The following is a 115343-nucleotide window of genomic DNA, read 5'->3' as shown; positions in this document are numbered from 1 at the left end:
TGAGTTCTCAACAAAATCCGGAGCTTTTTGAGGAGGAGCGAGATGCAACATCTCAAATGGAATTTCAACAAGATTGTCCTCTGTAAGTTTTGCTCCATATTTATTACCCTCTTCTATACCCGGTATGTTTTTTTCCTCTCCTATATAGTTATAGTATACTTTTTTATTCTCGGGGTCTATTTTAACAGGTGCATGATACGTTTTCAGGTCCATATCATATCGGTCTAAAACCTTATGAAGTGTTTCTGCCACTTCAGTTACACCAAATATCACTGTTCCCGGTGTGGCAAATAGAATATTCGATTCTTTGTCATTGTTCTTATTTCTAATATAATCAGCAGACAAATAAGCGATCTTTTGAGGCGCACCACCACATTTAATTGGGGTTGTAGGCTGAGTAAATATGGCGTTTCCACCTTTAAAGTTTTTGAGTGTTTCCCAAACATGTTCGGGATCGGTGTAGTTACTGCAAACCACCCCTTTTTCCATTGCCTCAGGCAGTCCCTCAATTTTCTCCAATGCCATCACCAAACCGGGCGATACGATCAGGTAATTATACTCTAAGTCACCGTTCTTTTCCGTGGATACCTTATTTTCATCAGGTTTGAATCCGGTGGCTTTGTCTTTGATCCAGGTAACTTTCTTTGGCATCACCTCTTTCATGGGTTTGGCTGTTTTATCCATGTCATAGGTACCTGCCCCAACCAAAGTCCAGGCCGGTTGATAATAGTGTGTGTCACCTGGCTCTATAACCCCTACTTTTAGAGAAGGGTCTTTTTTGAGGATCTGGGAAGAGGTCATGATTCCCCCGGTTCCACCTCCAATTATAAGTACATCAAATACATTGTCCATCACAATACCTCTTTGATTTAATTAGTTACCGAAAGTAAATTCATTTCCGACCCGTTTTCCCACTTGTTACAACAAGACAATTTGTTTCAGTAATTTAATAGCAGATATTAAAGAACTTTCGTGAAGATTTATTGAACTTTCTGTTCCAGCTCCTTCAATCTTGAATCCATTTTCTCGATGCTGTCTTGCATTTTTTGAAGCATGTGAATGATCATGATGTGAGTTTTCCGGGCGTCAATTCCAACGACGCTTTCTTCACTTCCAATCATTTCCAAGATGGCTTTATATTCTTTTTCGGGGATATTGGTGTTCATGGGTTTGGGATCTATTTAAAAGTGTTGGTTTCTTTTTGCAGCCAAATCCTATCTCTCTCCAAAGAGAGATAGGTTTTAGTTGATTTAGAATTTCTTACTGGAATCAAATTCTTTTTAGGTAAGAACCTGTATCCCTCCTGAGGGTAGCCTGAACCAGAATCTGATTGTTACTCCGTCTCAAATCCGGCTCTGGCCAAATCCTCAAATCCACCAACATTGTATACGTTTTCGAACCCGGCGTTTTTCATGATTCGGGCTGCTTGTCCGCTTCGGTTTCCACTCCGGCAGTAGAGATAATAGGTCTCCTCTTTACTGAGGCTTTCCAACTGAGACTGAAATTCTCCATTCATGAGATCAAATTGGTGATCTGTTTCAGCAAGGTGACCTTCATCGTACTCATCCTTAGTTCGTACATCGATGACTATCCCTTCCGTCTCAGCTCTTTTTTCTTTGAATTCTTCAGTGCTAATATCGATGCTCATAGTTGTTTCTTTTTCGGTATTTGTTTTGTTGAAAATATTAAACATGATGATTCCTAAAATTAAAAGTGTCGCTGTTATTACAATCGTTTTCCACATGGTGTTAATTTGTTTGGTGAACCGGTTCTTTAAGTTTATTCATACTGATGAACAAGGTAATCGCTGAAACCGTTACAATCATTCCTGTAATGGTGATGGCAAAGCCAAGATCGAACAAGTCGGCCAATAATCCGGCTAACAGGGCTCCTATTGCATATCCGCCATCCCGCCACAATCTAAAAACCCCGATACTTTCGGCCCGGTCTTCAGGGTGAACCAGATCGGCCACAGAGGCCAAAAAAGTCGGGTAGACCATCGCCGTTCCTATTCCCAGAAAAGAAGCCGCAATTACAAATTCATAGAACGCACTCAGTAAAGGGAAAACCAGCAGACTTCCGGCCTGAACGAGCAATCCCCAAAACAGCATTCGTTTTCGTCCGGTGAAATCCGAGACTTTTCCGGTTACCACCTGCAGAATTCCCCAAAAGGCAGGATAAATTCCGGCTACAATTCCCACCTGATATAGATCAAGTCCGGCTGCTGTGAGGTACAACGGAAAAATCCCCCACGCCATACCGTCTTTCAAATTCGTTGCCATTCCGGATTGAGAAACCGCGAACAGGTTTCTATCCCCAAAAGAGACTTTCCAGAACAGATTTTCTTTACTCCGTTTTTCATTTCCGCCTTCATCGGCTTCGGCCTCAACCCAGGGAGCGGTGTCAATCACAAAAAAGACCGATAGCAGTAAGCCTATGGCTACAATTCCGATTCCGAGATAAAACGGATAGGGACGTAACCCGAACTCAGAGGCAATCCATCCGGTCAAAAATGCTACAACGGCTACGGCCAGGTATCCGGCAAATTCATTCAGCCCCATAGCCAAACCACGATCTTTCTTACCGGCCAGATCAATTTTCATGATCACATTAGAGGACCAGGCAAGTCCCTGATTGATCCCCAGCAACATGTTTGCAAAAATCACCCAGTTCCAGCTATCCGCCATCATCAAAATAAAAGGAACCGGTAGGCCAAACAGCCAGCCAACGATCAGCATCTTCTTACGACCGTATTGCTGGGCAAAACGACCTGCAAAATAGTTAGAGGCTGCTTTGGTGATCCCAAACACAATAATAAATGAGAAGATGGCCGAGCGTGCCGCAATTCCAAATTCACTCTCAGCGACCTCCGGAAGGATGGTTCGTTCTAATCCCACCATCCCGCCTATAAAGGCATTGATGAGAACAAGTAGCGAAAATTGCTTCCAGTTATTTTTAAGACCGAGTGGTTTCATTGAGATTGGTTAATGTTTTTAAACATTCGTTTGAAGCGGTGAGAATTCCCGTTCTGGTTTTTCTTCCGATTTGTAAGCTTCGATGGCACTCGACACATCGAAATAGAAATTGGTGATGCTCAATCCATCGGTGATACCTGCGATCTTTAACTTATCTCTTACCGGACCTATTGCTCCCGCGAAATATAACTCAACGTCTTTTTCTCCAAGATCTTTGATGAGTTCCTCAAGGGCATGCACTCCGGTGGAGTCCACGCTATTGATTGCCGAGGAATCCAGAACTACCAGCTTCAAGTTATCACCTTTCTGACTGATCAAAGTATCCATGGTAGATCTAAAATGCTCTACGTTGGCGAAGTATAATTCGGAATCAAATCGGTATATTAGGATCTCTTCTTCCGTTATTGCTTCTTTGTAACGATTGATGTTTCTGAAGTTTTTCGTCTCTCCTAACCGGCCTAATTCAGTACTATGTGGTTTAGTGCTGTTATAGATCACCATCACCAAGGATAATAATACACCGATCGCAATGCCTTCTTCAATACCTAAAGCAAGCGTAGCTATGAATGTGGCAATCAGCATCGCGAGGTCTTTTTTGTCGGTTTTCCAAAGAACCTTCATTTCATGCGAATCAAATAATCCGGCTACTGCCACGATAATAATGGCTCCCAATACTGCTTTGGGCAGATAGTAAAACAATGGGGTCAAGAAAAGCACGGTCAGCGCAATGATCACTGCACTGATGATAGAAGCCATTCCTGTGCTTGCCCCGGCCTGATCATTCACGGCCGTTCTTGAAAACCCACCGGTGGTTGGATAACTCTGGAATAATGCTCCACCAATATTCGCCATACCCAAACCGATCAATTCCTGATTGGGATCTACTTTATATCCTCTTTTGTTCGCGATGGCTTTGGCTACGGCAATAGATTCCATATACCCCACCAGCGAGATCACCAAGATGGTTGGAAAGATCAATTCGAAATCTGACCAGCTGAATTCAGTAAGTTTGAAGCTTGGCAGCCCTTCCGGCACCTTACCTACAATTGCCACTCCCGATTCGTGCAGACTGAATAAATAGGTCACTAATGCTCCTAATCCTACCACCACAAGCGCAGATGGGAAGGTCTTTTTCCATTTTCTCAGCAAAATAATGGTAGCTATGGACCCAAAGCCTATTAACGCTGTAAATGGATCGATCTCACTGGCTTTCTGTATCGTATTCATTACGATCTCATGTACATAATTGGTGCGGGGGATATCGATCCCCAAAATGCTTTTAACCTGACTTCCACCGATGATCAAAGCTGCTGCTGAAGTAAACCCACTCAGCACAGGGTGTGACAAGAAATTCACTAAAAACCCCATTCGAAATATCCCCATGAAGAATTGGAACAATCCGACACCCATGGCTGTCATGATAGCTAATTGAATAAATCGATCGCTTCCTACTTCTGCTACTTCTCCAACTCCTGCTAAAACCAGCAAGGAGACCATCGCAACCGGCCCTACAGCTAACTGCCTCGATGTTCCAAAGATAGCATACAAAATAAGTGGCACGATGGAAGCATAGAGTCCGTAAATGGGTGGTAAACCCGCCAGCATTGCGTATGCCATTCCCTGTGGAATAAGCATGATCCCCACCGTAATACCGGCGTTCAGATCTCCTTTAGCGTTATCACCGGAATAGGATTTTATCCAACTCAGGATAGGAATGTATTTGGTAATAGATGATTTGGATTTCATGGTTTTAATTTTTGGAATGGGGTTGGGAAAGCAATGTTGGCTTTGGCTACAAGCACCCTCCGCCAGACTTCACATTCGTTCAGTCCGGCACCTCCCTCAAGGGAGGACTATTCGTGATAGTATCAATTACCCTAAATCAATTAAGCTAAGAGTATTTAACTACTACGGATAGTCTCCCCTTGAGGGGAGATCAATTCAAAAAGCTGTTCCTTTTTGAATTGTGAGGGGTGTTTTCTTTCAGGGCAATAAGGCCTGTTCAACCACCAATTCAGATGTCAATGTTTTCGTTTTTAAAACCCGCCGGACATTTCACCTTCCCGCGCGTTGGTTTTTCGGGGTACAAAATATTTTAGATACCTTGGGTCATAGTCCCAAAAAAAGCAGAGGTGATTTTGTATATATCACCCCTGTACCTTAGGTCAACAATTAAGCAGTAGCTGTTGCTTTAGATTTGTAGTTTAACCATTCGTCATCAATGAGAACCACATCGTATCCGTTGCGTTGCAATAAAGCTGCGGCTACGGCAGAGCGACCACCGGCCTGGCAATGGACTACGATCTTGCGCTCGCTTGGTACTTCTTCGATTCTTGGCAGCAATTGGGTGTGGGCGATGTTTTGTGCTCCTTCCACATTGCCTTCTTCCTGGTATTCAGAAGCTTTTCGGACGTCAAAGATCTGGTAATCATCATTGCCTACATACTGATCGATTACATCGAATTTCTGAACGGTGATGGTTTCCAACTCCCCGTCTTGCTCCTTATAATGGTCGAGATCGGTTGGAGTTACAAATCCAACTATGTTATCCAGGCCAATACGATACAGATCGCGAACTGCTTCACTGACTCTATGCTCCTCTACGATCAGGTAGATATCTTCATCTTCAGTTATGTAAGAACCGGCTACCGTATTGAACTGCTTGTTTAGTGGAGATAATAGTGATCCGGGTATGTGTCCTTCAGAAAACTCATCTCGCTCACGGGTATCAAGCAATGCTACATCGGTGTTTCCGGCCAGCTTTTTCAACTCGTTCAGGTTGAGATGTTTTGGCTGTGGAAGTCCTTTAAGAATTTTAGGGCCGATCTTGTTATCGCGCTTCATGCGGGCAAAATACAATGGCGGCTCTGGCTGGCCTTCCAGAATAAACTTCACGAAATCATCTTCTGACGTCGCTGATTTGATTGAGTTGTTGTATCGAAGCTCATAACCAACCGTAGTTTCAGGAACGGCACCTAAAGCTTTCCCGCATGCACTTCCGGCTCCGTGTCCCGGCCAGATTTGCATGAATTCAGGTACGTTCTTAAAGTCTTCAACCGACTTATAAAGTGTTCGGGCGGAAGGCTCCATAACATTGGCTTGTCCTGCTGCAGATTCAAGTAAGTCGGGGCGGCCCACATCGCCCACAAAAATGAAATCTCCGGTTGCTATACCGATGGGTTGATCCGCTGCAGCACCGTCTGTTATGAAATAGCTCAAATGCTCCGGTGTGTGGCCGGGTGTATGCCACGCTCTAATAGTAATATTCCCAATACTGAATTCATCACCGTCGTTAAGTAATTCAAAGTCGTAATCACTGTTGATCAGCCATTCGTACTTCCAGTCTTTATCACCTTCGTCTGAAGCGTATACTTTCACTCCTCGCTCGGCAAATTCTCTAAGACCGGAAATATAGTCGGCATGGATATGGGTATCAGCGGCGCCAACAATATTTAAGTTTTGGCTGGCTGCGTGTTCAATATACTGATCGATGTCGCGCATAGGGTCTATCACAATGGCTGTGCCATTTGCCTGACAACCGATCATGTAAGCGTATTGTGCTAGTCGTTCGTCAAAGAATTGTTTGAAATACATAGTGTTTCTCCTGTGTTGTGTTGTTTTAATATTCTTGGAACTCAGAATTCAGTTTCTTCTGTCTTCTGAATTCTTCTTCATTAATGAGGTAAAGTATCTCTAAGCATACCATAGACGTAAGTTCCTGCAATTGCTGACAAAATTGGAATTATCATTACCGTGAGTCCACTGCCAAGCAGGGCAAACATGGGGCCTGGGCATGCACCTAACAGCGCCCATCCAAGTCCGAATATGCTTCCGCCAATAATGTATCGCTTCCATTGCGTTGCATCTTTCGGTGGGATGGTAATTGGATTTCCTTTCGAGTCTTTTATGTTTTTTCTTTTGATGATCTGTATGGATATGATCCCTACCACTATGGCAAGGCCTATAATCCCGTACATGTGGAATGAGTCGAATCGAAACATTTCCTGAATTCGAAACCAAGATACCACTTCGGATTTCACAAGAATGAAACCAAAAGCTGTTCCGATCAATAAGTATTTGAGATATTCTAAAAATTTCATTGTTCTGCTTTTATGAATTATAGGATGATTGGGTAAATTAGATACGTCATCAGCAAGCCACCGATAAAGAAGCCTACTACTGCCATCAGTGACGCAAGCTGTAGATCAGACATTCCTGAAATGGCGTGACCGGATGTACATCCTCCTGCATATCGAGCTCCAAAGCCTACCAAAAATCCACCTAATACCAATACTATGAGTCCAGTTGGTGTACCTAAAGCTTCCCAGGAAATCAGGTCGGCCGGAACCAATCCATTAAAGTCCTGAATTCCAAGGGCCTGAAGTTCTGTAATAGTTGATTCAGCAAGAGCGATCGGCTCGGGGTTGGCGAAAACATATCCACCTAAAAAGCCACCGAGAATAGATCCAACTAAAAAAGTGATATTCCACCAACCGGCTTCCTTCCAGTCGTAATTGAAAAATTCTACATTCCCGAAATTACAGGCTGCACAGGCATGGCGTAAGTTTGCTGATACACCGAACATTTTGCCTCCCATAATGAGAAGGATCGGAACAGTAAGCCCTATAATTGGGCCTGCTATATACCAAGGCATTGGTTGTGAGAGTATATCCATCAGTTTATGATTTGTTTGTTCATGAGTTGTTTAATTTTTTCTTCGATACAATAATACCGGTGTTTTCGAGATTGTAACAACATGTTATAACAAGTATATTGAATGTCGAATAAATGGTGAGTTTTAGAGCAGATTCATAAGATCGAGACAATCTCTAATCTTAGTAATGTCATTTCGCGGCGAATGCCTGAAATCTAATTGTTTACTAGAAGATCACCTTTTGATTCTATGGTCACAATTAGATTCCCGCTGTCACGGGAATGACCTCAAACCGACATTACATTACAATTATAGACCTGAGATCATGGAACAGCAAGCATCAAAACACCAAAAGGTAAAGCAGCATTTACAAAGAGAGATCACCGAAGGGTACTATGAAGGCGGTGACAAACTCCCTTCTGAACAAAGACTTTGTGACTATTTTAAAGTGAGCCGGGTTACAGTTCGTCATGCTCTTCAAAATTTAGAGAATGATGGCCTGATCTATCGCAAGCAAGGAGTTGGAGCTTTTGTGAGCAACAAGGCGTATAAAAGCAATTTGGTAAAGCTCACGGATTTTTCGGAGGATATGCGTCAGGCAGGACTTGAAAGTAGCTCCCGGTTGATCTCTCTTAAAAAAGTAGATCCTATCAAAGAAGTAAATGAGATCCTGGATATCCGTCCGGATATGAAACTCATCCGCGTTGACCGGGTTCGTCTGGGCAGTGGGAAACCTGTGGCCTTTGATATCACATGGCTGCCCCCGGGGTATGGACAATTGCTGTTCGATGAAGACCTCACCACGCAGACTATTTATAATGTGATTGAGGAAAAATATGAGATCCCAATTATAGCAGGAAGTTATAGATTCACCGCTGTAAAAGCCGATAAATATATTGCTGATCAATTAAATCTGGAACCCGGAGATGCAGTTTTTGAGATCGATCGCTGTTCCCGCACCACCGGAAATAAGAAGGTGTACTTCCAAAGAAGATATTACAACCCTGCTCTTGTAAACTATGTAATGGAACTTTCCCGAAATGAAGATTCGGAAGAAATAAGTTCAAAAGATGGCCTTCCACTTAAAGAATTCTCCCCACAGTTTGTGAAATAAGTAGAAAAATATCATCTTGCTCTAATACAAAAGTTTTTAAAAAATCAGATCCATCATGGGGAAAAAAACAAAAATACCTTATTTATTAATTATTCTGATTGCAGTTAGTGCCACAACGCTAAATTTTCAATCGGATAAACTTATCAAAAACGAAGCCAATAAATGGCTGAGGCCGTTATTGAACCCGGAACTACTGTTGAAACCTTAACTACGGATATTGAACAAACCATTATTTCTCCAATGGGTGATGTCACCATAAGCGGTACAAGTACCATTAATTTTGTAACCGGAGATCAAAATGCGGTTTTGGAAACTCCTCAGGGGACAGTAGAAGTTATTATAGAAGATGGTGAAGGAGTTCAAAAAATTGGAGCGAGAGAAATTCCTATGAATGGAGCTCAACTTCAGCAAGTGAAAACTGAAATGGAAAGGAATTATATTAATGTTGCTCTGAATAAAGATTCGTTGGATGCAGAGTTTCTTGGTATGGAAACCATTGATGGAACTGAGTATGCTAAGGTTAAGGTCAACTTCACCGTGCCGGTAACGTATTATTTGAATTCTGAAACCGCTTTACCGGATATGATCACCTTTAATCAATTCAACCAGCAAACTGGCTCAGAAGTAGAAATTCAAGTAAAGAACAGTAATTGGCAGACTGTCTCAGGAGTTACCTATGCATTTTCCATAGAAACTTTTGCAGCCGGTCAAAAAGCAGGTTCCGGAACTGTTAGTAATTTAACAGTCAACGAATAGCAGTTTATATTAGGCCAGAGAATCTTTCTATTAGCTTTTTTTGTTTATCGAGATCCTTGGACGACAGAAACAGCAACTATAAATTCGGAGATGAATCATGTCAATTTGGGATAAAGAATATCCATCAAATTCAGAGTATGCCCATTATTACTCAGGATATGTCGCGAATGTACCTAAAGGAAACATCATTGATACTCTAAATTCCCAAATGCATGAGTTCTACACGTTCATAAATTCTATCCCTGGAGACAAAGCTTTTCATGCCTATGCCGAGGGAAAGTGGACCGTTAAACAGGTTATAGGTCATATAATTGAAACCGAGCGAGTATTTGCTTACAGGGGGCTCGCTTTTTCGCGGAGGGATAAAAACCCGCTTCCGCCCATGGACGAAAAAAATTATGTCAAGTACTCTAATTATAACAGCCGGACAATAAGTAATTTAGCCAACGAATACCTCGCTGTCCGTATCTCCACTATCCATCTTTTTCAGAATATGACCAAGGGAATGATCTCGCTGAAAGGAACCGCAAGCGGTGTTGAGTTTACGGTACGATCAATTCCATTTATAATTGCAGGTCATGAACGGCATCATATCAATATGATCAAGGAGAAGTATTTGTAAAATAGATTCAACGCTAGGATCTGAAAACAGGGAGATTTCAACCTGCCGCCAACCGTTGAAAATGCCCCTGCTGAACATTTTCTCTCGATCCCGCATGAATGATCTTATGAATCAACGTCTCTTCATCCGATATTTCCGGCAAGTTCAAAACACGCCCTTCCTCTATCCAATCTGAAAGCAAGCCGCTAAATTTCGAATCGATCTGATAAACTACCTTCCCGCCTAATTCTTCTAAAGCGGCTGCATTGCATAATTGTTCGTATTGATTTTTGATGGGAATTGTAAGTAGCTTTTTTCCAAGAAACATTGCTTCTGATGTAGTCTCAAATCCTGTGGCAGAAACAATACCCAAACAATTTTCAATACTTTCCAGAAAAGTTTCCTTACCTACCGGATTCACTGTTACATTTCCTCTGATATAAGCCTCATCACATTTCGGAGAAAATATATGCCACTCCACTTTTCCAATCTGATTGAATACGGCACATAATTTTTGATGATCAAAAGCCGGCAAATACACGGTAATATGACCACCAAGTTTTGGATTCAGTTCGCGAATGTGTTTTCGAATAATGGGTGGCTCAATGAAGTCATCATAACGCAAATAATGAGATCCCACAGCAGCTGTACTGGGGGCAAAATGCTTCATAACCTGTTCAGCAAATAAAGATTCTTTCAAAGGCCTGGGAGATTTTTCTGATAGAAAAGAAGCCTGGTGACTGATGGCAACGCATGGAATTTCCGCCCTTTGGGCTGCCCAGGCAGTAACCGGCTCAAAATCATTCACTACAAAATCATACTCTTGAACCGGAATTGATCGAATGTCTCTGATAAGCTTAATTGGATGAAGTTTCAGAGCTGTTTCCAGCATATTTACACTCCCTTTGTTATCGTAAGCCAGACTAAGTCCGCGAGCTTTATACTGAACTGGACCGTCAATATACATTTTGAAATTGTACCCACTGATAAGCACATCCACTTCCGCATGTTCACGAAGCCTTGGAAGTACTACCCTCGCCCTGCTAATATGCCCGTGTCCCGTTCCCTGAACGCCATATAGTATCCTCATCCTATCATGACCTTGTGGTCAAAGGTGTGGCTTTTCATAAGCAGGTTTACCCGTGGGTTTTCCTGCAAAAAGGCATCCTGGCTGTAACGATAGAGGCTCCATTCACCACTGTCATATTCCAGACACGTTAGATTTTCAACCCAATCCCCTGAATTCAGGTAGATCACTGATCCTTTCTCATTTTCATACCCACGAATTTTGGGCTGATGAATATGACCACAAACTACGTAATCATAGCCTTCCTCAATGGCCAGCTCCATTGCTGTCACCTCAAAATCATCAATGAAATTTACCGCCTGCTTTACACTGTCTTTGATCTTTTTAGACAGAGAGAACTTCCCATATCCCATTTTTTCAGAAATATTATTCATCCAACGGTTTAGCAAGATCAACAATTCGTACCCTTTTCCACCCAGTTTGGCTACCCACTTACTGTGCTTCATCGTTATGTCGAAAATATCTCCGTGAAAGAACCATACTTTTTCACCGTTCAATTCAAGCACTAATTTATCCCGAATGAAGAGCGGGCCAAGCTGCAAACTTGAGATCTTACGTAAAGTTTCATCGTGATTACCCGTCAGGTAATAAATATCCACTCCATTGGTCATCATGGTAATAAGTGTTCTGATGACGTGCATGTGGGCATCCGGCCAGTAATATTTCCGGAAGTTCCACATATCAATGAAATCCCCATTGAGAATGACTCGTTTTGGGTCGATGGAATTCAGATATTGAACCAATTCTATCGCGTGACAACCAACTGTTCCAAGATGGATATCTGAAAGGACAACAGTATCGAGGGATCGTTTCATAGCCGTTTATATATATGATTGTGGTAAATATCGTCAGGCTATGTTAACAGGGATTATCGGCAGCGTTAATTATTGGTTACCAGTATGTTAGGAAATTGTGATGAGAAATTTTGAATGTTGAATTAATTACATTCATTTATAATTCATCATTCAAAATTTAGAATACCCATGAGTGAACAAAAAATAGTCCACGTATACCAGCCAAAAACCGAAGCCTTCAAAACCACACTAACGGCCGGAAGGCACGAACTTATTTCAGATGAACCCGAAAGCGTTAAGGGCGGACAAGATACAGGTCCCGACCCCTACGACTACCTTCTAATGGGACTTGGCTCCTGTACATTGATGACCGTTAAAATGTATGCCGAAAGAAAAGGCTGGGAGTTAGAAGATATCTACTTGGAGCTTCGGCATAACAAACGCCACGCCGATGATTGTGCAGAATGTGAAGATCCCAAAAGCAAGATCGATCATATCGATAAAGAACTTATAATAAAAGGAGACCTCGATCAGGAACAACTAGACAAGCTGCTCGAAATCTCTAAGAAATGCCCTGTTCACAAAACCCTTGAAAGTGATATTACCATATTAAGCTCCCTAAGCAAATCCTAACCCGTTCAACCTTGGATGTTCGATGTTCTATTCCCATCCCCATGCAGGAGGCGGTATTTCGGTCTCATTATCAAAACTAAACCTGATGCTGAAGAAACGGTCTGTTCCAATTCTTCGAAGATTATAGGTATAGTACTCATCAGGTATTATTTCAACCCACCAGATATTACTTGCTGCAGCAGGAATGAGATCGGCCGTTTCCTGATCAGCGGGAAAGGTCTGAAGCGTAGCTAAACCGGTACTTGTTGAAGTTCCACCGTACATAGTTACTTCATCCTCACTTCCGTCCTCGTGGCGGTGATCGTGTTTAAGCTGGATTCTATCTCCTATCCGGGTAAAGACCCAGGTTCGGGAACGGTCATCCCCAACAAAAAATGGTATGTTGATCACTTCTTCATCGCAGGAAAGCACATGCATTACCAATTCATTATTTCGAAAATCATCATCAGCGGGTGCTTCCAGAACTTCTCCAATAAATGCTTTTCCGCACTGAGCAGAGAGATTTTCCCAAAAGTTATCTGCATTACTTTTTTGAGCCATCGTAATGACCGGAATTGATAGAAAGAAAAAAAGAAATGCGCGCTTCATAATAAAGGATCTGTTTTTGGTGAGCTTAAGAATAGGACAAAATTTTTATAAAACCATTTTCTTAAATTTCTTTCTATTTTTGAAACGGATAATGATATTAGGTATGGAGTCAATCTGTATTAAATTTTGAGTAGTTACTATGGAATCATCTTCGCTTCGCATTCTCAATAACGCCATTTTTGAAGCCCAAACATGGAAACCCGGACGATCCCGTAACTCCCTGGAAAATGACTTTTACCAGCTTATGCTAAATGGCCCTGCTCTGGATGAGCACACAGAACTGTGGGATGAATTCAGAATTGCACTTGCCCAAAATGAGCATCTGCAAGACAATAATTTGCAGGAATTTCTGACACGCCTCAACTATGCCCGCGAAGGATATTGGTGGTTTGATCCGGCTGAATGGAAGTGAACATCGAACAAACAATAGAAGGCTATTCAGATAAAGAAGGTTTATTCGAATATTCAAATTACCGCCTTCGCGGGAATGACTCTTAGATTTGGTTAAACCTCTTTGCCGGGTAAAATAGTATTTCCACAAAAAAGCTTACCAGGGCGTCCTTTCCCTTAAGTTTAGGGGAAAGACAAATAGGGGTTGCTAATACAGGCAACCAAAATTTAGAAGCTTGATATCGAATTCAACTTCTTCGCTCCGACGCAGAACGTGCGGAGCGAGGCATGGTGGTATTACGTCCTAAATCAACCATTCGTCAGACGGACTTTAAGCCGTCAGACAAAGATTCTTATTAACCACTTCGATATTCAATATTCCCCTGCTCAATATTCGCTATTCCACAACCTCGATCCCTTCTTCATAAGCTTCCATCGGGATACAAGAACAAACAAGATTTCGATCACCATAAGCGTCATCTACTCTTGAAACAGCCGGCCAGAATTTTTCGAACTTGAGTTCTTCAAGCGGGAAAGCTCCTTTTTCACGAGGATAACTTCGATCCCATTTATCAGAAATCATTACGCGCTGCGTGTGTGGAGCGTGTTTTAAAACATTGTCTTCTTTGTCAGAAATACCATCTTCGATCTCCTGAATTTCTTTTCTAATGAAGATCATAGCTTCACAGAACCGGTCTAGTTCTTCTTGTGATTCACTTTCCGTTGGCTCTATCATCAGCGTGCCGGGTACCGGGAAACTCATTGTTGGAGCATGGAAACCGTAATCCATCAGGCGCTTCGCGATATCCACAGATTCAACTCCGGCCGATTGCTTGAACGGTCGCAGGTCTACAATAAATTCATGAGCAGAACGACCTGTTTTACCGGTGTATAGAATTTCATAATGATCCTTGAGCCTGTCTTTCAGATAGTTTGCATTCAGTATCGCGATCTTCGTAGCATCGGTCAATCCATTTCCGCCCATCATACGGATATAAGCATGAGAGATCGTAAGAATACTCGCACTTCCCCATGGCGCTGCAGAAACTGCCGTAACTCCTTTTTCGCCTCCTGTTTTGATGACAGAATGCGATGGTAAGAACGGCACCAGATGCTTAGCGACACCAATAGGTCCCACTCCGGGTCCTCCGCCGCCGTGCGGAATGCAGAATGTCTTATGAAGATTCAGGTGACAAACATCAGCTCCAATTTCGCCCGGACTAGTTAATCCAACCTGAGCATTCATGTTGGCACCATCCATATAAACCTGTCCGCCGTGTTTGTGAATGATCTCACAGAAATCCTTCACTTTATGCTCAAACACTCCGTGTGTAGATGGATAAGTGATCATCAGAGCTGCAAGGCGATCGCTGTATTTTTCAGCTTTGGCTTCAAGGTCTTCGTATGAAATGTTGCCATAATCATCGGTATCAACTACAACCACATCCATACCGGCCATTACCGCACTCGCAGGGTTGGTACCATGAGCAGATGATGGGATCAGTCCCACATTCCTGTGGTTATCACCGTTTGAATTATGGTAAGCACGAATAGTCATTAGTCCTGCATATTCACCCTGTGCACCGGAATTTGGTTGCAATGACATTCCCGCAAAACCGGTGATCTCACACAGCCAATCATTCAATTCATCGAACAATTGGGTGTAACCTTTAGCCTGTTCTCTGGGAGCGAAAGGATGAATTTGTCCAAACTCCGGCCAGGTAACCGGGATCATCTCTGCTGTAGCATTTAACTTCATAGTACATGAACCGAGAGAGATCATAGAATGAACAAGAGACAGATCTTTGTTCTCCAATCGCTTCATATAACGAAGCATTTCATGTTCGGAATGATACAAATTGAAAACCGGATGATCTAAATAATCGGAAGTTCTGGTTAGTTCTTCCGGAAGTTCTACCGTTGTCGTATTGGCTTCTGAATAAACATCAAACTCGTTGTTCTTGCCCAAAGCTTTTGCAAATATATTCAGGATCAATTCTGCATCTTCGAGGTTTTTGGCCTCATCAAAAGAAATTCCGATACGATTATCGTCACGATAACGGAAATTCACTTCGTGTTCTTCGGCGATTTTTCGGACTTTAGCAATCTCTGCCTCAACAGTAATAGTATCGAAGAAGACATCCGTTTCCACCGTGACCCCCATTTTCTCCAACCCGGCTTTGGTTAGCTTTGTCAATCCATGAACTTTCGAGGCAATTTTCTTTAATCCTTCCGGCCCATGATACACGGCATACATTCCTGCGATAACGCCTAATAAAACCTGTGCTGTACAAATATTGGAAGTCGCTTTCTCACGTCGAATATGCTGCTCCCGAGTCTGAAGTGCCATTCGATATGCCGGCTTTCCTTCTGCATCTTGTGTTACTCCAATAATGCGTCCGGGAATCTTCCTCTGAAATTTTTCCTGAGTGGCGAAGAAAGCAGCATGCGGTCCGCCATAGCCCATTGGAACCCCAAATCGCTGGGAAGAACCGACTACGACATCCGCACCCATTTCACCCGGTGCTTTCAATAGTGTGAGGCTCAAAAGATCTGCAGCAACAACTGCAAATACGTCATTGTCATGAGCAGCTGCAATGATATTGGTATAATCCTCTACACTTCCGTCTGAAGCCGGATATTGCAGCAATATCCCAAACAAGCGAGGATCCGTAACGTCCAATTCCTTGTGATTTCCAACCTGAATTTCAACCCCTATTGGTTCAGCTCTTGTCTGAAGTACTTCAATAGTTTGTGGATGGCACAATTCCGAAACAAAAAATACATCTGCCTCTTTACGCTTTTTACCTTTACGCTGGCCATACAACATACTCATCGCCTCAGAAGCAGCTGTTCCTTCATCCAGTAAAGAAGCATTGGCTAACTCCATTCCAGTTAGATCGCTTACAGTTGTCTGAAAATTGATCAGTGCCTCTAACCGCCCCTGAGCAATCTCTGCCTGATAAGGAGTATAAGCAGTGTACCAGCCCGGATTCTCCAGAATATTCCTTTTGATCACATTGGGCATCAGCGTGTCATAATAACCCATCCCTATAAAGGACTTATATATCTTGTTCTTCTCCGCCAGCTTTTTAAATTCGGAAAGGAATTCAGTTTCACTTAAAGCTTTGGGAAGATCCAGGGGCTTTTGTAGACGAATGCCTTCGGGAATTGTCTCATCGATCAGCTTATCCAGCGAATCGGCTTTAATAACCTCCAGCATGTTTTTAATTGATTCCTGATTAGGTCCATTATGTCGGTGGGCGAATACTTCTCTATCGAAATTAATAGTCATTAAAGTAGAAAGTGAGATGATTTATTTTGATGAACAAAAGCTCGTTTAGAAGCTGATACATTTCAGCTACATAATTTGCAAAACAAGATTCTGTAAAATAAGGAAAAATGAATTCAAAAAAGCAGTTTTTGAATATTACTAAATTAAGTTTTTAACAAATTTTTGATTTATTATAAGGTCTTGTTAAACCAAAAAATCTATTAATTAATTTCACCGGATCATGAAAAAAGCGTTAAAACTTTTGGCTGTGGTAATTCTTTTTGGAACTACTCATACTTTTGCCCAGGATACCAACTCATTAAAAATTGTAATTGAGCCAGACCCCATCGTTGTAGAAGTGGGTGCAGAACAACAGCTAAAAGCTTCTTTGGTAAACGAGGGTGGAGAAACGCTTCCCGATACCATTCTTTTCTATTCCAGAAACGGCGGCGATCTTGAGGTGTCCCGCGAAGGATACGTTAAGGCTAATAAACCGGGAACTTATTCTGTTCTGGCAATGCGCTCCGGGCCCAGAGAACAGCGCGTAACTAAGCAGTTTAATATTGACGTGCCTTATCCCCCAATTGCTGAAGTTCAGTTTAAAAATGTACCTGAAAATATTTATTCCAAAACTACTCTCGACCTATATGTTGATGTAATTGATGAAATGGACCTTATCCGTGAGAACCCTGATCTAACCATCACAAGTGATAATCAGTCGGTAGCTATGGTAAGTCATGGAAAGCTTATGGCACTTAAAGAAGGGAAAGCCAGGATCACGGCAGAATCTGAAGGGAAAAAGGCTACGCTCGACCTTAATATCAAAAAGAACCCTGCAACTTCTATGGTCATTGATAACAATGAAACCAATATCAGAACCGGAGATGTGATCACGCTGAATGCTAAAGCAATGTCTGGAAACGGACGTGAGGTTAATGTTCCTATCACCTATTCCTTTGTTGCACAACCAGAAGATAATCTGGGACAAGGTGCAGAAGGACAGATCTCTCAGGAAGGAAAATTTGTAGCTAACAAACCGGGTATCTTCACACTCACTGCTCGTTCCGGTGACGCCATAGCAGAGCAGATCATTCGGGTTGAAGACCGCAATGTAGCACAAGACATTGAGATGGTAGGTCATGGTGAAGTACTTGATGTTCATACATCAGACCTCTGGATCTGGGAAGGCGTAGATGGACGTGACTACGCTATCACCGGCACATGGGGAGCCAATGGCGATACCTACTTCTGGGATGTGACGGATCCATCAAATATCGTCTCTATTGATACTGTTCGGGTTGATGCTCGCACAGTCAATGATGTCAAGATCTCTGAAGACGGGACCATTGGCATTATCACTCGTGAAGGAGCTTCTGACCGTAAAAATGGAATGGTGGTTCTGGATGTAAGCAACCCGAGTGATGTTAAAATTCTTTCTGAATATAATGAAGGACTAACCGGTGGGGTTCACAATGCCTTTATTTATGAAGACCATGTATATGCCGTAAATAACGGTCGCCGTTATGATATCATCAATATTGAAGATCCTGAAAACCCATACACTGTTGGAAGATTTGAGCTGGACACACCCGGTCATTCCATTCACGATGTATGGATCGAAGACGGGATCGCCTATTCTTCTAACTGGAGAGATGGGGTTGTTGCTGTAGACATCGGAAGCCAGGATAGCGAATTAGCTGATGCCGGCGGGTCTCCTGAAAACCCTGTTATGTTGGGCAGTTACTCTTATCCAAGTGGACGAAATCATGCCGCTTTCCCGTTCAAAAGTGAATCTACCGGTGATTTTTACGTTATTGCAGGTGATGAATCATTCCCGTACGGACTTCCTACCCGAAGTAATCCGGTAGCGGCTGCAGGATGGATCCACTTTATTAAGTTTGATGGCTGGGACCAGCCAAAAGAAGTAGCACGCTATCAAGTACCCGAAGCAGGAACACACAACTTCTGGGTAGTCGGTGACCTTCTTTTTGTTGCTTACTATAATGCAGGACTTCGCATTGTAGATATCTCCGGAGAATTGATGGGTAACTTATATGATCAGGGACGAGAGATAGCCAAGTTTGAACCAACTCACCCAGATGCGATCGTACCAAATGCTCCATTTACCTGGGGACCTCAGCCATATAAAGGACACATCTTTATTTCGGACTGGAACTCAGGTCTGTGGGCTATAAAATTAGTAGATCGCCCTGAGCAAGGAACTAATTAATCACACAAATATTCATCCAATGATAATTAAGAGAGCTTTTTGGACCACAGTTGTCGGAGGAATCCTCTTATTTGGAATCTCTGACAGCTACGCCCAGAATTATTACGCGTATGTAGCAGCAGAATCCGAAGATCAGGTTCACTTGATCCATTTTAATAGCAAAACCGGTGAAGGCACTATAGCAGAAACTATAGATGTGGGTACCTGGCCTCAGGAAAATGAAGGCCCTCATGGAGTCACTGTTTCAGCAGATGGTAAATACTGGTTCGTGACTATTGCCCACGGAATGCCTTATGGCCAACTTTGGAAATATTCTACGGAAACCAATGAGGTTTTGGATTCGGTTGAACTGGGGATGTTTCCTGCTAGTATGGATTATAACCCATCCACCGGAATGATCTATGTTGTAAACTTCAATCTCCACGGTGATATGGAGCCAAGCACGCTTTCTGTTGTTGATTCTGAAACAATGATGCGTCTTGCAGATGTTCCCGTAGGGATCATGCCTCATGGCACACGGGTTGGAGCTTCAGGTAATGTTGCCTATCACGTTTCCATGATGACTGATGAACTGTATGAGATCGATGCCCGGAAGCTCGAAGTTAAGCGTACGCTCAAACTTGGTGAAGGAGAGTCGATGCATGCTACTATGGATCATTCAGAAATGGATCATGAAAATATGGAGATGAATCACTCCCCTGTTGAAAAACCAACCTGGGCTGATCCTCACCCCACAAAACCTCTTGTTTATGTGGCAGGTAACGGGTCGAATGAGATCATAGAGGTTAACACTGAAAAGTGGGAAATCACACGCCGTTTTGATACTCCAAAAGGACCATATAACCTGGAAGTAAGCCATGATGGTAAGTTATTGGTCGTTACTTATAAAGGAGAAGGGGCAGTAGGAATCTGGGACCTTGAAAAAGGTGAGGAACTGGCCTATATCCGGAACAGCCGAAAGGTAACCCACGGCGTTGCCATCACTTCTGACAATAAATATGCATTTATTTCAGTGGAAGGTATTGGAGGAGAACCGGGTGCAGTTGAGATCATTGACCTGCAAACTCTAAAACGGTTAGATGTAATTCAAACCGGGAAGCAGGCCGGTGGAATCGTTTTCTGGAAACAGAATTGAAATAAATCCTTCCTAATAAATTAAAAGCCGGGTTTAATCGCTTGGCTTTTTTTATTTCAGTGAAATAGTATGACTTACACTGTTACCAACTTCATCTTCTTTGATGATCGTTGGTTTATCCAATGGCTCAATAACATATCCCAATTTTTCAGCCATCCCCATCAAAAGAGGCTCAAGCCTCCCTTTTTCGGTATTAAACTTCACCATGGCTTTGCCTGTTCTTACATCAATTTTCCTCGTTGCCCGTCCCAACATATCCGAACACTTTAGGATCTCTGTTCCGGTAAATGTTGCTTTTTCTGAAAGAGGCGGAGGAGTGAATTTTTTTCTGAATTCACTTAAGGATATAATACTTCCGGATTCGTCTACCTGAAGCCACTGGATCTTATGATCAACGTCCAAAATGTAATAGGTAAGATAACGGGGGTAGTTGCTTTCAATATAAAAATTGAAGTCGGTGAGCCAGACTTCTTTAACCTTATCCATCGGAATATCGAACCAAATACCCTCCTGTTCCAAATCCCATACTAGTATCCCATCTTTAGATTTCCGCTTATTCAATACCAATGGATAACTACTTTGAAATACCTGTGTAAGATGATAGACATCAGCTTCAGGAACGATCTTTATATTTGGCTCATCTCCCTTGGGATCAATAAAATCCGGTGCATCATTCTTCACTTCGCATTGTATTCCCTGCACCCGAATTAAGATCCTTACCAAACCGCTTTCGATAGGCTCCTTAAATGCATCCAAATTATTATTCATAATATTTCCGAATATTTCCCTCTGAAGTTAGGGAAATTATACCTCTGTTTGCCATCATTTCCTTCCATAAATATTTAGTCACAACTAAATATTTATTAAGTTATATCAAATTACTATATTGAAAAGAAAAAAATGGACTTTATACCAAATTGGTTTTTTGAACTCAATCCTGTAGTACAAGCTTTGTGCGGTGGCCTTTTTACATGGGGTGTCACTTCCCTTGGTGCTTCATTCGTATTCTTTACTAAATCCGTTAATCATAAACTTTTGGACGGTATGATGGGTTTCGCAGCCGGGGTTATGATTGCTGCCAGCGTTTGGTCACTCATAATTCCTTCGATAGATATGGCGGAAGCCCAGGGAATAATCTCATGGATACCTGCAGCAATCGGCTTTTTACTTGGCGGGTTATTTCTTAGAATTTGTGATCAATATGTTCCCCACCTTCACATTGGCCTTCCTCGTGATGAAGCTGAAGGAGTAGAAACAAAATGGAAACGAGCAACTTTACTGGTGCTTGCTATCACTCTCCATAATATTCCTGAAGGGTTGGCTATTGGCGTTTTATTTGGAGCCGCAAGTATTGGCCTAGATGTAGCAGGCGGTGCAACAGTAACGGCAGCTATCGTGCTTGCTATAGGAATTGGTATTCAAAATTTCCCGGAAGGTATGGCTATTTCCATGCCTCTGAGACGAGATGGGTTGAGTCGATGGAAAAGCTTTAATTATGGTCAGCTTTCCGGTGTTGTAGAACCGGTTTCAGCTGTAATAGGGGCTGCAGCAGTTATATTCATTCAACCCATATTACCCTATGCCCTGGCTTTTGCCGCTGGTGCAATGATCTATGTAGTTATAGAAGAGTTGATCCCTGAAAGTCAACTACACGGAAATACTGATCTTGCTACACTTGGCGCCATGGGAGGTTTCGTTGTAATGATGGTATTGGATGTAGCACTCGGGTAAAATCGACGTTCTAAAATCCCCACTCATTTCGTACCTTTAGCTCCTATTCATAACCAAAAAATTTCAGGGCATTGAGCGACAATAAGATTATTTTTTCGATGGTTGGGGTATCCAAAACCTATAAACCTAACAAAACAGTTCTAAAGGATATCTATCTCTCCTTTTTCTATGGGGCTAAAATTGGTGTCCTTGGTTTAAACGGAGCCGGTAAAAGTACCCTACTCAAGATCATTGCAGGAGAAGACAAAAATTATCAAGGGGATATCAGTTTCCAGAAAGGGATTACTTTCGGATATCTTACACAGGAACCAAAGCTAGATCCTTCCAAAACGGTAAAAGAGATCGTGGAAGAAGGTGTTCAGGACACCATGGATCTGCTGAAAGAATACGAAGCCGTAAATGCAGGATTCAGTGATCCGGATGCTGATTTCGAAAAGCTCATTGAAAAGCAATCTAAACTGCAGGAAAAGATAGACCGAATTGATGCCTGGGATATTGACAGCAAGCTGGAACAAGCTATGGATGCCTTACGCTGCCCGCCCGGCGATACTTCTGTAGAGGTCTTATCGGGGGGAGAAGCTCGCCGAGTAGCTCTTTGCCGACTATTACTCAAGAAACCTGATGTGCTACTCCTGGATGAGCCCACCAACCACTTAGATGCAGAATCAGTAAGCTGGCTGGAACAACATCTTGAAAGATACGAAGGAACCGTTATTGCCGTAACACATGATCGCTACTTCCTGGACAATGTAGCAGGATGGATCTTAGAATTAGACCGTGGGGAAGGGATCCCATTTGAAGGAAACTACAGTTCCTGGCTCGAACAAAAGTCGAAACGACTTGAGCAGGAAGAGAAAGAAGAATCCAAGCGACAAAAAACGCTGAAGCAAGAATTAGATTGGATTCGCCAGAATCCTAAAGGCCGTCGTGCTAAAAGTAAGGCACGTATCAACCAATACGAAGAGTTGCTTTCGGAAGAAAATGAAAAACGCCGAGATGACATGGAAATCTTCATTCCAGCCGGACCACGTCTCGGTGATAAAGTAATAGTAGCCGAAAATGTCAGTAAAGGTTTTGAAGATCGTTTGTTGATCGAAGATCTGAATTTAAAACTTCCTCCGGGTGGTATTGTAGGAGTAATTGGGCCAAACGGAGCCGGGAAAACAACACTTTTTAAAATGATCACCGGACAGGAAGAACCTGATAAGGGTACATTAGTTACCGGCGAAACCGTGGAATTGGGTTATATCGACCAAAAACGCCCTCTTGATCCTGCTAAAACCATTTGGCAGGAAATTTCAGGCGGTCAGGATATCATCAAGCTGGGGAACCGGGAAGTTAACTCCAGAGCTTATGTTGCCAGGTTTAATTTCAGCGGTAGTGATCAGCAGAAAAAAGTAACCGAGCTTTCCGGAGGAGAACGTAACCGGGTTCACCTCGCCAAGATGCTAAAGGAAGGAGCCAATGTATTATTACTTGATGAGCCTACTAACGACCTGGATGTAAATACACTGCGTGCGTTGGAAGAAGCGTTGCTTAATTTTGCCGGCTGTGCCGTCGTTATTTCACACGATAGATGGTTCTTGGATAGAATAGCTACTCACATTCTTGCTTTTGAAGGGAATAGCCAGGTTTACTGGTTTGAAGGGAACTTTCAGGAATATGAAGAGAATAAGAAACAAAGGCTTGGCATTACAGATGAACAACCACACCGTATCAAGTATAAAAAATTGATGCGCTGATCTTTTAATAGCATCTGATTTACATAGTCTCATTGGTAAATGATTATTTATGTAATGATTGCTATCATCCGATAACAGACTTCAGCTTTACGAAGAAATATTTCAATAAATAAAGAAATACGCCATCAATGAAAGGAGAAGGGCGACTAAATATTGACCGGAAAATTCTGGGAGTTGTTTCCTTTGGATTGCTATGTGCTCTTTTACTCATCTTAACAGTTAATTTTTCCATTAATACTTCCTCAGGAGTAAGAGCATTTGTAGCAGGTGAAGCATACTGGGCTAAGGCACAGAAAGAAGCCGGTGTGCATCTAAGCAACTACATTCTTACAGAAAACCCTGATGAGTATGAACACTTTAAAAGCGTACTTAGGGTAATTGATGGAGACCGGGTAGCAAGAGAAGAGCTTCAACGAGAACATTTCGATTATGATGTAGTTCTTGAAGGATTCATTGCTGGAAAAACCATCCCGATGATATTAATAACATGGTGAACTTGTTTCGAAGATTCCAGAGTATATCTCATGTAGAAGAAGCCATTGAGATCTGGGAAGCAGGTGATAATAAAATTGAAGAATTTAAATCTTTTGCTGCATCCTTACATACAGAGATCCAAAGTAACAGCAGTATTTCCAACGCTCAGAAAACCCGATGGATGGAGCAACTGGAAGTATTAGATCATGAACTGACTGACCTTGAGTATAATTTTTCTCTTGCCATGGGCAACATGGCTCGACTGGTAAATGAAGTCTTTAGATGGACTACCATAACATTGGGTTTAATATTGATCTTTATAGGAATTTGGATCACTTCCCGCTTTTACCATTCTACTCAAATCTGGACTCAGGCACTTAAGAAAAGTGAACAACGATTTAAGAATATATTGGATAATTCGAAAGATGTACTCTATAAACTGGATCTCACTACCAGGGAGTATGTTTTTGTGAGCCCTGCGGTAGAAAGCATGCTTGGTTATGATAAAGAACGATTCGCTGAAGGCGAAGTTAACTTTATTCTTTCCATTATGCATCCTGAGGACAGAGATCATATGAGCAGAGTGGTTGAAAAATATGATGATTTGGAGGATGGAGACTTTCTTCCTGCCACTGAATTCCGCCTGCAAGATAGCAACGGAAACTGGACGTGGGTAAGTAACGTCCGCTCTTTGATCCGTAATGAACATGGAGAACCCGAGGCTATAGTCGGAGCTGTACGGGATATTTCTACCCAAAAAGAACAAGAAGAGAAAATCAAAGAGTCTCTAAATGAAAAAGAATTATTACTTAAAGAGATCCATCATCGTATTAAAAATAACCTTTCGATCATATCTAGTTTATTAGAACTACAAAAAGAAGGGGTGGATGAAGCCCTTAAGGACGCACTCAGTTCCAGTCAGGCTCGTATCAAATCGATAGCCAAGGTACATGAAAAGCTATACGAATCTACAACGCTTTCAGACATTCCACTGGATAACTATATCACTGAGATCACGGAAGAGATCGAAAAAGCATATTCTTCCAAAGAAAAAGAAATTGAAATTATTATTGATGTAGACCCAATTACTGTTAATATAAATAATGCCATTCCAATAGGGCTTATTCTTAACGAATTGATCAATAACGCATTCAAACACTCTTATAAAGATTATGAATCAGGAACTTTAAAGATCAAACTTCATAAAAACACCGAAGGCATTGTGCTTTTAGTTGAAAGTGATGGAAATAAAATGGATAGTAATTTTGATATTACTAAAAGTGATTCACTGGGGATGACGCTTATTGAGGTCTTGGTAAAAAGGATAAATGGGCAGCTTGAAATTGAGCAGGATGACTGGACACGCTTTAAGATCATGTTTGAACTGAATGAAAATGAGGAAACAGAGAAATCAGTGAGCTAAGTGATTACCCCCGTGTTGCCCTTCCCCTTCTTGTTGCTGTCTAATAATGTTTTTCCCTGCTACCCAATCATAAATACGAAGGCTGTCTTCATTTCCTAAATCTTCTACCTTAAAATTCATTCCTCCCGCCCCGGATGCAGCAGTAGCAGAAAAATTGATCAAATTTTTCCTATTCTGAAATGGATTTTGTGATAGATCAGCAACCTGGATTCTGTTCTTTTTCATGATTGCCGTTGTTCTTGAAATGGTTCGATACCGCATTCGCAGTATATCATTATCAAAACCTACGGCGGCATCTTTGTACCGCATCCACCCCAAAAGACCCAACATTGGGATAAGCATCAGTGAAAGCCAGCCACGGCTTAAGAAGTACCATATAATTGGTATCAGTGGAATTAAGAGATAGTTCGGTCTTCGTATGTACCGAAAAAGTGCTTTTTTAGGAGGTTTGTACTGATACTCAGGTTCCTCATATTCTTCTAAAAACTCACCCAAAAAAGAGCTGACTACTTTTGCCGAGATATACGGAGCCAAAACAATGGATCGTCCTTTCTGGCTTTGATCAAAGCCCGCACTTTCTACATAGATCATCCCATAGCCAAAAGGCTGCCGTATCACTCCTTCCACAAACCGAATGGCTTGAATCCGATCATAAGGGACCGTTATATGTTTCTTTTCAAATAAACCGCGGGTAATGATCAACTCTTCTTCTGTTTTATGAAGTCTAAAGTCAGAGTAGGTAAAAATGACTCCTAAAAAAGAAAGCAACCAAGAGACAACTATGATGGCAAATATCAGGACAATGTAGATAGTCACATCACTGTACCCAGGCATTATTTCATAAATAAAGCGAATATTCTCCTCATTTATCATTTCACTGAGCTGCCCTGAAACAGCACCCAGAATTGATGCGATCAAACCAAAGTTTCCGGAAGTAAATGCCGCATAAACCAGATCTTTTTTTGACAGTTTCCAGGTAGATAAAATTTGGTCTTTTTTCTCCTGCTCTTCTTCAAGATCTTCAGTGTGTTCTGAGTTCCCGTTATTCCTTTTTCTTAGTTCAGCTCGAAGCTCTTCAGCTTCCTCTCTTGTTATGGCACTTATGGTCGCTGTTTCAGTACCCCCACCGGCTGTCTTGACTTCTACTTTCACTAAGCCGAACAAACGCTGGAGAATTCCTTCCGTAATATCAATAACCTGAATTCTGTCTTTTGACAGATATAGTTTTTTCTTGACAAAAATCCCTTTTTCGATCTGAAGCTCATCCTCAAAGATCCGGAACCTAAAGAACCACCATCCAAATATTCCTCCAAATAATGAGATCACGAGACCTGCACCTAAAAAATAGAGAAAGTATCCCTCTGTATTGGAAGAACCAATGAATATGACAATAAGCAGTGTGATGAAATTCTGCTTGATGCTGTCTATGACTTGACTAACCCCGGCTACCGGATGCTGTTTTCTAAACTCAGACATCACTTTTTACTTTTCGAACCAACATTGAAATAGTATTTCGAAGCTCGTCTGCAGTCTCATTATCCAAAGCAGGTATTTCATGGGTTGTTGCAGCCGTAGAAATTGCTACTGAAGCCAACTCAAACTTTCTGTAAACCGGCCCCTGACGTGTATCTACATGCTGCACCCTGTTTATAGGGATCACCGTTCTCTTTTTGATTATTATACCCCGCAGCATATCAATCCCGCTATCGGAAACCTCATATTTCCAGCGCTTCCATCTCAAATTAGGCAATACCCAAGCTATCACTATATAAAAGATCAAAGCGATTAAAAACAAACCCAGAAATAACAACCAGTCTATTCCATGATACCATGGTGTTTCATTATCGAAATTTTGGGCTATGGCAATTCCTGCATAAAATACAACGGGAATAAACCACAGTAACCCAAAAAGCAGAGCATTTACTGTCCAGGCTTTAATGGCATTCTTATGGATTCTTGAGGCTGGTTCCTGATTCATGTTCGTTTATTTAAGTTTTTTAAAGGTATAAAGTCATGCTTTCTTAAAAAAACTTTGTGTAATAAAAAAAGCCACACAAAGGTGGCTTTTTTTTTAAAAGTTAGATAGAAGCAATTACATTGCATTCTTCTTAGCTTGAATTTCCTGCCGAATTTCGTGAGAAAGATTCTTAAGGGTCATTAAGTGCTTACGAGCCCTGGTTCCGGCTGCTTTATTTCCTTTCTCATAAAATTTCTGCATTTCAACTTGTAATTCTTCTACTACATTGTTGATATCGTCCATTCTACTCATATGTATGTACTCCTTTGAATTTTATTTCGGTTAAAGGTATTTCATGGAACTAAAAATACCCGCTTATTTAATTTACTGTTGTAATTACAGCATTAAAATCTGCGTTAATTTAATAAATAAGTAGGTAAATACATTTTTTTCTTTGGTTTTATGTTATAGGCACTTCTTCATGGGTTGTTCCCTTAATCTCATCCACCCCAAACATTAATATCAATCCAATAGCCAAAAGTAACAAAATAGCACTCATTCCCCACCGCTGACTATCCATAAAAAAGGTGATCCACCCCACCATGATAGGTCCTGCAAATGTTGTTACTTTTCCTGATAAAGCAAACAACCCATACATTTGATTTCGTTTATCTTGCGGGGCAATTCTTCCCATAAAAGTCCGGCTTGATGCCTGCACCGGTCCTACAAAGATTCCCAGCATTAAACCCCATATCCAAAACCATGATTCTGACTCAACAAATAGAACGGCCACCACGGGAATGATCAAGCCAGTCAAAGACCATACTATTGTGTTCTTACTGCCACTGATATCATCGAGCCATGCAAAACCGAATGCGCCGATGCCAGCCGTCACATTGAGCGCGATTCCAAACATAAAAATTTGTCCTGTATCAAAACCAAAAGTACCTGCGGCATATACTCCGCCCATTGCAAAAATGGTAGCCAGCCCGTCGTTATAGAATAAACGTGCTAATAGAAACTTCCAGATATTGGGCTCTTCCTTAAGCATTGACAACCCATTCTTAAGCTCACCAATACCATCCGAAACTGCTTTTCTCATGGATTTGTTTTTTGATGGGGTATCCGGTGTTTTAAGAAACATGGGTAAACTGAACAAGGCGTACCAAATCCCGGTAAATAAAAATGTGATCCTTACATTTTGGAGCGAGCCCTCATCCAGACCAAACCAAACTGCTCCATTTTCTACAAAGCCGAAATATCCAACGATCAAACATAATAGCCCTCCTGCATAGCCCATAGCCCAACCCCACCCCGACCATTTTCCTATTGTTAAGCTGGTGGTAAGATCCGGTAACATGGCGTTGTAAAAGATGAAAGATAGTTCAGCCCCAAGGGTGGCCACAAAAGCCATTGATAAAGCAAACCAAATGAATTCTGTACCAGGTTCCGCAAACCATAACATACTGCAGCCAATCACACACAACGTAGTGAAAAATACGATCCATGGTTTTCTCCTCCCCCCTTCATCTGCTATGGCTCCTAAAAAAGGAGCCGATATTGCTATAACAAAACCGGCAAGCCCTATCATATTCCCCCAAAGTGCTGTTCCACTCGTCTCATTTTCGGCTATCGACTGCGCAAAATAGGCCGCAAATACAAATGTTTGGATCATTACAAAATAAGCCGAGTTGGCCCAGTCGTACATGGCCCACGCAAATAAGCCCTTGGTTGAAGCGGGTTTTGTCATAGTATAGATTTATGAAGGATGTGACCGAATATCGGTTTTGGCAGTGGGAAAGCAAAATTAAATAGTGGAACAAAAAGTAATAAAATGAATGGTGCGTGTAATTGCTTTGGCTTTATTTAAGTATTCATTCTCTTCACTAATTCTTCAGCGCCCTTCACACAATCGGGAACGGATACACCCCAGCGGTAATTTCCTCCTAAATAGAATCCCTGATTTTCTTCCTCAGTTCGCTTGAATTCTGACCTTATGGCTTTATAACCAACATGAAATTGTGGGATCGCTTTGGCCCATAGCTTAGACTTCACAAATCCAGGTTTGGATGAAGTATTTATGAGTTTTGAGAATTCAGAGAGAATCTGTTGTTCCACCTTTTGAATATCATCAGAGAGAATGTCCCGATCATGTGCCCCACCGGTCATTAAGGTGAAGTGAACTTTACCTTTCGAAGTTAACTCAGGAAAAATGCTTGATTTCCAAATGGCACCCAGCAGGCGAATATTTTCTTTTCGGGGAATCAGGAAGCCAAATCCGGATCGTGGTAATTCGATATCTTTTTTGCTGAAGATCACTTGTGTGGAAAGCATCGGAGCATAGTTGATGGACTGCAGGTTCTCGGTACACTCAGGGGCAAATCCTTCAAGTATTGATGCCAAATTATGTGCCGGCAAACATGATATTACTTTATCTGACTTATACTTCCCCTCAAATGTTTCCACCTCAAACCCATTTCCTGCTTTCCTGATATTGGTCACTTCCTCATTCAGAATATGATCTGAAATTTTGTTGGAGATGGCTTCAGTTAGCTGCTGAATTCCTTTTTTGAAGGTCAGCACTTTTGGCTTTATATCTGATCCTTTCTTTTTGGAACGCAGGGCACCCATCACAATGGAGTTAAATTTCTGCTCGTTCTCAACCAATCTTGGCAGGATCTCTTTTTTACTGATCTGATAAATATCCCCGGCATAGATCCCGGAAAAAACTGGATCCACCAAATACTCCACAGCCTCTTTGCCTATCCGCCTTTCCAGAAATGCTCCAACGCTCTCATCTTCTGAAGTTCCTTTGGGAATAAAAGGTTCAGCCAACGCTCGCCATTTTCCTTTGGCCGAAATCACACTGGTTGTAAAAAGCGTTTTGAGTGAAGGAGTGAGCGATTGAAGCGCACCATCTCTAACTATAAAACGAGTTTTAAAGGCTTCAGAAATCTCAACGATCTCATCCTTCAGCCCCACTTCTTCTGCCAGTTTACGTATAGATCCGTCACGGTCGCGAAGGGAATTGGGTCCAAAGTCTAAAACTGTACCTTCTACAAATGAGGAAGAAATTACCCCGCCGGTTTCCGGGTCCTTTTCAATGAGTTTGAAGGGAATTCCCGCTTTATGAAGGTTCCAAGCCACAGCAAGTCCTGAAATACCTCCGCCTAAAACCAAAACTTTGTGATTCTTTCCCATCATTATCTTTTACATTTTAACCATAGAATTCAATGGAGAGTAAAGGGGTTGAAATTATTTTCACTCTTCAAACCCCGGGTTCTCTGTGGTTAAAAGTTTATGCAACAGCCTCAGCAGGTTTCAGCATATCGGCACACCATGTTTCCAGGGCATCGATCCATAGATCATCATCATTTACACATGGGATAAGGATGAGGTCATCACCACCTGCTTCCACAAAATCTTCCTTCCCGCGTATACCAATTTCTTCCAGTGTCTCAATACAGTCAGAAATGAAGGCAGGACAACAGACAGCTACTTTTTTCACTCCTTCTTCTGCCAGTCGCACCAGTTCATTATCGGTAGCGGGGGTCAGCCATGGATCGATCCCCAGTTTAGACTGGAACGCAAAACTATAACTAAAATCTTTGTTATCCAGGTCAAGATACTCAGCTACATTTTGAGTGGTTTTGACATCCTGATGCCTGTAGCAGAAAGTATGTGCAGGAGAATTTACGTTGCAGCAATCCTCACACTTAAGACAGTGATCGCCCGTAATATCCCTTTTCTTTATATGTCGCTCCGGAACTCCATGGTAGGAAAACATCAGATGATCTATGTCATGCTCTTCAATATAAGGACGTATACTTTCTCCCAGTGCTTTTACATATTGGGGGTCATCATAAAATGCATCTTTTGTGATCATCTCCAGATGAGGATATTTTTTCAGCCACACTTCTTTAGCTTTTTCGATCACTGTTTCCGTAGTAGCCATCGCATATTGGGGGTAGAGCGGAACCATAAATACTCTTTCCAGATCCGGATTTTTTTCCATTAATTCATCAAAACCCGCCTCAATAGATGGATTTCCATACCGCATTCCCATAGCTATTGGAACCTGCTCACCTAATCTTTTTTGTAGTTTATCTATTACTCTTTGTGTGATCACGATCAACGGCGAGCCTTCATCCCACCAAATTAACTCGTAGGCCTCGGCAGATTCTTTGGGGCGAATTGGCAAGATAATGCCCTCAACAAGAGCCTTACGAATTGGTGTTGGGAAATCAATGACTCGTTTATCTGTTAAAAATTCTCTCAGATATACCTTTAGATCAGCCGGTTCATAGCTGTCCGGTGATCCAAGATTTACTAATAATATGCCTGTTTTAGATTGTTCCATGCCTTTTTTTAATATATGTTCTGCTATAGTCAAGCAATAAGTTTATTTAATATGAAGAAAATATGAATTCCAAGAAAAATGACCCTGTATTGATCATTGGATGCGGTTGGCTGGGTAGAAAATTAGGTTCTTATCTGATCTCGAAGAAGTTAACGGTGTATGGTACCACTCGCTCTTCTTCAAATTTCTCTGAGCTAAATGCTCTTGAGATCAAGCCTGTAAAGCTTGAGTTACCTTCTGCATCCCTTTCTGATATTCGTTTACCTGATGTCAGCACTGTGGTCATTGCAATTTCACCCGGTCGGGGCGAAGACAGAAATGAGTATCCGAAAATAATCGGGCAGCTTTCTCAGGTTCTTGCTCAACGAAACGTACAGACCATCATGTATAGTTCCACATCTGTTTATGAAGATACAAAGAATGAGGTCACAGAATCAGATGCAAAACCTGATGAAAATAGTGATAATGTAATTACTGCTGCGGAAGGTGCTTTAGTTAAATACTCTCCCGAAGCTACCATTCTAAGGCTTAGTGGTTTATATGGAGAAGACCGACATCCGGCCAGGTATATGGCGGGAAGAAAAAATATTGCCGATGGTGACTCTCCGGTCAATTTAGTTCATAGCGACGATGTGATTCAGGTCACGGCTAAAATTATTGAAAAGAAGATCAAGGGTGAGATCTTCAATGTATGCAGTGAAAGTCACCCATCCAGATCCGAGATCTATACAAAAATTGCCGAACGGCTTGAATTGAAAAAACCTACTTTTGAAGAAGGCGGTTCAGATGGGAAAAAAGTTTCTTCTGAAAAACTGAAAAAGAAACTTAAAATTAAATTTCTTCATCCGGAACCGCTAGAATTCCTGGCAAATTAATTGGTTTTCAGGATACCTTCTTCTTCCAGGAAATCAAGTGTTTCCGCAGCGTGACGTAAATGAGGGATCACAATACTGCCCCCTACGATCAATGCCACGTTCAATGCATCTACGATCTCGGCTTTAGTTGAGTCAGTTTTAGCACATTGTTCAAGATGATAATCGATGCAGTCATTGCAGCGTAGTACAGCTGAAGCCACAAGTCCTAACAACTCTTTCGTTTGAGTTGGAAGTGCTCCATCCCGGTAAGTATTGGTATCCATATTAAAAAAACGTTTAATGCCCAGATGATCAAGGTCCATTACCTTCTCATTTTGGATCTCACGCTGTTCTCTAAATTGTTCTAATCTATTTTTTTCTGACATATTTGGATTGGTTTACTTGTTTGCCACTAAATCTCACGAAATAAAATAGGGAGTTTTTTGAGAAGTGACGGATTAATTTGACGGTTCAATATCCTTCCTTAAAATCCGGTAACAACTTATTTCTATTTTGAAAAAACCCATTTTGAATCCTCACGCGCTTGGTTATCTTTTTGTGCTTTTGAGATTAGCAGTAGATCATGTTCTGGAATAAAAAAGAGGCAAAACATAAACTTGTGGTGATCGGAGATAGCCTTTCCCAAGGCTTCAACAATGGAGGAGTGTATCGTACAGATATGAATTTTCCAGCCATGCTTCACAGGTGCTTTGATCCCAAGCCCGATTTTGATCAGCCCCGGTTTACTGCTCAGGCAGGGATTCCGCTTAATATTGAAGTATTAGTGCGTGGACTTTCCGAAGAATTTGGGGATGAAATTGAATGGAGTGAAGTCCTTCCGGCTGCAAAACACATGGTGAAAACACTTAAACGCATAAAAAAATATTGGGAAGGGGGTTTTAAAGATCTTTCTGTAGATCGAAGTCGCCCCTATCACAACCAGTCGATATGGGGGTTTAATATCAGTGACTCATGGATAGTAAATGAGGAGAACAGCCGCCACTATATTATTAACAACAGGGAGCAGTTTACAGTATTCAATATGCTTCCGGAACATGCAAAATTCACTACAGCCCGACTCGTACTCAATCCATCCCTGAAAGAACAATTTCAGACCCGAACCCAATTTGACAATGCCACAGTTTTAGCTGATGATGGAGGAATCGAAAACCTTATCGTTTGTCTTGGTCACAATAATATGATTGCGGCAGTGACCGACCTGAAAATGATCTGGACTGAAAAAGATGACCTTGAGGTATTTCCAGGCCGGCGAACACATACCATATACAGGCCGGAACATTTTGAAGATCAGTACCGCAAAATGGCCAAAAAAGTGAAGGCCCTTGGAGCCCAAAGAGTTTTCGTGCCAACTCTTCCATATGTAACCATTCCACCCGTCATTCGTGGTGTCAATTCCGACCTTTCCAGTAAGCGACTTGGTTATTTCGATTATTATACAAGGTTCTGGATCTGGGATGAAGACTTTCATCCTGATAAACATCCTCACCTTACCAAAGATGAAGCCATACAATTAGACCTTACCATGGATGCTTACAATGCCATAATTAAAAAAGTAGCCGATGAATACGGCTGGCACGTAGTGCCTATGGCAAAGAATGTTGCAGGTATGGCGCGTCGCCGATTAGGTGGCGAATTGGTTCGTGACTTCCCTAAAGGATTGGCTGATGCCTTGAAAGCACAAAACAGCACAGCACATCTTGTTGATGAAAATGGTGAGGTAAACCTCTCTACCGATTTCATTCGCCTCAATGATCATGGTAAACTCTACAAAGGCGGTATCTTTAGCCTGGACGGCCTCCACCCTACAACCATAGGATATGGATTAATGGCCAATGTGTATCTAAAAACGATGGCACGAGCGGGTGTGAAATTTCAACACTCCATAAATTGGGAAGAAGTAGTCCGGGAAGATTCTTTGATCAGTGACCCTCCAAAATTACTTGCAGAACTCCGGGTGGTTCTGCGTTTTCTCGCTATGAATCATCAGGAAAAAGTATTCAGTATCAGTAAGAATATATTGAGTCAGGTAATGGAACTGGTTTCTCCCCGTCACCAGCAATAGACTGATTATATTTTATTTATACCCTTCTCATCTAAATAAGATCCTCACTTAAAATTAATTTAGATTAAATCTATATAAGCTTTGATTCCGTTTGAAAAGCTCCTTAACTTAGAATCGTTCTAAATAAAATTAAAATTTAAATCTATTCTCTTAAATCATAATGAAGCTTTCAAAAGTACTACTATTACCGCTCCTGACAATCGCATTGATTTCCTGCGATAATAACAATGACACTACTGAGATCGACCCTCCTGCAACCTATGATTTCACTCGAAATGGAGCATCTTCCGTTTCGTTCACCGGGCAAACTACCCGTATCCAAATGGCTGCAGAGTTAACTTCTGCCATGATGGATTTTGATAACACTACCGAAGAATTATTATTGGAAATGTATCGTAATGAGACTGCCAACGGTGGCGATGCAGATCCATTCCAAAATCCTGACTTAAATGATGCTACCAAAAACATCAAAGGTAAAGTAGCTGCTTCTGCTGATTATTTTTCTTCCAACTCTCAGCTAAGTGCGGAGATTAAAAACCAATTTGAACTATGGCTAACAGCACAGGTTGAAGAAGTATTTCCTAATGAAAATTCGGTTGCAGCTCCAGGTCAGCCCGGACAAATTGCGGATGGTCAATCTACCCGTTACGTAAATGGGAAAGGATTTGAGTACAATCAACTGGTAGGAAAGAGCCTCATCGGAGCCCTGATGGCCGACCAAATGCTGAATAACTACCTGAGTACTTCCGTCCTGGATGCCGGTACTAATCGTGAAGACAACAATGACGGCACGCTCTCAGAAGGCTCTAACTATACCAATATGGAACACAAATGGGACGAAGCTTACGGATACTTATTCGGTAATGCTGATAATCCTTCCAATCCAACGTTCGGTGAAGGAAACGGATTTCTTAATACGTACCTGGGCCGTGTTGATAGCGATGAAGACTTTGCCGGGATTGCTCAGGAAACTTTTGAAGCTTTCATTTTAGGAAGAGCTGCTATTGAAGCCGGTGCCTATGATATTCGTGACGAACAAGCTCAGATCATCAGAGAGAATATTTCCACTGTAATTGCCGTACGTGCTATATACTATCTGCAATATGGAAAAAATGCACTTGAACAATCCTCTCCTGATTACGGAGCTGCTTTTCACGATCTTTCCGAGGCTTATGGTTTCATGTACAGCCTGAAATTCAGTCGTGTACCAAACTCAGACAGCCCCTACTTAACCTCTCAGGAAATTGATGGGATGCTGGCTCAACTTACTTCCGGAGACGGACTTTGGGATATTGGAACCAACGCTTTGGACGAAATGTCTGAAACGATTGCAGCTCAATTTGACTTCACCGTAGAACAAGCTGCTAACTAAATCACATTCTCATATTAAAGCTGGCAGCAGGTTCTGTTGCCGGCTTTTTTTGCTTTAAACTTTATTCATCATGAAGAAATTTTTCGCCTTAATTTTAACTGTTTTCATCGTATGGGGCTGTACTGATAACGGACCTTCAGGGCCCAATCCGGATGATTTTGATCGCGAAGCTATACTGGAAAACTGGGCTGATAATATTATTATTCCGGCATTCACCCACTTTTCAGAAACCACCGCCCAGCTTCATTCTTCAGCACAGACCTTTTCTGCAGAACCAACTCAACAAAACCTGAGTGAGCTTCGGATATCATGGGAAAATGCTTACCTCGCATTCCAGCATGTTTCTATGTTTGAAATGGGTGAAGCCATGCAGCTTAGGTTTCGGGATAACCTAAATATTTATCCAACTGATACCACCAAGATCAAGCAAAATATTTCTGAAGGAAGTTACAACCTTGAACTGCCTTCCTTGAATAATAGCCAAGGCTTTCCTGCTTTGGATTACTTAGTGTACGGTTTGGGAGAAGACGATGCTGAAATTCTTTCATATTATACCATCAATAGTGATGCAGAAAATTACCGGGTCTATCTCACTGACTTGACTGAGCGGATTGATGGCCTCACTAATCAAGTTCTGAATAATTGGACTTCCGGGTATCGGGATGAATTTGTCAGTAATTCCGGAAACGGTGCTAATTCATCCATCGATATGATGGTGAATGATTACATCTATTATTACGAGAAGCATCTGCGGGCAGGTAAAATTGGTATTCCGGCCGGTGTATTTTCAGGCTCCCCCCTGAGCGGTCATGTGGAAGCTTATTACAGTCAAGGTTTTTCTAAGACCTTGTTCAATGAAGCTCTCACGGCAAGTATCAATTTCTTTAACGGAACTCATTTTGATACTGAATTGGATGGTCAAAGCCTGGATGATTATCTGAACTACCTGAATACTATGAAAGATGGAGCTGACTTGACTTCCATGATCAATAATCAATTTGAAATGGCCAGAAATGAAGCAGAAAGTTTAGATAATGACTTCGCCGCCCAGATTGAAAACGACAATCCCCAAATGCTTTCCACTTATGATGAACTTCAGAAGAATGTTGTGAACATGAAAGTGGACATGCTTCAGGCACTTAACATAAATGTAGATTATGTTGATGCCGACGGTGATTAACGAGTGAAAACCTCTTCCATTCGGACATATCTTTCCGGTACCAGAAATGCTGCTCCATTAGCTGTTTTCCGAGCTTTGTTCGGAATCCTGATGCTGTGGAGCATTATTCGTTTTGCTGCCAATGGCTGGATATCTAAGCTTTATATTGAGCCTGACTTCCACTTTTCTTATTTAGGATTTGAGTGGGTCCAGCCTCTGGGCGAATGGACATATCTTATCTTTATCATATGCGGGCTTTCTTCCATGTTTATCACAATTGGATTTAAGTACCGCATATCCATTATCACCTTTTTCCTCAGTTTTACCTACATCGAACTGATGGATAAAACCACCTACCTGAATCACTACTACTTCATCAGCATCCTAAGCTTCCTGATGATCTTTCTTCCCGCTCATGCCTATTATTCCTTTGATTCCTGGAAAGATGAAAATCTACGGTCACAGGAAGTCCCCAGCTGGACCATCGATTCCATCAAACTGCTTTTAGGAATTGTTTATTTTTATGCGGGACTTGCTAAACTAAATTCTGATTGGCTATTAGAAGCTATGCCGCTTCAGATCTGGTTACCGGCCAAATATTCCATACCGCTTTTAGGAGACCTGTTGCAGCAAACATGGACACATTACGCATTTGTATGGGGCGGTGCTATTTATGATCTGACCATTCCTTTTCTTCTGCTTTACAAAAGAACCCGAATTCTTGCTTTCGGGATGGTGGTTATTTTTCATGTACTCACCCGCGTCTTATTTCCCATCGGGATGTTTCCATACATCATGATCGCAAGTGCCCTTATCTTTTTTGATGCAGGATTACACAACAAAATTCTCACTAAAATTTCTGAGTGGCTTAAGATTACAAAATCTATTTTTGATAATGGGAAGAGGTACCAATTCTCAAAAGCCTGGGCCAGAAAAACATCCATTGGCATCGTTACGATATTCTTCGTTCTGCAGCTCCTCATACCCTTTCGATACCTTCTCTATCCGGGTGAATTGTTCTGGACGGAAGAAGGTTATCGCTTCTCCTGGCGAGTAATGCTTATGGAAAAAGCCGGATATGCCAACTTCAAAGTAGTAGATCCTGAAAACGGACAACGGTTCTACGTTGATAATACCGAGTTTTTAACCCGGTTTCAGGAAAAGCAGATGTCTGCTCAGCCCGATTTCATTCTTGAATATGCTCATTTTCTGGAAGATCACTATCAAGAAGAAGGAATCGAAGACCCCGAGATCTATGTAGAAAGCTATGTAGCTCTTAATGGCCGAATAAGTCAACCTTTTGTAGATCCCGAGGTCGACCTTACCGAAATCAAACCCTCACTAAAACACCGAAACTGGTTACTACCTTTCAATGATGAAATTAAAGGTCTTTAGTTGTTTATTTATTTTTATATGGTGCTCGCTGCCTGTGTTGGCACAGCATCAGATCTCCGGCTATGTGATAGATGCGGAAACCAAAGAACCCATTGAGAAGGTAGATATCTACGACAATAACGCAGGCAGATCCTACCAAACAGATGAAGAAGGTTATTTTGAGATCAATGATCTTACTTACGGCACCTATTTTTTGTATTTCTACAAGTTAGGATATGAAGTAGAACAGCGGCCGATCGTGCTGGATACCAAAAATACTGACATCTACATTGAGCTGAATAAATTATCCGGGGAGATGTCTGAGGTAGCTATCACAGAACAACGTGAAAGAGTATTTGCCATGGAACGTCTTCGGGAAGTGGAGGGTACTGCTATCTATGCCGGAAAGAAAAACGAAGTTATAAATCTGGATCAAATGGTGGTAAACACCTCATCTAATAATGCTCGTCAGATCTACAGCCAGATTTCAGGATTGAATATTTTTGAGTCTAATGATGCAGGCTTGCAGCTCAATATTGGCGGCCGCGGACTCGACCCTAACCGTTCCTCGAACTTCAACACTCGCCAAAACGGGTACGACATTAGCGCAGATGTTCTCGGCTACCCTGAAAGTTATTACACCCCACCTGCAGAAGGAATTGATGAAATTCAGGTGATACGCGGAGCCGCTTCCTTGCAGTATGGCACCCAGTTTGGCGGCCTCGTTAATTTCAAGATGAATAAACCGGTCAGAGATCGAAATCTCGAATTCACTACCCGGCAATCAATAGGGTCCAATGCACTTTTCACTTCCTTTAACAGCCTGAGTGGAACTACCAAGAAATTGGGGTATTACGGATATTTTAATTACAAAACCGGAGATGGGTTTCGTCCAAATTCCGGATTTGAATCCCAAAATTTCTATTTCTATACCGATTATGAACTTGGGGATAGAACTACACTGAGCACCGATTTTACCTATTTATACTACTTAGCTCAACAGCCCGGCGGTTTAACTGACGCCCAATTCTATCAAAACCCTGAAGTAAGTAACCGCACCCGGAATTGGTTTGAAGTGGATTGGAAATTAGCATCACTAAAGCTTGAACATCGGTTTTCATACAGAACAAAGTTAAGCATATTAGCTTACGGCTTGGATGCCTCTAGAAAATCAGTAGGATTCCGAACCAACCGGGTGTCACAAGAAGACGACCAGAATGCGCCTCGAGATCTTATTCTCGGTGATTTCAATAATTGGGGAACCGAAATACGTTTTTTAAACCGCTATGAAATAGGTGGTATGAATTCCGTCTTTCTGATTGGTTCCAAGTATTATAGATCTAAGAATGAATCGATTCAAGGTCCCGGATCAGCAAGTAAAGAAGCTGATTTTATTTTAGCTAACGACCAATTTCCTGATTACCCAAATCAATCTGATTTTACTTTTCCGAATCGGAATTTGGCTGTATTTGGGGAGAATATTTTTTACTTGAAGGAAAACTTCTCCATTACCCCCGGCTTTCGATTTGAATATATCAACACCCGAAGTGAAGGTACGTTCAAGCGCATAAATTTTGATCTTGCGGGAAATCCAATCCAGAATGAGACTTTTGAAGACAACCGAGAATTCGAACGCAAATTTATATTGTTAGGTGTGGGAGTCAGCTATCTTCCCAATTCCAGAACTGAATTATATGTAAACTTCTCACAAAATTATCGTTCCGTCACCTTCAATGATATCCGTATCGTAAACCCCACTTTTCAAGTTGATCCGGACATTACTGACGAAAGTGGTTTTACCACTGACTTTGGTGCTCGAGGACGTATTGGAGAATCTGTTTCCTATGATATTGGTGGTTTTGGGCTTATCTATGACAATCGCCTTGGGGAAGTGTTAAGAGCTGAAACCCGTGTCAATGCAGATGGTGATTTAGAAGAAACAGGCAGGGTTGTCCGTTTCCGGGGTAATATTGGCCAAGCCTTTATGTATGGCATTGAAAGCCTGATCGAACTCAACCTATTGCCTATGTTTGGGAATGATTCCCCGGATCTTAAATTCAGTGTATTTACAAATACTGCCATTACGCAATCCAAATATCTAAACTCTGATATTCCGGGTGTTAAAGAAAACAGTGTGGAGTTTGTACCCCTTTTGAATCTAAAAACCGGGGTCAATTTTGGATTTAAAAATCTAATGGGAAGCGTACAGTATACTTTTGTATCCAGTCAATTCACTGATGCCTCAAATGCCGAACAAAACCCTGCAGACAATCAAAGTGGAATCTGGGGTGAAATTCCTGCTTATAGTGTAATGGATCTTTCTGCTTCCTATTCCTGGAAAAATCTCTCGGTAGAGACGGGGGTAAATAATGTACTTGATTCATGGTATTTCACCAGACGCGCTACAGGATACCCAGGTCCGGGCATCATACCATCTCCGCCCCGCACTTTCTACATAACCCTTGAATTCAAGATCGGGAATTGAGGGAATATTCCTGATCCGTTTCCCAATTCACTGGATTCATTTCAATGTATTGACGAATATTATCCAACGATTTTTGATTACGGATGATGTGATCATAGAATCGAGGTTGCCATCCAAATTCGTAGTTCCGGTGGTTGCACCAGCGGGTTAGGGCACCCTTGTATTGATTGCAGATTGTTGATAACGATTTTGGAATTGGTTTCCCAAATTCCCGATTTGTTTGTAGGGACACGCCATGGCGCGTCCCTACAGAATGGGAACCATTTTCATCGGGGATAATTTGGATGATCCCATGGACATGGTTCGGCATGACCACAAACGCGTCCAATATCACATTATCAAAATGATTGGGTATCTGGTTCCAAAAATACCAGGCCGCACAACCCTGTTCAGATAATCCCATAATTCTATTCCTGATTTCCCCAAAATAATGCCTCCGATCTTTGGTGCATACCGTTACAAAATAAAATGAGGGATATCGATAATCCCACCCACCCAAACGGATCGATTTTCTCCAATATTCCATAAACTCTTAATAATTCATTGATCATTGGTTAGAGCGAATTCAAGTCCATTCCTTACAAATAATTTTTATTATCTTTGGCATGAAATTTTCAACCCCATTCATCATCTACATTCTTTTATGAAATATCTCGCTGTACCTCTCATCTTTTTGATGGCAACTTCCTGCAACTCAAAAAACGAAAAAAACACCTATAACCCGACAACGGATACCCTGAAATATGAGCAAGAAGTGCATCTACAGAATGTACGCCAGCTTACCTTTGGTGGTGATAATGCCGAAGCATATTGGAGCTATGATAGCGAACAACTCATCTTTCAATCAAACAATCCTGAATGGGGCGTGGAATGTGATCAGATCTTTACCATGGATATTTCTGAGAAACAATCAGGATTTGAACCACAAATGATAAGTACAGGAAACGGCCGTACAACCTGTGCTTATTTTCTTCCAGGAGATTCAACTTTTGTATATTCTTCAACCCATGAAAATGGCATGGAATGTCCAACTCCCCCCGAACGAGGCGCGAGTGGTGCCTATGTTTGGCCAATCTACGATACCTACGATATTTATAAAGCCGATATGGATGGTAACATCATCGCAAAACTGACCGATGAGCCCGGTTACGATGCTGAGCCCACTGTTTCTCCGAAAGGCGATAAGATCGTTTTCACCTCCGACCGAAGCGGGGATCTGGAACTCTATATTATGGATACAGATGGCTCCAACGTTATTCAAATAACTGATGAATTAGGATACGACGGTGGAGCTTTTTTCTCCCCGGATGGAAGTCAGCTTATTTTTCGTGCATCCCGCCCACAATCTGAGGAAGAAGTGAAAAAGTATAGATCTTTACTTCAAGATGGTTTGGTTGAACCCACTAACATGGAATTGTTTATTGTGAATGTGGATGGAACCGGGTTAAGTCAGATCACAGACCTTGGAAACGCTAACTGGGCCCCCTATTTCCATCCATCCGGAGAAAAGGTTGTTTTTTCATCCAATCATCAGTCGCAACGCGGATTCCCTTTTAACATTTTCATGATAAATATTGATGGAACGGGACTAGAGCAAGTCACTTTTGATGAACAGTTTGATTCCTTCCCCATGTTTTCTCCTGATGGGAAAAAGATCGTCTTCTCATCAAACCGAAACAATGGTGGTGACCGATCTACGAATGTATTTGTAGCTGATTGGGTAGATCAGTAGGCCAATATTTAATTTGATAGAGGCACAGTTCATGAGAACTGTGCCTTTTTTTATTGCATAAATTTTTATCCAACAAAAAAGTTATAATTACTTATACTCTGCTTCACCAATCTTAATATTAATCATTCCGGATCATGAAGCTTAGTATTTCCAATCTTTCCAAAACATATAAAAACGGGGTTAAGGCTTTAGATAACGTATCTATTGAAATTGAGTCAGGTATGTTTGGCCTCTTGGGCCCAAATGGTGCAGGTAAGTCAACGTTGATGAGAACCATCGCCACTTTGCAAGCACCTGATTCAGGTTCTGTAAGCCTTGATGAAATTGATATTCTAAACGACAAGAACAGCCTTCGGAAAGTGCTCGGCTATTTGCCTCAGGAATTTGGTGTATATCCAAAAATGTCGGCCGAGGAACTGTTGCACTATTTTGCCCGCTTAAAAGGAATCGCCAACAAAGATGAGCGAACTAAGATGGTGAATACCGCACTTGAGGTCACCAACTTGCTTGAGGTGAAGAATAAAAGCGTAGCCGGCTATTCCGGCGGAATGAAACAGCGTTTTGGAATCGCTCAGTTGTTGTTAAATGATCCCAAACTCATTATAGTAGATGAGCCAACGGCCGGACTCGATCCTTCTGAGCGCCATCGTTTTTTGAATGTGCTTCGGGAAATCGGAACGAATCACATCGTCATCTTTTCAACGCATATTGTGGATGATGTAAAAGAACTTTGTACCGATATGGCCATCATGAATGGCGGCCGAATATTGAGTCACCATACACCTAAAGAAGCTGTCAAAGCCCTTAATGGACAGATCTGGACAAAGGTGATCGAGCGAGATGAACTTGAAGTACATGAAGACAAATTCAATGTCATCTCATCTAACTTCAATCAGGATAACACGCTTAATATTCGCGTACACGGAACCGAACAGCCTGATGAATCCTTCGAAGCCAAAGCGCCCGATCTGGCGGATGTCTATTTCGTAACTCTCCGCGAAGAGAAAGAAGTTGTAGCCGCTTAATCCATAAATCTGCTTATATGTTTTACTCCATTTTTTCTTTTGAGATTCGGTACTGGCTGCGACAAACTTCTTTTTATGTGTATGCCGGTATTATGTTCGCCCTCTCTTATTTCGTGATGATCAGTGCTGCCGGAATTTTTGAAAGCCTTACGGTGAGTATGAATACCATCACCATCATGAACTCACCTATAGCCATAAACGGGCTGCTGAATGAGATGGGTATCATCCTCTATTTCTTCTTACCGGCCCTGATCGGGGGAACTATTTACCGGGATTATAAACACAACATGCACTCCGTGATATATTCTTATCCCTTCAAAAAATGGGAGTATCTACTTGGTAAATTTATGGCCGGACTCACGGTTTCTACATTAGTGATGATGGCTGCTGTTTTGGGTATCATCCTTGGAACCATTACACCGGGTACAAATCCTGAAGTGCTCGGACCTTTTCATCTGATGAGCTACGTCCAGCCTTTTCTGTATTATCTCATCCCAAATATGATCTTCTTCGGAGCAATGGTGTTTGCCATTGTGACCTTCACTCGTAATATCAATGTAGCCTTTATTGTGATATTAGGGTTTTTTCTGATCCAGATATTTGCCCAAAACCTGACTTCCGACCTTGATAACAAAATGTTGGCCGCTCTGCTGGATCCTTATGGAGCTCAGGCCAATGCCTATTACACCGAATACTGGACTGTTTTTGAACAAAATGAAAACCCACTTCCATGGGGTGAAGTCATCCTTTACAACCGCCTGATATGGGCCGGGCTTGGTATCCTGATCTTTGGATTGGTTTACCGGGTGTTTAGTTTCAGCCAACAGGCTTTCAGCTTGAATTTATTTCGTAAGAAAGATGGTGCGGCCGTTACAAAGAAAAACTTTGGCAGTATTCTCACGGTGAACATGCCGAAAGTAACCATGAATTTTTCCTTTGCAGAGAACCTGAAACTCGCATGGGAGATGGCTAAAATCGATTTCCGATATATCGTTAGCGGCTGGGCCTTTATCATCATTGCACTGATCGGTCTTTTGATCTCATTGAGTGTGATATTATTGGGTGGGGAGATCTTTGGCACAGACACCCTTCCCGTAACCTGGCAGATGCTGCAGCTACCGGGTACGTTCTTCAGTTTGTTCATTAATATTTTGACATTCTTATACGCGGGGATGCTCATCCATCGCAGTCGCGGTGATAATATGGATCAGTTGATTCATGTTACTCCCACTTCCAATTGGACACTCTTATTTTCCAAATTTCTGGCACTGGTATTAATGCAAATGGTTTTGCTTTCTATAATCATGATAGCCGGACTTGGAGTACAGCTTTTTAATGGCTACTACAATTTTGAGATCGGATTATACCTCTTCGATCTATATGCTATTACGTTAATTCATGTTGTTATATGGGGCATGCTATCTATCTTTATACACAGCTTGTTCAAGAATTACTATATCGGGTTCATTCTTTTACTTGTTCTTTCGATAGGGATTTCCTTTTTAAGTGAAATCGGGATCGAACAAACGATATTCAAGTTTAATCAAGCACCCGGCACGGCCTATTCCGATATGAATGGGTATGGAAGCTCACTCGCTCCTTATTTTGTGTATAAAGTGTATTGGTTACTGCTTGGAATAGCTCTTTATATACTCTCAATTCTTTTTTTCAGAAGAGGTTTACCCGGAAGCATCAAAGAACGATTTCAGAATGCTAAAGAAGCCTTTACCCCAAAACTGAAGATCATTTTTTCGCTTGCTATCATTGGTTTTCTAGGGGTGGGAACATGGATCTATTACGTAAATAATATCAAATATGAATACATATCGTCTCAACAATGGGAACAGCGTGCAGCAAATTTTGAGAAAAATTACGGTAAATTTAAAGATGCCCCTCAGCCCAGGATCGTATCAAGTATCATTGACTTAGATCTATATCCTGAAAACCGGGATCTGGAAGTGGAAGGAAGCTACATCCTGGTAAATAAAACCGATGTTGCCATCGACTCTATTCACATCGACCATAACAACCTTATCAGCGTATTTGAATTTAACCGTGAGTTTGAATTGGTAGTGGAAGACGATTCGATGAATTATGACATTTATCAACTGGCCGAACCCATGACGCCCGGCGATTCGGTAGTATTCACCTTTGCCCTTTCCAATAAACCGAATGAGATCCTGAGAAGTAATTCGCCGGTACGTAACAATGGAACTTTCATCAATAACTCTATTTTCCCGAGAATTAGATATCAGGAATCCGGGGAATTGAATGCGCAGGAAGCCAGAGAGCGCTATGGACTTCCACCAAAAGACCGTATGGCTCCGCCTACCGACAGTACCGCCCGCATGGATAATTACATTTCCAGCGATGCCGACTGGATCGATTTTGAGACTACGATCTCAACTTCTCCTGAGCAAATTGCCATCGCTCCAGGATATCTTCAGGATGAATGGGAAGAGGATGGTCGCCGCTACTTCCATTATAAAATGGATAGCACCATGGTAAATTTCTACTCATTCATTTCAGCGGAATTTGAAGTTGTTCGGGATGAATGGAATGATGTGAATATTGAGATCTATCATCACCCTGATCATACCTATAATCTGGATTATATGATCGATGGAGTGAAGAAATCACTTGATTATTACACAGAGAATTTCAGTCCGTACCAATTCCGTCAGCTGCGTATTATTGAGTTTCCGAGAACCGGAGGAAGCTTTGCACAATCCTTTGCCAACACCGTTCCTTATTCTGAGGCTGTCGGTTTTATCGCTGATGTGGATACCACAGATGAGGAAGCTGTAAACTATCCATTCAGTATTACTGCACATGAAGTAGCTCATCAATGGTGGGCACATCAGGTGATTGGAGCTAATGTTCAGGGAGCAACCATGTTATCTGAAAGTCTATCCGAATATAGTGCCTTAAAGGTGCTTGAAAAAGAATATGGTGTACACCAGATGCGCCGGTTTCTGAAAGATGCCTTAGACAGTTATTTAATAGGGCGCACCATGGAATCAAGAAAAGAAATGCCGCTGATCTACAACGAGAACCAGCAGTACATTCATTACAACAAAGGCTCTCTCGTTTTTTATGCACTGAGTGATTATATCGGGGAAGATAATCTTAATGCTGCTCTAAGCAACTATATCGATGATGTCGCTTTTCAGGAACCGCCTTATACCATTTCACTGGAATTAGTGGAGTACCTGAAAGATGCCACACCCGATTCACTGCAATATCTGGTAAAGGATATGTTTGAGACTATCACACTGTATGATAACCGTGTGGAAGAAGCCTCTTTTTCAAAAATCGATAGCACTACCTTTGAAATAAACATGAAGCTACAGGCTTCCAAATACCGAACCGGTGAAACCGGAGAGCGTATCTACAAAAGTGAGGCAGGAGACAGTCTTTCCGTTGAAGTCGAAGGCCGCCGACGTCCTGTGGAATCTCTGCCACTCAACGATTGGATAGAGGTCGGAGTATTTGGAGTGGATGAGGAAGGCAATGAAACTGTTCTCTACCTTGAGAAGCGTAAATTTACTGATATCATGAATGACTTCACCATCACTGTAGATGAAGAACCGGTCTCAGTGGGCATCGACCCTTATAATAAGCTCATTGATACGATCTCTAATGATAACCGAAGAGCGCCTTCAAGGGAAGATTCCTAACGAGAATATTACCCTGATTAAGTATCACTTTATTCTAAATGTTCTTCAGTAAAAAAACCGGTTGTAATTATACAACCGGTTTTTGAAAATAAATTTATTTTCGATTATTCTGGCTTGGTTTCATCATTTTCTCCGTACACTCCGGATACAAAAAATGCTGCTCCGGATAAAGCCAGATCTTTCAACATGCTCGACATTGAAGATTGCATTCCTTCACCTCCGCTTATTACACCGGGCAAATGAATGGAAAGTGCGAAAATCAACAACATAACCCCTAATAATAAGGCTACAAGCTTGACTTCTTTTTGGATGATAAGTGCTACAGAAGCTCCAATTAAAGCAACTCCTGTCAAGTAGACCCAAAAGGCTCCACCCGGAAGTGGTACCATTCCGGCCATTGCGCTCGCATTCATAAAATGAAAGAGACCAAAAATAGCAAATGGTATAGCATATACGAATCGTCCTATTTTACCTATTGTAGAGTTCATAGCATCACCTTTTATTTTAATTAAAATGGGCTCTATTAGTATAGATAAAAAACTGTTTAATATTAAACTAAAATTTTACGGAGAAATAAGACTTGATTTCTTAGTTCAATACGACCACTTTACCCTAAGGTAAAACACATTAGGAGTTTCGGTCAGTTCAGTAAAGACAGAGCCTTTCAAAAGTTGGGCGAGGATCAACAGATCGATATTCTCAGTTAAGGAGCGAGTGAATTGGGGAATTATGATCAGCATTTTCCGGTCAAAGCTGCCCATCACACCTCCGGTGATACCGGTAAGCGGATTCAATTGATAGGCTGCATTCACAAAGTAGCCCGTTTCCGCAATGAATAGATCTGAGGCGCTGGGTGGCCTTGTTAATTGTCCCAAAGGGTTTGGAGAGCGATTCCATCCACCGTTGTACAAAAACTCAGCTGAGGCATATACGGCATTTGGAAACATATAATCTCCCCCGACTGTTGCTGCGATATGCCCACTTTCATCAAAAAAATTATCTCTTGAGTGAAAATATGATGCCTCTCCTTTGAAACCGGCCGTCTTCAAATAGCCGCTCCATCCCAAACCCAATGCCAGCTGATCGAGATAATTTCCTGCAATGAGCTGTACATCGTACTCACCTAAACTCCCCCTTAACATGCCTGCGATCACTGATTCATCCAGCGACTCCCCAATGCGGTACCCAGCTTCCACGCTGGAGGCATAACTCCACGAATAGGAAGCATATAAGGCGTCGGTGCCCGGGCGCTCCTCATAATCAAAATCCAGATAGGCATATGCGTTGAACAGATCGTTGGGATTCCAGACCATCGTCTTCCCCCAATTTATGCGCTGCCTTCCGGCATGTACTTCCCATGGGCCATTAAGATAAGAAAACTGAAGGCGGTCGATGGCCGAGTTCATTACAGTGTGATCACTATCGATCCAGGTATGACTAAGATCAAAATACCCCGGATCGTTTTCCAGAAAATCGCCGTAACCCGGTGTGTTGTTTACCGTCCACCCATTGAAAAGCCTGGTACGAACATCCACCTGAAATTCAATATGGTCACCGAAGTCAAACTCTGACTCAATGCGGTGATGAAGAATGTTATCGTATCTGAGAGTTTTGAGATCGTTACTTAAACTAAAGCTTCCCAATTCTTTCACATAGCCGCTAAGATCTGCTTCGATGTTTTGAGCTTGGATTGCTGTTGGGACGAGTATAATTAGGAGTAGAAGTAATAGGCTAAATCCGGCACTGTCCTCTCTCTGGATTTCAGTCGAACTGAATCCGGTCTCTCTCCGAAGAGAGATAGATTCTGGCCATTGCATAGAATATTGGCCTACATAAAGATTCTCGCCAGAGGTAAGAACCTGTGTCCCGCCGGAGGGACAGAAAGAACGGCTCGCCGTTACTTTCAGGGAGGAGCGTGAAGCCCGAATGTCCTCCCAATCATCACCTTCAATATTCAAAAATCCTCTTTTCATTATTCGATATTCAAGTACGTTCTTAGTTCGAAGTTCCTTGTTCGTTGTTGGGTGTTCGTTCCTCATCAGAATCTACTTTACCGTCCACCAAAGTAACAACGCGACGTGCTCTTTCCACCACTCGCTGATCATGCGTAGAGAAAATGAAAGTAATTTTTTCTTCTTCATTCAATCGTAACATCATGTCCAGTAAATTGGCGGTTGAAGCTGAATCGAGATTGGCGGTAGGCTCATCAGCAAGTACAAAATCCGGTTTAGATGCTAACGCTCTTGCAACAGCCACTCGCTGTTGCTGTCCGCCTGAAAGTTCCGCCGGACGTTTATCTACTTTGTCTTCCAACCCTACCATCTTCAACAATTCCATACTTCGCTGATTACATTCTTTTTGTGGCCTTCCCTGCATCTGTAAAATAAAAGCGATGTTTTCTTTTGCTGTAAGAACCGGTATTAAATTATAGGCTTGAAATACGAACCCAATATGATGTAACCGGAAATCGATCAGCTCCCGCTCCTTCAATGAAAACATATCCGTATCGCGTATATATACCTTCCCTTCGGTCGGCTCATCCAATCCGCCGATAACATTCAACAGCGTGGTCTTCCCCGATCCGGACGGCCCCACGATAGCCGTGAATTCTCCTTCACTGATATCCAGATCTACTCCATTCAATGCATGAACCGGAACCTGATCATGGTTGTACACTTTTTTAATATCACGAACCTGAATTCTGGACATGGGATTATTGATTTATGATAGATGAATTTTGAGAGGGGAATTCATGGCTGAATAGTTTCTTGTTTCAACTTTCGTGCCCTTTTCAACATTGTTCTCTCTCTCGATTTCAGTGGAACTGAATCCGGTCTCTCTCCAAAGAGAGATAGGTTCTTGAGAGTGCGTAGAATCTTGCCCTGCTAACATATAGTCTCCATAAGCAAGTACCTGTGTCCCTTTGGAGGGACAGAAAGAACGGCTCGCCGTTGATTTCGGGGAGGTTAGTAGTTTTACTAAACACCGCACTTCGCTATTCAATATCTCTTGTTCAATATTCACTTTTCTACACCTTCCTTATGGCTTGAACCGGATTTAATTTAAGTGCTTTAATAGATGGATAGATCGCAGCCAGCAATGTAGCAACTACCATTAGCAGACCAATATTAATGAAATATCCTTCCGGCAGTTCCGGGTAGATGGTCGTACTCATTCCATACTCCTCAAGTCCCTGGGAAAAAGCACTGAGATCGATACCTACTTCACCAACCCAAAAGATGGTGACCCAGCTCAGTATCATTCCAACCGGCACACCAACCATTGTGAGAAATAAGGTCTCCAGCATCACCATAGAAAAGGTACGGATTCGGTTTACGCCAATGGCCATCAGCATCCCGATCTCCTGAGTTCGTTCCAGCACGGCCATAAGCATCGTATTGATGATTCCAAAAACCAACGCAATAGCGATAATGGTCATGAATATGTACAGCATGAAATCCACATTGGAATCGATATACCGCAGTGAAGGAGACACATCACCCCAACTCCGAATTTCCAGACTCGAAGACTGAGCAAGAGTATCCCGGTATTGATCCGCATTCTTGAAATTATCTACCATAGTCACAATTTCGTGCACCGTATTTTCTCTTCCCAACAGGCGATTCAAGTCTGCCCGGTTCACAAACACAGTGCCCTCATCAAAAGCTGAGTTTGGCGTATCAAAAATACCGGCCACCCTAAAGGCCCCTGCAGTGATATTTCCTTCCACATCTTGAAAGTTAATAACCAGTCGGGAGCGAATTTCAAGCTTTAATCGAGTGGCAAGATCATCCCCGATAAGCACCGGGTTTCGGGCTGATTTATCCAAATATTCTCCTTCTATTAAATACGTGTGTACATTAGAAACGGTAGAATCTGTTTCGGTGTCGATCCCTTTTAATGTCACCCCAAAGGTATTGGTAGCGCTGGAAGCCAGTCCCTGGATAACACTTCTTGCAGTTACTGACTGTATAAAATCTTGTTTATTCAGCTCTTTCACTAAAGAGTCCGGATTTGGGAGATAGTACTTTGGCAAAGACTCTTCGCTGTATTTGGGATGATGAATTTGAAGATGGGAAACCGACGTTTGAAGCTGATTTGTAATGTATTGCATGCTGAGCCCATTCATCAATCCGGTAGAGAAAATCCCGGCCCAGGTTCCAAGCACCACCGCCAGGATAACCACTCCGCTGCGGGTTGGATTCCGCCATACATTTTTCCAGCTCAGTTTTAATATTGCCCAAAATTTCATCAGTGTCGCATAGCCTCCACCGGTTTTAGTTTACGCATGTGCAACAGAGGATAAAGTCCAATTATGAGTGTTATGATCAGGATGATCGTCCCCTGCTGAATCAGAATAGCCGGATCGGTAGAAAATTGAACAAATGGCTCCATACCATATTCTTCTATCGCCAGAGCTGCTTCTCCTGAAAACTCCAATGGATTGAAATTGAAATAATACATTACGGGAAGGCTAAAAAGCATCCCAAGAGCTGTCCCCATAAACGTGATAAAGACCATTTCCAGAATTAGCATAATGGCCATTCGCATTCGGCCTGTACCAATAGCGATCATCACACCGAACTCGAACTTACGCTCAGCAGTCATCATCAGAATGGTTCCAAAGATCCCAAAACCAACAATCATATATAAGATCAGTAAAAGGATAAGTGCACTCCCCCGATCGGCTTCGATAGCCTGAACTAGTTCGGGAACCAGTGTCTGCCAACCAAGAACAGCATATTCTTCCCCGAATTCTGCCTTAAGTTCACGTACCACTGTATGTACTTCTTTGGGATTATACAGGAGTAGAACTATGGATGTCACCCGATCATACGCGGCATAAAAATCACGGGCAGATCCCATTGGCAAATAGACCATATTATTGTTCATCTGAGGGAGCCCAAACTTCATTACACCCGTAACAGGGTAAGCCGCTGCCGCACTCATGCCCCTAAAACCCTGTCCCAGCAGTACCAAAGTATCACCCACACCAATACTTAAAGATTCCCCCAATCCCTCTGCGATCAACACCCCATCTTCCGAACTTGATTTAAAATAGTTTCCCTCCACTATTTTTTTATCCGGTTCACTAAGGTGAGTTGCATTTTCAACATCAATACCAATCACCATAGCTGCTTTGCTTCTCACATCACCTGCTGCAAGTGCATAAGAGTCTATACGAGGGATGACATGCTGTATTTTGGGATGATCATTTAGTTTACTGATAAGTTCTTCGTTTATCTCAAGAGAATTATCGAGTGTTGACTCCTCAAAATATTCGGGATGTTGAACCTGCAAGTGTCCGGAAAAAGAGCCCACTGTATTGTCTATCATCTGATCGTACTGTCCCTGCTGCATGGAACTCATAACCGAAGAGAGCAACACCGCCATCACCACGGATGCCATTGTGATGAGCGTCCGCCGCTTATTACGCCAAATATTTCGCCAGGCAAGTTTTAGGTAAAGCATAATACATTTTTAATGGAACGCAGATGACACGGATGATGCGAATAGTCGCTGATTGTATAATCTTTTTCCGCGATTATCCGCTAAACCTGCGTTATCCGTGTTCTATTCCTTAGTTGACTCTACGCATGTTTTGAACTGAGAAAAAACTTTCCGGGATGCCTTCATTAAATTTCATGGACTGATATTCCATCACTGTTTTGTGGCCTTCTTTATCTTGCGGGATCATTTCCATTCTGGAGGGGATCATTCGCCCGTCAAATTCCCTCACGTTCATTCCCTTCATTACATTGATGAGATCACCGAACTCATCATAAAATTCTGATCTTAACTGAAGATATTCCTCTTTGGAAACCCATACATCCACACGCTCCCAAACAACGGGGGCATCCGGTTTAGGCGTCATTTCGATCTTATAACATTCGTACCCTTCAATGATTTCTTCACCAACCAATTCATGTTCATAATCCGTAACAGCTGACGACTCCCGAACCAGATCATCATTGGTAAAATCTGAGCCCATCCAGGATTGCATCATCATAGATGGTGGCATCTTTATGGTTCTCCCCACATTGGGTACCCAATTCCATATCTCGGTACCTCGCTTCAGGAAAGCGGTGCCATCATCCCGGGCAGGTGCTGTTATTAATATTAAAGAATAATCGGTACCCCTGCTCCAGCTTTTCATAGAGATGGTTCGCTGCCAATCTGGCCTGACGATAGTCATTCTAACCTCTGCCTTCAGAGATTCACCCCGCATTTTTTCATCCATTTTTTGAATGATCTCAGTGGCATCCTGGGCAAAAATAGTGCCCGTTAATGGCTGAAGAGCGAAAATTAAAAGGACTGCTAATTTCCTGCTTCGCATATAGTATCTCCATTTCTTTCGAGTAATTAATCAAAAGATCTGTCAAAAGAAAATGCTGACAGCAGATGAAGACGAAATGAAGAGCTTGGTTAGAATTGTGTTACAACTTTACCTTCTCAGGAGAATAAACCAGGTCCAAAAAGTTTTGCAGTATCATAGAACCAACACTCCCTGATTTTTCGGGGTGAAATTGTACACCTATGAAATTGTCTTTGGCAACGATGGCGGAAAAGTCATTAATATAGTTGCAAGTAGCTAACGTATAATCTCCAACCGGAGCATAATAACTATGTACAAAATACAGGTAATTTTTTGAGATCAGATTTTTTAGAATTGCGTGTTTTCCCGTGCTTATGAGTTTATTCCAACCCATATGAGGTACTTTTGCTTCCGTCTCGTCGAACTTCTTCAACGCTCCCGGAATTACGCCAAGTCCAACTGTATCCCCTTCTGTGGAGGTTTCAAACATTAACTGCATGCCAACACAAATTCCCAATACAGGCTTCTTGGTATTCTTTAGCCATTCATCGACTCCTTTTTCACGAAGTGATTCCATGGCGGCACCTGCATGCCCAACTCCGGGAAATATCACCGCTTTTGCGCTTTCTAATTCCTCGGGAGTTTCAGCGAAAAAATAATGTGCACCTAATCTGTCCAATGCATTTGCAACAGATGCTGTGTTTCCAGCTTTATACTTGATAATAGCAATCATAAATAATCTACAACGTCCCCTTTGAACTTGGGACAAGATTTTCGATACGCCCGTTCTGTTCTATAGCCATCTTTAAAGTCCGGGCAAAACCCTTAAAGCAGGCTTCGATCTTGTGGTGGTCATTTTCACCTGCAAAGCTAACATGAATTGTGGCTTTCAAGTTCATTGCCAGACTATAAAAAAAGTGCTTTATCATTTCGGTGGGAAAATCACCCACATACTCTCTCTTAAAATCTCCTTCAAAAACAAGATATGGCCTCCCTGAGAGATCTAAAGCTACAGTTGCCTGTGCTTCATCCATTGGTAAAACAAAACCATATCGCTCAATTCCCTTTTTATTTCCAAGTACTTTTGAGATCACATCACCCAAGGCTATTGCAACATCTTCAATGGTGTGATGTTCATCTACTTCCAGATCCCCCTTACACTTTAATTTCAAATCGACAAGACCGTGACGGGCGATCTGATCCAACATATGATCAAAGAAATTCAACCCGGTGGAAATGTCTGCATTACCGGTTCCATCTAAATTTATATCAATGCTGATGTCCGTCTCATTGGTCTTTCTTTGAAGGGAGGCTTTTCGAGACTCTTTTGTGATATAATCAACGATTGGATACCAGTTTTCATCACTTAACAGTTTCTGCTCCTCTTTACTCAAAACTAACTCACCATATTCCCCATCAACTGTAAAATCAGCTTCTCCTTCTTCAAAAAATGAAATTCCTTCTTGTGTCAATAGCTGCTTTTGCTGAACTGATATTGAGTCCTGTTCAATATGAAGATCACGCCCACTTTCTCTGATCTGCTTTAGAGCAGAAAGTGTATGTTGCCGAAAGAAAAACTCCCCGGATGGATCTTTAAGTGCATTTTTGCTAATTGATATCAACATAGAGATATATTATTTGAGGTAAACATCGCTTCAATATTTCACTTTTTTCCCAATACCTTTTCAAGTGCGGAGAAAAAGCGATCGTTTTCAACTTCAGTGCCAATAGTGAGGCGCAGACAATTTTCGCAGTAGGGTTCATTTCCCCTATAGCGAATTACAACCCCCTCATCAGCAATCTTTTTATATACATTGAGTGCATCCGGAATTCTGAACATCACGAAATTAGCATCAGTCGGGTAAACTTTTTCAACCTGAGAAAACGTAACCAGTTTACCGATCACTCGTTCCCGTTCTTTTAGAATGGACTGAATATTTTTTGTAATACCACTTAAGTTCAAGAAGGCTTTAGCAGCTGTATCTGAGGTCAGCTTATTTACGTTATATGGAGCTTTAACTTTCATCATATAGGAAATGATCTCCGGACTTGCTAAAGCCTTCCCGAGTCGTATTCCTGCTAATCCAAATGATTTTGACATCGTTTGAAGTACTACAAGGTTCTCAAAATCCTTGAGATTATTAACCAGACTTCCCTGTCTGCTGAAATCAATATATGCTTCATCGACAACCACAATTCCATTAAATCCTTCCATCACTTTTATCACATCATTGACATCCAAACTGTTACCCGTAGGATTGTTTGGTGAACATATAAAAATGATCTTGGTTTCCGGTTTAACAGTTTCCAAAATACGTTCGGGTTGAAGCTGAAAGCTCTCCGTGAGCAAAACTTCATCAACTGCTATGTCATTAATATTAGCCGATACTTTATACATCCCATAAGTGGGGGGATTGATAATGACCCTGTCTTTTCCTGGTCTGCAAAAAATCCTAAATAACAGATCAATGGCTTCGTCACTTCCAACGCCCACAAAAACATTTTCCCTATTAACTCCTCGAAATGCAGCGATCTTATCCCTCAACTCCTCCTGATAAGGCATAGGGTACCTGTTAAGGTTCATATCATCGTCAAAAGGAGCACCCAAACTGTTTTCGTTGGCATCCAGTAAAATTCCGGTATCAAAATCATCGCGTGCGCTTCGATAAGGTTTCAGATCTAATATATTGTCCCTAACAAGGTCTTGGATGTCCGTTTTTTTCATTTATACCTTTTTTAGGATCTTAAAGTAAAGGTCACATTACCCTGCGCCATTATTCTAAATCATTTAGTCTTAAAGTTACCGCATTTTTATGAGCCTGAAGCTCTTCTAATTCAGCGAGCTTTTCAACGGCCGGACCGATATTTCTTAATCCTTCTTTATTAAGTGATTGCATGGTTACTGATTTTTGGAAAGCAGCCAAGTTCACCCCACTGTACATCCTGGCGTACCCATAAGTTGGCAAGGTATGATTTGTACCTGAAGCATAATCACCTACACTTTCCGGTGTCAGTTGCCCTAAAAATACAGAACCTGCGTTCATAATTTTATCTGTGTAAGATTCGGCTTGTTCTATATTCACTATCAAATGCTCCGGAGCATACTGATTTGAAAAAGAAAATGCTCTTTCTATAGAATCTACGATCACCGTGTAGCTATTTTCCAATGCTTTCCCAGCCATTTCTTTTCTGGGAAGTTCTGCCAATTGTGTCTTCAATTCCGCTTTCAAACTATCCAGGTCGAATCCATTTAATGCAACCAAAACAACCTGACTGTCTTTTCCATGCTCTGCCTGTGAAAGCAGGTCTGCAGCCACATAAGAAGGTTTTGCTTGCTTATCAGCAATTACCAAAACCTCTGATGGGCCGGCCGGCATGTCAATACTTATTTGCGCTTCAGAGTTTTGAAGGATCATTTTTGCGGCCGTGACATACTGATTCCCCGGACCAAATATCTTATCCACCTTTGGAACCGATTCAGTTCCAAGCGCCATAGCTGCTACTGCCTGAGCACCTCCCGCCAATAGTATGGTATCCACACCTGCTTTTTTGGCAATGTAGATAATCTCAGGAGCTACTGAACCATCTTTTCGTGGCGGTGTAGCTAATACCTTGGTGGTACAGCCTGCGATCATAGCCGGTATAGCCAACATCATTGCAGTAGATGGCAATATTGCCGTCCCACCCGGGACGTATAACCCAACCCGCTCAATAGGTCTTGAGACCTTCAGACATCGAACACCGGGCATAGTTTCTACTTCAACAGGTTCATAAAGCTGAGCTTTGTGGAACCGAAAGATATTATCAAATGCGGTGTCTATGGCCTTCCTGACCTCTGGATCTAAATCTGTTTCAATATCTTGAGGCCTGAGAACCACCGAATCCAATTGAACTCCATCAAACTGATTGGTGTATTTTTTGACAGCTTCATCACCATCATGTTCAACGGCATCTATTATAGGTTGAACCGTTTTGAAAATAGATGTGAAATCGATCTTGGGCCTCTTGAGAAGCTTTCTGATCTCTTCTGGTGATAAATTTGAGTATTGATATGTTTTCATATCCTTTGGTTAATACTTCAATATTCCTTTTTTAATATTCGATATTCTACAGGATCATGCTCTCGATCGGAAGCATTACGATATCAGAAGCTCCGGCTTCTTTCAGTTCTTCCATAACACTCCAGAATTTTTCCAATGGAATAACAGTATGAACTGCTACCATATCTTCTTCAGCCAAAGGCATTACCGTAGGACTTTTCATAGAAGGAATGATCTCCTTGATCTTTTCTACTGCAGCAACCGGTGCATTCATCATGATATACCGGCTTTGAGCTGCCTGCTGATGGCCATCCATTCGTACAAGGAATTTTTCTATCAGCTGTTGTTTGCCCGGAGATAACTCTTTGTTGGTTCGAATGAGTTGTGTCTGTGACTCAAGGATGGTATCAAGCTCAACCAACCCGTTTGCGCGCAAGGTTCCTCCTGTTGAAACCAGATCAACAATAGCATCAGCCACTTCAAGTTGTGGAGCAATCTCAACGGCACCCGAAATCTCAATGATCTGGATATCAATTCCGCGTTCTTTAAAGAAACTACGAGTCAGATTCGGATAACTAGTCGCCACTTTTTTACCTGCAAAATCTTCCGGCTTTTTAATAGAACCATTTTTAGGCGCTGCCAGTGAAAGTCTACATTTGCCGTACCCCAAATCACGAATAGGAGTTACATCAGCGCCGGTTTCCTGGGTTTCATTTGCTCCCACAAAGCCAAGGTCGCAGACGCCATCTTGCACATATTCAGGAATATCATCATCGCGGAGCAGCAATAACTCCACATCAAAGTTTCGGGTTTTTACGATGAGGTTGCGTTTATAATTATCGAAATCAATGCCTATACCTTCCAGCAATGCAATAGTTTTATCGGTCAAACGACCGCTTTTCTGAATAGCAATACGTAATGAAGTTGAAGAGTCCTTCGTTCGGTTCATAATATTGGTAAATAATAAGTTGAGTTAAAAAATAGGGATAATTGAGATAGAAAAAGAGAAACGAAATGGTGCAAAATTAGTGCACGTGGATATGATGATGTCCGTGATGAGCATGATGGACATCATGATAGAAATGGATGATATGTAGGATATTTTTTCTCACGAGTTTAAGATAGGTAGTTATAAGATTTTGTGCCAATATTTTGTATTAAAGGTTTGTTAACTATGTGGAAAATTAATTTTCGATCAATACCGTTCAAAAAAACATTATTGATTTCCTTAACTTCTAGAAAATACCTACAATAAAAATCATTCCATGAGAATAGACGTAAACTGGTTAGGCAACGATTTCCATTTTGAAGCAGAAAATGAAACCAAAGGCAAAATTCGTATAGACGGTAATAATGAGATCGGGGGACTCGAAGGCGGACTTTCCCCAATGCAGCTATTACTGGCAGGGGCCGGAGGATGCAGTGCTATAGATGTACTCCACATCCTGGATAAACAAAAGCAAAACGTAACAAGCTTGAAAGTGGAAGTGGACGGCGACCGCCAAAATGTGGAAGGAGCTCAGTATACAGAGTACAAAGGAATTCACATGCACTATATTTTTAAAGGCGATCTGGATCCTAAAAAAGTAGAACGTGCGCTTGAACTTTCAATTACCAAGTACTGCTCTGTATCTAAAGCATTAGAGAAAGGCTCCGAGATCACCTACGATTACGTGATCGAATAAAACAAAAACCGCCCAAAATTGCTTTAGAAGCACATATTAGGTATTTTAAAGTTTAATAAATTACAATAAATCAGATACTTACCTATGGCTAAATGTGAATTATACCAAGACGTTAAAGGCGAATGGAGATGGAGACGTGTTTCGAAAAGTGGAGATATTGAGGCCTTTTCCAGTCAAGGTTTCGAGACCGAAGAAGAAGCTCGAAAAGATGGTAAAGACTGTAAGGAATGCACCAGTTACCTGAGGAAGTTTTAACTTCAGCTTCTTCAAACTAAAAATTCAAAAGCCTTTCCAAATCGGAAAGGCTTTTTTTATTTATCGCTAAAAAACAAAGGTTTATTGCTGATCGAAAGATATAATTGCATTTAAAATCAATGCAGTACTTGCCTTGTAGAAATACTGAGGAATGGTTTCAAAATCATCGGTATGCCGATGATAATGTTCGTGATCATCAACACCGAAATAAATAAACGGAACGCCCTGCTGATGGAAAGGACCATGATCAGAAGCATAAGTCCAGTCATCTAATTCACTTTCCGGATCATCATGACCAAATAACAGATTCAGCCCTTCTGTTTCAATTTGCTGCAGTGTGGGTTTGAACTGAGGATAGTGATAAGTACCTACCGCGTAGATCTCATTCTTATCATTTTGTGCGATCATATCCAGATTAATATTCATCGTGAGTTTATCAAGAAAAACAGAATCTGATGCCAGAGACCTTGCTCCCTGAAGCCCCATCTCTTCCGCATCAAATGCAGCAAATACCAAAGTATGGTTAGGCTGAGTCTGGCTGAAATAATCGATGTAAGCAAGTAAAGCTGCTGTCCCGGAAGCGTCGTCATCGGCACCATTAAAGATTAGGGAGTCACGTTTTCCAAGGTGATCATAATGAGCGGTTATCACGATCATGGAATCTGATTTCCCGGTGATCTCTCCTATCACATTTATACCGTTGATTGTTTCCCCATCGCGATTTTCAAATTCAAATTCGTGAGTAAAAGATCCTCGAAAAGGTTCAGCACCTGCTTCCTCAAATCTGTCAACGAGGTACTCTCTCGCTATTCGGTTTCCTTCTGTCCCTGTTCGCCGTCCTTCAGTCTCATCCGATGAGATAAATTGAAGATCTTTAATGAGCTGATCAGTATCTAATTTGACCTCTTGCTGTTCTGAGACACATCCTATGGTCAGGAATATTAAGAATGGTAATAAAAGAGAAATTTTTTTCATGACATTTATTTTTTTGAATAGTAAAGTGAGAAGTTCACTTCGGTTATACAAGTAAACAGATATAAAAAACTCCGGTCCTTTTAAGGGCCGGAGTTTAAATTTACGCCTCATTTCATGAATGAGTACAGTTTGTCTTAGACAATGCGCGTGATCAGATCAGCTGTACGAGCAGAATAGCCTGCTTCGTTATCGTACCAACCAATGATCTTCACTAAATTTCCATCGACTTTTGTTGAAAGACTGTCAAAGATATTTGAATGTGGATTCCCAATAATATCACTGGAAACCAAGTCAACTTCAGAATACTCCAGTATCCCTTTCATGGGTCCTTCAGCAGCTGTTTTGAAAGCAGCATTCACTTCCTCTTCGGTGGTTTCTTTTTCCAATACCACGGTAAAATCTGTTAACGAACCGGTTACGGTAGGAACGCGAACTGCACCGCCATCCAACTTACCATCGAGATGTGGAAGTACAAGTCCTACTGCTTTAGCAGCACCTGTAGTTGTTGGCACTATATTCACTGCAGCTGCGCGTGCACGTCTCAGATCTTTGTGTGGGCCATCAACCAATGCTTGATCACCGGTATAAGAGTGAATAGTTGTCATAAATCCTTTAACAAGCCCAAAACTGTCGTCCAGTACTTTTGCCATTGGAGCCAGACAGTTGGTGGTACAACTTGCGTTGGAATAGATCTCTACATCTTTATCGATCTTCTCATCATTCACACCCAATACAATGGTTTGTATATCGTCTCCCGATGCCGGTGCTGATATGATCACTTTTTTGGCACCAGCTTTCAGATGCTTGCCGGCACTTGCTGAATCACGGAAAAACCCTGTGGATTCAACTACTATTTCTGCTCCGAGTTCACCCCATTTCAAATTAGCCGGATCACGCTCCGCACTAACTTCAAAACTCATCCCGTCAATTGTTATTTTACTTCCATCCACTCTAACATCACCGGGATACGTGCCTTGGGCTGAATCATACTTAAACAGATGAGCCAAAGTCTTCGTGTCAGTAAGATCGTTTACTCCAACAATTTCAATATTATCTTTATGGTTTGTCAGAATTGACCGGGTCACCATTCTACCTATACGGCCAAACCCGTTAATTCCCACTTTAATTTTTGCCATTTCTAATCCTGTTTTGATTGAATTTTTGTCGCTTTGGATACATTTTATAAAATGTAAAAGACGACTATAAAGTTCTTATGTATCCCTTAAAGCTACCACTATACAGCCCGATATTCAATGTTTCGACCTCTATAAGAATGTTCTGCTCATTTCCATTGAATTGGGAGCGCTTTTCTATGTATCTTTAAGAGATGTATTAAAATATTTTTCATTCAAAATAAGAGACTATGCCAGACCAAACTTTAGAAAAGTACAAAAATGAAACCTATTTTGACTTTTCCGATCCCACAAATGACAAAGCCCAAAAAGACGCTCTTGAAGAAGTAAGATCGAATTTTGGAAAAGAATATGATCTATATATCAATGGCCAGTTCGTAAAAGGCGATGCCGGTACATTTGAAAGTAAAAATCCCTCTGACCTTTCAGAAACGATCGGAACCTTTCAAATGGCAAGTAAAGAACAAGCTTTTGATGCACTGGATAAAGCCTGGGATGCCTTTGAAACCTGGCAACATGTTTCTGCAAAAAAACGAGCTGAGTACCTTTTTAAAGCAGCAGACGTAGTTCGCCGTCGTCGTCTTGAGATCAATGCCTGGATGATCAGCGAAGCTGGGAAAAGTTATCTTGAGGCCGATGCCGACACTTGTGAAGCCATTGATTTCATAGATTACTATGCTCATGAAGCCCTTCGTATAGATGACGGAATGGATGTGCTTTCTGAAACCTGGGGCGATTATAACAGAACCATATATATGCCTATCGGCGCCGGTGTTTCTATCTCCCCCTGGAACTTCCCGTTCGCTATTTTTGTGGGAATGGCTATTGCCCCGATTGCAGTAGGTAATACGGTAGTCGCTAAACCTGCTCCTGATACTCCAAAAATGGGACAGCTATTTGCTGAGATCCTTGATGAAGTTGGACTACCCGCGGGTGTTTTCAACTTCGTAACAGGCGGTGATATTGAGGTAGGTGAAAATCTTGCAAAACACCCTAATACACGATTTATAACATTCACCGGATCTAAAGGGGTTGGATTACATCTAAATAAAATTGCCTCTGAAGTTGCTGAAGGACAAAAGTTCCTTAAGCGTATGGTCTGTGAACTAGGTGGTAAGAATGCAACTGTAGTGGATGAAGATGCCGATCTTGAGTCTGCAGCTACAGAGATCGTAAAAGGAGCTTTTGGCTTTCAGGGACAGAAATGTTCAGCCAGTTCCCGTGTGATCGCTCATCAGGCAATTTACGATGAGTTGTTGGAAAAAGTCGTTGAAAAAACTAAGGCTCTTTCTGTTGGTAACGCCAAAGACAATCATATTTCCGGAGCCGTGATCAATCAAAAAGCAGTTGATAAGATCATGAGCTATATCGAGATCGGGAAAAAAGAAGGTAAGCTTATGGCCGGTGGAAAACGTGCCGATACTGAAGATGAAGGATACTACATTGAGCCTACGGTTTTTGCAGATATTGACGAAAATGACCGTATCGCTCAGGAAGAGATCTTCGGACCTGTTACAGCATTCATCAAAGCTAAAGATACCGATGATGCTTTGCGGATCGCCAATGGAGTTGATTATGCCCTTACCGGTGCTTACTTCTCAAACGATCCAAAGAAAATTGATCGTGCACTTCGCGAATATCGGGTTGGTAACTTATATATCAACCGTAAATGTACCGGTGCATTGGTTGGTGCTCAGCCCTTCGGTGGTTTCAAGTTAAGTGGTACAGATGCCAAAGCAGGCGGACGTGATTATCTTAAATATTTCCTTGAGCCAAAATCTACAACTTTGCGTCCTGCAGACGGAGTGGATTACGACCTTGAAAAATTTGAGTTCGCCAACAAGTAAAGGCCAGAAATAAATAAAAGTAAAGCCTCGCTCATTAACTTATGGGCGAGGCTTTTTTTTTGTTCTTTATTACTTGCTTATAACCTATGAGTTATTCATCCAGGTCAACATCATCAGGAGCCTCATCTTCATCTACAAGATCATCCACATCAGGAGTATCGCCAATATCATCTTCGTCCTCATCTTCAGCCACACTAGCAGTATCTTTCTTAGGCTTTACTTCTGCTTTTGCCCCTGCACGACGTAAGATAAGCGCAATATCATCCTGGTCATTATCCATTGCTATCATCATGGCAGTGTCTCCATTCTTATCACGCAGCTTTACATTGGCTCCGTTTTCTATAAGATATTTTACAACGTCTGTATTACCACCTTTCGCCGCCAGCATAAGAGCTGTGTGTCCCCAACGTTGTTGAGCATCAACATCTGCTCAGCTTCAACCAATAACTTAACGGAATCCAAATTACCTACTCTTGATGCAGCAATTAAAGAAAGATCTCCGATCTTCACTCCTTTTTCTATAAGAAACTTAAGCAGGTCAATATTCCCATTTTCAGCAGCTCTATTTAGAGCTGTTCCTCCCATCTTGGTCTCAATATTTAAGTCTGCTCCTTTATCAACCAGGAATTTCACAATATCTGCATGATCTTTTTCAGCTGCTACTATAAGTGCAGAAGCTCCGCTTTTATTGGTCTCATCGATATCACTCTTGCCTTTTAAAAGCGTTTTGACTTCATCTATGTTGCCTGACCTGGCCGCCTCAATAATTGCTGGTTGCTCCATGGTATAAGTATTTTTTACCGTTATTGTTGGCGTGATGATAAAAAACGGAACGTATATCTCAAACTAATTCTTGAATAAATTTTCGATTTGTAAATAGTGAGGAAGATTAGGGATCTTATTTCAGGAAAGGCTTCCTTGTACTTCATATCCATTTATAAATTCTGCGCCGGTCATTCTTTTTTTACCCGGTAACTGAATTTCTAATAGCTCTACGGTACCGTTTTCACAACCAACCAATAATGCACCATTTCTCTCTGCCAACAAGCCATTAGATATTTCAATATCAGGGCCTAAAGCTGATTTGTATATATTAAGTTTCTCCCCATTCCAATTAGCCCATGCTGTGGGAAATGGACTCAAACCACGTATTTTATTATGAATTTCTTCTGCTGATCTATCGAAATCGAGGTGGCAATCGTTCTTGAATAATTTTGGAGCCGGAGTGGCTAATAAATCATTCTGTTCTATCAGAGTATATTCTTGAGATTCTATTTCATCTATAGAACGAAGGAGAAGGTCAGCCCCTTTTTGCCTAAGTCTTTCATAAAGCTGTCCGGTGGTTTCATTCTTTCCGATAGAAATGCTTTCCTGAAGGAGGATATTACCCGTATCTACTTTCTCATCCAGGAAAAATACTGTACAGCCCGTTTCCTTCTCTCCATTTATTATAGCCCAGTGAATAGGAGCAGCTCCCCTATATTTCGGCAATAGTGAAGCGTGCAAATTAACAGAACCGATACGAGGAATTTCCAACACGGAAGCAGGCAGGATCCTGAATGCCACCACTACAAAAAGATCAGCTTCCAACGCTCTAAGTTGCTCAATAAACTCTGGAGATTCGAAATCTTCCACTTCAATAACCGTGAGGCCGAGTTCAAGGGCTTTTGCTTTAACAGGAGTAGGAGATGTTTTAGAGCCCCTCCCTCTTCTCTTATCAACGTTACTGACTACTGCTTTTATGGTATGTTCGGAGCCATGAATTTGCTCCAAACTTGGGATAGCAAACTCAGGAGAACCCATAAATACAATGTTCATACTACTCGCTTTTCTGTTTAGGGACGATGGGGTATTTTACTTTTTTATTACCTGAGTCTATTTCTTCAAGTTCTTTTTTATGAAGTCTTTTTTTGAATGCACTCAGATAATCTAAAAACAGAATTCCTTCCAGATGATCGTACTCATGCTGAATAACACGTGAGGTCCAGCCACCGGCTTCAAGTCTATGCTTGTTAAAGTCACGGTCAAAAAACTCTATTACCACTGTTTCAGGTCTGAAAACCTTGTCATTAACCTCAGGAATACTCAAGCATCCTTCTTCCAATGGAACTTTGTTTCCTCTTTTTTCAAGGATAAGTGGATTAATGAATACCATAGGTCCGTATGGAACCTCGCCATCTTCTATCATGGCATCAGTATCCATAACAAAAAGTTTTATGGAACGTCCGATCTGAGGGGCAGCCAAACCGACTCCATCGGCATTATACATGGTCTCCAGCATATTATCGATTAGAGTTTGAAGCTCGGGGCTGTCTTCTTCTATTTCTTCTGCTTTTTTAAGTAAAACAGGGTCGTTGTAGGTTACAATAGGAAGTATGGGCATATTTTAATCTGAATTCGAATCTAAATAGTTTTGTAGAATTATAGCTGCGGCTATCCGGTCTACTCTTCCCTTTTCTTTTCTCTTTTTTTGGGGTATTCCGGCTTCAACCATCAGGGTACGTGCTTGGTTTGAAGTATACCGTTCGTCAATTTTAACAATTTCAATATCTGGGAAATAATTGCGCAGCTTTTTGATAAATTTTTCAACCATTTGTGTAGCTGAACCTTCTTCTCCACTTAGAGATAAAGGCCAGCCTATCACAAATTTTTCAACAGGAAATTGATCGTTTATTTTTTTGATCTCAGTAAACACCTCTTCCGGTGAAAATGTTCCAACGGGAGTCGCAATCGTCTTTAAAAGGTCCGTTTGAGCGATCCCAACACGTTTTTTCCCAACATCAATACCGATCAGCCTAGCATATTCCTGCAAGAGTTCAACTTATATTTATTTCTTCTTTACGTCTTCCAAAGGCTGGCGTAAAAACTTCTTCATTAATTTACTTGGCTTGAAATGAGTTTTTCTATGTGCTGGAACATAGATCACTTCATTGGTCTTTGGGTTTCGAGCTTTAGGCTTGGCCTTGGTCTCTTTAACCTCAAATACTCCAAAGTCACGGATCTCGATACGACATTCAGTATCTGCAGACATCATGATCTCTCTTAAAGCTACAATTACAGCATCAACCCAAGGCTCAGCCTGAATCATGGGTTCATCCATTGATTCTGCAACCCGACGTACAACATCTCGTTTTGTATATGTCATCATAGTTTTGGTGATTTTATTACATGCTATTTTACCCTATAGCATTGTTGTTTTTTGTCCTTCCTTATTATTCGCAACTTATTCTTACATAAGCTTTTTGGCCTAAAACGAATAAATATTCGTTATTGTAAAGATAAGTTTATAAAAAATCTACCTAATCTTAATTAGATTTCTCATTCATAGCGAAGTACGTTCTTTACCCCTTCTATTTTTTCAAGCTTCTTCATGATCCGATTCAAATGGGAGATCCCATCAACATAAAGAGTAATTATACCTTCAAACATACCGCTGTCGCTGCTTACGTTTATACTCTTCATATTTGTTTCCAGCGACTTCGAAAGAACATCCGTGATATCATTGATCATTCCAACCCTGTCGCCACCAATAACTTTAATAGCACCAAGGAACTTTGTATCTAAATTCTTAGCCCAGCTTACATCAACAATACGTTCTGTTTCTGTTTTCAGAAGATGTTGAGCATTGTTACACATAGCCCGATGGATCTTTATATCGCCTGTGCGACTTATGAATCCTATTACCTCATCACCAGGAATAGGGTTACAGCAATTCGCATAGGAATACTTGATGTTACTCAATTCACCATTAATAAAAAGAGCTTTCCCGTCCCCAACAGATCGGGCTGCATTAATATATTTATCTTGAATTTCCTCCTGAGTGATCGGGTTAACTGCCGCAGATTCTTCTTCCTCGATCCGCCCGGTGCTTTTGAACTTCTTAACCTCCTTAAACAACTCATTTACACTGAAAACACCTGAGCCGATATCAAAAAATAACTCCTGCGTAGATTCATAATTGAATCTCTTGGCAAACTTGTTCAGCTCTTGCTCCGAAATTTCTATACTTCCTTTCTTTGCTCTTTTGTCCCAAATTTCCCGGCCTTCCTCAGCAACTTTACGTTGCTTCTGTTTTATAAACTGACGGATCCTTGACTTCGCTTTATGAGTGACCACGTCATCTATCCAGTCCGGATTAAGATTGATCTTATTACTGGTAATGATCTCAACCTGGTCTCCATTATGCAATTTTTGTCGTAGAGGTACCATTTTGCCATTAACTTTAGCAGCCATGGCCCGTTCGCCAATTTCACTGTGGATCTCAAATGCAAAATCAATAGGTGTAGCTTCACGGGGAAGTGTTTTCAATTCACCATTAGGAGTAAATACGTATATCTCATCCTTATAAAGGTTCAATTGAAAGTCTTTCACGAAATCGGTAGCTGCATCCGGACGCGGATTATCCAACACATCTCGAACCCAACTCACAAATTTGTCTAAAGTTTCGGAACCTTGTTGTGCACCTTCTTTATATTTCCAATGTGCTGCCAGTCCTTTTTCAGCAATATCATCCATTCTGCGAGTACGGATCTGAACTTCGACCTTTCGTCCTTTATTAGTGATCACAGTAGTGTGAAGAGACTGATATCCATTTGCTTTGGGTACGGAAATAAAATCTCTGAATCGTTCAGGGATTGGTGTATACCAGTCGGTGATGATAGAATAAACTCTCCAGCAATCCTCCTTATTATGGGGATCTTCTAGTATGATGCGAATGGCGAAGAGGTCATAAATTTCTTCAAATGGTTTTTGTTGCCGCTGCATCTTCCGATAGATCGAAAAAATGTGCTTTGGCCTCCCCTTTATCTCAAACTTAAAATTCATTTTACCCAGCTCATTTTTGATAGGGTCCATGAATTCGTTTATGAATTCTTCTCGATCTTCTTTTTTCTCCCTGAGTTTCCGGGCTACAAATTTATATGAAGTAGGGTCTATTGCTTTGAAACAAAGATCTTCTAATTCATTCTTAATCCTAAACAACCCAAACCTATGAGCCAAGGGAGCATATAAGTCCATAGTTTCTGAAGCGATCTTAACCTGCTTCTCTCGCTTCAGGTGCTGAATGGTTCGCATATTGTGAAGCCGATCCGCGAACTTAATAAGCACCACCCGAATATCTTCTGCCATAGTAAGCAACAACTTCATAAAGGCTTCAGCCTGCTTACTGTCACGGCTTTTAAAAACTCCGGTTATCTTTGTAACACCATCAATAATAACAGCTACTTCTTCTCCAAACCAATAGCGGATATCATCCAGGTTTACATCCGTATCTTCAACGGTATCATGTAATAAAGATGCGATCACTGACACATCATCGATATTGATCTCACTGGCAACGATCTTCGCTACTTCTACCGGGTGATAATAATAGGGCTCTCCTGAAGCCCGTTTCATATCCTCATGGGATAGATAGCAAAGCTTGAAAGCGTTTGTTATAGCTTCTTCATCAACATCATTTATATACTCCCGGCATACTTCAAGCAAAAGCTTCAGGTCTTCTTTCTGAGCTTTTTTCAACTTATACCCTTTCAGGTCATATTTATCTATGGAAGCAACTCTGCTCATTTCTTTACTTTTTATCTCCCTAAAAGTACTTATTAACAGTATTTAAAGCACTTAACATATATTATCTCCTACAAAAAAAAGCGGATATGGAGTTCATATCCGCTTTTAACTCATTCCTTTAGTCTAAAAACTTATTGATATACCAAACATGATTCTGCCCGTTTGTGAATTTACATCTTGTAATTCCGGTTCGTCCAACTCAGAACTTGAATAACGATACTCCACAAAAGGTTTTACCATTGGAATGATAGTAACTTTTGCTCCTACCAGCATATTCCAATATAAACTGTTTTCTTCACCACTTTGAGGTGCATCATTATTGGTATCATTTTGTATGTCGCTTATTGCGCGCTCATAGTTTTCAGTTCCCAGCCCCAAACCTACATAAGGTTCAAGCAACCCAACTGAAACACCTCCAATTGCAGCAACTCCAACATCATAATTGGTCAGATCTTGAGAATAACTCACCCCACCTTCACTTACATTATTATCTTCACTAAAATAACTTCCATGTAGTCTCAGACCTAGATTAACTAACGGGAAGTTTTCAAAAATTCCTTTCTGAATTCTTACTCCAAATCCATTTCGAGGCTCTTCCTCACGCAATTCATAAGAAGCTCCAATTTCAAATTGTGCATAAGTAGTTGCAGAAAATATGGCTAATATAACTACTGCAAGGGCTAATATTCGTCTCATGATTGTCCTTTGGTTTTATTTGCTGAAAGTTACAAAACCCTGTGTGGGATTCAATAATTTGTTTTTACTATTTCTATGTATTGATCAATTATAAACTCTGCACTGAAAGTACTTCCATCTTATAGAATGGAGTTTAAAGAGTAAAACAACACTGCCGGTCCCATTCATATTCTACTTTCATAAGAAAGGTACATTATCTATTATCTGCCATGGAAGAAAAACCGACCAATGATATAAAACCCAAGTGGCTTAAAGACTATACGTTTGTAGCCATTTTGGGAGTTGTTTTTATTCTTCTTTTTTTTTGGTTCACCTCAATATTTAATTTACCCTGAATGAGTTGGATCGACTGGACGGTTTTACTAGCTTTTCTTGGCTACACCATTTGGGATGGCACACGGCGTGGTAAAGACGCCTCTACCATTGAGGGTTATTTGCTCGCCAATCGTTCTATGCCCTGGTGGGCTGCAGGACTTTCGGTAATGGCTACTCAAGCTTCCGCCATTACTTTTATAGGAACTACGGGCATCGCATATGTAGAAGATATGCGTTTCGTACAAACGTACCTGGCTATACCTTTTGCAATGATCTTTATTTGCATGTTCCTGGTTCCATTCTTTAGCAGAATGCAAAACTTTACAGCATATGAGGTTCTGGAAGAACGATTTGGATTAAAAACCCGGCTTACTACCAGTGGACTTTTCCTGATCTCAAGAGGGTTAGCACTTGGAGTCATCATTGCAGCTCCTTCCTATGTCCTTGCCCTGCTGCTTGGTTTACCATTGTACTTGACCATATTGATAATAGGTGTCATCGCTACACTTTACACTACTGTTGGCGGTATTGCCGGTGTTATCACTACTGATGTGAAACAAATGGCCATCATGATGTTCGGTCTGATCTTTTGCTTTATCCTTATCTGGGTTAACCTTCCTGATGAAGTTGGTTTTGAAGGAGCGCTTTATCTTGCTGGGAGCCTTGATAAACTTACGGTACTTGACCTAAATTTTGATCTGACTGAAAAATATAATGTATGGAGTGGGGTGATTGCCGCTTTCTTTTTGATGGCTTCCTATTTCGGGACCGACCAATCTCAGGTACAACGTTATCTGACAACAGATTCTGTCAAAAATGCCCGTAAATCTCTGTTGATGACAGCTTATGCTAAAATTCCCATGCAATTCTTCATCTTGTTACTTGGGGTGATGCTGTATGTATTCTTCATCTTTAATTCTGCACCGGCTTCGTTCCGAGCTTCTGAACCTGTAGCTCAAAATGAGCAACAGCAAATTGCAGAACAAAAGATCCTTAAAGAGTATGAAGTTGCCCATCTTTCCCGCAGAGAAGCTGCATTAGCCGTAGTTCAGGAACGAGATCCTGACACTCAACAATTATTTGTAGAAACCGACGCAGCCTTGAATGCAGCCCGTGATGCAGAAATGGCTCTTCAGGCTGAAATTCGTCAGGCTGATGTTAACGACACAAACTATATTTTTCCATACTTCATCCTGAATCATGTCCCTGTTGGTATCATTGGACTTATCGTAGGCGGAATATTTGCAGCGGCACTCAGTTCCATAGACAGTGAGTTAAATGCTCTCACTACCGTTTCTATCGTGGATTGGTATCAGCGCCTGAAAGGAGACCTTCATACCGAAGCACATTATGTTAAATCTTCCAGGGGGGTGACTTTCTTTTGGGGTGCATTAGCTACTGTTTCTGCCTTACTAATGGGTGAGACCCGTTCTATTATTGAATTAGTGAATCAGATCGGAAGCTATTTTTATGGATCTATATTGGGAGTATTTATTTTGCTCCTTTGGGTGAAACGTGCAAATGGAATCGGTGCTTTGATCGGTTTAATTTCCGGAATGTTTTCTGTTTTTGCTTTTGATCGGCTTTTCTTTAACACTGCCACGGGAAATTATTCCTTTATTTTTCCATGGGATACCATGCCTGATGGATATGTAAAAGCCATCGAATTTTTGTGGTTGAACCCTGTGGGTACTACTGTGGTGATCGTTGTAGGCTTTGTTGTGAGCCTTGCTTCTAAAAACAAATAAAGCTCCCTTCTTACTTTTTAGATCGTTAAATCACTTACCTATATACCAATATAGCATTACATAATTTGCGAAGCTGAATGGCTACGCATATATTTGTAGTTAATTGGCTACATAAATTATTTTCCAGGGCCTAATGAACTTAAGAAGAGATGTATTTCAAGCAATAGCGGATCCAACCAGGCGAACCATTTTACACTTGCTGGCCTCTGAATCAATGACTGCTGGTACCATAGCCTCGCATTTCGATTCGTCAAGGCCCACCATCTCCAAACATGTCCGAATTCTAAAGGAATGTGAATTGATTTCAAGAGAACAAATAGGCCGTGAGATCTACTATCATTTAAATCCTCAAAAACTAAAAGATGTAGCTGATTTTATAGAACCGTTTCAAAAGAAATGGGACCGTAAAAAGGGTAACTTTGAAGAAGCAATCAAGAAATTTAAATCTGCTGAGTAGTTAAGAGGGAGCTTTACTCAGTATCTGGCTTTTCTATATTTGTTTGCTCTCCAAATTTAGCTCCCGTTGGTGGGCGGTACGACTGAAAGGGAATCTTCAAGAGGTTTCCCAGATTATCATTTTCGGACGGATCCATGTGAGTGTCGATACCATATTTTAGCTGCTTAATGTCGTCCACTTCAGCAAAGGTTCCAAACATTCGGTCCCAAACTGCAAATATATTACCGTAATTCGTATCGGTTAAGGGTTGAGTATAATGATGATGAACTTTATGCATCAAAGGAGTGATAAAAATCCATGACAGTGCTCGGTCTACTTTTTTTGGCATGTTAATATTGGCATGCGTAAGATGAGCAAAAAGCGCAGAAATACTCTGATATAAAAATACGATCCAGATCGGAACCCCTACCAAAATAACCCCGATAATGGTAAAAACCATTCTGAACACAGCTTCTCCGGGATGATGCCTGAGACCGGTGGTCACATCAACTGTGGTATCGCTGTGATGGACAAGATGAAACTTCCACATGAACACAACTTTATGCTCTATCCAGTGAATTAGGTAGGCGCCAAAGAAATCAAGCAACATTACTCCTACTATTGCCTGTAACCAAATAGGCATCTCAACCCATTGCAGAACACCGAATTCATTAGTTGTTACATAGTTAGATGACCATACCAGAAGTCCGGCAAAACCCAATCCAATGACTACAAAAAAACCATTCAACACTAAATTAATGGCAGCATGTCTTACTTTCTTATATCCAAATTCGAAAAGAGGGAAAACCCCTTCTATCACCCAGAATAGGAAAATTCCACCAATTAGTAGACCCGCCCTGAATGTTGTGGGTACATTTTCAAAAAAATCAATTAACCCTTCCATAGGCCTCCTTTCTTCAAGTGATACCTAAAGTTATAATCATATTTAAATAAAACAACCTGCATGCTCAAAACCAGCATACAGGTTGTAAGATATCAATGTGTCACAATCAATTTTTTGTAACCGGTTCGATCTCTTTGAACGGACTCAGTTCTGAGTTTTCAACGGCTCTTTGATAATCAGGCCAGTCCTGGGTTATAAAATCATTGATCGCTGACACGGCTTCGTTAACAGCTTCTTCAGCTTGTTGTAACAGATTTCGCTCTCGCACCCCGGGGCCGTCGTAATCACTTCCCAGGTAACGATTTACGGCGTATAAATGGGTCAAAACAGTTGGGTCAGGATTCCGAACAATTCCTTGCATGTCGGACTGCTCTCCAAATATCATTTCGAAAAGGGTATCCAGTTTTTCCTGAACAGTTTTGTTGGCCTGATGGAATTCTTCAAGCTCTTCTTTCGAACGGGCATCAGCAGATGCGAGGTCTTTATTTGTCTCCACGATCTCGTTAGCCTGTGCCAGCTTTTGGACAGCTTCAGCGAGGTAGCTTGTCAATGACTCTACATTTTTCTCAAGCTCTGCTGTTCTTCTTAGCGCTGATATTGGCATTTCGATTCTTGGGTCTGTTCGAACAGTAACTGAAGTTGAATCAGAGTATTCCCCTACCGTGAACTTCACTTTGTAAGTACCAGGTAACACATCCCGGCCTCCACGTTCATTACCATTTGCTCTACGCAAGCTACGGCTTGGACGCTCAACACCGGCATGGTCCAATCCCCAAGTGGTTCGGTTTAAACCATTGTGCTGAGGTGTTCTCTCGAGGGTCCTGATCTTATCACCTGAAGCATCAAAGATCTCGACCTTCACCTTCAGGTCTTCTTCCTCATCTGATTCTGATTCCAAAACATCTTTATTTATGGAATAGCTTAGTAATGCACCTGATGGTCGGTTATCTCCCGCAAACATAGCATCTGCGGCAAATCGAACACCACGCGCCTGTCTCCACTCAGCGAGGTAGGCGTCAGGTGAAGGAAAAGCTTTAATTGGTTTTTTGAGTTCATCAACTCCGCTTGCTGCTAGTTCACGAAGCGGCCGAATATCATCCACCACCCAGAATGACCGTCCAAACGTTCCAATTACCAGGTCATGTTCTCTTGGATGAATGATCATATCATACGTTGAAGCTGTTGGGTAACTATCTGCCCACCTTGTCCATTTCTTTCCTCCATCAACTGAAGTATATAACCCAAATTCGGTTCCCAGAAACATCAGATTCGGCTCTACAGGATCTTGCACGAAGGAAAGTGTATATCCATTAACCTGATCCTCGCTCACAATATTCTTCCAGCTCTTGCCATAATTCGTTGTGTGCAACAGGTATGGAGTCCAGTTATCTCTTCTGTAATCGTTGATCACAGCAAAGGCTTCACCTTTATTATGAACTGAAGCTTTGATCTGTGCTACCCAACTGCCTTCAGGAACTCCTTTTAGGTTATCCCGTAAGTTCATCCAGCTTTGACCATCATCTCTGGTGATCTGAATATTACCATCATCAGTTCCCGCCCAGATAACGTCATCCTCAAGCGGGCTTGGCTCGATTACCAAAACAGTTGTATAATTTTCAGCTCCGGTTGCATCGAGAGTCAAACCGCCGCTCAGATGCTGCTTTTGTTTCGTAGTATCGTTAGTTGTAAGGTCAGGAGATATGATCTTCCAGCTCTCTCCTCGATCCGTACTTCGGTGCACATACTGACTTCCAAAATAGATAGTCTTTTCATCGAATGGATCGATATTAATGGCTGAATTCCAGTTAAAGCGCAATTCTTCACCTTCTGGATGGTGTGGCTTTACAAATCGGCTGCTCCCTGTCTCCGTATCCACGCGTCCAACATTACCCTGTTGTGACATTGCATACACATAACGTCCGGAACTTTGATCAATAGCTACATCAAATCCATCTCCGAAAAAGAGTTCTTCCCAATAGGAATTTCTAATGTCTCCGGACCTCCAGACATAAGCAGGTCCTTGCCAGGTACCATTATCCTGCATTCCTCCGTAAATGTTATAAGGGTAATCCATATCTACATTTACATGATAGAATTGCCCCACCGGTATGTTATCTACAAACCTCCAGGTTTTACCTCTGTCATAGGTAATATTCAATCCACCATCATTCCCATCGATCATGTGTTTGGGATTGTCAGGGTTGATCCAAAATGCATGGTGATCAGGGTGAATCCAATTATAATAGGGATACATGCTTTCAAATGATTTACCCCCATCCTCACTGATTGAGAGGTAACTGTATAAACTGTAAACACGGTTTTCATTTTGAGGATCAACGTATATCTCTGCATAATAGAATGGACGATTACCGATCTCGCCATCATTCTCAACTTTTTCCCTTAGCTGCCATGTGTAACCACCATCTTCACTGCGGTACATGGCATTTTCCTGTGATTCAATTAAGGCATATACGATGTCGGTATCACTTGGAGCAAAAGCCAGCCCCATTCGCCCCAATTCTCCTTTAGGCAGACCATCTTCAGGACTAAGTTCTTTCCAATTATCACCACCATTTATCGTCATATACAAACCAGATCCTTCACCTCCGGACTTAAAGAACCACGGCCATCGGCGAAATTCCCACATATTTACCAGTAACTTGTTTGGGTTTTCGGGATCCATAACCATCTCACCCACACCGGTACGATCATTCACATAAAGAATTTTATTCCAGGTCTTACCACCATCCGTTGTTTTATAGACCCCACGATCTTCACTATCGCCCCAAGCAGAGCCTTGAACACCTACAAAAACAGTATTAGGGTCATCCGGGTGGATCAGTACCCTGTGAATATTTCTCGTTTTTTCAAGCCCCATGAGCTCCCAGGACTTACCTCCATCAATACTCCTGTAAATTCCGGCTCCACTGTTTTGGCTGTTTCTAGGATTTCCTTCCCCAGTTCCCATCCAAATAATGCTTGGATTCTTTTGATAGATATCAATGGCCCCAACTGACATTGGGCCGTAATTCTCAAATATTGGTTCCCAGGTTACACCTGCATTTTCTGATTTCCAGACACCACCTGAGGCAGCTCCCACGTAAATAACATTGTTATTTGATTGAACCACATCAATAGCAGTGATCCTGCCACTCATTCCGGCCGGGCCTACGTTCCTGGGTTCTATTCCTTTTAAAAGTTCTACATCTAATTGTTGTGCAATGCCAATGTGAAATTGCGTTGTACCCAACACCAAAGCTATAGCTGTAAGTACGTATTTTAGTGATTTTCGCATGTCTCCGAAGTTTATTTTTAAAGAAGTGTCCAACTATAATGATTGAATTAACTTAAAACAATCCGTGGTTGTTAAATTTTATTATCCTGTATAACAAAAAAACCCCTTGGCTTTAGCCAAGGGGTTTTAAAAAATTGCACTGATCTATAAATCTAATTATCAGGATTCAGGATATCGTCAATTCTTGATTGGGCATCTTCAAGATGAACACGAGTCGCACGGTCAATATTACCGGCATTCAATCGACGTGTAATATCTCGTTGAAGGATAACAAGCTGATTTCTTACGATCGGCTTAATATCGGATTGCCCAACATTTACAGATGGCCCGAACCACCCGCCGCCTACAACTTCAGCAGACATCAGGTCATTCATCTCATCAATATATGCACGCTGCAGATACCGTCGATGAATACCGATACTTTCTCCTGCCCGTACTTCTCTGAATATGCCGTTACGTACATCATCCATCATTTCGAATGCAGTGTAAGTATCATCACTTGATCTTTTTTCGAACTCGATCAAACGGGCAATGCGTTGAGCACTAACCAGATTTGAAAGTACCCCTGCCTGAGCACCTCTAAAAGTCTCGATGGCAGAAGCCTGATTAACACGATCTAGAATATCATCATTGAATGCCCAGGTTGGTGAGCTGAAAGCATGCTGTTGTAAAAATTGCATGGCTCTTCTTTGAGTGGCTTCATCAACGGGTTCATACACAACACCATCCTGATCAAATGTTTTGTGGTTTTCATATACCCCACCAACATTACTAAGAGCATGTCCCATATATCGGTTCCACTGACCTATGATATTACCATATAACTCACTGAGGTCATCAAAATTTTCACCGTCTTGCTCGATCCAATCGATCAGGTTTTCAGTTATGATCTGCAGGTTAGCAAGACCTAGCTCGCCAGCTTCCATAGCATCATTTGTCAGATCCTCGTTTTGTGACCTTGGATCAATTTTACTGCCGGTTTGACGCCCATAGAAATAAACAGGATCGTCAGCTCTTTCCTTGGTCCACTCATTGAGAGTAGCTTCTATTTCTTCGTCACTCATGTCATCAGGGAACCATGTGTAACCCCACTTAGCGTTCCACTTATCATACTCACCTACTGCAGGATAGAAGTTTGTAACTCCATCACCCGGTTGTGCAATATAGTTGAAGCGTGCATAATCCATTATAGAAGGAGCTGTTCCGTGTGTAGAAGTAAATTCTGGATCACGAAGCTGTTCAACTGTATAAGCGTAACTTGAACCAAAGTTATGGGGAAAACCGAGCGTATGGCCTACTTCATGTGCTGATACAAATCGTATCAATTCACCCATGATCTCATCATCAAATTCTACAGCACGAGAGGCGGGATTTGTGGCCGCAGTCTGAATAAAAAACCAGTTCCTGAGCAGGTTCATTACATTATGATACCAACCAATGTCCGATTCAAGGATCTGTCCTGACCGAGGATCATGAACATGAGGACCGTAAGCATTTTGAACCGGAGATGCGAAATAACGAATCACAGAATAACGTACATCTTCCGGGCTGAATTCAGGATCTTCTTCTTTAGTTGGAGGAAGTTTTCCTACGATCGCATTTTTAAATCCGGCCGCCTCAAAAGCTACTTGCCAGTCATCTACACCTTGAATAAGATATTCTCTCCATTTTTCAGGTGTTGCTGGATCTACATAATATACAATCGGATTTTCCGGTTCTACTAACTCATCACTTTCACCATCCAACCAGGCTTTGTATGCCTCTTTGTCTTTTGGTACTAATTTCCAACGGGTAATGTGTCGAATTTGTCTGGCTTTTTGAGCTTCATCGGTATACTCAGTTTTGTTTACACTGAAAAAGCCAACACGCTGATCATAACTTCGAGGCCTCATTTCCTCTTCCGGAAGAACGATCATACTGTGATTAACTTCCATGGATATGGTTCCGGTTGAAGAATTCGATGGGGGCTGGCCGGCATCATACGTTAGTACGTTACGTGCTTCTACATTCTCAGGATAGCTATTTATGTGCTCAATAAAAGTACGACTACCATCTAATCTTCTTACCTGATATGCTCGGCGTTGACCACTCGAAATACCTAATGAAGGAACATCTGTAGTAAATAATGGCGTGATTTCAATTACGGATCCGGTTGAATCTTCACTCAAAGCTTCAATACTAAAAGAAGCAATGATCGGTTCAAAGTTTGAATTACGAATCGCCTCATAGATCGGCTTTTCTTCAGAAGCTACATTCTCGTAAGATACGTGGCGAAGTAGAATATTTTCATCCTTCTTCTCCCATCGAACGATCTGCGTATTAAGTTTCTCACCACCGTACCCAATATTATCGGCTGTTTTAGCAACACGGGTTACTAATAACATCTCACGACCTAAAAGGCCATCAGGAATCTCGTAGTAATATTTGTCATCAACTTTATGGACATTGAAAAGACCTTCATCAGATTCAGCATCTTCAGTGATAACATCGCTAAATTTTTTCATCTCATCATCACCGCCGGAACCACCTGGTCCACTTCTGGCACTTTGTGATGGGCGCTCAGACCCTGATACCGCTTCTGATGATTTACACCCCGCAATTACAAAGACAAGGCTCAGAAAAAATACAGAGACTTTTATAAAATTAAATTTTCCGTAATTCATATATCATTTGGTTTATTTATTTATTTAAAAAAAGACTTTTTAAAATCAGGTTCGTTGACAATCTAATCAAGTGACTTGATCTTTTTCTAGTGGAAAAAAAATTAATAAGGTATAATCTGCCTAACTAAGATGTTCAATAAACCAACCTTCGGTCCAATCCAGTACTTCGGCAAAAGGTTTTGGGAAATCTTGATCTTCAAAAGGATGACCAGCTCCATACGTGTGAGTTCCGTTTGACACTAATCGGAGTTCTTTGTCACGTGCTTCACAAGCAATATGGAGTTTTTCAGAATCAGTGTAAGGCACCGACTCATCATCACGCCCGTGAATAAATAATGTTGGGATACGCAGTTCTTTAACTCGTTCCATAGCAATAACCCTATCGGCATTTTCTATCGAATCTTGATAAACCACTTTTCCAACCTTCATCTTCTGCCCCGTTCGGCTATTTTCAATCTCCGTAAAACCCTGTTTTTCCCAATCTTTTTTCATTTGGGTTGTCCACCTTTTACGATAATCTGCTACTGCAGACCAAGTTACAAGACACTGCACCGGAGCATATTCCACAGCTGCGGCGATTGCAGTCTGCCCTCCACGGGAGTGTCCCAGAATACCAATTACATCGGTATTCAGGCTTGAATGGTTGTCTGTGATCTCACCTCTTTGGAGAGCATCGATTACCGTTCCAATATCATCCAGATCTTGTGAAAAAGTCTCTCGCTCAAATAGCTCCATCTCCGTGAACTCGGTCTTGTCATCACCAATTCCATTCAGTGAAAAATTTATCGCTACTACTCCAAATCCTGCTCTTGCCAACTCTTCACACACATCCGGGAAGGGCCCCCAATCTTTAAAGCCTTTGAATCCATGTAAAAATATGATCACTGGAAAACTCAGTGCATTTCTTGAAATTGGAGAGTAGAGATCATACCGAATCGGTAATCCTTCAGTAGATTCTACTTGCCCTAATGAGATCGAAATACTGCTTACTTCCATAAAAAATGATTATTTATCTTTATTGAAATCTAATGTTTCCAGTTTAACCAATTTCCGGAGGTTATTAATTTCATGCTGACGCAAAAACCTCCAACGGCCCATTGATACATCTTTCAGTGTAAGTCCGGCGTACTCGATCCGTTTCAGCTTTGTAACAACTGTTCCATGGAATTGTACCATTCTTCGTATAAGATGATTCCGTCCTTCAAAAACAGACATTTCAAATGTATGGGGATCATCAACAAATTGGACAATGTTATATCCCTTGGCAATACCGTCTTCCAGTTCCACCCCTTCCAGAAATTGTTCTAACTGTGCTTCAGTAAGTGGATCCTTTGTTCCAACCTGATATGTTTTACGAACACTGTAGCTTGGATGCATAAGGCGATGTGCAAGGTCTCCATCATTTGTTAACACCAAAAGGCCCGTTGTGTTCCGGTCTAACCGACCTACGGGATATACGCGATAACCTGTAGCATCTTCGATCTGATCCATAACCGTTGTGCGATCTTTTTCGTCATCGGTTGTGGTAATTACATCTTTGGATTTATGAAGCAGTAAATACACGAATGGCTCAAGGCTTAGGTTTTGCCCATCAACAACCACGCTGTCTTTTCGGCGGACTTTTGTGCCCAACTCCGTAGTAACCTGACCATTCACCTGTACCTTTCCAGCGGAGATATAGGTATCGGCTTCCCGTCGTGAGCAGAACCCTGCATGCGCAATAAACTTATTCAGTCTTATCTCCTCATCCTGTGAGTAATTTTGATCTACTTTAGCTGCTTTTTTATCGTCTGCCTTATTTTTGGGTCTTCTGTTTCCTTTCTTATTGCTCATTCTTCCTCATCAATTTCATCTAATTTATTCTGTCCATTTTCGGGATGCGATTCATCCTCATTATTATCTGAGGCATTTTTCTTCTCTTCAAATTCATTGAATAATTCGTCTGCTTTTTCTTCAAGGGAGCTTTCATCTTCTTCGTTATCAGCATCCATATCATCCATCATCAACTGCCGCTCCATCAAAAGCTGACGGTGTTCAGCCATGTCGTCATCCTTCAGAATCTCATCGATCTCGCGTGGTTTCGGTAACTCATCCACAGAGTTAATACCAAAATGGGTTAAAAAATGCTTGGTAGTCCTGTAAAGCAGTGGTTTACCCGGACTGTCTGCACGCCCTGAAACTTCGATCAATGCCTTTTCCATCAACTGCCGGAGTATATAACCGGAATCAACTCCGCGAATTTGGTCAACTTCCGGTTTGGTAATAGGCTGCCGATAGGCCACAATAGCTAACGATTCTATGGCTGACTGCGACAACTTTCGATACGCATTTTCATGCTGAAAAATACTGAGCCAATAATGGTATTTGGATTCTGTTACAAAGGTATATCCTCCCCCCAGTAATTGAATGCGAAAACTAAGTCCATTCTCATCATAGCGCTCATTCAGTTTATCAACAAAATCCTGCACGGTTTCTTCCGTGATCTCAATTTGTTCTTCGTTTTCCACAATGATCTCTCGGATCTTGGAGCCTGGAATCGGTTCATAACTTGCAAAGATAAGAGCTTCAATCACGGAAGAAAGCCTTGTTCCATCAATAAATTCGTAATCGTTCTTCATATTAAATCACAAAGTTCTCAAAAAAATATAGTCTGTAAACTTACACAAAGTACCCGCCACTCGACAAAAATAATTCTTAGATAAAATTTTGTCCTACTGTCCGTCTTAAAGTCCTACTCGCACTCTTCTACAATAAAGAAGCCATCCTCACCCTGCTGTTGATAAAGCGGCATCAATATATAGCCACTACGCTGGGCTAATATTTTACCATGTCGGTCGTTGGCCAGCCAGTCCCCCTTTTGAACGCGATCGAAATTTTTGAATCCCGGACGCATTTCGAAGCGATCGTCCGGTTCAATGATGTGCTTATACAGAAACTCAACCTTATGTGGCAGATCTTCGGTCTGGGTATTCAGATAATCATAATATCGGATGAAATCATCGATCTCGGAAGCCAGAATACAACCTGAAGCGACAAGCAGGCACATGAGTCCGGCCTTAGCATTGTCTTCGGCAAATTCAGTAAAATGCTGCCCCGTTTCGAAAGCAAAGCCAATATTTCCGGTATTCTGAATATACTTGAGAGCTGTTCCGTGAAGGGCTTTCTCTATACCAAAGATAATCGGTACCCGTAGCTGGGCCAGTAACTCCACATTGCGACCATCTCTTGTGCTGATCACGAATAATCCGCTTTCAGCCGAAAAACTGTGTAGATCCACAAAAATAACAGGATGCTCGGAATCTTCTTTCACAATTGGATCAATAACTTCAAGCAGTTTCTTGGTTTCCCTTCGCTCCGCGGTTTTAACCTCTTCGATCGGTGTTCGTCGTATCTTATCCAATATAGAGGTGAACCAGATCCGATTCATGTCTTCATCAATGTACCTTTTTCGTTCTCGCAGTGCCTCTATATTTCCGATCAATCCAATAAACCTTCCATGAAACTCTGACTTCTTGGTTTCCAGGTTCTCAAAAATATGCCGTATGGCTTCGATTCCTGTCGGCTCATTTCCATGAATTCCGGCTAAAGCAATTACTGTCGGCCCGGGGTGATCTCCTGTGAGATCTCCTATCATACGGTCTGAGTATTGAATGTTATCTGTTTTCGATATTTCTTCTTTCGTATCCTGCAATATATTCTGTTTTAGAAATGGCAAAGTATCACTCGTCACTTTATCACTTCATTCTTCCTTATTCTTTTTCTCATTATCTAATACCTGTAGCAGGCGCCGGGTTATATTCATGAAATTATCTTCTGTAATAACGCCAACCAGACGGCTGTTCTTGACCACCGGTAAGCAACCTATTTTTTGATTCTGCATGATCTCCATAGCCTCCATAATGGAAGCCTCGGGGTGAATGGTAACAGGGTTTTGTTCCATGATATCGTCCACAGTTTGAGTAATGGACGCCTCTTCATCCTCATTAACAACTTTGGTGTATTCACGTAGTACTTTCCGCATTGTTATCAGACCAACCAAATGTTTTTGATCATCTTCAACAGGTATGTAGCGAATTCGGCGCCAGTCCAGCAGATTAGCTACAAATTCCAAAATATCATCTTTTCGAACGGTGAAGAGGTCCGTGGTCATAAACTCTTCTACCATTAGTTTTGAAGGCTTCCAATGATCCATATCTTCGATCTTGGCTAGCCCCCACTTATGAGCCGGTTCTCCTTTTTTTTGATTTTTGATCATCGCATTGGTGATAGCCGAAAGCGTTTGCTCGCGATTTCCTTTCTTGATCAAATTTCCATAGGATTTAACCACCCAATAAGACCCGGTCTGAGCCGTATTTACCCGCTCTTCAATAACTTCCAAATAAGTATCAATATCTGAAGAATCTATATTGGCTTTTTGGAGTCCGTTTTTAGCAATGGGTAACAATTCATTCTTGATCAGATCAACCGCTGTCATCTTTCGGTCCTTGGTCCAAACAAATTTTGTATCAAGTCCCAGTTTGGAAGCCGCGAAGAAATTCATCCTTGCATCATCAAAATCTAATTCCTGTGTGATATCTTTATATTCATCTTCAAACCCATTTAGCAATCCCAGCCAAAATGCGGCATTAGCCACTTCATCCACTACCGTTGGGCCTGAAGGGAAAACACGGTTTTCAATACGTAAATGAGGTTTTCCATTTCCAACGCCATAGCATGGGCGGTTCCATCGATAAACCGAGGAATTATGCACCCTCAAGGCCATCAATTCAGGGGCTATTCCTTCTTTCATCATTTGCTCAACTTCTTCTTCTACTTCAGCACTCAGCATTACACGGTAACGGGAAATATCTTCTTTATAAATATCGAGAATGCTGTTCTCAAGCCACTGATTTCCAAAAGTCACTCTTGGACTCGAATCCCGCAAATGCTCTCCCACCTGTCTCGTATCAATAGATTGATGAAACAGAGCAACCCGCGTCTCAGCCCATAACCGTTTACCAAAAAGTACGGGGGAATTAACTGCACATGCTAAGACCGGAGCCGTAACAGCTTGTGCAATGTTATAGCGGTTAACAAATTCAGAAGGCTTTACCTGTAAATGAACCTGAAACCCTGTGTTACATGCTTCAAGCAACGGAGAATCAAACTTCATCAATAATTCATCCATCCCCTGAATTCGCAGTTCATATTCTTTTCCTCGCAACCTATTAATAGCTTCACAAAGTGCTTCATAGCGCTGAAGAGGGGTGAGATTTTTGACATCCACATCCATTTTACGAATAGTAGGAAGTATACCTGTTAGTAGTATATCGCCACCCATTTCGCGAACGGTCTTCCGTACGTTCTCTACCTCATCATGCAGATTATGCTCCATTTGTGAGAGGCTGTTTCCTGTGAACTCCAGCGGCTCAATATTTATCTCAAGGTTGAACCGCGCAAATTCGGTGGTGTAATTCCCATCTCCTAAAGCATCTAACACTTCCATTGATCTTGGAAACACCTTACCATGGGGATCTACCATGCAAAGCTCTTGTTCGGCTCCTATTCTAATGGTATCGGTTTCAAACCAGTCATCATTCAGCATGGTTTTAAGTGCCCGCATATCGCGAAGCACGTGCTTCATAAAGGTTTGCACCTGTTCATTATCATCAGCAAGTTTAACGCGCTCTTCTCCCATAGTCTGTCAAATTTATATATGGTGTGAATCAGTCCCTAAATACCAACTTTGAAAGGGTTTTTGCAAATTTTTTAGTCAAGTGATCACACTTTTAACTTATTGAATAGCATCAACATTCACATTCACCCGAACAGAGGAAAACTTTCCTTTGATATCCGCTTCATAAACAGCCATGATCTTGTCTAGCATAAGCTCAATATAATTTACCCCTTTTTCGGTATCAATTTTCATCATAACCTCCCAGATAAATTTTTTATTCATCCAGTGAATGGCGGCTGGAGAAGGACCCAAAACCGGTACACCCGAGACCACAGACTCAATGGATTTCTTCAAGATATGAGCTGCCATGTTTACTTCATGATCTTTGGCAGACTTCAACTCAAACCTTATAAGCCTTGAATACGGGGGGTAATATAAAGGCTTTCGAAATTCCATTTCCTGACGAGCGAAGCCACGGTGGTCATGATCTCTTGCAAACTTTAGTGCAGGATTATCAGGCTGACGGGTTTGCAAAAAAACCGTCCCGGGCTTATCTCCCCTCCCTGAACGCCCCGAAACCTGACTTAGCAGTTGGTACATTCTCTCTGTTGCCTGAAAGGATGGAAAGGCTAATTCAGTATCAGCATTTACTACTCCAACAACGGTTACATTTGGGAAATCAAGACCTTTCGCTACCAACTGAGTTCCGATCATGATATCGGCTTTCCCTTCTCCAAATGTTTTGAGGATTCTTTCGTGTGCACCTTTGCGGGAGGTAGAGTCCCGATCAAACCGAATGATGTTTGCATCAGGGAAAAGATCTTCCAGCTGCTCTTCTATATTTTGCGTTCCGGAACCCTGTATTTTCAGATTTGCTGAACCGCATTTTTCACAATTCATATCTTTTCTGCGTGAATAGCCTGTGTAATGATCCATCAATAGATTTTTACGCTTGTGATAAGTAAGGCTTACAGAACTCTCGGGGCTTTCGGGAATATGTCCACAATCTTCACATTGGATATAGCTTGCGTACCCCCTGCGGTTATACAGTAAGATGATCTGCTCGTTCTTCTCCAGGGCTTCTTCCATCGCCATAAAAAGTGGTACTGCCAATTCTCCACGCATGGCCCCCTTATATTGCTTCAGATCCAGAATCTTAACTTCCGGCAAAACGGCTTCAGCATGTCTCTTTGTGAGTTCCAGCAACTCGCATTTTTCTTTAGCTGCCATATTCAAGGCCTGCATGCTTGGTGTCGCAGACCCCGTGATCACCACCGCATTATTCATGCTAGCCCGGACTATGGCTGTTTCTCGTGCGTGATATCGCGGAGCAGGATCTATCTGTTTATATGAACTGTCATGCTCTTCATCCAAAATGATCAACCCTAAATTTTGTACGGGTGCGAATACCGCTGAACGCGGGCCGATGGCAATACTCTTCTTTCCCGAATTAAGGTCTTTCCATGCCCGAAGCCGCTCACGATTGTTCATACGACTATGTAAAACAGCAATTTTATCACCAAAAATTCTATAAAACCTTGACACTGTTTGAGGTGTAAGTGCGATCTCTGGTACCAGCACAATTCCACCTTTTCCGCTTTCAACTACTTGTTTTAAAGCGTGAATATAAACTTCGGTCTTACCACTTCCCGTAATTCCAAAGAGCAGATAATTGGTAAACTCTTCTTTAGTCAGAGATTCCCTGATCTCCTCAAAAGCCTTCTGTTGGTCTTCATTCAGTGTTTTAATGGATTTCGGATCAAATTCCAGATGGTCGATCTCGGTTTTCTTTTCCACTTCTCTGAATGTGATCCATCCTTCATCCTGTAATTTTTTTAACGTGTAGGAATTGAATATAGAATCGTCCGATATTTCTGATTGCCGGAGGGGAAGTTCTTCTCTGATATCCGCCAAAGCTGAAGTCCATTTCAACTTTTCATTTACTTCCTCACTGTCTAAAAATATTTTGGCTGAGTCCCGGTCTTTTCCGTCTGCCCAAATCCATTCTCTTTCCGTAGCCACCGTTACTTTCAGGTCCGGCTCTTCCCAGACTTCGATTTTTTTATCCTTCAGCAGTTTAGAAAATACTTTATTAAGCCCTGTTCCCTTCCATCTTTTTTTTGCTTCATCCAGCGTGGTTTTATTTTCCTGAAGATCTTTTACTATTTCAAATTGTTCTTCACCCAGTTTTGATACATCGATATTCTCCGAAACCGTTAAGTATTTTCTGGATACAAAGTTTAATCCCGCTGGCAAAGCAGCCTGAATAGTTTCACCCCAGCTGGAATAATAAAATTTTGAGATCCACTCGGTAAGCTCTAAAAGCTCTTTAGATAAGATCGGTTTTTCATCGAGAATCTTACGGACAGGCCTGGTTTTAAAAGCAGGTGTTTTTTTATGGACCCGGACGATCACCCCAATAGCATTATAATTCCGAAATGGGATCCATACTCTTTGTCCTGTTTGAATAGAGTTTTCAAGATCTTTAGGTACATGATATGTGAACTGCTTTCGGACGGCTGCCGGTAAAGCTACATCAACAAAAGTGGACAAAATAATTGTGCTGTCTTGGATTAATTTGGAACGGAAAGCTTATCCAATTTCAAAGCACGAGTCAACCAATTTATAACACCAGTAACAAATAGATCAAAATGATCAACACCGGAAGGCTGAATACCAGTCCCCCTCTCCAATATGCGGATCTTTTTTTCATAACCGCCTCCTTTTTTGACTTATATCTAACTTTAATCTTATTAAAATCATTCTTTAATCACACCGCATAAACATGCTAAAATGAATATCGAATATTCAATATTGAGCAAGGAATATTGAAGTGTTCATTTTAAGTGCATATTTCTTTTGGTGGTTTGTATACTTTTAACAAAGATCGAGATTAACTCTTCACATTCATTTAAAGTATTGTCCAAAATTAGATCTTTTAGTAAAGGCTTTCTTCTAATGATCTTCATATTAGTCGAAGACTCACGAAGTTCTTTTAAACCTACTTTCAGTTTGTGAACGAAATCTTTTCTGGACTCTGCACTTTTGGCCTCCGAATAGTGAAAAGCAGGAGAGGTTCCACACCTCACTAGCTGATTTCCAAAATATTTACCTGCATAAGTATTAGGTAGTCTTTCTACTATTTCTAGAATATTCAGTGCATACTGCATCAATCTTTCTTCTAAATCATACTTTCTGTTATTCATGGTTCTCCTTCGATATTCAATATTCCTTGTTCGATATTCGATATTCCTATCCCAACCATCCTTCCCGATCCAGACTCCGATACTGAATTGCTTCGGCAACATGATTGGACTTGATATCCTCAGAGTGATCCAGGTCGGCTACAGTGCGGGAGACTTTTAGTATACGATCATAAGCTCGGGCAGAAAGACCCAGAGAGGTGATGGCTTTTTTGAGGATCTCGGAACCTGCATCATCCAGTTTGCAGACCTTGCGTACCATTCGAGTACTCATCTGTGCGTTACTATATACTCCTTTCATTCCCATGAACCGTTTAGATTGAATCTCCCTTGCTTTTACTACCCGCTTTCTGATATCCTCAGAAGATTCTCCTTTCGCTTTTCCTGAAAGCTCCTCATAACTCACTTTATGTACTTCAATATGCAGATCGATACGATCCAGCAACGGACCGCTTATTTTACTGAGATATCGCTGCATCTGTATAGAAGAAGTACCATTCATTTCATGAGGGTCATACCAATCTCCAGAAGGAGAAGGGTTCATCGATGCAACCAGCATCACTCTGCTTGGATAAGTTACGCTCATTCTGGCACGTGAAATGGAAACGGATCCATCTTCCAATGGTTGGCGCATCACTTCCAATGCACTTCGTTTGAATTCAGGAAGTTCGTCCAAAAAAAGCACTCCATTATGCGCCATAGATATTTCACCGGGCATAGGAATACTCCCGCCTCCAACCAATGCAACATCCGAGACCGTGTGATGCGGAGAGCGAAACTGCCTTTTGGTGATCAGTGCTTTACCGGATTCCAATATCCCAGAGACGGAATGAATCTTTGTAGTTTCCAGCGCTTCATCCAAGGTTAGCGGTGGCAGAATGGTTGGAATTCGCCGGGCCATCATAGTTTTACCGGAGCCGGGCGGGCCTACCATGATAACATTATGCCCGCCCGAAGCTGCTATTTCTAATGCCCGCTTCACATTTTCCTGTCCGCGCACATCACTGAAATCAAGCGGATTATGTTTCCCATTTTGGTTGAAATACTGCTCTACGTTACTGCGTAAAGGATCCATGCTGCCTCGATTCTCCAGCCAGTCTTTGACCTGGTTCAGATGCTCAAATGGAAAAACTTCGAGTTCTTCCACTACCGCAGCTTCTCCCCCGTTCTCTTTTGGGACGATCAAATTTTTAAATCCTTTTTTGGCAGCTTCAACTGCAACCGGTAATACTCCTTTCACCGAACGTATTTTTCCATCCAAAGCCAGTTCACCCAGCATTACAGTTTCATCCAGTTTATCGGTGTGAAGTTGTCCCGACATATTGAGAATACCGATGGCGATCGGAAGATCAAACCCATTCCCTTCTTTTGGAAGATCAGCCGGAGCCAGGTTTGCCGTTATTCTGCCCAATGGATAGTAGGAGCCTGTATTACGAATAGCCGCTTCAACGCGGTCCCTTGATTCTTTTACAGCCCGGTCCGGAAGTCCCACTAAAAAGAAAGCTACCATTCCATTGGTGTGATGAGTTTCTACGTCTATGATCTTTGCATCTACCCCGACAGTGGATGCACAATATACTCTTGAAAGCATAATTTGTACCTGAATCTTTTCTGTTATCTTTACGTAGTTAGAGCGGTGGGAAAGCAATTCCTTACAAAAAAATTTCATAAATCTTACATATCATGAAAAAAGAAGAAGCTAAAGACAAGGCTAAAACCATCTATCAGGAGATTCAGGGCGGTGTTAACGAAGTGATCAAGCAGATCCGAAATTTGATCAAAGAAGGAAGTGCCCGAAGGCTGATCATTAAGAATAAAGAAGGGGAAATTAAATTTCAGACCCAGTTAGCTTTTGGGGTTACGGGTGCTGCTTTAGTGGGCGCAATGGCTCCAGTAATATCTGCCATCGGTATGTTTGCAATGTTCATCAACGACTACCAGATCATCGTGGAACGGGAAGTTACCGACGATGACGAATATACCGTAGATGCCGAATTCATTGATATAAAAGATGAGGATGAGGGCGAAAAGGAAGAAGAGAAGTCTGAAACCAAAGCAAAAAAAGAAAGTTCTGACTCCAAAGAAGAAGAGAAGGAAGAAAAGACGATAGGTAAGAAGAAAAAGAAGTGATTTTAGAGATTGAGTTATTGAGCGATTAAGTATTCTTAATACTTAATCGCTCAATCTCATAATAACTTATTTCCAGTGCTCCTGTGCAATAGCTTTCTCGCTTTCAAGCTCACCTAAATAACGCTCGGCATCGAGGGCCGCCTTGCATCCGGTTCCTGCTGCAGTTACAGCTTGTCGATATACGGCATCCATTGCATCACCGCAGGCAAATAATCCGGGGAGATCGGTTTCTGTAGATTGGCCTTTGGTTTGGATATATCCCACATCGTCCATCTCAACCACGCCTTTGAACAGATCGGTATTCGGCTTGTGGCCGATTGCTACAAAAACGCCGGTAACATCATCCAATGTAGTAACATCGCCGGTATTTCTGTTTTTGACCTTAACACCTTCCACTACTTTTTCTCCGAGGACCTCAACAAGTTCGCTGTCCCACATGAATTCAATTTTTTCATTGTTGAATGCGCGGGTTTGCATGGCTTTGGAGGCACGGAGTTCATCACGGCGATGAATGACCGTTACTTTGCTGGCAAACTTTGTTAGGAAGGTTGCCTCTTCCATGGCCGTATCTCCACCGCCCACCACTACTACATGCTGGTTCCTGAAAAATGCACCGTCACAAGTGGCACAAGCAGAAACGCCTTTACCACGTAATTTTTGTTCGCTTTCAAGGTGAAGCCATTTTGCTGAAGCACCTGTAGAAGCAATGATTGCGTGAGCATAAAGCTCCGTTTTTTCATCTACAGTGATCTTATAGGGTCGTTCGCTGAAATCAATATCTGTAACGTATCCGTAGCGACAATCGGCACCGAAGCGAGTTGCTTGTTCGCGGAAATCCTGCATCATCTTTGGACCCATTACTCCATCAGGATATCCCGGAAAATTTTCTACATCCGTGGTCGTCATCAATTGGCCTCCCGGTTCGGGGCCTTCAAATACTAATGGTTTGAGGTCGGCACGGGCCGCATACAGTGCAGCTGTTAATCCGGCCGGGCCGCTACCTACAATTACAACGTCAAATGTTTTTCCTGCGATGTCTTCCATAATATGCTCTTTTTAAATTCGGATTAATTATAAGGCTTTCTGCAACAAAATTATTCCACTTATTTTCTATGAAATTAATAGAGCAGGCTTATAATTAAAATCTTACCTCTCTGTGTAGAGTTAATAAAAAAGGCCCGGGAAACCAGCCTTTCTACACTTATTTTTATAATGATCAGTTTGTCAGGAATGCCTGAAACTTCCTTTTTAGCTCTTCAGAATTCATCTTGAACTGATCATCACTGCATTCAGGAGTGAGATCTTCAATTGACCTGCTGTCTCTGGAATATTCCTGTTCACTGTCTTCCTCTTCAGGGTCAATAATTATCATCCTGTCACCATCAACCCGGATGTTGACTGTCAATTCCTCGAGATCATCAAAAAAGAAATCTATCAATCTAATTCGATAGTTATTGCCTTCATAAGAAATAAGCTCTCCAGCTTCCCAATTGTAGTAACAGTCTTCGCCTTGATCATATTCGTCGCCGGCATAATCCCAGATCGCCATCATTTTACTGGTGAAATAAAGACCTAATTCATCTCCGTCATCCCAGACCTCTTCTTGCCAGACTGCGTGCATTTCATCCGGAAATTCATCTCCGGTTTCAGTTTTCGAATCTTTCTTACAAGAACTAAGAAAAATTATTGAACATATAGTTTCTGCTATTAATGTACTCCGAGTATCCATAATTCTTGAGTTTATTTATGATTATCAAACCCATACTTATTCTATACTTTTTTACTTAAGACAACCCGCTCTCTCATCTGGTATTATAAGCCGGCTCTGCTATCTTAATTAAACTCTCTTAGTATTAGAAAACAATTAGAATTGCCTTTTAAGCTTGTATGAGGGAGGAAAAACTATAACCAGATGTTTTTACTTATAATTTTTACAAGATCATCCTTCCATTTATTTATTCAGTTTACGGTATAAAATTCTATCAGATAAAATCGGGCTCCTTTTATTCCTATAATCCATAGAATTAGCTTATTTCAAGTTCATCATATATTCATAATTATCAACGATAATTTGCGAAGTTTTTATTTGTGAAATTCATTGATTTCATTATGTTATTGGAAGAAACTTAACGGAGGATCCAAATTGATAGTAGGTGTTTTAAAAGAAACTGCTGAACATGAACGCCGGGTGGCCCTTACTCCGGAAGTATCTGCACAGCTTGTGAAACAAGGCATAGAAGTTTGGACAGAATCCGGAGCCGGGTTAGAATCAAACTTTCCGGATCATGAGTATGAGGAATCGGGTGCCTCTATTGTCTCTGACAGAAATAAAATATTGACAGGTTCGGACATATTAGTAACCATTCAGACTCCCGATGAAGAAGAATTTAAAAAGCTTAAAAAGGGTGCCATCCTGATCTGTTTGCTTTGGGCTCTTCAACATCCTGAATTGGTGAAGCAACTAAGAGATTTAGAAGTCTCCGCTTTGGGTATGGACTTCATTCCGCGAATATCCCGTGCCCAGAATATGGATGTTCTTTCCTCCATGAGTTCGATAGCAGGCTATAAAGCAGCATTGATCGCCGCAAATGAACTCGATAAGTATTTACCTATGATGATGACCGCTGCCGGAACCATCCCTCCTTCAAAGTCGCTGGTGCTGGGAGCCGGTGTTGCAGGGCTTCAGGCCATAGCTACTTTAAAGAGATTGGGTTCTGTAGTTGAAGCTTTTGATATCCGCCCGGAAGTAAAAGAACAGGTGGAAAGTTTGGGAGCAAAATTTGTTGAAGTGGAACTCGGGGAGGAAGAAACGCAAACAGAAGGTGGTTATGCCAAAGAACTTGATCAAAAAAAACAAGATCTCCAGCGACAAGCCATTCATGAACACTGCAAAAAATCTGACATTGTAGTTACAACGGCACTAATTCCCGGACGGCCGGCGCCGATTTTAATTAAGGAAGAAATGGTAAAGGATATGTCTCCCGGTTCAGTGATCGTAGATATTGCTTCTGAAAATGGCGGGAATTGTGAACTGACAGAGCACGGAAAAACAGTTGAGAAATATGGTGTCAAAATTGTAGGCCCCAACAACTTGCCGAGCCAGCTTTCATTGCACGCCAGTAAACTCTATTCCAAAAATATGTATGCATTGCTGAATCTTCTGTTGGAAGACGGTAAACCCAATTTCAACTTTGAAGATGAAATACTGCTAAAAACAACGGTTACGCATCAGGGAGAGATTATCAGTCCGATGTTGAAGAATGGTTAATAGGAAATGATTATTGGTTGATTTCTCCTTGATCAATTGACCAATTACACGAATAACAAATAACTAAAACTATGTCAGCCTTAATATTCTCCTTATTTATCTTTGTTCTGGCCTGCTTTATTGGCTTTGAGCTCATTTCCAAAGTCCCGCCCACCTTGCATACGCCACTTATGAGTGGTGCCAATGCCATTTCAGGAATTACCATTGTGGGAGCTTTAATCGTTGCGGGTCATTCCGGCTTAGATTCTCAGATGAGTCAGATCATCGGGTTTGTAGCTATTGTATTTGCGACTATCAATGTGGTGGGCGGTTTTATGGTAACAGACCGCATGCTGGAGATGTTCAAGAAAAAGGAGGATGAGAAATGAGTCAGTTCTTACCAGAGGCTTTCCTACCCTATTTACCTGATACCATCCAGATCATATACCTGATCGCAACCTTCTTTTTTATCCGCGGGTTGAAATTATTAAACTCCCCGGCTACAGCCCGAAAGGGAAATCAATTTGCCGCTATTGGGATGTTCATCGGAATCGCAGTCACGCTTTTCGATCAGCAGATCATATCATTTGAATGGATCATTGCCGGGATTCTGATCGGTGGTTTGATCGGAGCCGTTTTAGCCAAAAAAGTGGCAATGACCGCCATGCCCGAACTGGTTGCTGTTTTCAACGGATTTGGTGGTGGTGCGTCTGCTCTCGTAGCATGGGGCGAGTTTTCACGACTGGTTGATCCAACTACCATGACTCCGGATAGCCTGGTCACTACCGGACTTGGCATCTTCATTGGGGCGCTGACTTTCACCGGAAGCTTCATTGCTTTCGGAAAGCTGAAAGGATTCATTTCAGGTAATGCCATCACCTTTCCCGGGTTGAATGTCATTAATATTGGCTCAATGATAGCCGTTTTGGTATTGATCGGATTCTTCACTTTCGATCCCACCAACCAAACCATTTTCTGGATCATACTCGGATTATCTCTATTGATCGGTATTACTTCTGTCATTCCAATTGGCGGGGCCGATATGCCGGTCGTAATTTCATTACTTAACTCTTATTCAGGTATTGCCGCTTCCATGGCCGGTTTCGTGATCGGTAATAATCTTCTCATTATTGCAGGAGCACTTGTTGGCGCGGCGGGACTCATCCTTACTCAGATTATGTGCAAGGCCATGAACCGTTCGCTGGCAAATGTGATCTTTGGCGCTTTTGGCGGAGATTCAGGTGGCGGTTCCGGAGCTGATACGGGTGATAAAACTGTGCGTGAAAGCTCTGCCGATGACCTTGCCATACAGGTAGCCTATGCTTCCAAAGTGGTGATAGTGCCGGGATATGGACTCGCAGTTGCCCAGGCACAACATATTCTGAAAGAAGTAGCCGGGAAACTGGAAGACCGAGGCGTACAGGTAAAATATGGCATTCATCCTGTAGCCGGACGTATGCCCGGTCATATGAATGTTTTACTTGCTGAAGCCGATGTCCCCTACGATCAGTTGCTGGATATGGATCAGATAAACCCGGAATTCAAGACCACCGATGTAGTACTGGTGATCGGAGCGAATGATGTGGTCAATCCCGTAGCTAAAACCGAACCCGGAAGTCCCATTTACGGAATGCCTATTCTAAATGTGGATGAAGCCAAACGTACGATAATTTTCAAAAGAAGCCTTAGCCCCGGTTATGCCGGCATCGACAACCCTCTTTTTTATGATGAAAAAAATCAAATGTTCTTTGGTGATGCCAAAAAAAGCTTGCAGGCACTTAATGAAGCACTGAATGATGTTTAAGATTTAGCTATGGAACCTCCAAGCGTCCACAGGAGCTTGGAGCGTTCGTTGTAAGTAAAGGGACGGAACCACCCCGCAACGCTTGGAGGTCTTTCAGACGCTCCAAGGTTGCTAACTAAATAAACCAATGATCTTCTAGTCTTGAGCGAAGCTTCAACCTTCTTGCCCCTTGCACCTAACGCCTAACACCCGATCTCATAAACAAAACCTATCACGCCTTAAACCTTTATTGATTTGGTTCAGGTTTTTGGAATCGCTTTCTTTCTATCCTATCAAGAAATTTAATAGATTAATTATGGCTGATAAAAACGAAAGTTCTGCAAACAAAGCGAATACCTATAAAACCAATCAATCAAAAGCATCAGGAGACATCAGTAAATGTCCATTCCATAACGGCTCTATGAGAGAAGCCGCCGGTGGCGGTACCGGAAACCGGGAATGGTGGCCAAATAAACTGAATATCGATATTCTTCGTCAGCATTCTTCTAAGTCTAACCCTATGGGTGAAGATTTTGACTATGCTGAAGAATTTAAAAAGCTGGATCTGAAAGCGGTCAAGAAAGATCTTGAAGAATTGATGACCGATTCGCAAGAATGGTGGCCGGCCGACTTTGGACACTATGGCCCGCTGATGATCCGTATGGCATGGCACAGTGCCGGAACTTACCGCGTTGTTGACGGTCGCGGTGGAGGAGCAACCGGAAACCAACGGTTTGCACCCCTGAACAGCTGGCCTGATAATGTGAATCTTGATAAAGCTCGGCTTCTGCTCTGGCCAATCAAACAAAAATATGGGAATAAACTTTCCTGGGCAGATCTTATGATCTTAGCCGGAAATGTAGCTCTTGAATCCATGGGATTTGAAACCTTCGGTTTTGGTGGCGGACGTGTTGACGTTTGGGAACCTGAAGATGATATTTATTGGGGATCTGAAGGAGAATGGCTGGCCGATCAGCGCCACACCGATGATGGTGATCTCGAAGAACCGCTTGGTGCCGACCATATGGGACTCATATATGTAAATCCTGAAGGACCAAACGGCGAGCCCGATCCTAAAAAAGCTGCACATTTTATCCGTCAGACTTTTGCAAGAATGGCAATGAATGACGAAGAAACCGTTGCTCTTATTGCAGGCGGTCATACTTTCGGTAAAGTTCACGGTGCAGCTCCTGAATCAAATCTTGATGCCGAGCCGGAAGCTGCTCCCATCGAAGCTATGGGTATGGGCTGGCATAACAACCATGGCAGCGGAAAAGGCGCCGACACCATAACCAGTGGTTTGGAAGGAACATGGACGCAAAAGCCTACTGAATGGTCTATGCTCTATCTCGAGAATCTATTCAATTTTGAATGGGAAGTGCATAAGAGTCCGGCCGGAGCGTGGCAATGGCAGCCCAAAGACGGAGCCGGAGAAGGCACCGTTCCTGATGCCCACGATCCTGAGAAAAAGCATGCGCCTTTTATGCTTACCACCGATCTTTCTCTCAGAGAAGATCCTGCTTACGAAAAAATTTCACGTCGATTCCTTGAGAATCCCGATGAATTTGCAGATGCTTTCGCCCGTGCATGGTACAAACTGACACACCGTGATATGGGGCCGAAATCGCTCCTTTTGGGACCTGAAGTTCCAGAAGAAGAGCTTCTCTGGCAAGACCCCATTCCTGAGACAGATCATGAATTGATCAACAATAATGACATTGAAGAACTCAAAGGGAAAATCCTTGACTCAGGGCTTTCTGTTTCTGAACTGGTTTCCACAGCATGGGCTTCTGCCTCCACCTACCGCGGTTCTGACAAGCGCGGCGGAGCGAATGGTGCCCGAGTTCGACTGGCTCCTCAGAAAGACTGGGAAGTGAATAACCCGGAGCAATTGGCTAAGGTATTGGACATACTGGAAGGAATTCAGAACGAATTCGGTAAAACAGTTTCCATGGCTGATCTGATCGTACTTGGCGGTGTTGCTGCCATTGAAAAAGCAGCTAAAGATGCCGGTCATGATGTAACCGTACCATTTACTCCGGGACGAGCCGATGCTACTCAGGAGCAAACAGATGTAGAATCTTTTGCATGGTTAGAGCCACCTGCTGATGCCTTCCGTAACTATTACAATCCAAAGCACAACACTTCGCAAGAAGAGATGCTGGTGGACAAGGCACAGCTTATGACTCTTACTCCACCTGAGATGACCGTTCTTCTCGGTGGAATGCGTGTATTGGATACCAACTATGACGGTTCCAAGAAAGGCGTGTTCACCCACAAGCCCGGAACTCTCACTAACGACTACTTCAAAAACCTGTTGGATCTGAATACAACCTGGCAGGCCACCAACGATGACCAAAACGTTTTTGTGGGAAGTGATCGCAAAACGGGTGACGTAAAATGGAGTGGTTCAAGAGTAGACCTGATCTGTGGTTCTAACTCTGAGCTACGTGCACTTGCTGAAGTGTATGGTGCTGAAGATGCAGAGGAAAAATTCCTCAGCGACTTCGTAAATGCATGGACTAAAGTAATGAACCTGGATCGCTTCGATCTGAAGTAATTACTTCATCACTTAATGACTATACAGAAGGCAGTCTGAATTTATCAGACTGCCTTTTTTGTTTTTGGAGGGTGCTTTATGCCTTGCTTTGGGACGGTAGGTTCCGGAGAGCATTCCCAAACGAGTGGTTGGGAACAAGGGTAAGAAGTTTAAAACGAAGTCGTCATCCCGAGTGCGTACGAGTTGGCTAAGAGCAAAGCCACCGAACACGAGGGATCTCAAATTCAGAACTGCTTGGCAGTTCAACTTTTGAGATCCTTCGCTATTAACATCCAGCCCTATAAAACTACTTACCTCTCAGTATGACGACTCTTGGGGAGGAGTTTACGGGACTGCATTTTCCCGAACGCTGGGAGAGCTAAGCAAGAGTGCCAACGACCCAATTTTTTACAAACACAGAATTGAATTCTTCCGAATTGTTGATAGTTTAGCTTCATCAGATCAACTAATCAGGCTTATGAAGTTTTCTCTCAGATCCATTCTATTATTTACCCTGTTCATTGGGATACTTGGATGTTCCTCTTCCCCATCAATTGAACCCGGCGTATCCCTTGAACTCGCTCAGTTTCGAAAGGCGAATATCTCGGACATCACCTATGAATTGTATTTCAACATTCCTGAAGATCAATCCGAATCCATATCTGGAACAGCTACGATTTTATTTGAGCTTAAGGATGGCACTCACATCATCCAGCTTGATTTCAGGGAATCAGAAGAGCTTCTGAACTCAGTTTCCATAAACGGTGAAACAGTGGAGATCGCCTTCGAAAGGGAGCACATTATTTTACCGGCTGAGTATTTATCAGAAGGACAAAATTCCGTCGATATTGATTTCACAGCCGGAGAGTCTTCCCTCAATCGAAATCCTGAATACCTGTATACCCTTTTTGTTCCCGACCGCACCCGAACAGCTTTCCCGCTTTTTGATCAGCCGGATCTGAAAGCGGTCTATGACCTCACACTGGAAATTCCGCTAAACTGGAAAGCCATCTCCAATGCTCCGCTGAGTTATCAGCATGAATCTGATTCAACCAAGACCCTGAATTTTGCCCCTTCTGATCTGATCAGTTCCTACCTTTTTTCTTTTGTTGCCGGGGATTTTGAGAAAGTCACCCAAACCGTGGATAGCGTTGAAATGACCATGTTGCACCGCGAGTCCGATCAGGAAAAAGCAGACCGAAACATCGATGATATCTTCCGCCTGCATAAAGCTTCGCTCGACTGGCTGGAAGAATACACCGGCATCGACTACCCCTTCCAGAAGTTCGATTTTGCCCTAATTCCAACGTTCCAGTACGGAGGAATGGAGCATGTGGGAGCTATCCAGTACCGAGCTTCGGCTTTGTTTTTGGATGAAGATCCGTCAGACTCACAGTTACTAAGTCGAGCAAGCCTGATCGCTCACGAAACGGCCCACATGTGGTTTGGCGACCTGGTTACCATGGAGTGGTTCAATGATGTATGGACCAAAGAAGTGTTCGCCAATTTCATGGCTGCCAAGATCATGAATCCAAATTTCCCGGATATTAATCATGATCTGAACTTTGTGCTCCGCCATCACCCCAGTGCCTATTCCGTGGATCGCACTGAAGGAGCCAATCCGATACGTCAATATTTAGGAAACCTGAACCAGGCCGGACAGATGTACGGAGCAATTATCTACAACAAAGCCCCGATCATGATGCGGCAACTTGAGCTGTTGGTGGGCGAGGAAATTTTCCGTAAAGGCATGCGGAAATATCTCAGCACCTATTCTTTTGGGAATGCCACCTGGCCGGATCTCATCAATATTCTGGATGACCTTTCCGATCAGAACCTGAAAACCTGGAGTGAAGTGTGGGTAAATACTCCGGGTAGACCTCACTTCACAGAAAGCTATGAGGCTGAGAACAAAAGCTTGGTTTCTCAGAACGACCCCTTAGAAAAGGGACGAATTTGGCCTCAAGAGTTCACTGTCCTGGAAAAAAGAGAATCTATTAGTGTTGAACATCCTGTTATAAGTGATAAAGCCGAAACAGAAATTAATTTTCAGAGTCCCAACCAAATCCTATTCAATGCGAATGGTTTTGGATACGGCCTTTTTCCCGCTTCGCTAAAAAATTTAGAACTCTGGGATGAACTTGATGACGTAACCAAAGGCTCCGAACTCATCAACCTATACGAGAATATGCTGGAGCAAAATCAGGTGATACCAAGAGAGTATCTATTCAAGCTCCTCGAACTCGTTCAAACTGAAGAAAACCAGCTTTTGATCGGGCAGATGCTGGGACACATTCAAACCATTTACTGGGAGCTGCTGAATGAAGCTGAGCGAAATAATGTCGCTCCAGATCTGGAAGAAATTTTATGGGAGCAGATGATCGCTCAGGATGAGTCAAGTAAGAAAAAGACCTTATTCAATACATTCCGAAATGTTAGCCTCAGTGAATCCGAAGTTCAAAAGATCTACGATATCTGGCGGGGCGAGATGGAGATCGATGGACTGAATCTTTCCGAGACCGATTACATCAGCATGGCGGGTGATCTGACGATCAAAATGCCGGAGGAATCTGATGATATCATCTCAACCCAAATGGAAAACATTACCAATAGCGACCGAAAACGCCGGTTTGAATTTATAAGTCCCGCCCTTTCCAATGACCAACAGGTTCGGGATACATTTTTTGGATCGCTGAAAGAAGAAGAAAACCGACAGACAGAATCCTGGGTACTTAGTGCATTGGGATATTTATATCATCCGCTTCGGGTAGATGATTCTGAAAAATACATTCTTCCAAGTTTAGAATTACTACAGGAAATTCAGGTTACCGGCGATATCTTTTTCCCAAAACGCTGGCTGGATGTGACCTTAAGTAATTACTCATCCGATAAAGCCGTACAAACCGTTCGTGATTTTCTGAATGAACGCCCTGATTATAACGATCAGTTGCGAATGAAGATCCTTCAGGCCGCTGATGGGATGTTTCGGGCGAATAGGATAAAGGGGTGAGGGGATGGCTTGTTTTATTTATTGTAGCTTGGTATTTGGACCGGGAGGTTGGGAACGAGATTAAAATCTGGCTTTTTTACGTTGGCTGAGCACGTTCGAAATGAGGGTAATTGCCTTTCAGTATTTTTTTTTATTTACTTCAATTCCTAATAATACTTTAAAAAGTGAGGTTAATATGAATAAGTTTTCAACATATATAATTTCGTTTATTATTGTTTTGTTTAGCATAACAAGCTTTGACTCCAGTTATGTTGAGGGTCAAGATGCATGCTATTTAATAGGTTGTTACAAGCCCGGTGGAGGTACTATTTTCGCCTGTACATCGTGGGCAGAAGATGCGCCCGATTGCACTTCTTGTACAGAAGACTGTCCCGATTTAGTAGTTGAGTAATAAACTAATCTACTTGCAGTCATTAAATACAGTACTATTCATGAAAACAGTATTATTTTTGTTTAGTTTTATTTTGCTATCCGGTTGTGAAAAAACTAACGACACATCAGAGCGATATAATTTCACGTTTACTAAAATTGGTGAGATTAATCTTCAAAATTCTTTGTTAACCGGCGCAAATCGAATTTTAAGGAATGAAACCCATATTTACATTTTAGACACAAGGCTTGGAAAAATTTTTCGATATGATTCAACCGGAAAAAATTTAGGGGATTTTGGGGGAGAAGGTTCTGGTCCTGGGGAGTTTAGAAAAGCCGTTTCATTTGATTTTGGTTCTCACAATACCCTTTATGTTTATGATAGAGACCTGCAAAGAATTTCTGAATTTGACCTCGAAGGAACTTTTAAACGTTTGATACCCGTTAAAGCGTTGGGTACACAACTAATAGCTACAAATACAAAATTTTTACTGCATAATAGTACAGTTTTATCGCATGAAAAGCCGATGGTTAAAGTAATTGACATGGATTCGGGTGAGATTGTAAAAGAAATTAGCCCTCTCTCCGATCTTGTAGCAGATTTAGGTTTTGGTATTTCAGGGCCAGCATTATTTGGAGTAACTGAATCAGAGTCAAAAATTCATGTCCTTCAACATCCGTTTCATTTAAAATTATTCTCCTATGATAAAGCTGGCGTGATTAAGAAATTTGAGAAAGAGTTAAGTTCAGATTTTTTTGTGAAGCCTGATTTTTCCAATTTTAACAGGTATTCTGATAAGGTAGAGGAACGAACAAATGCAAGTATTTACGCTGTTTTTTCGAGTGAGGAAAAAATTTTTTTTATATATGACGAGTTCCACACTCCAGACAGATACATGGATATTTTTGATTATGACGGAAACCTCCTAAATAAAGCACCTGTTAAATTAGGTGGTGCATATCCAATACATTTTTTTGAAAATATATTTTATTCGTTAGCATATAAAGATACTGTAAATATTGAACAAGGCTTCAAACTTAATACATATACATTAGAAGTTTCAGATTCAGAATAAGAAACATATTGTTGAGTCTGATACTCAATAAGTATTGAGATCTTAGTAGCATTCCCAGCGAGGCTGTTTGGAACGAGTTGTAAATTTGAGTTGTGGTTTCATTGGTAATAGTCGAACCGGGTGGTCCGTGATTACATTCCTAACTACGGCAAAGGCTTTAACCGAATAGTAACATAGTTATCATTGCTGATTCATGGTAATTGAGCATAATATTCTTTTGTGTAACCGAGAAGTAAAGCTAGTAGGGGCAAATTACAATACGCCCCGTATTGCTCAATCCTCGGCATCTTCATGATAGAACTGCATCGCCTTCCAGAAACTTAACGTTGCTAAGAACCCACACACCGTAAATACCAGCAGCAGTGCTTTCGAAGGGCCATACAGATCCGTAAATACATGATCGATGAGCCAACCTGTTACGGGCGGTCCGATCCCAAACCCCACTATGCTGATCACAAATAAATACACTGCGCCGGCCATCCCCCGCATATCTGATTTCACAAAATATTGAATAAGGGCTGCCGCCACTCCGTTGTATGAGGAGGCGATCACGTTCCCGATCCCGATCAGTACAAAAGCCATCATTACCGATTCGGCAAATAACCCAAAATAGTAGAATGGGAGTCCGCCCAAGGCAGCCACAATCCCCATTACAAAGCGTTTCTCCGGACCAAATTTAATGGCCATTTTGTCGGCCAGCCAACCGGAGAGATTTACTCCCACTCCCGCCGCAAACATAAACCAACCGTACTGAGCGATCATAGAGGGAGCTTCAAAGGTATCATTCAAGACCGTTCCGATAAAAGCCAGAATGGTGTATCCGCTGAGGGAAAGAAGTGAAAATCCGGCGAGATAATAACGCACACTTCTCTTTTTGAGGATGAACTTGAGCACTTCAAAAAACTCAGATGACGAACGATCACTTTTAACCGATTTTCTCTTCGGTTCACGGATTAATAAAAATCCTATAACTGCAATACCCAATCCGGGCCAACCTACGATCTTCATGGCCTCCTGCCAGTCGTAGGCTTGCGCTACCGAACCACCGATCAAAAAGGAAAGTCCTACCCCAACAAAGATCCCGGAGGCGTAGACCGAGAATACGCGCGCTCTTTTTTCAGGTGGGAAATAATCCGCCAGTAAGGAATACACGGCCGGGCTCAGTGCCGACTGACTTACTCCAACAAAAAATCTTGCAGTGATCAGAAAAACGAAAGAGCTTGCGAATCCGCTGGCTACGGTCATCAGGCTCCAGATGACAAGTCCGGTAAGAATGATCCGCTTTCGGGAAAACTGATCAGCAAACCATCCCATAAAAATTCCGCAAACGGCATAGATCAGGGAGAAAGCGGGTCCATAGAGAACACCGATCTGTGTATTAGTGAAACCCAGATCATCACGAATAGCTGTTCCCAATACTGCAACGATCTGCCGGTCCACAAAGCTGGAGATATAGATGAGGAATAATAATCCAAGTACAAGCCAGGCATAGAACTGTGGATTACGAGCTTCAAGTTTGTCGTAGATAAATTTCATGGGCCAAAGATAGAGCACAGATCGGTGGGATGGAAATTTGAACATCGAACATAGAACATTCAATGTCGAACATTGAAGTTGCTTTATCATTGGCTCTTATCTTCCGTGAATCACCGTTAAAAAAAGTGACTATTCTTCAGCTAAAAATCTCACATTAAGGGTATTAAATAGTTATTTTTAGTGCTCAAAGAATTTTGATCTACAAAAACTCACTCAACTACCATGAAAGTTGGAATTTTAGGCGCTACCGGTGCAGTCGGACAAAAATTTATTCGCTTACTTCAGGGTCACCCTTGGTTTGAAATTGAGGCTTTGGGTGCCTCCGAACGCTCGGCCGGTAAAAAATATAAAGAGGCTGCCAACTGGATCGAAGATGTGGTTCTTCCTGAATCTATAAAGGAAACTATAGTCAAGAATTGTGACCCTGATGAATTCAGCGATGTGGATTTTGTATTTTCAGGACTGGATTCATCCGTAGCCGGGGAGATCGAGAAAGCGTTTGCTTCTGCCGGAATCCCGGTCATCTCCAATGCCAAAAATTATCGGCAAGATCCTACAGTTCCATTGCTCATCCCGGAGATCAATCCCGATCATACCGAGCTGATCAAAAAGCAGACGTTCACCAAAGACGGCAGCGGGTGGATCGTAACCAATCCAAACTGTGTGGCTGTCCCCCTCGCCATTTCACTGAAACCATTATATGATGCTTTTGGGATCGAAGCGCTGATCCTTACCACTATGCAAGCGGTATCAGGCGCGGGTTATCCAGGCGTGGCAAGTTTGGATATTTTAGGGAATGTAGTGCCGTTCATTTCAGGAGAAGAACCTAAAGTTGGCCCTGAAACCAGAAAAATATTAAGTACTCTTGAAGGAACTACCCTGGCTAAGCCCCATTTCCCCGTTCAGGCAACGGCAACCAGAGTACCTACCATCAATGGACATATGATCTCGGTAACTGCTAAGCTGGAAGATCCCCCCGCAAATGTTGAAGAACTGAAAGCAGCGTACACAAACTGGAAAAATCCGATCGCGGATCTTGACCTTCCCTTCTCCCCAAATCAGCTCTACAAGCTCCATGAAGAGGAACAATATCCTCAGCCTCGCTTACACGCTGATGCTGAAAACGGTATGCAGCTGCATTTGGGACGATTGAGAAAGGCCGAAGTATTTGACATCAGCTTTGTGGCCATGGCTCATAACACCATTCGCGGTGCGGCCGGTGGGGCTATTCTAAATGCTGAATTGCTGGTTAAGAAGGGGTTTCTGAAATAGAATAATTAATTCCCTTAATGTAGGGACGCAAGATTTTGCGTCCCTACATTTTTGGTAAATATTATTCCCCATCCATATCATCCAGGCGTTGTTGCGACATGTACAGGTTCAGTTTTGTAGATATCCTAATGGCTTCACTTCGATCCCTTCTTTTGATATTCAGCTTTATCACTCCCTGATCACTTCCGGGTAACGGTTCGAAAAACGCCCATTGATTGGCTTTTATGATCAACTTCCCTCCTGTGAATAAAAATCCCTTCTTGTATTGAATGCTTTTGATGTTATCCAGCTGGATGGCAAATTTTGAAAGATTACTGATCCCATTTCCATTAGCATCGTACACTTTATATTCGAACAGGAGTTCACGATCGGCAAAGCTTAGAATACCCTTTACTTCTTTGTACTTATTTAATTCAGTACCCTCATACATGGAATATTTATAGGGAATACTCATTCTTCGTTATCCAATTCACTTAATTTGTGTTCTGATATTCTCAGATTCAGGTTTGATGAGATAGAAGCAGCTGTTTCCCTGTTCTTTCGTTTTATTTTGAGCACCCGTTCATTAAGATCTTTTCCGGGCAGCTCCCCAAATGATTTTGCTGTTTTCCCATGTAAGATCAGCTTCCCGCTGAACCACCCCTTTTTGAACTCCAGCATATCAAGCTCAGAAAAAGGGATCTTAGCCGTCTTCAATTCAGACTGATAAGCCTCAACAACCGCATCTTTTTTATGAAACTCAAAGACTAAATACTCTCCCTCCACGCGCAGAATTCCTTCAACTTTCATGAATCCGCCGTTTAAATTTTCAATACTAAAAGGTAAGCTTCGCATATGCAGTGTTGATTTTTATAGAGTTAACTACTGATGATCTAATTTATAAAAAAGTACAAAAAATCTGTAAGGAGTGCGCGTTTCATCGCTCTAACTATACAGCTAACAAAAGAGAACTAATCATTGCCTTGGGGACCGGAAGATCCCCAATGTCCTTCCAGGGGTAAAAGGTGGAATATCCTTTTACCCTGTTTTTTTAGGGCTTTGTTAAATTGGTATAACACTTGTAATTATGGCCGAAGAAAGTTGATTTAATTACTACTTCGGGCTATTCTTTTGCAATGAAAAAACTGTTGCTCTTTATACTCCTTACTCTCCCGTCCTTTGCTCTTGCCCAGACTCAGGTCTTGAATGAAACATTTGATGACGGAGACTTCACCACCAATCCTGAATGGACGGGCGATACCGGAGAGTTTACGATCTTTGATAATGCCGGTAATGATCAACTTAGGCTAAACGATACGGATGCGAGTAATAGCTCATCTTTTTTAGTCACTCCATCCACAACAGCGTACGGAAGCTGGGAATTTTTTATTGATCAGGATTTTGAACCATCCAATAGCAATCGTGGATTTATTTTTTTGGTCTCTGATCGTGAAGACCTAAATGACAATGTAAATGGCTACGCTGTACGTGCCGGCGAAAGTGGAAGTGAAGACAGATTCAGGCTTTTTCAATTCACGAATGGTATCGCAACAGAAATTTTAACAGGAACCCTTGACCTTTCAGCAGGCGGTCCATTTCAAATTCGGGTTACCAGAGATGAGAATGGGAACTGGGAGTTATTTGAATCCGCAGGATATGGAAGCACTCCTGCTTCAGCAGCCACGGCAACGGATAACACGCATACAACATCAAGCTATTTTGGTATTCGAACAAATTATACTTCAACCCGAAGTGAGAATTTTTATTTCGATGATACTATCATCACCAATACTGAAGATTTCTCCATTTCTTCAGCATCGGGTGCTAGCAGTCAGGCTATAGATGTCACTTTCAACTATCAGATCGACAGCAACACTATTGATCCATCTAATTTCGATCTTTCAGGAATCGGCTCGCCCCAGCAAACGGAAGTTATCAATTCCGATCTTACTGTGCGACTGACATTCGCTGATGATATCCCAAATGGAGACTATACCCTTACCGTAAATAGTGTGGAAAATATTTACGGAGGAACCATCCCCGCCAATTCAGAAATTGAATTCAAGTTTTCCAATACCTTTGAACTTATCGGTTCCTCCAGTACCCAAGACGATCATGCTTTATTGGAGTTTAATGAGGATATCAATTTCACAACGGTGGAGAGTACTGACTTTACCATTAACGGGGAGTCGATCGATCCCGCTACCAATATCACACAGCCTGAGAACGATCAACTTTTACTTGAATTCCCTGAGAATCTCCCCTCCGGTCCTGTTGAGATAGAAGTAACAAATATTGAAAGTGTTAACGGCTGGAATATTCCTGATGGATCGGTTACTGAATTTTTTATCTATGACGACTACCAACCCGGCGATATCATCATCAACGAATTCATGAAAGATCCCCCAACAGGGACAGCAGAATATGTAGAGCTCAAAAACATTTCAGACCGCTATTTGAATTTACGGAATTGGAAGATCGGTGATAATAATGCCTTTGCAACAATTACAGGGTCAGATTTTGCCATTCTTCCCGATAGTTTCGCTGTTATTTCTGCTGATACATCCGCCTTAAGCACCTTTTATGGTAATGCTAATTACATGCAGGCTTCCTTGCCGGCTTTCAATAATACTGGGTCTGAGCAAGTTCGATTACGAGACGAAAATGACATAACTCAAGACTCTCTTGAATATAATTCAGACTGGGGCGGTGAGGATGTCGCCATTGAACGCCGTTCCCCTGCCGTTTCATCCACCTTCAGAGAAAACTGGGGAGACAGTCCGTCAGAAGACCTTGGTACTCCGGGCCTTAGCAACCTCATCACCCCTGATATTACCGCTCCTGAATTACTCGGTATTCAACGTCCGGCCAATGACCAAATTGAACTCTCATTTTCTGAACGACTTCAGGAAGCTGAAGCACAGAATCCCACCAATTTCACGCTTACTGCAAATGGACTTTCGGAAGACCTACCCGCACTTCAATCCGCTACGCTTTCCTCCTCTTCAAGCATCACACTTCAATATGATGCTCCTTTGTCAAGTGAGCCTTCAGGAACTACCTATGAGCTGACTATCGCTAATCAAACAGATATTTTTGGAAATACCGCAGCTGATATTTCTTCTTCTTTCTTTGTGATCGAGTATGCCGTAGCAGATTCCGGAGATGTATTCATTACAGAATTCATGTACAACCCGGCAACCGGGTTCACTGATTTCATCGAGATCTATAACCCAACCGACAATGCATTTAACCTACAGGGTTGGACCTATAACGACAATTCCGGAAATGCCCGAACAATTACAGATAGCGAATTTGCATTGGCTCCTAATTCCTATATCGTTTTGGTCCCGCACAGTACCATTTCGGGACTGTTTCCGAATATTACTCTCGCAGATATGGGCAGCGGATTCGCTAATCTCAACAGTACCACTCCCGACGACATAGTGATCCGTAAACAAAACGGAACCCTTATCGACTCCCTGACATACACACCGGAATGGGGTGGGAATGAGGTTTCTCTGGAACGGAAAAGTGTGGGAGCTCCTTCTATTTACCGCGAGAATTGGGGAAACAGTCCTTCAGGTAATTTGGGAACTCCGGGTGCACCCAATCAAATTCAACCCGATAACACCCCACCGGAGATCATTAATACATCCATAGTTGCTCCAGACTCCATACGAATAACATTTAATGAACGTATTGATTCTGTGTTAGCAAAAAATACCGCCAACTATTCGATTTCTCCCTCAGTATCTATTTCGGAGATCGCTGAATTCTCAGGGAATACATTAATCGTTGTACTGGGAACATCGTTAATTGATGGAGGGGTTTATACACTGACCATAGAAGATCAAAAAGACATCTTCGATAATATCCAGGCTTCTGTTTCCACAGAACTACAATACACTGAGTTTTCGCCTGCAGATATCGGGAATGTGATCATCAATGAAATTCTCTATCAAAGGGAAAGTGCAGATTCAGAAGAATTTATTGAATTGTATAACCGAACGAATAGAAACTTTGATCTTAGTAACTGGACTTTATCAGATGCTACGGGATCAACGGCTATTCCTGAAGGTACTGAGCTGAGGGGAGGTGAATATCTGGTGCTTACCGATCTCCAGATTTTTGCCGATGAAGTACAGAATGGAGTTTATCTTTCCGGATTTCCTTCCCTTAATGATGATGAAGATGCAGTTGTGATCAAAAATGAAGATGGGATCACGATCGACAGTTTATTTTATAGCGAGACCTGGGGAGGGAATGAGCCCGGAGTTTCCCTGGAGCGCAAAGATCCTGAATCTGCTTCGAATGATGCCTCGAACTGGGCAAGCAATGAAGGAAGCGGAAGCAGCGCCGGGGTCCAAAGCAGTGTTTTTGAACCCGATGAAACGCCACCACAGATCTTATTCTCCAAAATTCAGTCGGACGGAACCATCTTTGTGGCTTTTACTGAGTTTGTTAATATCGATAATGCATCTGCTTTTGTGAACGAGCAACCTGCTTCAATTATAGACTACAGCGAGACGGACGGAAATATCGTGATACTGGAGAACCCTGTTTCAGGATCAGCTCCCTCTTCTGCAAAAGCGAAAGGAAACGCCAGCGAACCACTTAGTTTAACCTTTACCGATTTCACCGATTTTCGCGGAAATGCCAACCAGGAACTCGGTGTTGAAATATCTCAGCCCATCAATCCGGGTACGGTTGTGATCAATGAGATCTTATACAACCCTTTGGCGAATTCGGATGACAATCTCCCCGATCAAACAGAGTATATCGAACTTTTTAATCCATCTGATTATGCCGTTTCTCTGGAGGGATTTTTCCTTCACGATGAACCTGATGAAGACGGAGAAGTTCGGTCTTTATTCCCGGTTTCCTCACAATATAAATGGATCCCCGCCGGAGCACACGTTGTAGTTTATGCAGAGGATGAGGCCCCGAATTTCAGTGAAAGTCAGCTTGCCGAATATTTTGAACTGGAGAATGAAAGTGATCAGTTCAAAGTGCGAATTGACCGCTCCAGCCTGAGTCTCTCTAATGCGGATGATGCTATTTACCTGGCCGACAGTACAGGGACCACTATTGATTCTGTGTTCTATGATGAAAGCTGGCAAAATCCCAATCTTTTTGACACTGATGGTGTAGCACTTGAACGTATAGATCCGGAAGGGCCAAGTGACGACCCGTCAAACTGGAGCTCAAGCACACGCGTAAATGGCGGTACGCCGGGAGAGCAGAATTCTATTTTCCAGGAAGCCGGATCGGTTTCGGAAAACACAGGAATCACCTTTACACCGAATCCTTTTTCTCCTGATGATGATGGCTTCGAAGACAACCTGTTTATTAATTACAAACTGGATGAATCGGATTATTTACTTCGGGTACGCATTTTTGACCGCTATGGAAGGGAAGTCCGTGAACTGGCTGATGGTCTACAGGCCGGCTTCGAAGGCTCACTGATCTGGGACGGGCGTACCGATGACAACAGAAGTAATCGTGTTGGTATTTACATCGTGCTTTTTGAGGCTTACAATAGTGCCAATGGTAGTAATGTGACTTTTAAGAAGACGGTAGTATTGGCAAGGAAATTTTGATGAAATTTTAAATGTTGAATTTTGAATGTTAAATGGCCTCACATCCATTTAACATTCAACACTTATAATTCAACATTAAGTTTCACTCCTCCGAACCAATTTCTTGGGGCTGCGGGTTGATAGTAACGGCCACTGAAAGCATTCAGATCATTGCCGAGGCTGTACTTTTCATTCAACAGGTTGTCAATTCCTGCAAAAACATCTACTGATACTCCTTCTTTTACCTGACGCTTGAGCCCGGCTTTTAATTGCACCAGGTGATAAGCTTCAGAATTCACCGTATTTGCGTCATTCAAAGGGATCTCATCCGTGAAGTTGTAGGATAATGAGCTGTAGATGCCTGTCGCTGTTTTAGTATTCAGCGTAGAAACTAAAATATGAGGTGCTACTCCCGTCAGTTTATTACCTGAAAAATCATCCCCCTCCTTCTGGTAATCCTTGAACTCAAAATCATGGAAGGTGTACGAAATGCTCCAATCCATTTCCTCCAAAAAAGCTCCCATATTTCGAATTATTGCCCAATTTATTGCAGCTTCAAGTCCGTATTGATCAGTGCTTCCCGTGTTTTCAAAAATTACCGTCGAATTGCGGTCAGAGGGCTGCTGCACGATGGTCTCATCCAGTTTAAAAAAGAAAGTGGTGATATCGTAGGTTATTCGAGGCCCTATCAAAGTTCCCCGTGCTCCTACTTCATAGTTCACTCCCTGCTCTGCTTCCAGATCCAGGGCAATACTCCCTTCATTTGTCCTGAATTCTTCAATGGTAGGTGGTGAGAATCCAAAGCTCACACTTCCATGTAATGAAAGAGCCGGGGAAAATTTCTTCAGTAAGCCTACCCGTGGGATGATCTCAGGATCAAAGGTTTTTTCAGCCAGGCCGGTATTGTCGCCGGATAAATTTGTTACCAAGCGATTCAGGCTATATTCCAAACGATTGTAGCTCAATCCGGCTGTCACATAAAAGTCATTGGGAAGATCGATCTCTGTATTTACAAATATCAGAGAAGACTGGATCTTGATCTCATCGTCAAAGTTAAGGGCTCCTACTTCACTGCTGTCATTCTCAAAATTTCGTGCAGCGTAATTAGCAGACTGAAGCTCTCCCCCAACCGTAAATCGGGTTCTAACCTCTCCAATATCTGTATCAAAATAAAAGCGTGTGCGCCCACCACCCGATTTTCTGCTGTCTTTTTTGTAATCCAGATTGAAAGGATTTTCAAACGCACTGAAGGTCCCATAGAGGGTGGTCAGGTTAGAGATATTTTCCGATATCTGAGCATCATGACTGATCCCCGCTAAAAATGCCTGTTGGTCTATGCTCGCATTTGCTTGCACGCTCCCAAGTGCGAATGGATTTCCCTGCCGTGCCTGAGTTGGGTCCTGAGCAAATTGTTCTTCTGTCAATGGGCCCGGAATACCATAATTCAAGTCGGAGTATAAAAAGCTTGTTTTGATGATCTGCCTGTCGTTCAGCTGAAATCGTCCGGAAAGCTCTGCAGTTTGGCGACTGAAAAAGGACTGGTCCCTGTATCCATCCGACTGTTGGTTTGCATAATTAAACCGAAAGTTCCCATTTTGAAACTGAGATTGTGCGTATGCGGTGTAACGCTGTAAGCCGTAAGAACCGAACAGGCTTCCGACTCCAATTTCATTATTCTCTGACTGACGACTTTCAAGTAATAAGGCCCCGCCGTTACCCGCTCCGTAAATACTGCCGGCCGGACCTTTGATCACCTCCACTTCCTGCATATTGATCACATCCAGTAAATTAAGTGGGGTACTTCCTGAAGGTTCCGTAAATGGAATGTCGTTCCAATAGATCTTGACATTTCTCACTCCAAATGGAGAACGAAGCGAACTCCCGCGAATGGCCACCCGGTAACTTCCGGGAGCACGCTGCTCAATTCTGACTCCGGGCACGGTATTTAATCCATACAACAAAGAGCCTTCATCGAAACCCGTTATGCGCTCAGGATCAATATTTGCGATGGCTCCGGGTGATTCCATCACGCTGCGGTTCCCCTCATAGCCGGTAACAACAACCTCACCAAGATCTCCATAAAGAGTATCGGGTTCCTGAGCTAATAGAAAGGCCGGGACGATAGTGAATAGTAAAAACAATACGGATATTTTATTCATGGAAAGAAGTTACAAAGGCTTGTATTAAGTTTTAAGAATTGAATACCTTCTTTTAACAAATAATTCCACACCAATAACTCCTTTGCAAGATCTAAAGAAAGCACCCATTGGCATTTTTGATTCCGGTATCGGCGGACTTACTGTTGCCAAAGCCGTGATCGATGCCCTTCCCAATGAAGACATCATTTATTTTGGGGACACTGCCCGGGTTCCCTACGGCATCAAATCAGAAGAAACTGTTCGTGCTTATGCGCTTCAGATCACCAATTTTTTATTGAAGCGAGGGGTTAAAATGATCCTGATCGCATGTAATACGGTGTCGGCTTCCGCAAAAGAGGAGATCATTCAGGCCGCCGGAGAAGTGCCTGTATTGGATGTGATCACAGCCGGAACCAATAATGCGGTTTCCCTCCCGGATCATAAAAATATTGGGGTGATCGGTACGATGGGAACCGTAAACTCCCGGGCCTATGTGGAAGCCATTCATGCTCATGACCCCACTATAAACGTACAACAGGAGGCGTGTCCGCTGTTGGTGCCGCTGGCAGAGGAAGGCTGGATAGAGAATGAGGTGGCCCAAAAAACCCTCCACTATTACCTGGATGCGTTTGATGACAGCGATATCCAATCCCTGATCCTCGGATGTACCCATTACCCCCTTTTTAAGGATGTGATTCCAAAGATCCTTAAGAACGGCAATATTGAGATCATTGACTCGGCAGAATCCATTGCAGAATCTGCTAAAACTAAATTGGCAGAACTCGATCTTCTGAATACCTCCGGTGGGGATTTCCAGTGTTTTGTGAGCGACCGCCCCCAACGTTTTCATGAACTTGCTGAACGATTTTTGGGGAGACGACTGAATGGTGTTGAGGTGGTGGCGCTGGATTGAGGTTTTAGGTGTCAGGTATTAGGTGTTAGGTGTTAGTGAAATTCACACATCGGTCGTTCGTTCCATCGGTCATCGCAATTCAGTTTTTTACTCGTTCCAAACGTCCCCGTTGGGAATGCCTGCCGGGACCTCCCGGTTCCACTTAAAGCATAGCAGATTGAAATTGCCGGTTAATTTTCTACATTCCGTTATCTGCTCACCAACTTTACTGCTATGAAAACACTGTTACTTATCTTTGCTTTGGCTCTGAGTACCTTATCTTTTTCGAATATTTCGGAGCCTGTAGCTAATCCTATTTTTGATATCAATGACTACACCTGGCTGGTCGGCTCATGGGAAGGCGATGGATTTGGCGGGATCTCTCACGAAACCTGGGAAAAACCGATCCATGGCACCATGATGGGTATGTACCGACATATCAATGCGGAAGGTGAACTGGTATTCTATGAGTTTTTACTTTTGGATGAGACCGGATTGCGTCTCAAACACTTCAATCCTGACCTCACCGGCTGGGAGGAAAAAGATGACATGACCACGTTTGAGATGATCAGCTTTTCCAAAGATAAGATCGAACTAAAGGGACTGACCTTTGAACGTACTTCTGATACTGAAATGGTGATATCTCTGAAAATGAGTCAAGGCGGAGAACCTCACACGGAAATTTTTAATATGAAAAGGACTGGTTTATAAATTCACTTATTTAGCAAATCCCAAATCTCCGTCAACAGCACTTCTTCCTTACTTGATTCAGCCGGCTTGTAAAACAGGTTTTGCCCTTCTTTTTCTTAGGCCAGACAAAACTAATTAATCCAAATATCTAATTTATGATTCAATACTCACTTTAATTAGCCTCTTTACCTCTTCTGCTTTATCTTTGGACTGAAAATTGATCTTCAATAACCTATCAGCCACACATACTTATGAAAACCATTGCCCAGCTCACTTATATTCCATTATCCCAAGAAGACCCAAGAGAAAAAGTACAGGAATTGCTGGAGCACCTTGCTCAATACGATGTAGAAATTGAAGTTGGATATTTATCCACTACCATCATCGGAGCACCAAAAACTGTTTTTGAAGTGATCAAAGACCTATATGACATCATGTCGATGGAAACAGAGAGGTTTCGCTTTCAGGTAGATCTGCTCAGTCCTTCAGCGGAATAAGTTTTAGTGGCGAGGTTTTAGGTGTTAGAACTACTTGAAACTAACACCTCGCACCTAAAACCTAACACCTCACAAAAGTTTTGAAGCTAAATTCGCCAGGTCAGAACGCTCTCCCTTCTCCAGATTGATATGCGCATACAGATCATGATTGTGCATTCGATCCACTAAATAACTAAGGCCATTGCTCTG

General features: G+C 42.0%; 97 protein-coding genes (2 of these 97 cut by a window edge). 37 read left to right on the top strand and 60 right to left on the bottom strand.

Features of this window, described 5'->3' with window-relative positions; all coding sequences use genetic code 11:
* The 8 genes from ACFSVN_RS04540 to ACFSVN_RS04505 all read right to left on the bottom strand — a co-directional run.
* Positions 1-852: the 5' portion of an NAD(P)/FAD-dependent oxidoreductase gene (locus tag ACFSVN_RS04540; protein ID WP_390299280.1), read on the bottom strand. 411 nt of this gene lie to the left of the window's left edge; the window shows 852 of its 1263 coding nt (coding positions 1-852); its start codon is at positions 850-852; the stop codon falls past the left edge of the window.
* A gap of 128 nt (positions 853-980) precedes the next feature.
* The gene (locus ACFSVN_RS04535; RefSeq protein WP_390299277.1) at positions 981-1166 is read right to left on the bottom strand and encodes a hypothetical protein; all 186 of its coding nucleotides are present in this window, start codon (positions 1164-1166) and stop codon (positions 981-983) included.
* 167 nt (positions 1167-1333) lie between these two features.
* A complete protein-coding gene (locus ACFSVN_RS04530; RefSeq protein WP_390299275.1) occupies positions 1334-1648 on the bottom strand; it encodes a rhodanese-like domain-containing protein in 315 nt (104 codons plus the stop codon).
* Between the two features lie 100 nt (positions 1649-1748).
* The gene (locus ACFSVN_RS04525; protein WP_390299272.1) at positions 1749-2975 is read right to left on the bottom strand and encodes an MFS transporter; all 1227 of its coding nucleotides are present in this window, start codon (positions 2973-2975) and stop codon (positions 1749-1751) included.
* A gap of 18 nt (positions 2976-2993) precedes the next feature.
* Positions 2994-4721 (bottom strand): SulP family inorganic anion transporter, encoded by a 1728-nt coding sequence (locus ACFSVN_RS04520; protein WP_390299269.1) that lies wholly within the window; start codon positions 4719-4721, stop codon positions 2994-2996.
* 426 nt (positions 4722-5147) lie between these two features.
* Complete coding sequence (locus ACFSVN_RS04515; protein WP_390299267.1) at positions 5148-6569, bottom strand: rhodanese-like domain-containing protein; 1422 nt, start codon at positions 6567-6569, stop codon at positions 5148-5150.
* Between the two features lie 80 nt (positions 6570-6649).
* Positions 6650-7075, bottom strand: a complete 426-nt coding sequence (locus ACFSVN_RS04510) for a DUF6691 family protein (RefSeq protein ID WP_390299264.1) — start codon at positions 7073-7075, stop codon at positions 6650-6652.
* Positions 7076-7092: 17 nt separating this feature from the next.
* Positions 7093-7650, bottom strand: coding sequence for a YeeE/YedE family protein (locus ACFSVN_RS04505; RefSeq protein WP_390299261.1), 558 nt, complete (start codon positions 7648-7650; stop codon positions 7093-7095).
* A 304-nt stretch (positions 7651-7954) separates the two neighbouring features.
* Here ACFSVN_RS04505 and ACFSVN_RS04500 point away from each other — a divergent pair, with 304 nt between their 5' ends.
* The 3 genes from ACFSVN_RS04500 to ACFSVN_RS04490 all read left to right on the top strand — a co-directional run bounded on the left by ACFSVN_RS04500 (position 7955) and on the right by ACFSVN_RS04490 (position 10121).
* Positions 7955-8743 (top strand): GntR family transcriptional regulator, encoded by a 789-nt coding sequence (locus ACFSVN_RS04500; protein WP_390299258.1) that lies wholly within the window; start codon positions 7955-7957, stop codon positions 8741-8743.
* 162 nt (positions 8744-8905) lie between these two features.
* Positions 8906-9499, top strand: coding sequence for a hypothetical protein (locus ACFSVN_RS04495; RefSeq protein ID WP_390299255.1), 594 nt, complete (start codon positions 8906-8908; stop codon positions 9497-9499).
* Between the two features lie 97 nt (positions 9500-9596).
* The gene (locus tag ACFSVN_RS04490) at positions 9597-10121 is read left to right on the top strand and encodes a DinB family protein (RefSeq protein ID WP_390299252.1); all 525 of its coding nucleotides are present in this window, start codon (positions 9597-9599) and stop codon (positions 10119-10121) included.
* A gap of 37 nt (positions 10122-10158) precedes the next feature.
* Here ACFSVN_RS04490 and ACFSVN_RS04485 read toward each other — a convergent pair whose 3' ends face one another.
* Entirely contained in the window at positions 10159-11190 is a 1032-nt protein-coding gene (locus ACFSVN_RS04485; RefSeq protein WP_390299249.1) for a glycosyltransferase family protein, read from the bottom strand.
* Positions 11187-12002, bottom strand: coding sequence for a UDP-2,3-diacylglucosamine diphosphatase (locus ACFSVN_RS04480; RefSeq protein ID WP_390299246.1), 816 nt, complete (start codon positions 12000-12002; stop codon positions 11187-11189). The genes ACFSVN_RS04485 and ACFSVN_RS04480 overlap by 4 nt, the downstream gene beginning before the upstream one ends.
* A gap of 168 nt (positions 12003-12170) precedes the next feature.
* On the opposite strand from ACFSVN_RS04480, the gene ACFSVN_RS04475 reads away from it, so the two are divergent.
* The gene (locus ACFSVN_RS04475) at positions 12171-12614 is read left to right on the top strand and encodes an OsmC family protein (RefSeq protein WP_390299243.1); all 444 of its coding nucleotides are present in this window, start codon (positions 12171-12173) and stop codon (positions 12612-12614) included.
* 27 nt (positions 12615-12641) lie between these two features.
* Here ACFSVN_RS04475 and ACFSVN_RS04470 read toward each other — a convergent pair whose 3' ends face one another.
* Positions 12642-13202, bottom strand: coding sequence for a hypothetical protein (locus ACFSVN_RS04470; RefSeq protein ID WP_390299240.1), 561 nt, complete (start codon positions 13200-13202; stop codon positions 12642-12644).
* A gap of 139 nt (positions 13203-13341) precedes the next feature.
* Between ACFSVN_RS04470 and ACFSVN_RS04465 the strand changes: the two genes are divergently transcribed.
* Entirely contained in the window at positions 13342-13614 is a 273-nt protein-coding gene (locus ACFSVN_RS04465) for a hypothetical protein (RefSeq protein ID WP_390299238.1), read from the top strand.
* A gap of 375 nt (positions 13615-13989) precedes the next feature.
* On the opposite strand, the gene gcvP is transcribed toward ACFSVN_RS04465, so the two are convergent.
* A complete protein-coding gene (gene gcvP / locus ACFSVN_RS04460; RefSeq protein ID WP_390299235.1) occupies positions 13990-16887 on the bottom strand; it encodes an aminomethyl-transferring glycine dehydrogenase in 2898 nt (965 codons plus the stop codon).
* 220 nt (positions 16888-17107) lie between these two features.
* Here gcvP and ACFSVN_RS04455 point away from each other — a divergent pair, with 220 nt between their 5' ends.
* Together ACFSVN_RS04455 and ACFSVN_RS04450 are read left to right on the top strand one after the other, a co-directional pair.
* Positions 17108-19096 (top strand): LVIVD repeat-containing protein, encoded by a 1989-nt coding sequence (locus ACFSVN_RS04455; protein WP_390299232.1) that lies wholly within the window; start codon positions 17108-17110, stop codon positions 19094-19096.
* Between the two features lie 19 nt (positions 19097-19115).
* The gene (locus ACFSVN_RS04450) at positions 19116-20231 is read left to right on the top strand and encodes a YncE family protein (RefSeq protein ID WP_390299229.1); all 1116 of its coding nucleotides are present in this window, start codon (positions 19116-19118) and stop codon (positions 20229-20231) included.
* A 51-nt stretch (positions 20232-20282) separates the two neighbouring features.
* Here the strand turns inward: ACFSVN_RS04450 and ACFSVN_RS04445 are convergent, their stop codons facing one another.
* Complete coding sequence (locus ACFSVN_RS04445; RefSeq protein WP_390299226.1) at positions 20283-20999, bottom strand: hypothetical protein; 717 nt, start codon at positions 20997-20999, stop codon at positions 20283-20285.
* A gap of 132 nt (positions 21000-21131) precedes the next feature.
* Here ACFSVN_RS04445 and ACFSVN_RS04440 point away from each other — a divergent pair, with 132 nt between their 5' ends.
* From ACFSVN_RS04440 to ACFSVN_RS04425, 4 genes are all read left to right on the top strand, one after another.
* Positions 21132-21962: a ZIP family metal transporter gene (locus ACFSVN_RS04440; RefSeq protein ID WP_390299223.1), complete on the top strand. Its 831-nt coding sequence runs from the start codon at positions 21132-21134 to the stop codon at positions 21960-21962.
* A 71-nt stretch (positions 21963-22033) separates the two neighbouring features.
* The gene (gene ettA, locus ACFSVN_RS04435) at positions 22034-23704 is read left to right on the top strand and encodes an energy-dependent translational throttle protein EttA (protein WP_390299220.1); all 1671 of its coding nucleotides are present in this window, start codon (positions 22034-22036) and stop codon (positions 23702-23704) included.
* 128 nt (positions 23705-23832) lie between these two features.
* Positions 23833-24198 carry a hypothetical protein gene (locus tag ACFSVN_RS04430; protein WP_390299217.1) on the top strand — a complete coding sequence of 122 codons (366 nt, stop codon included), beginning with the start codon at positions 23833-23835 and terminating at the stop codon, positions 24196-24198.
* A complete protein-coding gene (locus tag ACFSVN_RS04425; RefSeq protein WP_390299214.1) occupies positions 24192-25601 on the top strand; it encodes a histidine kinase dimerization/phosphoacceptor domain -containing protein in 1410 nt (469 codons plus the stop codon). The genes ACFSVN_RS04430 and ACFSVN_RS04425 overlap by 7 nt, the downstream gene beginning before the upstream one ends.
* Here the strand turns inward: ACFSVN_RS04425 and ACFSVN_RS04420 are convergent.
* The 6 genes from ACFSVN_RS04420 to hemH form a co-directional block, all read right to left on the bottom strand.
* Entirely contained in the window at positions 25590-27077 is a 1488-nt protein-coding gene (locus tag ACFSVN_RS04420) for a PH domain-containing protein (protein WP_390299211.1), read from the bottom strand. The genes ACFSVN_RS04425 and ACFSVN_RS04420 overlap by 12 nt on opposite strands.
* A complete protein-coding gene (locus ACFSVN_RS04415) occupies positions 27070-27579 on the bottom strand; it encodes a PH domain-containing protein (protein WP_390299209.1) in 510 nt (169 codons plus the stop codon). The genes ACFSVN_RS04420 and ACFSVN_RS04415 overlap by 8 nt, the downstream gene beginning before the upstream one ends.
* Positions 27580-27693: 114 nt before the next feature.
* Positions 27694-27870, bottom strand: a complete 177-nt coding sequence (locus ACFSVN_RS04410; RefSeq protein WP_390299206.1) for a histone H1 — start codon at positions 27868-27870, stop codon at positions 27694-27696.
* A gap of 148 nt (positions 27871-28018) precedes the next feature.
* Positions 28019-29308 (bottom strand): MFS transporter, encoded by a 1290-nt coding sequence (locus ACFSVN_RS04405; RefSeq protein WP_390299203.1) that lies wholly within the window; start codon positions 29306-29308, stop codon positions 28019-28021.
* A 116-nt stretch (positions 29309-29424) separates the two neighbouring features.
* Positions 29425-30762 (bottom strand): protoporphyrinogen oxidase, encoded by a 1338-nt coding sequence (hemG, locus tag ACFSVN_RS04400; protein ID WP_390299200.1) that lies wholly within the window; start codon positions 30760-30762, stop codon positions 29425-29427.
* A gap of 94 nt (positions 30763-30856) precedes the next feature.
* Positions 30857-31918, bottom strand: a complete 1062-nt coding sequence (hemH, locus tag ACFSVN_RS04395; RefSeq protein WP_390299197.1) for a ferrochelatase — start codon at positions 31916-31918, stop codon at positions 30857-30859.
* Between the two features lie 62 nt (positions 31919-31980).
* On the opposite strand from hemH, the gene ACFSVN_RS04390 reads away from it, so the two are divergent.
* Positions 31981-32793, top strand: a complete 813-nt coding sequence (locus ACFSVN_RS04390; RefSeq protein ID WP_390299194.1) for an NAD-dependent epimerase/dehydratase family protein — start codon at positions 31981-31983, stop codon at positions 32791-32793.
* Here ACFSVN_RS04390 and ACFSVN_RS04385 read toward each other — a convergent pair.
* Entirely contained in the window at positions 32790-33158 is a 369-nt protein-coding gene (locus ACFSVN_RS04385) for a carboxymuconolactone decarboxylase family protein (RefSeq protein ID WP_390299191.1), read from the bottom strand. The two genes, ACFSVN_RS04390 and ACFSVN_RS04385, sit on opposite strands and share 4 nt — an antisense overlap.
* A gap of 197 nt (positions 33159-33355) precedes the next feature.
* On the opposite strand from ACFSVN_RS04385, the gene ACFSVN_RS04380 reads away from it, so the two are divergent.
* From ACFSVN_RS04380 to ACFSVN_RS04360, 5 genes are all read left to right on the top strand, one after another.
* Complete coding sequence (locus ACFSVN_RS04380; protein ID WP_390299189.1) at positions 33356-34855, top strand: hypothetical protein; 1500 nt, start codon at positions 33356-33358, stop codon at positions 34853-34855.
* Positions 34856-35015: 160 nt separating this feature from the next.
* The gene (locus tag ACFSVN_RS04375; RefSeq protein ID WP_390299186.1) at positions 35016-36227 is read left to right on the top strand and encodes a DUF4856 domain-containing protein; all 1212 of its coding nucleotides are present in this window, start codon (positions 35016-35018) and stop codon (positions 36225-36227) included.
* A 70-nt stretch (positions 36228-36297) separates the two neighbouring features.
* Positions 36298-37407, top strand: coding sequence for an imelysin family protein (locus ACFSVN_RS04370; protein ID WP_390299183.1), 1110 nt, complete (start codon positions 36298-36300; stop codon positions 37405-37407).
* A 3-nt stretch (positions 37408-37410) separates the two neighbouring features.
* A complete protein-coding gene (locus ACFSVN_RS04365; RefSeq protein WP_390299180.1) occupies positions 37411-38781 on the top strand; it encodes an HTTM domain-containing protein in 1371 nt (456 codons plus the stop codon).
* Positions 38762-41245 (top strand): TonB-dependent receptor domain-containing protein, encoded by a 2484-nt coding sequence (locus ACFSVN_RS04360; RefSeq protein ID WP_390299364.1) that lies wholly within the window; start codon positions 38762-38764, stop codon positions 41243-41245. Before ACFSVN_RS04365 ends, ACFSVN_RS04360 begins: the two co-directional genes overlap by 20 nt.
* Here the strand turns inward: ACFSVN_RS04360 and ACFSVN_RS04355 are convergent.
* Complete coding sequence (locus tag ACFSVN_RS04355; RefSeq protein WP_390299177.1) at positions 41229-41771, bottom strand: transposase; 543 nt, start codon at positions 41769-41771, stop codon at positions 41229-41231. The genes ACFSVN_RS04360 and ACFSVN_RS04355 overlap by 17 nt on opposite strands.
* A gap of 117 nt (positions 41772-41888) precedes the next feature.
* Here ACFSVN_RS04355 and ACFSVN_RS04350 point away from each other — a divergent pair, with 117 nt between their 5' ends.
* From ACFSVN_RS04350 to ACFSVN_RS04340, 3 genes are all read left to right on the top strand, one after another.
* Positions 41889-42977, top strand: coding sequence for a TolB family protein (locus ACFSVN_RS04350; RefSeq protein WP_390299174.1), 1089 nt, complete (start codon positions 41889-41891; stop codon positions 42975-42977).
* 134 nt (positions 42978-43111) lie between these two features.
* Positions 43112-44002, top strand: a complete 891-nt coding sequence (locus tag ACFSVN_RS04345; protein ID WP_390299171.1) for an ABC transporter ATP-binding protein — start codon at positions 43112-43114, stop codon at positions 44000-44002.
* Positions 44003-44019: 17 nt separating this feature from the next.
* Positions 44020-47682, top strand: a complete 3663-nt coding sequence (locus ACFSVN_RS04340; protein WP_390299168.1) for an ABC transporter permease/M1 family aminopeptidase — start codon at positions 44020-44022, stop codon at positions 47680-47682.
* Between the two features lie 104 nt (positions 47683-47786).
* Here ACFSVN_RS04340 and ACFSVN_RS04335 read toward each other — a convergent pair whose 3' ends face one another.
* From ACFSVN_RS04335 to hisG, 11 genes are all read right to left on the bottom strand, one after another.
* Positions 47787-48170: a DoxX family protein gene (locus ACFSVN_RS04335; protein WP_390299165.1), complete on the bottom strand. Its 384-nt coding sequence runs from the start codon at positions 48168-48170 to the stop codon at positions 47787-47789.
* Between the two features lie 105 nt (positions 48171-48275).
* Positions 48276-49721: a hypothetical protein gene (locus ACFSVN_RS04330; RefSeq protein WP_390299161.1), complete on the bottom strand. Its 1446-nt coding sequence runs from the start codon at positions 49719-49721 to the stop codon at positions 48276-48278.
* Positions 49678-50391 (bottom strand): ABC transporter ATP-binding protein, encoded by a 714-nt coding sequence (locus ACFSVN_RS04325; RefSeq protein WP_390299158.1) that lies wholly within the window; start codon positions 50389-50391, stop codon positions 49678-49680. Before ACFSVN_RS04325 ends, ACFSVN_RS04330 begins: the two co-directional genes overlap by 44 nt.
* Before the next feature lie 319 nt (positions 50392-50710).
* Positions 50711-51934 (bottom strand): ABC transporter permease, encoded by a 1224-nt coding sequence (locus ACFSVN_RS04320; RefSeq protein WP_390299155.1) that lies wholly within the window; start codon positions 51932-51934, stop codon positions 50711-50713.
* Positions 51934-53154 carry an ABC transporter permease gene (locus tag ACFSVN_RS04315; RefSeq protein ID WP_390299152.1) on the bottom strand — a complete coding sequence of 407 codons (1221 nt, stop codon included), beginning with the start codon at positions 53152-53154 and terminating at the stop codon, positions 51934-51936. The genes ACFSVN_RS04320 and ACFSVN_RS04315 overlap by 1 nt, the downstream gene beginning before the upstream one ends.
* Positions 53155-53263: 109 nt before the next feature.
* Entirely contained in the window at positions 53264-54019 is a 756-nt protein-coding gene (locus ACFSVN_RS04310; protein ID WP_390299149.1) for an outer membrane lipoprotein-sorting protein, read from the bottom strand.
* Between the two features lie 100 nt (positions 54020-54119).
* Positions 54120-54731 carry an imidazole glycerol phosphate synthase subunit HisH gene (gene hisH, locus ACFSVN_RS04305; RefSeq protein WP_390299145.1) on the bottom strand — a complete coding sequence of 204 codons (612 nt, stop codon included), beginning with the start codon at positions 54729-54731 and terminating at the stop codon, positions 54120-54122.
* 7 nt (positions 54732-54738) lie between these two features.
* The gene (gene hisB / locus ACFSVN_RS04300; protein WP_390299142.1) at positions 54739-55623 is read right to left on the bottom strand and encodes an imidazoleglycerol-phosphate dehydratase HisB; all 885 of its coding nucleotides are present in this window, start codon (positions 55621-55623) and stop codon (positions 54739-54741) included.
* A gap of 38 nt (positions 55624-55661) precedes the next feature.
* A complete protein-coding gene (gene hisC / locus ACFSVN_RS04295; RefSeq protein WP_390299139.1) occupies positions 55662-56723 on the bottom strand; it encodes a histidinol-phosphate transaminase in 1062 nt (353 codons plus the stop codon).
* Between the two features lie 49 nt (positions 56724-56772).
* Positions 56773-58059 (bottom strand): histidinol dehydrogenase, encoded by a 1287-nt coding sequence (hisD, locus tag ACFSVN_RS04290; RefSeq protein ID WP_390299136.1) that lies wholly within the window; start codon positions 58057-58059, stop codon positions 56773-56775.
* Between the two features lie 46 nt (positions 58060-58105).
* Positions 58106-58987: an ATP phosphoribosyltransferase gene (gene hisG / locus ACFSVN_RS04285; protein ID WP_390299133.1), complete on the bottom strand. Its 882-nt coding sequence runs from the start codon at positions 58985-58987 to the stop codon at positions 58106-58108.
* A gap of 316 nt (positions 58988-59303) precedes the next feature.
* Between hisG and ACFSVN_RS04280 the strand changes: the two genes are divergently transcribed.
* On the top strand, positions 59304-59723 hold the full coding sequence (locus ACFSVN_RS04280; RefSeq protein WP_390299130.1) for an OsmC family protein: 420 nt from the start codon (positions 59304-59306) through the stop codon (positions 59721-59723).
* Positions 59724-59807: 84 nt separating this feature from the next.
* A complete protein-coding gene (locus tag ACFSVN_RS04275; RefSeq protein ID WP_390299127.1) occupies positions 59808-59978 on the top strand; it encodes a YegP family protein in 171 nt (56 codons plus the stop codon).
* A gap of 81 nt (positions 59979-60059) precedes the next feature.
* Here ACFSVN_RS04275 and ACFSVN_RS04270 read toward each other — a convergent pair whose 3' ends face one another.
* Together ACFSVN_RS04270 and gap are read right to left on the bottom strand one after the other, a co-directional pair.
* Entirely contained in the window at positions 60060-60953 is an 894-nt protein-coding gene (locus tag ACFSVN_RS04270) for a M20/M25/M40 family metallo-hydrolase (RefSeq protein WP_390299124.1), read from the bottom strand.
* Positions 60954-61087: 134 nt separating this feature from the next.
* Positions 61088-62089, bottom strand: coding sequence for a type I glyceraldehyde-3-phosphate dehydrogenase (gene gap, locus ACFSVN_RS04265; RefSeq protein WP_390299121.1), 1002 nt, complete (start codon positions 62087-62089; stop codon positions 61088-61090).
* A gap of 227 nt (positions 62090-62316) precedes the next feature.
* Here gap and pruA point away from each other — a divergent pair, with 227 nt between their 5' ends.
* Positions 62317-63933 carry an L-glutamate gamma-semialdehyde dehydrogenase gene (pruA, locus tag ACFSVN_RS04260; RefSeq protein ID WP_390299118.1) on the top strand — a complete coding sequence of 539 codons (1617 nt, stop codon included), beginning with the start codon at positions 62317-62319 and terminating at the stop codon, positions 63931-63933.
* A 91-nt stretch (positions 63934-64024) separates the two neighbouring features.
* Here the strand turns inward: pruA and ACFSVN_RS04255 are convergent, their stop codons facing one another.
* From ACFSVN_RS04255 to ACFSVN_RS04220, 8 genes are all read right to left on the bottom strand, one after another.
* Positions 64025-64321, bottom strand: coding sequence for an ankyrin repeat domain-containing protein (locus ACFSVN_RS04255; protein ID WP_390299115.1), 297 nt, complete (start codon positions 64319-64321; stop codon positions 64025-64027).
* Entirely contained in the window at positions 64285-64716 is a 432-nt protein-coding gene (locus ACFSVN_RS04250; RefSeq protein ID WP_390299112.1) for an ankyrin repeat domain-containing protein, read from the bottom strand. The genes ACFSVN_RS04255 and ACFSVN_RS04250 overlap by 37 nt, the downstream gene beginning before the upstream one ends.
* Positions 64717-64836: 120 nt before the next feature.
* Positions 64837-65751, bottom strand: a complete 915-nt coding sequence (gene fmt / locus ACFSVN_RS04245) for a methionyl-tRNA formyltransferase (protein WP_390299109.1) — start codon at positions 65749-65751, stop codon at positions 64837-64839.
* Between the two features lies 1 nt (position 65752).
* Positions 65753-66316 (bottom strand): peptide deformylase, encoded by a 564-nt coding sequence (gene def, locus ACFSVN_RS04240; RefSeq protein ID WP_390299107.1) that lies wholly within the window; start codon positions 66314-66316, stop codon positions 65753-65755.
* A gap of 3 nt (positions 66317-66319) precedes the next feature.
* Positions 66320-66745: a Holliday junction resolvase RuvX gene (ruvX, locus tag ACFSVN_RS04235; RefSeq protein WP_390299104.1), complete on the bottom strand. Its 426-nt coding sequence runs from the start codon at positions 66743-66745 to the stop codon at positions 66320-66322.
* A 15-nt stretch (positions 66746-66760) separates the two neighbouring features.
* Complete coding sequence (locus ACFSVN_RS04230; protein WP_390299101.1) at positions 66761-67081, bottom strand: HU family DNA-binding protein; 321 nt, start codon at positions 67079-67081, stop codon at positions 66761-66763.
* A 170-nt stretch (positions 67082-67251) separates the two neighbouring features.
* Complete coding sequence (locus tag ACFSVN_RS04225) at positions 67252-69498, bottom strand: RelA/SpoT family protein (protein WP_390299098.1); 2247 nt, start codon at positions 69496-69498, stop codon at positions 67252-67254.
* Between the two features lie 123 nt (positions 69499-69621).
* Positions 69622-70194, bottom strand: a complete 573-nt coding sequence (locus ACFSVN_RS04220) for an outer membrane protein (RefSeq protein WP_390299095.1) — start codon at positions 70192-70194, stop codon at positions 69622-69624.
* Positions 70195-70529: 335 nt separating this feature from the next.
* Here ACFSVN_RS04220 and ACFSVN_RS04215 point away from each other — a divergent pair, with 335 nt between their 5' ends.
* Both ACFSVN_RS04215 and ACFSVN_RS04210 read left to right on the top strand, forming a co-directional pair.
* Positions 70530-72257, top strand: coding sequence for a sodium:solute symporter (locus ACFSVN_RS04215; protein WP_390299092.1), 1728 nt, complete (start codon positions 70530-70532; stop codon positions 72255-72257).
* Positions 72258-72390: 133 nt separating this feature from the next.
* Entirely contained in the window at positions 72391-72714 is a 324-nt protein-coding gene (locus ACFSVN_RS04210) for a metalloregulator ArsR/SmtB family transcription factor (protein WP_390299089.1), read from the top strand.
* 13 nt (positions 72715-72727) lie between these two features.
* Here ACFSVN_RS04210 and ACFSVN_RS04205 read toward each other — a convergent pair whose 3' ends face one another.
* From ACFSVN_RS04205 to ACFSVN_RS04155, 11 genes are all read right to left on the bottom strand, one after another.
* The gene (locus ACFSVN_RS04205) at positions 72728-73597 is read right to left on the bottom strand and encodes a sterol desaturase family protein (RefSeq protein WP_390299086.1); all 870 of its coding nucleotides are present in this window, start codon (positions 73595-73597) and stop codon (positions 72728-72730) included.
* A 106-nt stretch (positions 73598-73703) separates the two neighbouring features.
* Positions 73704-76892, bottom strand: coding sequence for a VPS10 domain-containing protein (locus ACFSVN_RS04200; RefSeq protein ID WP_390299083.1), 3189 nt, complete (start codon positions 76890-76892; stop codon positions 73704-73706).
* A 152-nt stretch (positions 76893-77044) separates the two neighbouring features.
* Positions 77045-79555 carry a zinc-dependent metalloprotease gene (locus tag ACFSVN_RS04195; RefSeq protein WP_390299080.1) on the bottom strand — a complete coding sequence of 837 codons (2511 nt, stop codon included), beginning with the start codon at positions 79553-79555 and terminating at the stop codon, positions 77045-77047.
* A gap of 120 nt (positions 79556-79675) precedes the next feature.
* On the bottom strand, positions 79676-80551 hold the full coding sequence (locus ACFSVN_RS04190) for an alpha/beta hydrolase family protein (RefSeq protein ID WP_390299077.1): 876 nt from the start codon (positions 80549-80551) through the stop codon (positions 79676-79678).
* 9 nt (positions 80552-80560) lie between these two features.
* A complete protein-coding gene (locus tag ACFSVN_RS04185; protein WP_390299075.1) occupies positions 80561-81388 on the bottom strand; it encodes a pseudouridine synthase in 828 nt (275 codons plus the stop codon).
* The gene (gene scpB, locus ACFSVN_RS04180; RefSeq protein ID WP_390299072.1) at positions 81385-82173 is read right to left on the bottom strand and encodes an SMC-Scp complex subunit ScpB; all 789 of its coding nucleotides are present in this window, start codon (positions 82171-82173) and stop codon (positions 81385-81387) included. Before scpB ends, ACFSVN_RS04185 begins: the two co-directional genes overlap by 4 nt.
* 113 nt (positions 82174-82286) lie before the next feature.
* On the bottom strand, positions 82287-83270 hold the full coding sequence (locus ACFSVN_RS04175) for a succinylglutamate desuccinylase/aspartoacylase family protein (RefSeq protein WP_390299069.1): 984 nt from the start codon (positions 83268-83270) through the stop codon (positions 82287-82289).
* 24 nt (positions 83271-83294) lie between these two features.
* Positions 83295-85232, bottom strand: a complete 1938-nt coding sequence (locus ACFSVN_RS04170; protein ID WP_390299062.1) for a CBS domain-containing protein — start codon at positions 85230-85232, stop codon at positions 83295-83297.
* Positions 85233-85328: 96 nt separating this feature from the next.
* A complete protein-coding gene (gene priA / locus ACFSVN_RS04165; RefSeq protein WP_390299059.1) occupies positions 85329-87764 on the bottom strand; it encodes a replication restart helicase PriA in 2436 nt (811 codons plus the stop codon).
* A 284-nt stretch (positions 87765-88048) separates the two neighbouring features.
* On the bottom strand, positions 88049-88417 hold the full coding sequence (locus tag ACFSVN_RS04160) for a four helix bundle protein (protein ID WP_390299056.1): 369 nt from the start codon (positions 88415-88417) through the stop codon (positions 88049-88051).
* Between the two features lie 46 nt (positions 88418-88463).
* Positions 88464-90005 carry a YifB family Mg chelatase-like AAA ATPase gene (locus ACFSVN_RS04155; protein ID WP_390299053.1) on the bottom strand — a complete coding sequence of 514 codons (1542 nt, stop codon included), beginning with the start codon at positions 90003-90005 and terminating at the stop codon, positions 88464-88466.
* Positions 90006-90097: 92 nt separating this feature from the next.
* On the opposite strand from ACFSVN_RS04155, the gene ACFSVN_RS04150 reads away from it, so the two are divergent.
* The gene (locus ACFSVN_RS04150) at positions 90098-90544 is read left to right on the top strand and encodes a DUF4342 domain-containing protein (RefSeq protein WP_390299050.1); all 447 of its coding nucleotides are present in this window, start codon (positions 90098-90100) and stop codon (positions 90542-90544) included.
* A gap of 66 nt (positions 90545-90610) precedes the next feature.
* Here the strand turns inward: ACFSVN_RS04150 and trxB are convergent, their stop codons facing one another.
* Positions 90611-91588, bottom strand: a complete 978-nt coding sequence (gene trxB / locus ACFSVN_RS04145) for a thioredoxin-disulfide reductase (protein ID WP_390299048.1) — start codon at positions 91586-91588, stop codon at positions 90611-90613.
* A 172-nt stretch (positions 91589-91760) separates the two neighbouring features.
* Positions 91761-92273, bottom strand: coding sequence for a hypothetical protein (locus tag ACFSVN_RS04140; protein ID WP_390299045.1), 513 nt, complete (start codon positions 92271-92273; stop codon positions 91761-91763).
* Between the two features lie 414 nt (positions 92274-92687).
* On the opposite strand from ACFSVN_RS04140, the gene ACFSVN_RS04135 reads away from it, so the two are divergent.
* From ACFSVN_RS04135 to ACFSVN_RS04110, 6 genes are all read left to right on the top strand, one after another.
* A complete protein-coding gene (locus ACFSVN_RS04135) occupies positions 92688-93812 on the top strand; it encodes a Re/Si-specific NAD(P)(+) transhydrogenase subunit alpha (RefSeq protein WP_390299361.1) in 1125 nt (374 codons plus the stop codon).
* A 71-nt stretch (positions 93813-93883) separates the two neighbouring features.
* Positions 93884-94180, top strand: a complete 297-nt coding sequence (locus ACFSVN_RS04130; RefSeq protein ID WP_390299042.1) for an NAD(P) transhydrogenase subunit alpha — start codon at positions 93884-93886, stop codon at positions 94178-94180.
* A complete protein-coding gene (locus tag ACFSVN_RS04125) occupies positions 94177-95595 on the top strand; it encodes an NAD(P)(+) transhydrogenase (Re/Si-specific) subunit beta (protein ID WP_390299039.1) in 1419 nt (472 codons plus the stop codon). The genes ACFSVN_RS04130 and ACFSVN_RS04125 overlap by 4 nt, the downstream gene beginning before the upstream one ends.
* A gap of 295 nt (positions 95596-95890) precedes the next feature.
* Complete coding sequence (katG, locus tag ACFSVN_RS04120; RefSeq protein ID WP_390299036.1) at positions 95891-98134, top strand: catalase/peroxidase HPI; 2244 nt, start codon at positions 95891-95893, stop codon at positions 98132-98134.
* Positions 98135-98591: 457 nt separating this feature from the next.
* On the top strand, positions 98592-101123 hold the full coding sequence (locus ACFSVN_RS04115) for a M1 family metallopeptidase (protein ID WP_390299034.1): 2532 nt from the start codon (positions 98592-98594) through the stop codon (positions 101121-101123).
* A gap of 431 nt (positions 101124-101554) precedes the next feature.
* Positions 101555-102568, top strand: coding sequence for a 6-bladed beta-propeller (locus ACFSVN_RS04110; protein WP_390299031.1), 1014 nt, complete (start codon positions 101555-101557; stop codon positions 102566-102568).
* A 273-nt stretch (positions 102569-102841) separates the two neighbouring features.
* Here the strand turns inward: ACFSVN_RS04110 and ACFSVN_RS04105 are convergent, their stop codons facing one another.
* On the bottom strand, positions 102842-104104 hold the full coding sequence (locus ACFSVN_RS04105) for a spinster family MFS transporter (protein ID WP_390299028.1): 1263 nt from the start codon (positions 104102-104104) through the stop codon (positions 102842-102844).
* Between the two features lie 222 nt (positions 104105-104326).
* Here ACFSVN_RS04105 and asd point away from each other — a divergent pair, with 222 nt between their 5' ends.
* Positions 104327-105376 (top strand): aspartate-semialdehyde dehydrogenase, encoded by a 1050-nt coding sequence (gene asd, locus ACFSVN_RS04100; protein WP_390299025.1) that lies wholly within the window; start codon positions 104327-104329, stop codon positions 105374-105376.
* Between the two features lie 61 nt (positions 105377-105437).
* On the opposite strand, the gene ACFSVN_RS04095 is transcribed toward asd, so the two are convergent.
* Both ACFSVN_RS04095 and ACFSVN_RS04090 read right to left on the bottom strand, forming a co-directional pair.
* On the bottom strand, positions 105438-105830 hold the full coding sequence (locus tag ACFSVN_RS04095; protein WP_390299022.1) for a hypothetical protein: 393 nt from the start codon (positions 105828-105830) through the stop codon (positions 105438-105440).
* Positions 105827-106210: a hypothetical protein gene (locus ACFSVN_RS04090; protein WP_390299019.1), complete on the bottom strand. Its 384-nt coding sequence runs from the start codon at positions 106208-106210 to the stop codon at positions 105827-105829. Before ACFSVN_RS04090 ends, ACFSVN_RS04095 begins: the two co-directional genes overlap by 4 nt.
* Positions 106211-106491: 281 nt before the next feature.
* Here ACFSVN_RS04090 and ACFSVN_RS04085 point away from each other — a divergent pair, with 281 nt between their 5' ends.
* Positions 106492-110958, top strand: coding sequence for a lamin tail domain-containing protein (locus tag ACFSVN_RS04085; RefSeq protein ID WP_390299016.1), 4467 nt, complete (start codon positions 106492-106494; stop codon positions 110956-110958).
* Between the two features lie 62 nt (positions 110959-111020).
* Here ACFSVN_RS04085 and ACFSVN_RS04080 read toward each other — a convergent pair whose 3' ends face one another.
* Positions 111021-113096: a TonB-dependent receptor family protein gene (locus ACFSVN_RS04080; RefSeq protein ID WP_390299013.1), complete on the bottom strand. Its 2076-nt coding sequence runs from the start codon at positions 113094-113096 to the stop codon at positions 111021-111023.
* An 82-nt stretch (positions 113097-113178) separates the two neighbouring features.
* Between ACFSVN_RS04080 and murI the strand changes: the two genes are divergently transcribed.
* The 3 genes from murI (at position 113179) to ACFSVN_RS04065 (ending at position 115154) form a co-directional block, all read left to right on the top strand.
* Positions 113179-113988 (top strand): glutamate racemase, encoded by an 810-nt coding sequence (gene murI, locus ACFSVN_RS04075; protein WP_390299011.1) that lies wholly within the window; start codon positions 113179-113181, stop codon positions 113986-113988.
* Between the two features lie 213 nt (positions 113989-114201).
* Positions 114202-114678: a DUF6265 family protein gene (locus ACFSVN_RS04070; RefSeq protein ID WP_390299009.1), complete on the top strand. Its 477-nt coding sequence runs from the start codon at positions 114202-114204 to the stop codon at positions 114676-114678.
* Between the two features lie 230 nt (positions 114679-114908).
* Entirely contained in the window at positions 114909-115154 is a 246-nt protein-coding gene (locus tag ACFSVN_RS04065; RefSeq protein ID WP_390299006.1) for a thiamine-binding protein, read from the top strand.
* A gap of 69 nt (positions 115155-115223) precedes the next feature.
* Here the strand turns inward: ACFSVN_RS04065 and ACFSVN_RS04060 are convergent, their stop codons facing one another.
* Positions 115224-115343, bottom strand: partial view of a PhoH family protein gene (locus ACFSVN_RS04060; RefSeq protein ID WP_390299003.1) — the 3' end only. 1212 nt of this gene lie beyond the right edge of the window; 120 of the gene's 1332 nt are visible here — the last part of the coding sequence; its start codon lies beyond the right edge, outside the window; the stop codon is at positions 115224-115226.

Source organism: Gracilimonas halophila, assembly GCF_042684365.1.
In the GTDB taxonomy this organism is placed as follows: domain Bacteria; phylum Bacteroidota; class Rhodothermia; order Balneolales; family Balneolaceae; genus Gracilimonas; species Gracilimonas halophila.
The sequence above is the reverse complement of the archived record's forward strand: the minus strand, read 5'-3'. Positions and strand labels throughout refer to the sequence as shown.

Bases quoted from the DNA above. Each gene is read 5' to 3' on its own strand.
- ACFSVN_RS04140 (WP_390299045.1), bottom strand. From the start codon at position 92,273: ATGGATACTCGGAGTACATTAATAGCAGAAACTATATGTTCAATAATT.
- hemH (WP_390299197.1), bottom strand. From the start codon at position 31,918: ATGGAACAATCTAAAACAGGCATATTATTAGTAAATCTTGGATCACCG.
- ACFSVN_RS04125 (WP_390299039.1), top strand. From the start codon at position 94,177: ATGAGTCAGTTCTTACCAGAGGCTTTCCTACCCTATTTACCTGATACC.
- hisG (WP_390299133.1), bottom strand. From the start codon at position 58,987: ATGAACCGAACGAAGGACTCTTCAACTTCATTACGTATTGCTATTCAG.
- ACFSVN_RS04185 (WP_390299075.1), bottom strand. From the start codon at position 81,388: ATGAGCAATAAGAAAGGAAACAGAAGACCCAAAAATAAGGCAGACGAT.
- ACFSVN_RS04250 (WP_390299112.1), bottom strand. From the start codon at position 64,716: ATGGAGCAACCAGCAATTATTGAGGCGGCCAGGTCAGGCAACATAGAT.
- ACFSVN_RS04155 (WP_390299053.1), bottom strand. From the start codon at position 90,005: ATGCTTTCAAGAGTATATTGTGCATCCACTGTCGGGGTAGATGCAAAG.
- gcvP (WP_390299235.1), bottom strand. From the start codon at position 16,887: ATGACTATTAATTTCGATAGAGAAGTATTCGCCCACCGACATAATGGA.
- ACFSVN_RS04270 (WP_390299124.1), bottom strand. From the start codon at position 60,953: ATGAAAAAAATTTCTCTTTTATTACCATTCTTAATATTCCTGACCATA.
- ACFSVN_RS04310 (WP_390299149.1), bottom strand. From the start codon at position 54,019: ATGCGAAGCAGGAAATTAGCAGTCCTTTTAATTTTCGCTCTTCAGCCA.
- ACFSVN_RS04195 (WP_390299080.1), bottom strand. From the start codon at position 79,555: ATGAATTACGGAAAATTTAATTTTATAAAAGTCTCTGTATTTTTTCTG.
- ACFSVN_RS04275 (WP_390299127.1), top strand. From the start codon at position 59,808: ATGGCTAAATGTGAATTATACCAAGACGTTAAAGGCGAATGGAGATGG.
- ACFSVN_RS04350 (WP_390299174.1), top strand. From the start codon at position 41,889: ATGAAATATCTCGCTGTACCTCTCATCTTTTTGATGGCAACTTCCTGC.
- ACFSVN_RS04420 (WP_390299211.1), bottom strand. From the start codon at position 27,077: ATGTCTGAGTTTAGAAAACAGCATCCGGTAGCCGGGGTTAGTCAAGTC.
- ACFSVN_RS04255 (WP_390299115.1), bottom strand. From the start codon at position 64,321: ATGCTGGCGGCGAAAGGTGGTAATACAGACGTTGTAAAATATCTTATA.
- ACFSVN_RS04405 (WP_390299203.1), bottom strand. From the start codon at position 29,308: ATGACAAAACCCGCTTCAACCAAGGGCTTATTTGCGTGGGCCATGTAC.
- ACFSVN_RS04210 (WP_390299089.1), top strand. From the start codon at position 72,391: ATGAACTTAAGAAGAGATGTATTTCAAGCAATAGCGGATCCAACCAGG.
- ACFSVN_RS04080 (WP_390299013.1), bottom strand. From the start codon at position 113,096: ATGAATAAAATATCCGTATTGTTTTTACTATTCACTATCGTCCCGGCC.
- ACFSVN_RS04320 (WP_390299155.1), bottom strand. From the start codon at position 51,934: ATGAAATTTTGGGCAATATTAAAACTGAGCTGGAAAAATGTATGGCGG.
- ACFSVN_RS04200 (WP_390299083.1), bottom strand. From the start codon at position 76,892: ATGCGAAAATCACTAAAATACGTACTTACAGCTATAGCTTTGGTGTTG.
- ACFSVN_RS04430 (WP_390299217.1), top strand. From the start codon at position 23,833: ATGAAAGGAGAAGGGCGACTAAATATTGACCGGAAAATTCTGGGAGTT.
- ACFSVN_RS04065 (WP_390299006.1), top strand. From the start codon at position 114,909: ATGAAAACCATTGCCCAGCTCACTTATATTCCATTATCCCAAGAAGAC.
- ACFSVN_RS04370 (WP_390299183.1), top strand. From the start codon at position 36,298: ATGAAGAAATTTTTCGCCTTAATTTTAACTGTTTTCATCGTATGGGGC.
- ACFSVN_RS04085 (WP_390299016.1), top strand. From the start codon at position 106,492: ATGAAAAAACTGTTGCTCTTTATACTCCTTACTCTCCCGTCCTTTGCT.
- ACFSVN_RS04480 (WP_390299246.1), bottom strand. From the start codon at position 12,002: ATGAAACGATCCCTCGATACTGTTGTCCTTTCAGATATCCATCTTGGA.
- ACFSVN_RS04525 (WP_390299272.1), bottom strand. From the start codon at position 2,975: ATGAAACCACTCGGTCTTAAAAATAACTGGAAGCAATTTTCGCTACTT.
- ACFSVN_RS04110 (WP_390299031.1), top strand. From the start codon at position 101,555: ATGAAAACAGTATTATTTTTGTTTAGTTTTATTTTGCTATCCGGTTGT.
- def (WP_390299107.1), bottom strand. From the start codon at position 66,316: ATGCCCATACTTCCTATTGTAACCTACAACGACCCTGTTTTACTTAAA.
- ACFSVN_RS04510 (WP_390299264.1), bottom strand. From the start codon at position 7,075: ATGAAATTTTTAGAATATCTCAAATACTTATTGATCGGAACAGCTTTT.
- ACFSVN_RS04390 (WP_390299194.1), top strand. From the start codon at position 31,981: ATGAATTCCAAGAAAAATGACCCTGTATTGATCATTGGATGCGGTTGG.
- ACFSVN_RS04515 (WP_390299267.1), bottom strand. From the start codon at position 6,569: ATGTATTTCAAACAATTCTTTGACGAACGACTAGCACAATACGCTTAC.
- ACFSVN_RS04130 (WP_390299042.1), top strand. From the start codon at position 93,884: ATGTCAGCCTTAATATTCTCCTTATTTATCTTTGTTCTGGCCTGCTTT.
- ACFSVN_RS04070 (WP_390299009.1), top strand. From the start codon at position 114,202: ATGAAAACACTGTTACTTATCTTTGCTTTGGCTCTGAGTACCTTATCT.
- ACFSVN_RS04360 (WP_390299364.1), top strand. From the start codon at position 38,762: ATGAAATTAAAGGTCTTTAGTTGTTTATTTATTTTTATATGGTGCTCG.
- ACFSVN_RS04470 (WP_390299240.1), bottom strand. From the start codon at position 13,202: ATGAAGCGCGCATTTCTTTTTTTCTTTCTATCAATTCCGGTCATTACG.
- ACFSVN_RS04160 (WP_390299056.1), bottom strand. From the start codon at position 88,417: ATGAATAACAGAAAGTATGATTTAGAAGAAAGATTGATGCAGTATGCA.
- ACFSVN_RS04220 (WP_390299095.1), bottom strand. From the start codon at position 70,194: ATGAGACGAATATTAGCCCTTGCAGTAGTTATATTAGCCATATTTTCT.
- ACFSVN_RS04375 (WP_390299186.1), top strand. From the start codon at position 35,016: ATGAAGCTTTCAAAAGTACTACTATTACCGCTCCTGACAATCGCATTG.
- ACFSVN_RS04485 (WP_390299249.1), bottom strand. From the start codon at position 11,190: ATGAGGATACTATATGGCGTTCAGGGAACGGGACACGGGCATATTAGC.
- ACFSVN_RS04090 (WP_390299019.1), bottom strand. From the start codon at position 106,210: ATGCGAAGCTTACCTTTTAGTATTGAAAATTTAAACGGCGGATTCATG.
- ACFSVN_RS04385 (WP_390299191.1), bottom strand. From the start codon at position 33,158: ATGTCAGAAAAAAATAGATTAGAACAATTTAGAGAACAGCGTGAGATC.
- ACFSVN_RS04415 (WP_390299209.1), bottom strand. From the start codon at position 27,579: ATGAATCAGGAACCAGCCTCAAGAATCCATAAGAATGCCATTAAAGCC.
- ACFSVN_RS04150 (WP_390299050.1), top strand. From the start codon at position 90,098: ATGAAAAAAGAAGAAGCTAAAGACAAGGCTAAAACCATCTATCAGGAG.
- hisC (WP_390299139.1), bottom strand. From the start codon at position 56,723: ATGAAAAAAACGGACATCCAAGACCTTGTTAGGGACAATATATTAGAT.
- ACFSVN_RS04440 (WP_390299223.1), top strand. From the start codon at position 21,132: ATGGACTTTATACCAAATTGGTTTTTTGAACTCAATCCTGTAGTACAA.
- ACFSVN_RS04340 (WP_390299168.1), top strand. From the start codon at position 44,020: ATGTTTTACTCCATTTTTTCTTTTGAGATTCGGTACTGGCTGCGACAA.
- fmt (WP_390299109.1), bottom strand. From the start codon at position 65,751: ATGAACATTGTATTTATGGGTTCTCCTGAGTTTGCTATCCCAAGTTTG.
- pruA (WP_390299118.1), top strand. From the start codon at position 62,317: ATGCCAGACCAAACTTTAGAAAAGTACAAAAATGAAACCTATTTTGAC.
- ACFSVN_RS04315 (WP_390299152.1), bottom strand. From the start codon at position 53,154: ATGCTTTACCTAAAACTTGCCTGGCGAAATATTTGGCGTAATAAGCGG.
- ACFSVN_RS04335 (WP_390299165.1), bottom strand. From the start codon at position 48,170: ATGAACTCTACAATAGGTAAAATAGGACGATTCGTATATGCTATACCA.
- asd (WP_390299025.1), top strand. From the start codon at position 104,327: ATGAAAGTTGGAATTTTAGGCGCTACCGGTGCAGTCGGACAAAAATTT.
- ACFSVN_RS04215 (WP_390299092.1), top strand. From the start codon at position 70,530: ATGAGTTGGATCGACTGGACGGTTTTACTAGCTTTTCTTGGCTACACC.
- ACFSVN_RS04495 (WP_390299255.1), top strand. From the start codon at position 8,906: ATGGCTGAGGCCGTTATTGAACCCGGAACTACTGTTGAAACCTTAACT.
- gap (WP_390299121.1), bottom strand. From the start codon at position 62,089: ATGGCAAAAATTAAAGTGGGAATTAACGGGTTTGGCCGTATAGGTAGA.
- ACFSVN_RS04170 (WP_390299062.1), bottom strand. From the start codon at position 85,232: ATGGGAGAAGAGCGCGTTAAACTTGCTGATGATAATGAACAGGTGCAA.
- ACFSVN_RS04325 (WP_390299158.1), bottom strand. From the start codon at position 50,391: ATGTCCAGAATTCAGGTTCGTGATATTAAAAAAGTGTACAACCATGAT.
- ACFSVN_RS04475 (WP_390299243.1), top strand. From the start codon at position 12,171: ATGAGTGAACAAAAAATAGTCCACGTATACCAGCCAAAAACCGAAGCC.
- ACFSVN_RS04410 (WP_390299206.1), bottom strand. From the start codon at position 27,870: ATGAGTAGAATGGACGATATCAACAATGTAGTAGAAGAATTACAAGTT.
- ACFSVN_RS04190 (WP_390299077.1), bottom strand. From the start codon at position 80,551: ATGGAAGTAAGCAGTATTTCGATCTCATTAGGGCAAGTAGAATCTACT.
- ACFSVN_RS04230 (WP_390299101.1), bottom strand. From the start codon at position 67,081: ATGATGACATATACAAAACGAGATGTTGTACGTCGGGTTGCAGAATCA.
- ACFSVN_RS04105 (WP_390299028.1), bottom strand. From the start codon at position 104,104: ATGAAATTTATCTACGACAAACTTGAAGCTCGTAATCCACAGTTCTAT.
- ACFSVN_RS04500 (WP_390299258.1), top strand. From the start codon at position 7,955: ATGGAACAGCAAGCATCAAAACACCAAAAGGTAAAGCAGCATTTACAA.
- ACFSVN_RS04535 (WP_390299277.1), bottom strand. From the start codon at position 1,166: ATGAACACCAATATCCCCGAAAAAGAATATAAAGCCATCTTGGAAATG.
- ACFSVN_RS04345 (WP_390299171.1), top strand. From the start codon at position 43,112: ATGAAGCTTAGTATTTCCAATCTTTCCAAAACATATAAAAACGGGGTT.
- ACFSVN_RS04380 (WP_390299189.1), top strand. From the start codon at position 33,356: ATGTTCTGGAATAAAAAAGAGGCAAAACATAAACTTGTGGTGATCGGA.
- ACFSVN_RS04115 (WP_390299034.1), top strand. From the start codon at position 98,592: ATGAAGTTTTCTCTCAGATCCATTCTATTATTTACCCTGTTCATTGGG.
- hisD (WP_390299136.1), bottom strand. From the start codon at position 58,059: ATGAAAACATATCAATACTCAAATTTATCACCAGAAGAGATCAGAAAG.
- ACFSVN_RS04225 (WP_390299098.1), bottom strand. From the start codon at position 69,498: ATGAGCAGAGTTGCTTCCATAGATAAATATGACCTGAAAGGGTATAAG.
- ACFSVN_RS04330 (WP_390299161.1), bottom strand. From the start codon at position 49,721: ATGAGGAACGAACACCCAACAACGAACAAGGAACTTCGAACTAAGAAC.
- trxB (WP_390299048.1), bottom strand. From the start codon at position 91,588: ATGGAAGACATCGCAGGAAAAACATTTGACGTTGTAATTGTAGGTAGC.
- hisH (WP_390299145.1), bottom strand. From the start codon at position 54,731: ATGATTGCTATTATCAAGTATAAAGCTGGAAACACAGCATCTGTTGCA.
- hisB (WP_390299142.1), bottom strand. From the start codon at position 55,623: ATGTTGATATCAATTAGCAAAAATGCACTTAAAGATCCATCCGGGGAG.
- ACFSVN_RS04425 (WP_390299214.1), top strand. From the start codon at position 24,192: ATGGTGAACTTGTTTCGAAGATTCCAGAGTATATCTCATGTAGAAGAA.
- ACFSVN_RS04355 (WP_390299177.1), bottom strand. From the start codon at position 41,771: ATGGAATATTGGAGAAAATCGATCCGTTTGGGTGGGTGGGATTATCGA.
- ACFSVN_RS04445 (WP_390299226.1), bottom strand. From the start codon at position 20,999: ATGAATAATAATTTGGATGCATTTAAGGAGCCTATCGAAAGCGGTTTG.
- ACFSVN_RS04505 (WP_390299261.1), bottom strand. From the start codon at position 7,650: ATGGATATACTCTCACAACCAATGCCTTGGTATATAGCAGGCCCAATT.
- katG (WP_390299036.1), top strand. From the start codon at position 95,891: ATGGCTGATAAAAACGAAAGTTCTGCAAACAAAGCGAATACCTATAAA.
- ACFSVN_RS04455 (WP_390299232.1), top strand. From the start codon at position 17,108: ATGAAAAAAGCGTTAAAACTTTTGGCTGTGGTAATTCTTTTTGGAACT.
- ACFSVN_RS04205 (WP_390299086.1), bottom strand. From the start codon at position 73,597: ATGGAAGGGTTAATTGATTTTTTTGAAAATGTACCCACAACATTCAGG.
- ACFSVN_RS04280 (WP_390299130.1), top strand. From the start codon at position 59,304: ATGAGAATAGACGTAAACTGGTTAGGCAACGATTTCCATTTTGAAGCA.
- ACFSVN_RS04465 (WP_390299238.1), top strand. From the start codon at position 13,342: ATGGAATCATCTTCGCTTCGCATTCTCAATAACGCCATTTTTGAAGCC.
- scpB (WP_390299072.1), bottom strand. From the start codon at position 82,173: ATGAAGAACGATTACGAATTTATTGATGGAACAAGGCTTTCTTCCGTG.
- ACFSVN_RS04095 (WP_390299022.1), bottom strand. From the start codon at position 105,830: ATGAGTATTCCCTATAAATATTCCATGTATGAGGGTACTGAATTAAAT.
- ACFSVN_RS04450 (WP_390299229.1), top strand. From the start codon at position 19,116: ATGATAATTAAGAGAGCTTTTTGGACCACAGTTGTCGGAGGAATCCTC.
- ACFSVN_RS04520 (WP_390299269.1), bottom strand. From the start codon at position 4,721: ATGAAATCCAAATCATCTATTACCAAATACATTCCTATCCTGAGTTGG.
- ACFSVN_RS04530 (WP_390299275.1), bottom strand. From the start codon at position 1,648: ATGAGCATCGATATTAGCACTGAAGAATTCAAAGAAAAAAGAGCTGAG.
- hemG (WP_390299200.1), bottom strand. From the start codon at position 30,762: ATGATGGGAAAGAATCACAAAGTTTTGGTTTTAGGCGGAGGTATTTCA.
- ACFSVN_RS04490 (WP_390299252.1), top strand. From the start codon at position 9,597: ATGTCAATTTGGGATAAAGAATATCCATCAAATTCAGAGTATGCCCAT.